Raw genomic sequence first — 115,343 nt, 5'->3', positions numbered from 1 at the left:
GGCAGTTCTTCATTAAAATTTCAATTATTTGACATGCCGAGTGAAGATGTTATTACGAAAGGCTTAATCGAGCGTATTGGGCTGGATAACGCAGTCTTCAATATTTCTGTAAATGGCGAAAAAATCAAGGAAGTAACAGATATTCCAGATCATGCAGTAGCAGTTAAAATCCTTCTGGACAAATTAACTAATCTGGGGATCATTAAATCGCTTGATGAAATCGAAGGCATTGGCCATCGTGTTGTTCACGGCGGTGAAGCTTTCAATGATTCTGTAGTTATTACGGATGATGTGCTTGCAAAAATAGATGAACTATCTGAGCTTGCACCTCTTCACAACCCGGCTAATATTACAGGAATCAAGGCGTTCCAGCAGGTACTTCCAAATGTCCCTGCAGTGGCAGTATTCGATACTGCGTTCCATCAGACGATGCCTGAAAGCTCTTTCCTATATAGCTTGCCATATGAGTATTATGAGAAATATGGCATTCGCAAGTATGGCTTCCATGGAACCTCACATAAATATGTTTCAGAGCGTGCAGCAGAAATGCTGGGCCGTCCGCTTGACCAGCTTCGCCTCATCTCCTGTCACTTAGGAAATGGAGCAAGCATTACAGCTATTGAAGGCGGAAAGTCAATCGATACATCAATGGGATTCACTCCATTAGCGGGTGTTACAATGGGTACGCGATCAGGCAACCTTGACCCTGCTCTTATTCCATTCATTATGGAAAAGACAGGCTTGAACGCTGATGAAGTACTTGATGTTCTTAATAAAAAGAGCGGTATGCTTGGTGTTTCCGGCTTCTCCAGTGATCTTCGCGACATTGAAATTCAAGCTGTTGAAGGAAATGAAAGAGCAGAATTGGCTCTTGAAGTATTCGCAAACAGAATCCATAAATACATCGGATCCTATGCTTCCCGCATGTATGGCGTAGATGCTATCATTTTCACAGCCGGAATCGGTGAAAACAGTGATGTCATCCGTGAACGCGTTCTTCAGGGACTGGAATTCATGGGCGTTTACTGGGATCCTGCATTAAACAAAGTGCGCGGTGAAGAAGCATTCATCAACTACCCTCATTCACCAGTTAAAGTCATGATTATCCCGACAAATGAGGAAGTTATGATAGCGCGTGATGTTGTGAGATTGGCAAAATAGAATTCATAACAAGGCAAGGGCTTATCGCTCTTGTCTTTTTTTATCGCAGTCTAACGGGCAGTAAGACCCCACTTCTAGACTCAGAGGAATCAAAGGAGGCTAAGCGGGGGTCAAACTGCCCGTAAAGGCCCGATTGGTGAGATACAGTGAAACTTGCCGACGCGCAGGCAGAGGCTTAGTTGAACCAATCGGGTTCGTAGTGTCGATTGATCGAAGCGCTAGCGGAGATCTTTGCGACACTAGAACGCGACTAACAATCAGTAGGGGATAAGGAAAATCCCCACTGATTGAAGTTTCACTTTATCGGATTTATTGCCCATCAGCCGGGAGGAGAATTCCCCATCTTACTTATGCTATACTGAGTCCAAGAAAAAATGTTTTGGGAGGAATTGCGATGCCATTGAACGAACGGGAAGAAAGCGTTTTGGCAGGTATTCAGGAGTGGGAAAACAAGCTGTTGAGTTATGAGCCCAATGATTTGGAAATGGTTTATGATAAATCATTGGAGGGGTCTTTTTCACTGTTGCCAGAAGAAGTTCAGCAGCAATTTTTTTCGGCAATGGATAGCTGGCTGTTTCATCTTCATGCGCTTATTCAGGGTTCACAGCTTCAAATGGATGCGAAAGAGCGAATTTTGACGGCAGGACGTGTATTTCACTCTGATATCGAGACGATCGAAGATCTAAAGCAATTAAATATCGACCAGCTTCAATACATAGCTCAGCAGCAAATTGCCCGGCATCGTCTTTATTCTTTTGCACAGGGCGGCATTGCGGGGTCAGGCAGCTCTCTCATGCTGGGGGCAGATATTCCCGCAATGGCGGTTATTAATCTTCGTGCCGTACAGCTGATTGCCATGACCTATGGTTTTGAGGTTAATACTCCATTCGAAATGATGAGCTCTCTTAAGGTTTTTCACGCAGCCACACTGCCGCCGCGCATGCAGGGCAGTGCTTGGGAAGAATTAATGAACGAGCTGAAGAATCAGGAAGAATTCTATTTTTATGAAGGAAAAGAAGAGTTGACTGATATCACCTGGATTGAGCAGCCAATGAAGCAGCTTTTTAAAGGAATGGCTATTTTCTTTTTCCGCAGAAAATCGATTCAGGGTATTCCTTTTATCAGCATGGCTATTGGAGCAGGGACCAATTACCAGCTGACAAGAAAAGTAACAGAATTTGCCCATAAATATTACCAGATGAGATATCTGCATAGAAAGAATGATCAGCAGTGAAATCAAGGATAGATAGGATCTTTAAGTAAAGGTGGTCCCAAGTGAGTACAGTAGAGCATAAAAAAGAAGCGCCAAAAGAAGTTAGATGCAAAGTGATCACCGTGAGTGATACGAGAGATGAAGAAACGGATAAAAGCGGAAAGCTGATGATTCAGCTGCTTGAAGAGGCAGGGCATATCATTGCTGACTATGAAATCGTCAAGGATGAAAAAACTCTCATTCGACAGGCCGTATTAAAAGGCTGTGAAAACCCCTGGGTTGACGCTGTGCTAACGAATGGAGGCACAGGTATAGCCCTCAGGGACGTAACGATCGAGACGGTTAGAGAATTATTTGATAAAGAAATTGACGGATTCGGCGAATTGTTCAGGATGCTGAGCTACACTGAAGATATTGGGTCTGCGGCCATTCTTTCACGGGCTGCTGCAGGCACAGTGCAAAATAAAGCAGTTTTCTCAACACCAGGGTCATCAGGGGCAGTCCGCCTTGCAATGAATAAGCTGATCCTGCCTGAACTCGGGCATATCGTCAGGGAACTAAGAAAAGATTTATAAGAGGCCAAAAACCTTTCCGCTGCGGAAAGGTTTTTTTATGAATGCATCTTCCCTGAAATATCCTGATTCGTTCGATACCATAGCCACAAATCATTTATAACGGATGCCAGTTCTGAAATTTCACTGTTGAGTCTGCATGATCTTTCAAAATTGCCCTCATCTGACAGCTCAGCCTGTTTCCTGTTAATATCCGCTTCAAGCTCGGCAATGCGGTCAGGAATCCTGCCTCTTATTTTTTCCCATTGAAACAAAATCATCTGCTGTGTTTTTGGTGAATATTCATCCCATTCCCGGTCAAAAGCGGGTATAGGAATGCCAAGACGGCCATTATGTGAAAAATGCTCCTCCATTATGAATCCCCCAAACAATAATCTTGTTTTTATTTTACTATAAAGATGTTTTCGGTGCATGGTTGTTTTAGTATTCAAACGTTTTCTGCAGATACTACTATGGAACTAATATGAAGATAGATGAACTTGGTTCACAAGTACTGATTTAATAGAAAGGCTATGGTATTGGTTTACAGCTTTAATAGATATCGATAGTATATTGACTATTAAGAATATTAAAACAAATAATTGGGGGAGAATATGAAAAGATTTATAGCGCACTTAACAGTATTAGGCCTGGTGGTGGGTTTGCTTTTGCCTTACCCCGCTGCAGCCCTGGGAGAAGAATTGGGCAGAACAGGAAACAGCCCAATAGAGCAAGTATTTAAGCATAAAAAAGCTTTAGAATATCCAACTTTATCAAAATCAAAGAGCCCGGAGGATGCAGGCTTTTCTTCCAAAAAGCTCAAAGAGGTTGATAAGCTGATCGAGGAGGAAATCGAAAATGGTTTTCCAGGAGCGGCTTTAGTCGTTATTAAAGATGGCAAGATTGTTAAAAATTCTGCATATGGTTCAGCCAAAGTCTTTGATGAATCTGATCCTTTAAATCACCCGCAGAAAATGAAAACAAAAACTATGTTTGATTTAGCATCAAATACGAAAATGTATGCCGTTAATTTTTCACTGCAGCATCTTCTCAGTGAAGGAAAGATCAATCTTGAAGAAAAAATTCAGCATTATTTTCCTGAATTTAAAGATTCAGCTGACGATGAGATAAAAGGGAAAGGTGAACTCCGGATCATCGATTTGCTTCATCATACAGCCGGATTTCCTTCGAGCGTCCATTATCATAATCCTGAAAGAGCGGGAGAATTGTATTCCCAGGAACGCAGTAAAACGCTTTCCATGATTCTAAAAACTCCCCTTCAGTATGAACCTGGCACCAAACAGGTTTACAGTGATATTGACTATATGCTGCTGGGATTTATTATTGAAAAAATAACTGGAGAGCAGCTTGACCGTTATACTGAGAATCATATTTATAAGCCTTTAGGGTTAAAGCATACTTTATTTAATCCTCTCCGCAAGGGATTCAAAGAAAAGGATTTCGCTGCAACTGAACTTCACGGCAACACAAGGGATGGCGTTATTTCCTTTCCTAATATCCGGACCTATACCCTCCAGGGAGAGGTTCATGATGAAAAGTCCTTTTATTCAATGGATGGAATATCCGGGCATGCAGGTCTCTTTTCCACGACTTCAGATCTTGCTGTTCTGATGCAGGTGATGCTTAATGATGGGGGCTATGGAAATATAAAATTATTTGATAAACAAACAATTGATAAATTTGTAGAACCTTATGATATGAATCCTACATATGGGTTAGGATGGCGTTTGAACGGAGATTCAAGTATGGAGTGGATGTTCAGCGAGTATGCCGGGAAAGAAGTATTCGGTCATACCGGCTGGACAGGAACAGTAACGGTGATAGACCGCGAAAATAATTTAGCAATCGCTCTCCTGACAAATAAAAAACATTCTCCTGTCATCGATCCATTAAAAGATCCGCATAAGTTTCAAGGTGACACATACAGTATCAGTCAATATGGAAGTGTAATTTCAGCGGTTTATGAAGCTTTAAAACATTAACCTATACTGCAGGCAAAAGCTAAATACAGGGCTTTTGCCTTTTTTTATTGGAAAAATTGTATTTATTTTTATACATTTTTAAGAATAAGTATTGATTTTTAAATAAAAGGTTGTTAAAGTAAGAGAATAATAAATGAATAAAAACATAATTTGAATGTATATTTATACGTATATTCTAAGGAGGAAATATAAATGTCACAAAATAAAGTTGTTCTTGCATACTCAGGCGGTCTGGATACATCAGTTGCGGTTAAATGGCTGCAGGATCAAGGTTATGCTGTTGTTGCCTGCTGCCTTGACGTTGGGGAAGGAAAAGATCTGAACTTTATCCAGAAAAAAGCTTTAACTGTTGGAGCAGTACAATCTTATGTGATTGATGCAAAAGAGGAATTTGCTAATGAATATGCATTAATTGCACTTCAGGCACATGCTTTATATGAAAACAAGTATCCATTGATTTCTGCACTTTCACGCCCGCTGATCGCCAAAAAGCTTGTTGAAGTAGCAGAAAAAGAAGGTGCAGTAGCAGTCGCGCATGGATGTACCGGCAAAGGAAATGACCAGGTTCGTTTTGAAGTGGCAATTCAGGCTCTTAACCCTGATCTTCAGGTCTTAGCTCCGGTTCGTGAATGGAGCTGGTCACGTGAGGAAGAAATTGAATATGCAAAACAAAACAATATACCTATCCCAATTAACCTGGATTCTCCATACAGCATTGATCAAAACTTATGGGGCAGAAGCAATGAGTGCGGAGTTCTGGAAGATCCATGGGCTGCTCCTCCGGAAGATGCATACGATCTTACCGTTTCTCTTGAAAAAGCTCCTGATACACCTGATACGGTTGAAATCGGTTTTGAAAAGGGTGTGCCAGTCAGCTTGAATGGCAATAGCATGAAGCTTTCCGAACTTATTGCCGACCTGAATGAGCTCGCAGGCAAGCATGGGGTTGGGCGTATCGACCATGTGGAAAATCGCCTTGTCGGCATCAAATCCCGTGAAGTATACGAGTGCCCGGGTGCGATGACACTTCTGAAAGCCCATAAAGAGCTTGAGGACTTAACAATGGTTAAAGAAATGGCCCACTTTAAACCGGTTATTGAGAAAAAAGTGGCTGAACTTATATATGAAGGATTGTGGTTCTCTCAGCTTAACAATGCGTTAACGGCTTTCCTGAAAGAAACACAAACATTTGTAACAGGAACAGTCAGAGTAAAGCTCTTTAAAGGCCATGCAATTGTTGAAGGAAGAAAATCTCCTTATTCCCTATACGACGAAAATTTAGCAACATATACTTCAGATGATGAATTTGATCATAATGCGGCAGTTGGCTTTATTAAACTATGGGGGCTGCCGACAAAAGTGCAGAGCATTGTTCAAAACAGCAAGAAGGTGACAGTGTGAAAAAGCTATGGGGAGGCAGATTCACAAAATCTGCTGAAGAATGGGTAGATGAATTCGGAGCATCAATTTCTTTTGACCAGGAATTGGTTATGGAAGATATCGAAGGAAGCATGGCCCATGTTTCCATGCTTTCTAAAACAGGAATTATTACTGAGAAAGAAGCAGAAAAAATCAAAACAGGCCTTCAGCAGCTAAAAGAGAAAGCAGCCAAGGATGGACTGGATTACTCAGTAAAGCTAGAAGATATTCATTTAAATCTCGAGAGCCATTTGACTGAACTGACGGGACCTGTCGGCGGCAAACTTCATACAGCAAGAAGCCGAAATGACCAGGTGGCAACAGACATGCATTTATATCTCCGCAAGCAGGTGGAGCAAATTGTTGAATTGATTCAGGAAATGCAAGAAGAGTTAATCATCCAGGCTGAAAAGAATGTGGAAACCATCATGCCGGGCTATACTCATCTGCAGCGGGCACAGCCGATCTCTTTTGGCCACCATCTGATGGCTTATTTCTGGATGCTTGAGAGGGACAAAGAGCGCTTCACTGAAAGTCTAAAGAGAATTAACGTATCACCTCTTGGAGCTGGTGCGCTGGCTGGCACGACTTTCCCGATTGATCGTGAATATACGGCTGAGCTTCTCGGATTTGAAGGCATTTATGAGAACAGCCTGGATGCTGTCAGCGACAGAGACTTTATTTTGGAGTTCTTATCTTCAAGCTCCATCCTGATGATGCATCTGTCACGTTTAAGTGAAGAATTCATCCTTTGGTCAAGCCAGGAATTTCAATTCATTGAACTCGATGACAGCTTTGCAACAGGCTCAAGCATCATGCCTCAGAAGAAGAACCCCGACATGGCGGAGCTCATCCGCGGTAAAACGGGACGTGTCTACGGAAACCTCATGGGTCTCTTGACAGTATTGAAAGGTCTGCCCCTTGCCTATAACAAAGATATGCAGGAAGATAAGGAAGGGATGTTTGATACTGTAAAGACAGTCACAGGTTCCCTTAAAATCTTTGCCGGGATGATCCGCACCATGAAGGTTAAAACCGGGCAGATGGAAAAAGCGACTAAAAATGATTTTTCCAATGCTACTGAACTGGCGGATTATCTGTCTGATAAAGGCATTCCATTCAGAGAAGCACATGAGATTGTCGGGAAGCTGGTCCTTGTCTGTGTACAAAAGGGATGCTTCCTTGGAGATTTGCCGCTTGATGATTTCAAGAGTGCCCATCCATTGTTCGAAGAAGATATTTATGAAGTGCTGGATCCATATACAGCTGTCAAAAGAAGAAATAGTGCAGGCGGAACAGGATTCAAACAAGTATGCATCGCGATTGAAAAAGCGAAGGAATACGTCGTCAGCACTAAAGAGTTTGCCAATAAGTAATGTAAAAATGGCGCTGCAGCAGGCAGCGCCATTTTTTCTATTCTTCTTCTTTATCCGTTCTGACTACGAGGACATCACAGCGGGCATAGCGGGTGATATGTTCAGATACACTGCCGATGATGAAACGTTCAACCGCGTTCATGCCTGTTGCCCCGCAAATGATCAGGTCAACATTGTGCTTTCTGGCAATATCCTTTGGAACCTTCACTTTAGGAGAACCATAGTCAACTTCATATGTTACATTCTCGATGCCTGCATCCATAGCCGTTCTTTTGTATTTTTCCATTAATTCTGTTGCGAAACGGTCAGCCCTTTCAGCTATGGTACGGTCATAGGCTTCAACAGTGGCAAACGTGCGGGTATCAATGATATGTGCCAATACCAGAGAAGCGTTATTGCGCTTGGCAATTTCGATTGCCTTTTTAAAAGCCCATTCTGCTTCAGTTGAACCATCTACAGCGACTAATATGTTTTTATACTTCATGCCCATTTGAATCTCCTCCTTTACCTATATTATACATCTATAAAAATTGAATATCTGTAACAGAAAATCGAACAATAATAAGGCTGATAAAAATTTTATGAAAAGGAGCAGATGAAGATGGAAAAGAGGGAACCACAAGCAGGATCCGCATATTTCTTTGATGAGCAGGGTACTAATGAAGTTAGCGCACAAATCATGAATGCTTATAACAGCGGGGTTATTGATCAGCCAAATGCCGAGTTTGACATGGAAGCTCACGAACGGAATGAAGGCGATCTGCAATAAGAAAAGCAAGCTCTCATAAATAAATGAGGGCTTTTTATATGCGGGTTGGGAGGGAAAAATAGGCGAAGGAAATGTTTACTTTTCCCTAAAATAGCCATATAAAGTTAATAGCGGTATCACTAAAAATACGGAGGTATGCAGAATGCGTATCGGAGTTCCAAAGGAAATAAAAAACAATGAAAACAGGGTTGCCATGACTCCTGCCGGTATTATGAATCTTATCCAATTTGGCCATGAAGTCTATATAGAAACGGGTGCCGGGATTGGATCGGGCTTTACAGACAGCGACTATATGAGTGCAGGCGCACATATTGTTCAGACTGCGGAAGAGGCATGGGCCATGGAAATGGTCATGAAGGTGAAGGAGCCGATACAGAGCGAATATGTGTATTTTCGGGAAGGGTTAATTCTCTTTACATATTTGCATTTGGCTGCTGAACCTGAATTGACTAATGCTTTAATAAATAAAAAGGTTGCAGGCATTGCCTATGAAACTGTCCAGCTTTCCAACCGGACTTTGCCTCTATTAACTCCAATGAGTGAAGTAGCGGGAAGAATGGCAGCTCAGGTAGGCGCACAGTTCCTTGAAAAAAAACATGGCGGGAAAGGAATTCTCCTATCGGGGGTCCCCGGTGTACAGCGTGGGAAAGTTACTATAATCGGCGGCGGTGTAGCTGGAACCAATGCGGCAAAGATGGCAATTGGTCTTGGTGCCAAGGTGACTATGATCGATTTGAATCCAGATCGCCTTCGGCAGCTTGATGATATCTTTGGAAGAGAAGTAACTACTTTAATCTCAAATCCTTATAATATCGCTGAAGCTGTTAAGGATTCAGACCTCGTCATTGGAGCTGTACTGATTCCGGGTGCTAAAGCTCCTAAGCTTGTGACGGAGGAAATGATCAAAACGATGAGCCCGGGTTCTGTTATCGTGGATATCGCCATTGATCAGGGAGGGATTTTTGAAACAACTGATCGAATTACTACCCATGACCATCCCACATATGAAAAACATGGCGTCGTTCATTATGCGGTAGCTAATATGCCTGGGGCAGTTCCGAGAACATCAACTATTGCACTGACAAACGTGACGGTTCCTTATGCAGTTCAAATAGCAAATAAAGGCTACAAACAGGCTTGTCTGGATAATGAGGCTTTATTAAAGGGAGTCAATACATTAAATGGCTACGTGACATACAAGGCGGTAGCTGAGGCCCATAGCCTTGACTATTCAGATGCGAGAACACAATTGGAGCAGCAATAAGCTGAAGGCGCACGCTTATCTGCGATACTGCTCTGATTCAGAATTTATATAAAAATCCGGGGCTGATTAGCCCCGGATCTTCTGAAATTTGTTCTGCTCTCTATTTAATAATTTGAAGTTCTTTCGGGAATTTGGTCAAAATTTCTACTCCGTCTGCTGTTACAGCAAGGTCATCCTCAATCCTCACTCCGGCAACACCTGGGATATAGATACCCGGTTCGATGGTGAAGACCATACCTTCTTCAAGCAAAAGCGGGTTTGTTTCCGTTAATGAAGGGTACTCATGCACGCTCACACCCAGCCCATGGCCTAATCGATGAGGGAAATAGTCGCCGTATCCGGCTTCTGCTATCAGGTTTCTTGCTGTCAGGTCAATATCTGCGCAAGTGACTCCCGGCTTGCTCGCTTCCACCGCTGCAAGCTGAGCTTTTAAGACCGTATCATAAATTTCTTTCTGTTTATCATTGATATCACCGTAGGCTACAGTTCTTGTAATATCTGAACAGTAGCCATTCCAGACAACTCCGAGGTCAAACAGCACTAAGTCCCCTTTTTGAATCTTCGTCATTCCTGGTGTGCCATGAGGGGAAGCGCCGTTAGCCCCCGTCAGGACCATGGTAGAAAAAGACATTTCATTAACGCCTTTTTTCTTTAATGCGTACTCTACGGCAGCCAGAACATCCAGTTCCGTTTTTCCTTCCTGGATCTCGGCACAGCCTGTTTCAATCGCAAAATCAGCCAGTGCACATGCTTCGCGGATGATTTCCAATTCTTTTTCATCCTTAACCATACGAAGCTGGCGAAGCTTTGCTTCTGCCGAAACGAATGAAGCACCGCTGAACAGGCCGGAGATGGCTTCATAACGTTCCACATTCATATGCTCTTTTTCAATTGCTGTTTTATTTACTTTTCTGATTCTTTTATGTATGGATGTATGGATAAATTCCCAAGGGTTTTGAATATCGCTGTAGCCAATAATTTCATGGCTCCAGCCAGCATTCTTGGCATCTTCTTTTTCCATAGCCGGACATACGAGGAATGGCTCTTCCTCCTGGAAAACAGCCAGTCCAAGCAAGCGTTCATGAGGGTCGCTTAAAAAGCCGCTTAAATAAAATACATTATCCGGTGATGTTACAAAAGTGACTTGTATATCATTTTCCTTCATCCACTGTGACAGTTTCTGCAATCTGTTATTCATAGTGAACCTCCTTATATATTCATACTTTGAGAGTAGCAACTAAAAACGAAAAGCGCAAGCGCCTTGGTCACGATAGAACGCAGACTAAAAGCGCCACGTCCTGTGGCAACGTCTGCATGACCCCCATCCTTCCAAAAGTTGTCGCTTTCGGTGGTGCGATGTTTATGCTGACGAAGCCTTCCTTGTCCTGGGGGCCTCAAGCACAAGACGAGCCTCCCGGAAAGGCGTTCTTTGCCTTTTTGGGAGGATTGCCCGAAATGTGGAGGCGACTGCCAAGGGAAGACAGGCATAAGACGGTTCCTGTAAGAAGGTGTTTTTTCCTTCTGAAAGTTAACGGCTTATGACCCCGAGTCCCTAGGAGCCGAAACTAGACAAGCTTGTGACCTCGAGGGGGCAGGCGCTCCTCCTAAAAGCTAACGCTTTTAGCCGTGCGATGATGATGCTGTCGAAGCGTTCCTTGTGGAGCTAGACAGTTATCCAACTTCAGAAATATATCTTTAACCATAGGATTGTAAACTTTTTAAAGATTGCCAATTCGGGTATATATAAAAAGGAAGCAGGAATAACTTGTTTTTCGTTGAAGTAACTTACATAACTTAAAATAGGAGAGGAGCATCAAATTGAAAGTATCATTTCATGGCCATTCAGTAGTAAAAATCGAATCACAGGGAAAAACCATTTTAATAGACCCCTTTATTACCGGAAATGGTTTGACAGACTTAAAAGCTGAGGATCAGAAGCCGGACGTCATCATTGTCACCCATGGACATGGTGACCATCTCGGGGACACGATTGAACTGGCAAAACGCAATGATTCTCTTGTCATTGCCAACTTTGAACTTGCCACCTATCTTGAGTGGCAGGGAGTAAAAGCGCATGGAATGTCGATCGGCGGCGGATTTAATTTTGACTTTGGAAGAGTCAAGCTGACACCGGCGTTTCATGGAACAGGTCTCGAGACGGAAAACCAGGAAATCATCTACCTGGGGATGCCTGCCGGAGTGCTCGTCACATTAGAAGGAAAAACCATTTATCATGCAGGGGATACTGGACTTTTCTCTGATATGAAGCTAATTGGCGACCGCCATCCGATCGATTTGGCATTTCTGCCGATTGGAGACAATTTTACAATGGGACCGGATGATGCAGCATACGCAGCAGAACTCCTGGGTGCCAAAAAGGTTGTTCCCATTCACTTCAACACATTTCCGCCAATCAGGCAGGATCCTCATAAATTCATCAGCATGCTCGAAGGTGGAGTCGGGCAGGTTCTCGAAGCAGGGGAATCAATCGAATTGTAATATGAAAACGCAGCTTCTAATGGAGGCTGCGTTTGTTTTTTTATAACTAAATCCCTGCCTGTCCGCATACATTTTAGGGAGGACAGGATAAAGGAGGAAGCGAAATTGAACAAAAACCGATATTTGCTATGCTTGCTGCTTTGCGGCTTGATGCTTTATTATGCAGCTCCAAGAATGGGCGTATTTAATGGAGGGACGGAAGGGATCTTTGCCATCAGCTGGCTGGCCCTTGCCCTTTTTGTCATTGCCGGAAACCTGACTGCATTGCTGTATGCGCCGAAAAGAGCTGCTGCTTCGGGGAAGCAGGTGCGCAAATTGGCAGACAGGAAGCGGGCGCACTCCTTAGGCAGGTAATGAAGATTGCCGGAGTCAATTGTATCAAGGCCTCTTTACCCTTATAATGAAAATAAGGAATAATTTGTAGAGGGTGAAAGTCTTGGCTACTAAGCATGAGCAAATATTACAATATATTGATGAACTGCCAATTGGAGAAAAGATATCGGTCAGACAGATCGCCAAGGCGCTCGCTGTGAGTGAAGGGACGGCATACAGAGCGATTAAGGATGCTGAAAATAAGGGATATGTCAGTACAATAGAACGTGTTGGGACAATAAGAATCGAGCGGAAAAAGAAAGAGAATATTGAGAAGCTTACTTTTGCAGAAGTTGTTAATATCGTAGACGGCCAGGTGCTTGGTGGAAGAGCAGGGCTTCATAAAACATTGAACAAATTTGTTATTGGGGCGATGAAGCTTGAAGCGATGATGAGATACACGGATGCCGGAAATCTGCTGATCGTCGGAAACCGGACACAGGCACACGAATTAGCTTTGAAGGCTGGCGCTGCTGTATTAATTACCGGGGGATTTGATACCGAAGACCATGTCAAAAAGCTGGCCGACGATTTGCAGATGCCTGTGATCTCAAGCAGTTATGATACCTTCACAGTGGCGACTATGATCAATCGGGCTATTTATGACCAGCTGATTAAAAAAGAGATTGTACTTGTTGAGGATATCCTGACTCCTCTGCAAGAGGCGATTTTTCTGAAAACAACCGATACAATTGCAGATTGGATGACATATAACCGCGAAACCGGCCACAGCCGATTCCCGGTTGTCGATAATAATCTCAAGGTGCAGGGAGTAGTTACTTCCAAGGATATCATGGGACATGACAAGGAAACGCTTATCGAAAAAATCATGACTAAAAACCCAATGACAGTTGGCGGAAAAACGAGCGTTGCTTCTTCCTCGCATATGATGGTGTGGGAAGGAATTGAATTGCTTCCAGTGGTGGATGAAGCGAATAAACTCGAAGGCATTGTAAGCCGCCAGGATGTGCTGAAGGCACTGCAGATGATACAAAGGCAGCCGCAGGTGGGTGAAACAATTGACGATATTGTCACCAGCCAGCTGGTTATGACACGGGGGAAAACAAAAGGGGATGACGTCTATCGCTGCGAGGTTACTCCGCAGATGACCAACCACCTTGGAACAATTTCCTATGGAGTCTTTACAACCATTGTATCGGAAGCAGCAAACAGAGTGTTAAGAAGCTATAAAAAGGGAGATCTCGTAGTTGAAAATATGACAGTCTATTTTATAAAACCTGTTCAGATTGACAGTATGCTTGAAATCTACCCCAAAGTCCTGGAAGTAGGGCGGAAGTTCGGTAAAGTGGATGTTGAAGTTTTTAACGAAGGTGTCCTTGTGGGTAAGGCGATGATGATGTGCCAGCTGATTGACAGACATTAAAAGAAATGCGTAAGCGCTTTGCCCAGGAAGGAACGCAGACTAAGATCGCCACGTCCTCCCAAAAGCTGCTGCTTTCGGTCGTGCGATGTTTATGCTGACGAAGCCTTCCTTGTCCGCGGGCCCTCAAGCACAAGACGAGCCTTTCGGAAAGCCGTCCTTTGCCTTTTTGGGAGGATTGCCCGAAATGTGGAGGCGACTGCTCAGGGACGACAAGCATAAGACGAGCCCTGCAAGAAGGTGTTCTTTCGTACTGGAAGGGATTGGCTAGTCTTTCGTCCCTAGGAGCCGAAACAAGCCAAGCTTGTGACCTCGAGGAGGTAGACGCTGGAGCTAGACAGTAATCCACGTTCAAAGATAAGCTTTAATACTAATAAACAAAAAGCCGCTCAAAATTGAACGGCTTTTTTGCATGGCTTCTTTCAGAAGTCCGGATATCTTTAATTCTTCCTTGCTGCTTCAGCTTCTTTCACAGCATAAGGCGTGTAAAATTTGTATGCTTTTATGCCGCCCCATATGCTTAGACCGCCAATAAGAATAAACACAATCGCCACAATGAGAGCAGTTGTTGTATCGTATAAAAACAGCTGATTAAGGCCAAATATGGCAACAAATGAACCCAGGGCAATTCTGGACTTGGCTGATATCCATTGTCTTTCAGCCGGCTGTCTGCTTCTGAAGAACTTTACTTTGTAGAAAATATAGAAAGAAAAAGAGAGTATAATCAGGATAACAAATATAGGCATTCCATAACCTCCAAGTTTCGACAATCTCTTATTATTCTACCTTCATTTTTAAAAAAATGCCATAAGCGTGCAGTGTTTTCTTTTTCTTTTCATGGTGGTATGGTAAAAATATAGTATTCAGAATAAAAGGAGCGCGCCATGAAACAGAAGATATTAGATGAAATAATAAAATATGAAACAATCATTATTCATAGGCATGTCCGTCCGGACCCGGATGCGTATGGTTCACAGGGGGGCCTTGCTGAAATCCTTAAGGCTTCATTTCCGGAGAAAGCGATCTTTACTGTCGGGCAGGAAGAAGAAACACTTCATTTTATGAGAAGGCTTGATGAAATATCTGATGATACATATAAAGGTGCGCTGGTCATTGTCTGTGATACAGCAAATGCAGAGCGGATATGTGATGGCAGATATGGAACGGGCAGCAAGCTGATTAAAATTGATCATCACCCTAATATGGATCCGTATGGGGATTTAATGTGGGTGGATACAGATGCAAGCTCTACAAGTGAAATGATTTATGAGTTTTATCTTTTCGGCAAAGAACAGGGACTAAAAATGTCTGATGAGGCGGCTAGGCTTTTATTTGCTGGAATAGTTGGCGACACCGGCCGTTTTCTTTATCCAAGCACAACAGAAAAGACGTTTGCCTTTGCGGGTGAACTGATACATTATAATTTTTCACGTCCGGAACTGTTTGATAAGATGTACGAGCTGGACGCAAATATTGTTAAACTGAAGGGATATGTGCTGCAGAATTTTGAGATGAGACCCAGCGGGGCTGCTGTAATGGTCCTGAAAAAGGAATTGCTCGAAGAATTTAAGGCGGTACCTTCCAAAGCATCCCTGCTCGTAAGCACTCTTGGCGATGTGAAGGGAATAAAAGCATGGGTTTTCTTTATCGAGGAAAGCGATCAAATCCGTGTACGGTTCCGTTCTAAGGGTCCAATAATCAATGAAATTGCAAGGAATTATAAAGGCGGAGGTCATCCTCTTGCTGCCGGAGCTTCCATTTATTCATGGGATGAGATGGAATCCGTTGTAAGAGACCTTGAGGCTGTCTGCAGAGACAACTGATATATGATGCCCGGCAAAAAAAGCCGGGCATTAATCCAGCATTATATTCAATTCAATTGAGACAGTGGTATAGATGACCAATTCTTTAACTTCCACCCGGTACCTTTTTTCGTTTACGCGATGTGTCTTATTCTCTATGATTTTTTTGATCAGTTCACTGCTTTTATATACAGTATCCATGTCTTTGGCAATCATCATGCTGATATCCTCTTTTATTTTATCTTCCAGCTGGAAAACACTGAAGGAATCCAGTTTATATTTTTCGCCGTTGACAATTTTAATGGAAATATCCTGGACAGTCAGTTTTTTCTGGTTTTCTTTATTTAATTTTTTGAATTCCTCCTGCCAGATTTCTTTATCTTTTTCCAATTCATAAATAGCATCCTGCTGAAGCTTGATTTCTTTGCTGTATCTCTCCTGCCATTGCCCAAAGATAAATAAAAAAATAAACCAGCTGATAATGCCTCCCAGCGCCATTCCTGCAAAAAAACGCTGCCAGGATGGCAATCGGTAGTAAGGCGGTATCCTCATGCTGAAATGTTCTCCTGAGTCAGCCAGTTAATGAGCATGGCGCCGGTCTGGGCCCCTCCGAGAGCAGAAAGAATCAGCATAAATTGCTTGAAGATATCCTTAGTCTGTCCGTCCATAACGCCTCTTTCAAAGCTGTAAACTGTATCAAAGGTCCCTCCTATCGCTGCAATGATGGCCCAAATGCGAATCATATTGGAAATCTGGAAGATTTGATTTAAAGGAGGCTTTCCTGTCAGAAAAGCAGCCATGCCGCCAATGATTGAACCTCCAATCAAAACACCGAACGCAATGAAATAGCTCTCAATTAAAGTGGAGAAAAAGGGCTGGGTATTCATATCATCCATCCTCGCTGCAGGAATGGTCCTGCCAGAATTATCTTGATACTTCATCATATGGACAAACTTATTAAAATATGTTTTTTTAGGTGCTGTTAAAAAGAGAACATATTTTCTTTTTGGAAACGGGCGTTCTATAATGAAAATAGCAGAAATTAAGGGTGTGAGAAACATGTCATTTATTCACCTTCATGTATATAGCGCATATAGCCTGCTGTCGAGCACGGCAAGAATAGAGCAGCTTGTGACGAGCGCAAGGGAAAATAGGTTTCCTGCCCTGGCTCTGACGGACCGAAATGTCATGTACGGGGCAGTCGCCTTTTATAAAGAATGTCTTAAGCAGTCCATAAAGCCGATCCTGGGACTCTCTGTGGATGTGCTAAGCGAGATATCTGAAGGCGAAGCTTATCCATTGGTCCTCCTGGCTAAAAACCGGCAGGGGTTTCAGAACTTATTAAAAATCACGAGCACGGTCCAGACAAAAACTCCTGAAGGCATTCCTGTTAAATGGCTTAAACACTATGCCGGAGGATTGTTTGCTTTAACTCCTGGCATAAATGGGGAGATCGAACAATCTCTTATGGCAGGTGAATACGGCCAGGCAAAAAGAACAGCTGACCTTTTCAGCAGCATTTTCGAGCCAAATTCTTTCTTCTTCGCTTTACAGGATCATGGGCTGCATGAAGAAAAAAAAATCCACGTCCCCCTGGTTAACCTTTCAGAAGAAACCAGAATTGGCATGGCGGCTTCAAATGGTGTCTGTTACATAAAAAAAGAGGAAGCTTTTGCCCATGAGTGCCTGCTGGCCATTAAAAATGGTGAAAAGCTTCAGAATGAAGATAGAGAACGGCTGAAGAGCAATGAGTATTACTTAAAGTCATCCGGGGAAATGGCGGAACTGCTATCAGAGTATCCGGATGCTTTAGAGAATACGATTATGATTGCTGAGCAATGCAATGTAATGCTTGAGCTGGATAAACAGAATCTTCCTAAATACCCTGCTGCAGGAGGCATAAGTGCCGATGAGCTATTGGAAGAAGTGTGCTGGCAGGGCTTTGCTGACAGATATCCGGATGGAGATGATGAGCATAAGAATCGGCTGCGGTATGAGCTGAACATTATCAGAAACATGAAATTCAGTGATTATTTTCTAATCGTTTGGGATTTTATGAAGTTCTCGAGGGAAAATGGCATTTTAACCGGTCCGGGACGGGGATCTGCAGCCGGTTCGATGGTTGCTTATGTCCTCTACATAACAGATGTGGATCCCATTGAGCATCAGCTCTTATTTGAGCGGTTCCTTAACCCGGAAAGAATCTCCATGCCTGATATTGATATTGATTTCCCGGATCACAGAAGGGATGAGGTAATTCGGTATGTATCCCAAAAATATGGAGAATTGCATGTGGCTCAAATTCTTACATTTGGGACCCTTGCTGCCAAAGCGGCACTCCGGGATGTCGGCAGGGCATTTGGGCTTAATCCTAAAGAGCTGGACATGCTTTCAAAAAGAATACCTTCCAAATTGGGCATCACTCTCAAGGAGGCCTACAAAGAATCTGAGCCTTTAAGAAGATTTACCCAGGAATCCGATTTAAATCGGAGACTATTTGACACAGCTGTCAAACTGGAAGGACTCCCAAGGCATACATCGACCCATGCAGCCGGAGTTGTCATCAGCGAGCATCCGCTTGTTGAGGCCATTCCAATTCAAAAAGGGCATGAAAATGTTTATTTGACCCAATATTCAATGGAGCATCTCGAGGATGTCGGCCTTTTAAAAATGGATTTTCTCGGTCTTAGAAACCTGACATTAATTGAGAATATCCTAAGCTCTATACAGAGAAAGACAGGCATACAGATTGATATAAAACAAATTCCCCTGGATGATGAGGATGTATACAGTCTTTTGGGAAGAGGAGATACAACAGGTATTTTCCAGCTTGAATCTGATGGGATGCGCAGTGTCCTGACAAGGCTTCAGCCAACGCGGTTTGAGGATATTGTGGCTGTCAATGCTCTTTATCGCCCAGGCCCAATGGAAAATATCCCTCTTTTTATTGACAGGAAGCACGGAAGGAAGCCAATCATATATCCTCATCCTGACTTGAAGCCTATTCTAGAAAATACGTATGGAGTCATTGTGTATCAAGAACAAATTATGCAAATCGCTGCAAGACTGGCCGGATTTTCATTGGGTGAAGCAGATTTGCTTCGGAGAGCAGTCAGCAAGAAGCAAAAAGAAGTGCTTGACCGTGAACGTGTCCATTTTGTTGGGGGAGCAGTCAATAAAGGCTATCATGAGCAAACCGCTCATGATATATATGACTTAATCGTCCGGTTCGCAAATTATGGATTCAACCGGAGCCATGCTGTTGCATATAGCTTCATAGCCTATCAGCTGGCTTATTTAAAAACTCATTATCCGCTTCACTTTATGGCTTCCCTGCTGACTTCAGCTATCGGAAATGAAGGCAGGATTGCCCAATATATCGGAGAACTGAGGCAGATGGGCTTAACGCTCAGCCCGCCTTCCATTAATAAAAGCGGCTACTCCTTTCTGGCAGAGAAAAATTCTATCAGATATAGCCTGGCTGCTATAAAAGGAATCGGTGCTGCAGCTTTAAGAGATATTTTTCAGGCGAGAAAAAACAAGCGCTTTGAAGATCTGTTTGATTTTTGCATAAGAGTTTCAACAAAAGCAGTAAATCGCAAAATCCTTGAATCGCTGGTTCATTCAGGCAGCTTTGATGAATTTGGAGAAGATAGAGCTGTTCTTCTGGCCAGCCTGGATGTAGCTGCGGAGCATGCCCAGCTGGTTTTGCCTGAAGATGATCAAGCTGATTTCTTTGAGGATGATGAATTTTTTCCTAAGCCTAAATATACAGAAGTAGATCCGATCCGTTCCGAGGACAAGCTGAAATTTGAAAAAGATGTGCTCGGTCTGTATTTATCAGATCATCCTGTTTCAATTTACGAATCCTATTTTTCCCTGCTGGAAGCCTGTCCGCTGACTGAACTCGAAAAAACGGTTAAGAAGGCAAAAACTGTTGCTTATTTATCCGAAGTAAAAAAAATCCGTACGAAAAAAGGCGAGCCAATGGCGTTTCTTTCCTTGAGCGATCAGACGGGAGATATGGAGGCAGTTGTGTTTCCAAAGGTGTTTAACCGGTTTTCAATGCTCTGCTCTCAGGGAAACATCGTCTTAGCGGAGGGAAAGCTGGAGGAACGGGACGGAAAAAAGCAGATGATTGTACAGCAACTCGATGATGTGAAGGAAGCCATTGAAAAAATGCAAAATAAAGATCCCGTATTGTATTTAAGGATTACTGAGGATCGGGAGACAACGGAAAATCTTCGTTTGCTCAAAGAATTATTTAAGAAAAATGAAGGCAGTGTTCAAGTGGTTTTGTATTATGAAACCTCCCGAAAAACCATTCGCCTGGGTGAAGAGGATCTGGTCTCTCCGACAGAGGATTTCCTTAATTTACTTATGCAGCTGCTTGGCCGGAGTAACGTGGTTTTAAAGTAATTACCCTTTACAACAATAACAATTATGGTATATTTGTAAGAAGAAAAATAAACTGGTCTGACCACTGTGAGCGAAAGAAAAGCCCTGCTCATTCTGATTCTGAAACAGAACTGCAGCAGAGTTTAAAGCATGTATTCGTCAAGTCTATGTTTATATATAATCCTATCCGGAATATGAGGAGTGAAAATTTTGACCTTACGTGAAGAAGCTTTGCATATGCATAGAGCTAATAAAGGGAAATTGGAATCTAAATCTAAAGTACAGGTGCGAAATGCCAAAGACTTAAGTCTTGCTTACTCACCGGGGGTTGCTGAGCCCTGCAAGGAGATTTATGATAAGCCCGAAACTGTCTATGAGTATACGATGAAAGGCAACATGGTCGCGGTTGTTTCCGATGGAACAGCAGTGCTGGGACTAGGAAATATCGGGCCGGAAGCTGCCCTGCCTGTAATGGAAGGTAAAGCTGTACTTTTCAAAAGTTTTGCAGGAGTGGATGCATTTCCAATTTGCCTTAATACGACAGACGTAGATAAAATTGTTGAGACTGTAAAACTTCTCGAGCCTACATTTGGAGGCGTAAACCTTGAAGACATTGCTGCTCCCAATTGCTTTTATGTAGAGGAGCGATTAAAGAAGGAAACAAACATTCCCGTTTTTCATGATGATCAGCATGGGACTGCTATTGTAACTGTTGCAGGCCTTGTAAATGCCCTGAAGATTTCCGGGAAGAAAATGAATGAAATTAAGGTTGTCGCAAATGGTGCCGGTGCTGCCGGGATTGCCATTATTAAACTTTTATACAGCTACGGTGTTCGCGATATCATTATGTGTGACACTAAAGGTGCTATTTATGAAGGCCGCCCGCAAGGTATGAATGAAATTAAAAATGAAGTTGCAAAGTACACGAATCGCGAGAATGCGAATGGAAGCCTTGCAGATGTTATTAAAGGGGCTGACGTATTCATCGGGGTTTCTGCTGCCGGAGCCCTGACGGCTGAGATGATTGGCACTATGAATCAGGATCCGATTATATTCGCCATGGCTAATCCAACTCCTGAAATTATGCCTGAAGAAGCAAAAGCGGCTGGGGCAATGGTGGTTGGAACTGGAAGATCCGACTTTCCAAACCAGGTAAACAATGTGCTGGCTTTCCCTGGAATCTTCCGCGGAGCACTGGATGTCCGAGCAACTCATATAAATGAGAAAATGAAAGTGGCTGCTGTAGAAGCCATTGCTAATTTGGTTCATCAGGATGAATTGAATGCAGATTATGTCATCCCGGGGCCATTCGATCCCCGTGTCGCACCGGAAGTTGCAGCTGCTGTAGCAAAGGCAGCTATGGAAACGGGCGTTGCCCGCATTAAAGTTGATCCTGAAGAAGTGAAGGAAAAAACGAAGCAACTTGCAGTCATTGGAAAAGGTGAGTGATTCCATAAGTGAATCCACCTCAAAATAACACGAAGGTTTATATCGGCATTGTCAAACAGCTTAGGACCATGATTGAACATGATGGTCTTAAGCCTGGAGATCGATTGCCTTCCGAAAGAGAGCTGTCAGAGCGCCTGGGTGTCGGGCGCTCTTCCGTTCGGGAAGCATTAAGAGCTCTTGAACTTCTTGGCTTAATTGAGACAAGGAGAGGCGAGGGAACTTTTATGAGGGATTTTAGGGGGCATCAGCTCGTACAGCTGCTCAGCACGTTTATTCTTCAGGATAAGAAATCTATAAGAGATGTTAAAGAAACCAAGTTTCTTATTGAACTTGATTGTTTATGGCTAATTATTCAAAAGGCTGATGAAGATCGGCTACTGAGGTTCAAAAAATGGACCCTGGAATCAGACTGCACAGATGATGACTTTTTTCTTGAAATCGTCACACTTGCAGATAATCATCTTTTCCTCCGTATTTGGATCATTCTCAAAGATTATTACAATTCTTTGGATTTAGAGAAAATGATGATCACCAAGGAGCAATATGCAGAGCTGGTTGATACCTTGATTTCCAGAAAAGATTCCGAAGTTATTCGTGTATATAGAAATTTAAGAAATTTGTCGAAGGATTAACGACAATTTTTTGCAGAATTAATTTTGGATATCATCTATATTTAAATAATCAGACAAGCATAAATGAAGCCTAGAAAAGTTAGGCATTCATTTTTACATCAGTGGTCTGACCACTGATGAAATTAATGGAAATGATTTAGCTATTATCAGGGAGGTTTCATCTTGCTTAAAGATATTTTTACTAAGACGAAGAAGAAGAAATATGCTACCATTCCATCGGAAACGGCAAAGCAGGATGTGCCGGAAGGAATCATGACAAAGTGTCCTAACTGCAAGAAAATCATGTATACCAAAGAATTGGTTAAGAACCTTAAAGTGTGTTTCCATTGTCATTACCACCATACTATGAATTCAAAAGAGCGTTTAGCAAGCTTTTTGGATGCTAATAGTTTTGAAGAAATTAACGCGAACATGATATCTGAAAATCCTCTGAATTTCCCGGATTATATTGAAAAGCTGGAGAAGGATCGGGAAAAGACAAAGATAAATGAAGCGGTAGTGACTGGGACAGGCACTGTAAACGGCCAAAAAATTGCAGTAGCTGTTATGGATTCCACATTCAGAATGGGAAGCATGGGTTCAGTAGTCGGAGAGAAAATTACCCGTGCCATTGAAAAAGCTGATGAATTGCAGGTTCCTTTTATTATATTTACCGCTTCAGGCGGTGCACGAATGCAGGAAGGAGTCTTGAGCCTGATGCAAATGGCCAAGACAAGTGTCGCACTAAAAAGATTCAGTGATAATGGAGGACTCATTATTTCAATCATGACTCACCCGACAACAGGCGGTGTATCTGCAAGTTTTGCTTCACTGGGCGACTATAATCTGGCAGAACCTGGTGCGTTGATTGGATTTGCGGGACGCAGGATCATAGAACAAACGATCCGTGAAGAATTGCCGGAAGACTTCCAGACAGCAGAATTCTTACTAAAATGCGGTCAATTGGATGCAGTAATACCTAGAACAGAGTTAAAAGAAAAAATATCAGCTATTTTATCCATACATCAACCAGGAGGTGACTTCCAATGGCAGGAGAATTAGAATTTGAGCGTCCGGTTATGGAACTGAAAAAAAAGATTGCTGAATTAAAAGAGTTTACCAAAACAGCCGATGTAGACCTATCTTCTGAGATAGAGAAGCTGGAAGCCAGGTTGGAAAAATTAGAAGCCGATATATATGAAAATATGAAACCGTGGGATCGTGTGCAGATTGCAAGGCATCCCGCAAGGCCGACTACACTGGATTATATCTCTCACCTTTTTGAGGATTTTTTCGAGTGTCATGGGGATCGTGCTTTTGGTGATGATGAGGCGATTGTTGGCGGTATCGCAAAGTTTAGGGGAGTTCCGGTTACTGTCATCGGCCACCAGCGGGGAAAAGACACAAAAGAGAATATCCGCAGAAATTTTGGCATGCCGCATCCCGAAGGATACCGCAAAGCATTAAGGCTTATGAAGCAGGCCGATAAATTCAGGAGGCCTATTATCTGTTTCATTGATACAAAGGGTGCCTACCCAGGGAAAGCTGCAGAGGAACGAGGACAGAGTGAGGCAATTGCCAAGAACCTGTTTGAAATGGCAAGCCTCAGAGTCCCGGTTATTTGTATCGTCATTGGGGAAGGCGGAAGCGGCGGAGCTCTTGCTCTTGGCGTAGGAAACCATATCCATATGCTCGAAAACTCCACTTATTCGGTTATTTCTCCAGAAGGAGCGGCTGCTATTCTTTGGAAAGATGCAACCCAGGCAAAAAAAGCTGCAGAATCCATGAGAATCACTGCACCGGATTTAAAGGAACTGGGTGTGGTGGATGAGATTATTGAAGAAGTAAAGGGCGGAGCCCACAAAGATGTAAAGGTTCAGGCTGCGGAAATTGGAGAAGTCCTTACTCACTCATTGAAGGATCTGATGGATCTTACTGAAGACCAGCTGATCAATCACCGGTACAACAAGTTCAAATCTATTGGCGAATATTCGTTTTTAAAGGAATTTATTGGGGTAAAATAAAAGCGTGCTTTCGGGCACGCTTTTATTTTTTTCATAGCTGGCTGTGCAGAAAGCGAGGGCCGGCTCAGGCGCTGGAGAGTCGCAATAATACTGTCTTTATAGTAGAAAAAAGCAGTTTTTTCTATATAAAACGCTTTCAGTATCCCGACAATTCTGTATTTCTTTGAAATTGTCTGATTAAGTTGAGATGCTCCCTTCTTCATGGTATTTTAGAAATATTCAATAGCGTTTTGTTCAATAATAAGATAAGCATAGAATGCTCTGCTTTACATTACATATAGAGAGCCTATATTACATACAGAATTTTCGGGCAGGCATGTACATTCTTTATAGGCTGTTAAAATACAGCACAGCAAGAAAACACGCTTTCTTATGGTGATATAAAAATTTGAGGTGATTATTGTGAAGAAAATAGGAGTCTTAACAAGCGGCGGCGATTCTCCTGGAATGAATGCGGCTGTACGTGCAGTTGTCCGTAAAGCGATCTATCATAATATTGAAGTGTATGGTGTTTATGGCGGATATTCCGGCTTGATGTCAGGAAATATTAAGAAGCTTGACCTCGGTTCGGTTGGAGATATCATCCATCGCGGCGGTACTGTTTTGCATTCAGCAAGAAGCGAAGAGTTCAAAACAAAAGAAGGCCAGCAAAAGGGCATTGATCAAATGAACAAGCATGGTATTGAGGGTCTTGTCGTAATTGGCGGGGACGGTTCATACCGTGGAGCCAAAGCTTTGACAGAGCATGGATTTCCCTGTGTAGGCGTACCTGGCACCATCGATAACGATATTCCGGGAACGCAATATACTATTGGCTTTGACACAGCATTAAATACGGTTATTGATGCAATTGATAAAATCCGTGATACAGCTACTTCTCATGAACGAACATTTATCATTGAAGTAATGGGAAGAGATGCAGGAGACATCGCTTTATGTGCAGGATTAGCAGGCGGTGCGGAAACAATCCTTATTCCTGAAGCCGGCTATAGTATGGATGAAATTGCAGAGAGATTGAAAAAGGGACATGAACGCGGCAAAAAACACAGTATCATTGTAGTTGCAGAAGGAGTCTGCAGCGGCGTGGAATTTGCCAAGCAAATCAAAGAAACAACAAATTTTGATACACGTGTTTCCGTGCTTGGTCATATGCAGCGGGGCGGTTCCCCAACTGCATTCGACCGGGTGCTGGCTAGCCGCCTGGGAGCTTATGCAGTTGAGCTTATTCTTGAAGGAAAAGGCGGACGTGCAGTAGGAATTCAAAATAATAAACTGGTTGACCATGATATAATTGAAATATTGGATAGAGAGCATACACTTGACCTGGATCTTTACAAACTCTCGAAAGAGCTGTCTATTTAATTTTGTCACATAATAAACCAGCACGCGGCTCCCAAAAGCCGCCTGTGCCGGTAATCTAGCTGTATTAATTCAGGAGGTAAATTATAATGCGTAAAACGAAGATCGTTTGTACTATTGGACCTGCCAGTGAAAGTGTTGAAAAGTTAACACAGCTTATTGAAGCAGGCATGAATGTTGCCCGGTTGAATTTTTCCCATGGTGATTTCGAGGAACATGGCCAGCGAATTCAAAATATCCGTGAAGCTTCAGCAAAGACCGGCAAAACTGTAGCCATCCTTTTGGACACTAAAGGGCCGGAAATCCGCACAAATAATATGGCGGGTGGCGCGATTGAACTGAGCGCTGGGGAAAACATTATTATTTCCATGAACGAGGTTGAAGGAACAGCAGATAAGTTTTCTGTTACATACGCAGGCCTTATTGAAGATGTGGGCACAGGAAGCAAAATTTTGCTTGATGACGGTTTAATTGGTCTGGAAGTGACAAAAATTGATAAGGCCAACAGTGAAATCCACACAAAAATTTTAAATAGCGGAACACTTAAAAATAAAAAAGGAGTCAATGTTCCAGGTGTTTCTGTCAATCTTCCCGGCATAACAGAGAAAGATGCGCAGGACATCATTTTCGGAATTGAACAGGGCGTCGATTTCATTGCCGCTTCTTTTGTCCGCAGAGCATCTGATGTTTTGGAAATCAGACAGCTGCTTGAAGAGCACAATGCATCATATATCAACATCATTCCTAAGATTGAAAATCAGGAAGGTGTAGATAATATTGAAGAAATTCTTGAAATTTCTGACGGACTTATGGTAGCACGCGGAGACCTCGGAGTTGAAATTCCAGCAGAAGAGGTGCCGCTCGTACAAAAGAAATTAATTAAAAAATGCAATGCACAGGGGAAACCAGTCATTACTGCAACACAAATGCTCGATTCGATGCAGCGCAACCCGCGACCTACACGCGCAGAAGCGAGTGATGTAGCAAATGCCATTTTTGATGGTACTGATGCGATCATGTTATCCGGTGAGACGGCTGCGGGCTCTTATCCTGTCGAGGCTGTGCAGACAATGCACAACATTGCATCAAGAGCGGAATCTGCATTAGATCATAAAGAAATTCTGTCAAATCGCAGCAAAGATAATGAGCATAACATTACTGATGCAATTGGAGAATCAGTGGCACATACAGCTCTAAACCTGGATGTCAACGCAATTATCACTCCGACTGAAAGCGGCCATACAGCTAGGATGATTTCCAAGTATCGTCCTAAAGCACCAATCGTTGCCGTTACTTCTAATGACCATGTGTCACGGCGTTTATCTTTAACATGGGGTGTATACCCTCAAATTGGCCAGAAAGCATCTACAACAGACGATATGCTTGATATCGCCGTTGAAGAAAGCTTGAACAGCGGAATTGTTGCTTCAGGAGATTTAGTTGTAATCACAGCAGGAGTTCCTGTGGGTGAAGCAGGTACCACCAACTTAATGAAAATTCATGTAGTGGGGGACATTCTTGCTAAGGCACAAGGAATCGGGCGTAAATCAGCCTTTGGAAAAGTCGTTGTGGCAAGAAATGCAGAGGAAGCATTAGCGAAGGTAACAGAAGGCTCTATTCTGGTTACAATTGGCTCAGACCGTGAAATGGTGCCTGCGATTGAGAAATGCAGTGCGCTTATTACAGAAGAAGGCGGGCTTACAAGCCATGCCGCTGTTGTCGGCCTTAATATTGGTATACCTGTCATTGTAGGGGTTGAAAATGCAACAAGCCTTTTAAAAGATGGACAGGAAATCACAGTTGACTCTCAGCGCGGTGTAATTTACAACGGCCATGCAAGCGTATTATAATTTGAATTTGTAGAAGGAAGGGGGCTCCCTTCCTTTTTTTACTTTGCGGGACAAATAGTTATATTCTCAGTGCCTTGTCTGATATAATAATGGTAAGTCTTAAACAAAATAGAGGTGGCTTAATGCGCTACATTCTTTTGCTGATGATAATCGTTCCAGCTGCTGAAATTGGAGTTTTACTTCTTTCAGGCAACACCATTGGGCTATGGCCTACACTTGCGATTATCCTGCTTACAGGTGTTCTCGGTGCTTATCTCGCTAAAAAGCAGGGTCTTGAAGCAATCAGAAAAATCCAGGATCAGCTGCGATACGGGCAAATGCCTGGTGATGCTATTCTTGAAGGGGCCTGCATCCTTATTGGCGGGACGCTGCTTCTGGCACCCGGTTTCATTACAGATGCATTAGGTTTTACTTTGCTTCTTCCTTCTACAAGAAAAGTCCTTAAAAACATGCTTTATATAGGGCTGAAAAAATGGATGAACAAGGGAACGATCACGATAATCAGGTAAAGATAGCTATATATAAAGCCGCTCCGATTCATAGGAGCGGCTGGTTTAATTTACTGGAATATGACAATCCCATGGTTATTATCCCGCTCAGTGGAACTATTGCCATTGTGCGGTGACATTTAACTCTTTTGGTTAGGCAAGTGCCCTGTATCCAATCCTCAGCATAGCATGACTTAAGGGGATGCCAAAATTTATGACCCTAATCGGCTTTTTCATTGCCTTTTATAAATAACCAGATATCTCTGAATACCCCAGCTTTATGAAGAGTAGTGAGGAGGACAAGAGTAACCGGACCTGCAATCAGGCCCAGAAAGCCTATCAGCTTAAAACCGGCAAATAAAGCAATCAGGGTTGCTAATGGATCAAGCCCGATGCTTGATGAAAGAATCTTTGGCTCCATTATCTGGCGCTGGACCAAAACGATGATATAAAGAATGCCCAGCCCGAGTGCCCTGCTCATTTCTCCGCCGATTGCCTCAAATATAATCCACGGCACAAAAATCAGCCCTGTTCCGAGATAGGGAATAATATCTACAAGGCCAGTCACAAGTGCAATTGTGATGGCATAATCGACACGCAGAATCAGAAGTCCGGCAAGTATGATAACCGTAGTAATAGATACTAAAGTAGCCTGTGCCTTGACGAAACCAAATAAAGCCTTCTGCAGATCGGCAAATACGGTTCTGCCGCTTTTTTTTGCGCGGCTGGGCAGCATGCGGCTGAAAATACCTGAAAGCCTGTGCCAATCCTTGCTTATAAAAAAAGTGGCCAGCAGCGAGAAGATCAGGACAGTTGCAGCATTGGGAAACCATGAAAGAATGTTTGGGATTTTCTCGAAAAATGCCTGGATAAAATCTCCCAGTGTAGACCCAAATTGCTTCCCGACATTTTCTATATTCGTCATAATGGTATCCTGCTGTCCTGTTCCCAAGTTATTAAATAAACTTGCCAGCTGGTTATAAAGAGGAATGATTTGCCCTGCAAAGAATTGCTCAACAAAACCTATTAAGGTATCAAGGTGCTGAGGTACTACTTTTGCTAAATAATCGGCACCTGATACGATCTCAGCCACCAGCAATGTGATTAATCCGGCAAAAATGGCAAAGATAATAATCAGTGCAATGAGCACTGCAAGAGCCCTTGGTAATTTCCATTTAACCTCCATTATATTGACCAAAGGGTTAATTAGAAAGGCAATGGCCAGTCCAATAATGAAAGGATAAGTCACTTTGGATAAATATAGGAAAGCATAGAGACTTAAGATCACCACTCCAATGACAAAGAAAAATCTTACGGTCCGATAGATATATGCCGGGTTCAAGTAATAGCCTCCTTATTAAATTTGAACAGACTAAGTCATTGCAGCTTTACTTTATGTAATGTTATTAGTCATATCATACATCATTTTTTCAAGAGCTTAAAATAATTAGATATATTCTATTAGTACTTATTCTATTTTTAAATATCAGGCAAAGAACCCGGAAATTATTAAATTGATTTAAATTATGTTACGATAATATAGAAAGCTGGCAGGTGAATTAGCAGATGTTTTCCCAATCACTCATTTTTTTGTTTCTATTGCTGGGGATAGGTGTAATAGCAAAAAATCAATCACTGATCATTGCTGTCTTTGTTTTGATTGTCCTTAAAGCAGCCGGCTTGGATTCAAAAACTTTTTCATTTCTGCAGTCCAAGGGAATTAACTGGGGTGTAACCATTATTACCATTGCTGTCCTTGCACCTATAGCCAGTGGTGAAATCGGCTTCCGGGATTTAGGCGGAGCATTTAAATCTCCTTATGCGTGGGTTGCTCTAGTCTCGGGGATTGCAGTTGCGCTTCTGGCAAAAGGCGGCATCGTATTGCTGGCTGAAGATCCCCATATTACAACAGCTCTTGTTCTGGGGACCATTCTTGCTGTCTCCCTTTTTAAAGGCATTGCCGTCGGTCCTCTCATAGGAGCAGGGATTGCGTATATGGCAATGAAAGTCTTTGAGCTTTTTAAATGAAATGTTCTTAGATCCTTCATTGCCTTTGGGCAATAATGCAAATAAACTTTTCTTGAAAAATAATATTTTTTAACAAATTAAGTGCTTTTCATTCACAAAAGTCAGATAATTGTTTATAATAGGACTTGTAAGCGTAACCTATTTCACGGTACCTATTAAATTCAGTTAAGCTCTATTAAAATGTTATTAATATATTTATTTTTTCATTTTTGGAAAAATGTAAGCATTTTCTTTTTTTTTAAGTAAGTACCGAGCAACCGCTCGATTAATGCATGCCAATTGAAAGTTTATTTCTTCCATATATCGGGAGTTCACCAAATGATGGTTTCACCTTTCATAAATTTGGTCTGTAGATCGGCTGATAAAGCCGGCTTTTCATTGGCTGTCCTGCAGCCCTATAAAAGTGTCCCAAAAAGATAAAGCAGAATGTGGACATGACGAGGAAGCTTTTCTGAAAGATGAAAAATCAGGTTCGGCTTACTTATGTTTAATGTACAGACAAAAATGGGTATGGGGAAATTTTATTATGTAAAGGAGAGATTCGGTATGACAGTAACACGCGGTCTTGAAGGGGTAGTAGCTACTACTTCGTCTATCAGCTCCATCATAGACGATACATTAACCTATGCTGGCTACAATATTGATGATTTGGCTGAAAATGCAAGCTTTGAAGAGGTTATTTATCTTTTATGGCACAGAAAGCTTCCTGCTAAAACCCAACTGGATGAGTTAAAGAGTCAGCTTGCAGCAAACTACTCTCTTCCAGAGGAAGTTCTGAACCATTTTAAAACATATCCAATTGACAAAGTGCATCCAATGGCTGCCCTTCGTTCTGCAGTGTCTCTATTAGGACTTTATGATGAAGAAGCAGACCAGATGGATGAAGAAGCAAACTATAAAAAAGCAGTTCGCCTTCAAGCTAAAATGCCTGCTATCGTAACGGCATTTGCAAGAGTAAGAAAAGGCCTTGAACCAATTGCTCCTAGAACAGATCTTGGATTTGCAGCCAACTTCCTATACATGCTTACAGGCGAAGAGCCTGAACCAATCGCAATTGAAGCATTTAATAAAGCGCTGGTTCTTCATGCGGACCATGAACTGAATGCCTCCACGTTCACTGCACGGGTATGTGTAGCTACTTTGTCAGATATTTATTCAGGAGTTACAGCTGCTATTGGCGCATTGAAAGGACCATTGCATGGCGGTGCCAATGAGGCGGTAATGAAGATGCTTACTGATATCGGCACTCTTGAAAATGTAGAACCGTATATCCGTGAAAAGCTTGAAAAGAAAGAGAAAATCATGGGCTTTGGCCATCGTGTTTACCGTCAGGGCGATCCTCGTGCCAAGCACTTAAGGGAAATGTCTAAAAAGCTTACAGAACTTACTGGAGAACCACACTGGTACGAAATGTCCACGCAAATTGAAGCGATTGTTACCGGGGAGAAAAAACTTCCGCCAAATGTCGACTTCTATTCTGCTTCTGTTTACCATAGCCTGGGAATCGACCATGACCTGTTCACGCCGATTTTTGCCGTAAGCCGTGTATCTGGCTGGCTGGCTCATATTCTCGAACAATATGAAAATAATCGTTTGATCCGCCCGCGTGCAGACTATACAGGTCCGGGAATGCAAAAATACGTGCCAGTAGAGCAAAGAGGTCTTTAATAGGCTGAAAAAACAGATTAAAAGAACTAAAATGACTACTCAGCATTTTACTTTTTATCAAAAAATTGATGTAATAGAGAGAGCAGGGAAAAGGTTAGGGGCAAATGCCTTCTAACCTTTGATTCTGATATACTGATGCAGCATTATGCCGAAGACTATATAAATAAAAAGGCTGATGCTTGCACTTTTCAAAATGGAGGGTATAACAATGCAAGGTGAAAAAATCACAGTTACTAATGGTGTACTAAACGTACCAAACAATCCAATCGTTCCTTTTATCGAAGGAGACGGAACAGGACCAGATATTTGGGCGGCAGCTTCCCGTGTATTGGATGCATCTGTAGAAAAAGCATACAAAGGTGAGCGCAAGCTTGTCTGGAAAGAAGTGTTAGCAGGAGAAAAAGCCTTCAACCAGACTGGAGAGTGGCTTCCTTCTGAAACACTTGATGTGATCAATGAATATCTTATTGCGATTAAAGGTCCATTAACAACACCAATCGGCGGCGGAATCCGTTCTCTAAACGTTGCGCTTCGTCAGGAGCTTGACCTGTTTGTGTGCCTGCGTCCGGTCCGCTGGTTTGAAGGAGTTCCTTCTCCAGTTAAACGCCCTCAGGATACTGATATGGTTATTTTCCGTGAAAATACTGAAGATATTTATGCCGGCATTGAGTATGCAAAAGGTTCTGATGAGGTTAAAAAGCTAATCTCATTCCTTAAGGATGAAATGGGTGTTAATAAGATTCGCTTCCCGGAAACATCAGGCATCGGCATTAAGCCTGTTTCAGAAGAGGGAACGAGCCGCCTTGTACGTGCTGCTATTGAGTATGCCATTAAAGAAGGCCGTAAATCTTTAACACTTGTACATAAAGGCAATATCATGAAATTTACTGAAGGCGCCTTTAAGAACTGGGGTTATGAGCTTGCTGAAAGAGAGTACGGAGAAAAAGTATTCACTTGGGCTCAATATGACCGCATTAAGGATGAGCAGGGTGTTGAAGCTGCAAACAAAGCTCAGGCAGATGCAGAAGCAGCCGGCAAAATTATTGTTAAAGATGCGATTGCTGATATTTTCCTTCAGCAGATCCTTACCCGTCCAAAAGAGTTTGATGTTGTTGCAACAATGAACTTGAACGGTGATTATATTTCTGATGCGCTTGCTGCACAGGTAGGCGGAATTGGTATTGCTCCTGGAGCAAACATTAACTATGAAACAGGACATGCGATCTTCGAAGCAACACATGGTACAGCTCCGAAGTATGCTGGCCTTGATAAGGTTAATCCTTCATCTGTTATTCTTTCAGGTGTATTAATGCTTGAGCACCTTGGATGGAACGAAGCTGCAAACATGATCGTTAAATCTATGGAGAAATCTATTGCTTCTAAAGTCGTAACATATGACTTTGCGCGTCTAATGGATGGAGCAACAGAAGTAAAATGCTCTGAATTTGCCGACGAACTAATTAAAAACATGGAATAAAAAAGTAAAAGCGCCTTTAATAAAAGGCGCTTTTGACTAATATACTATTCATGCAGTGCTATTTTGTGTGCTTCCCTGAGGAAACTTCTTTTGCCGGGCAGCTGGCGATTCTCTGAAATTGTGTATATAGGAAGGCTGTTCCTTGTAACAGCCTCTTACATAAAGGATACAAATCCTGAAACTTTCATTTCCAAAAGGAGGAACTGCTCATGTCATTGAAACGCAAAAAGATTTCTGTAATCGGTGGAGGATTTACTGGAGCAACAACTGCATTCTTACTGGCTCAGAAGGAACTTGGTGATGTCGTGCTGGTCGATATTCCGCAAATGGAAAACCCTACAAAGGGAAAAGCTCTTGATATGCTTGAAGCAAGTCCTGTTCAGGGATTCGATTCGAATATCACAGGTACTTCAAACTATGAAGATACACAAGACTCTGACATTGTAGTTATTACAGCAGGTATTGCACGGAAGCCGGGCATGAGCCGTGATGACCTTGTACAAACGAACCAGAAGATTATGAAAAGTGTAGCGCAGGAGATTGCAAAACATTCTCCAAATAGCTATATTGTTGTGCTTACTAATCCAGTGGATGCGATGACTTATACAGTTTTCAAGGAATCAGGCTTCCCGAAAAACCGTGTAATTGGCCAGTCAGGTGTTCTTGACACAGCTCGCTTCCGGACATTTGTCGCGCAGGAACTGAATTTGTCTGTTAAAGACATTACAGGGTTTGTACTTGGCGGACATGGTGATGACATGGTTCCGCTAGTCCGCTATTCATATGCTGGCGGCATTCCTTTAGAATCATTAATTTCAAAAGATCGTCTAGATGCCATTGTCGAGCGTACACGCAAAGGCGGAGGAGAGATCGTCAACTTATTAGGGAACGGAAGTGCCTACTATGCTCCAGCTGCTTCCCTAGTGGAAATGTGTGAAGCTATCCTTAAAGATCAGCGCCGCGTACTGCCTTCCATTGCTTACCTTGAAGGAGAATATGGCTACGAAGGAATCTATCTTGGTGTGCCTGCAATCCTTGGAGCAAACGGAATCGAAAAAGTAATAGAGCTTGAACTGACAAGTGAAGAAAAAGCTGCCCTTGATAAGTCGGCAGATTCAGTTCGCAAGGTAATGGAAGTATTAGCTTACTAGGATGTTCTAATCTATGTGAAGAAAATCCGGGGATTTTTCCCGGATTTTTTTTACTGGAAGCCCTTTTGGGAAATAGTATAAAATGATATCATATAGAAAATAGACTGAATAATTTAAAATATTGAGCAGTCTATTTTTTTACAGTGATTATGTAAACGGTTACAACACTCGGAGGTGCTTAGCTATGCTGCTTGGAAAGAAAAGAAAATTGGGAAGAACCATTGAAGAAATATCTGTAGGCGAAAAATTGACGCTGACAGAAAAAATAGAAGACAAGGACCTATTGCTGTATCTGGGCCTGACAAACGATGCAAACCCTTTATATATTCAGCATGATTATGCTTCACAAACACCTTATAAAAAACCAATTGTACCAAGTGTTATGCTGAATGGCATCATAAATTCTGCCATATCAAAATATTTGCCGGGCCCTGGAAGCCATGTTTTAAAACAGGACATCGAGTACTCAAAGCCTGTCTATCATTATGGTACGGTTCAATTTTTATTTGAAGTAATAGAAGTGAACACCTCAAATCATACCGTGCAAATTAAGGTACAGGGAACAAATGAAGAGGACCAGACAGTTATTAATGGACAGCTCCTTGTATGCCCGCCATACAAGCCTCAGCCAATGGATGGAAATGCTTTGGACAATTTCTGATAGTCAAAAGATGTGCAGCATATGCACATCTTTTTTTATGAAATCCATCCTTTCCAGCAATTGACCCGAAAAACATCATGAAATATATTATAATAAAGATATGTGGCAAATAGGGGTTGATAGGCAGGAGGGATACCTGCTTTTTTTAAAAATCGCTGACAATCAATCAGCTGAAGTTCAAACAGGGGTAATTCATTCACTCGGAGGATCGTATGGATAAGAAAATTCTAGTTGTAGATGACGAACAATCTATCGTAACTTTACTTCAATACAACCTGCAGCAGGCAGGCTATGAAGTAATTACAGCCATGGATGGCCAGGAGGGCAAAGATCTGGCCATTTCTGAAAAGCCGGATCTTATTGTACTTGATCTTATGCTGCCAAAGCTTGATGGCATAGAAGTATGCAAACAGCTTAGACAGCAGAAAATAGCGACGCCTATTTTAATGCTGACGGCCAAGGATGATGAATTTGATAAGGTTCTTGGTCTTGAACTGGGTGCAGATGATTACATGACAAAACCTTTCAGCCCACGGGAAGTGGTTGCCAGAGTTAAAGCTATCTTACGGAGAACACAATTTGTGCCTGAGGCTGCCGAGGAGAAATCAGAAGATGGAGATTCTTTTAAAATTGGCGGCCTTAAGATCTTTCCACAGCATTATGAAGCCTATTTTGAAGAAGAACTTCTTGAATTAACTCCGAAGGAATTTGAATTGTTATTATATCTTGCCAAGAATAAGAGCCGTGTCCTTACAAGGGATCAGCTGCTTAGTGCAGTCTGGAATTATGATTTTGCAGGAGACACGAGAATCGTTGATGTACATATTAGCCATTTAAGAGAGAAAATTGAAGCAAACACCAAAAAACCTGTATATATTAAGACCATTCGCGGACTGGGCTACAAATTGGAGGAGCCTAAAGGAGAATGACAACCTTTCGCACCCGCCTGCTTTTCGCATTGCTTTCTTTAATTCTGGTTGTTTTAGTTGCATTAGGCCTACTTTTAGGCCAGCTTTTTAAAAGCTATTATTTAAATACATTTGATGCACGTCTGCAAAAAGAGACTGAAATGGCGGCGAGCTATATTGAGGGCAATGGAGGCATTGGATCCATTACTATTGAGAGAATCAATGAGCTGGGTGACATACTTGATGTGCGTGTAACTGCTACTGATAACAAGGGCAGAATATTAATGGATAGCAGCGTGAAAAGTGAGACATCACAAAGCAGGCACCAGGAAATCATAGTAGAAGTATTAAAAAAGAAATCTGTATATGAATCAGGATGGGAAGTGGCCGGAGGGTTTAATCTGCACTATTATTGGCAGCCTGTCATGATAAATGGCGAGAAGGAAGGCTATATTTTCTTGAGCACGAAGCTTGCTGAATTCCAAAAGGCCTATCAGCAGATTTGGTGGATTTTAGCTGTCAGTCTTGGTTTGTCTTTATTTCTGATTATTCTGCTCGGGTCAAGAATTACGGCCCGATATACAAAGCCTATTGAGTCAGCAACACAGGTTGCGATTGAACTTACTAAGGGAAACTATCGGGCAAGAACATATGAAGATCAGGAAGATGAAACTGGTATGCTGAGTAAGTCTATCAATGTACTGGCGAGGAATCTTCAGGAAATGGTGAAATCCCAGGAAATGCAGCAGGACAGACTGGGTGCTCTTATTGAAAACATGGGAAGCGGTTTAATTCTTATTGACAGCAGAGGCTATATTAATTTAGTGAACCGGCCATATAAAGAGGTTTTCAATGTAAACCCTTCCGAATACCTTTACAAGCTCTATTATGAAGTGATAGAACACAAAGGTATTACCGAAGTGGTTGAAGAAATTTTTATGACCGAGCAGAAAGTAAAAAAGCAGCTCATTATTCCCGTCAATATCGAAAGACGTTATTTTGAAGTATATGGAGTTCCGATTATCGGGACGAATGATGAATGGAAAGGGATACTGCTTGTTTTTCATGATATTACAGAACTGAAGAAGCTTGAGCAGATGAGGAAGGATTTTGTAGCGAATGTTTCTCATGAATTGAAAACACCTATTACCTCTATAAAGGGCTTCTCTGAAACTCTCTTGGATGGTGCAATGGAAAACAAACAGACTCTTAATGATTTCCTCAATATCATTTTGAAGGAAAGTGATCGTCTGCAATCTCTTATTCAGGAATTACTGGATCTGTCGAAAATCGAAAAGCAAGGCTTTAGCTTGTCCATTCAGCAGCTGGATCTGGCTGATGTGCTCGAAGATGTAGTAGCCATCATGAAAGGGAAAGCAGCGGAAAAGGAAATCGTTTTGGAATATAAGAGAGAGGATAAACCTGTATATATTGAAGGTGATGTTCACCGGCTTAAGCAGGTGTTTATAAATATCATATCAAATGCAATTTCTTATACGCCAAATCAGGGGGTCGTCTATATTTCGTCTGCAGATTCAGACAGCACAGTTCTAACCGAAATAAGGGATACAGGGATTGGAATTGAAGCCGGAGAAATTCCGCGTATCTTTGAACGTTTTTATCGGGTTGATAAAGCCAGAAGCAGGAACTCCGGCGGAACAGGGCTGGGGCTTGCAATCGTAAAGCATCTCGTTGAAGCACATAAGGGAACTATCTCGGTAAAAAGCGAGGTCGGCAAAGGCACCGCCTTTATTATTGAACTTCCGAAAAAAATATAGAAAAAGATGGATGAAGCGGCAGAATTAACTTTACATTATTTTTACAGGAGATTTATGTTCTCTTTACATTCCGCTGATAAAATCATAATTGTTAAACCCCTTCATCCAAGGAGCCATAGAAAAAGGTGAAAGCTGACCCCGCTTTCGCCTTTTTCACTTTCATCGACTTTCCTTCTTTCCTTAACTTTTGTCATATTTATGAAACCTTTACGTAAATAAATCGTATGAAAAGGTATAGAAAGTGCCAGGAAGGGGAGAAAGAAATGATCAGCTTAAAGCGGATTTATACAATCGCAGGCCTAATTATCGCAATTGTTATTTTAAGTATAGTTGCCTTTACAACATGGTATACCGTGGATGAATCGGATCAGGCAGTCATTTTAACATTTGGAAAGGTTGAGGAAGGTATTACGGAGCCGGGACTTCACTTTAAATTGCCGTGGCCTGTCCAAAGCGTGGAGAAGCTTTCGAAGGAAACATTTTCGCTGCAGTTTGGATATGAAGAAAAAGGTGGGGAAATAAAGGACTTTCCCGATGAGACAAAGATGATAACCGGGGATGAAAATATCGTTCTTGCAGATCTGGTTGTACAGTGGAAAATTACTGATCCGGAAAAATACCTATATAATGCTGAAGAGCCGGAAGAAATTCTATATGATGCTACTTCCTCATCCTTAAGAAGTATTATTGGAGGATCGAAGATAGATGACGCGCTGACCTCAGGTAAAGCAGATATCGAAGCGGATGTCAGAGAGCTACTAACCTCTTTAATTGGCAAATATGATATTGGCATATCAATTCTTGCAGTAAAACTCCAGGATGTCGAGCTGCCGAATGATGATGTAAGAAAAGCTTTTACGGATGTAACCGATGCGAGGGAAACCGCAAATACTAAAAAAAATGAAGCAGATAAATATAAGAATCAGAGAATGAATGAAGCAGAAGGTGAGAAGAAAGCCCTTATCTCTAAAGCGAATGGGGAAAAGGCAGCCCGTCTCGAAAGAGCACGTGGAGATGTAGCAGTCTTTAATAAATTGTATGGGGAATATAAAAATAATCCTGATATAACAAGAGAGCGTCTTGTCATTGAAACGCTTGAGCAAGTTCTTCCAGGTGCAGAGATTTACATTATGAATGACGATGGAAACACTATGAAGTATTTCCCGATCAGGCCTCTGGAGAAAGAACAGTCCAAACCGAAAGAGGAGGGGGGCACGGATAATGAGTGATCAAAATATTGTGAATATCAATGAACGGGGCGGAAATTTCAAGTGGAGAAGCTATACCAAACTAGGAATCATCCTGGTGCTCATCATTGCAGGCCTAGGGATATTGTTCAGCAACCTGTTTATTGTAAAGGAAGGGGAATACAAGGTTATCCGTCAATTTGGAGAGGTGGTCAGGATTGAGAGTGAACCTGGATTAGCTTATAAAATACCATTCATCCAAAGTGTCTCTACGCTCCCAAGATATCAAATGACTTATGACGTGTCTGAAGCTGAAATCAATACTAAGGACAAAAAAGTTATGATTATCGATAACTATGCAGTCTGGAAGATTGATGATCCCAAGAAAATGATCTCAAACGCCAGAACATTGGAGGGAGCGGAGGCCAGAATGGAAGAATTCATTTACTCCGTGACCCGCTCCGAACTGGGTCGGCTGAATTATGAAGAAATCATCAATGATGAAAAATCTTCACGAGGATCATTGAATGATCAAATCACCACAAAAGTGAATGAGCTGCTTGCAAATGATAATTATGGAATCACAGTAACAGATGTTCGCATTAAACGGACTGATCTACCGGCTGAAAATGAACAGTCTGTGTATACCAGGATGATTTCCGAGCGCCAGTCGACAGCCCAGGAATATCTGTCCAGGGGTGATGCTCAGAAGAATGTTATTATTGCTGAAACAGACAGGACCGTCAGGGAAATGCTTGCGAAGGCCCAGGCAGATGCTGAAGTCATTCGGGCAGAAGGGGAAGCGGGAGCCGCGAAGGTCTACAATGAAGCCTTCTCAAAAGATCCTGAATTCTATTCCTTATTCCGCACACTTGAATCCTATAAAAAGACTATCAATGGCGAGACTGTAATTGTTCTGCCTTCTGATTCGCCATATGCCCGTCTGCTGATGGGGAATACTAATTAGATAGCATTTAAATGGAAAGCCGTTATTTTTCTTTCTCTATCTGCTCATGATAGAATAAAGGAAAAATAACGGCTTTTTTATTGTGGGCAAGGTCACTTGTGCTTTTCAAGTTAGACAACTGTCTAGCTGCAGCGCCTGCCCCCTCGAGGTGTCGGGGGTGGACAAGGCGCTTCCGCTTTTCAAGTTAGATAACTGTCTAGCTGCAGCGCCTACCCCCTCGAGGCGTCGGGGGTGGACAAGGCGCTTCCGCTTTTCTTAATAAGGAGGAGATATTAGTTGGATAAAAAAAAGCTTGTTCTGATAGACGGCAACAGCATTGCTTATCGGGCATTTTTTGCTTTGCCGCTCTTAAACAATGATAAAGGAATACATACCAATGCTGTCTACGGATTTACCATGATGCTGCAGAGGATTCTGGAGGATGAAAAACCGACGCATCTCCTTGTGGCGTTCGATGCCGGAAAAACAACATTTCGCCATAAAACCTTTAGCGAGTATAAAGGCGGCCGGCAGAAAACTCCACCTGAGCTATCAGAGCAGTTTCCTTATATAAGAGAGCTTCTTGATGCTTATGGAATCTCCAGATATGAACTGGAAAATTATGAAGCGGATGATATCATTGGAACACTATCCCTCCATGCCGAAAAAGATGGATATGAAGTTAAAGTTATATCAGGGGATAAGGATTTAACACAGTTAAGTTCCGATTCTGTCACAGTCAGCATCACCCGCAAAGGAATTACAGATATTGAAGAATACACGCCAGCTCATATAGAAGAGAAATACGGAATAACGCCTGACAGGATTATTGATATGAAAGGCCTGATGGGGGATAGTTCAGATAATATTCCGGGTGTGCCGGGAGTGGGCGAAAAAACAGCCCTTAAATTGCTGAAAGAGTTTGGAACCCTTGAAGAGCTCTTGAAATCTGTTGATGAGGTGAGCGGAAAAAAACTGAAAGAAAAGCTGGAAGAATTCAGGGAGCAAGCTTTAATGAGCAAAGAACTTGCTACTATCTCGAGGGAAGCTCCCGTTGAAATCAAAATTGAAGACATTGAATATGAAGGTTTTGAAAAAGAAAAAGTTATAAGCATCTTTAAAGAACTTGGCTTTAACTCGCTGCTGGAAAAAATCGGCGGGGACACTGAAGCAATCGAAGAGAATCTGGATGAAATTGAATTTATCATAGCAGACGAAATTAAAGAAGATATGTTTTCTGATGAAAATGCATTTTATGTTGAGCTTCTAGAGGATAATTACCATTATGCAGACATCATTGGTTTTTCCGTTGCAAATGATAAAGGGAATTTCTACTTCTCCAAAGATAAGGCTTTAGAATCAGATGTTTTTAAAAGATGGGCTGAAGATGAAACGAAAAAGAAGACAGTGTATGATGCAAAAAGATCTGAAGTGTCACTCCGGCATCATGGGATTCATCTAAAGGGAGCAGACTTTGATCTCTATATTGCTTCATATATTATTAACCCATCTCAGAGTATTGAGGATATAGCATCTATAGCAAAAAATCATGGCTATCATGCGATTCAATCTGATGAAGCTTTCTATGGCAAAGGAGCAAAAAGGCGGATTCCGGAAGAAAAAGAACTTGGCGGACATTTAGCAAGAAAAGCAGCAGCTTTGATGACATTGAGGGAAAAGCTTGATAGTGATTTAAAGGAAAACCAGCAATCTGAGCTGTTTTATGACCTGGAAATGCCACTTTCTTTAATATTAGCAGATATGGAGTCAACTGGGGTTAAAGTGGATTTAGGACGCTTGAGGACAATGGGACAAGACCTGCTCTCCAAATTGGATGAAATTGAAAAGCGGATACATGAGCTTGCCGGGGAAGCTTTTAATATCAATTCTCCTAAACAGCTCGGTGTAATTCTTTTTGAAAAATTAGGGCTGCCAGTCATTAAAAAAACGAAGACAGGCTATTCCACTTCGGCGGATGTACTTGAAAAACTTGAGAACGACCATGAAATAATCCGGGACATCCTGCACTACCGCCAGCTTGGCAAGCTTCAGTCCACTTATATTGAAGGCCTGCTGAAGGTAGTTAACAATGAAACAGGTAAAGTCCACACCAGGTTTAATCAGGCACTTACCCAGACAGGAAGATTAAGCTCAACTGATCCAAATCTGCAAAATATTCCAATCCGGCTGGAAGAAGGGCGAAAAATCAGGCAGGCATTTGTTCCTTCAGAACCGGGATGGGCTATCTTTGCTGCAGACTATTCGCAGATTGAACTGAGAGTACTGGCTCATATTGCAGATGATGAAAAGCTGATTGAAGCCTTTAATGAAGATATGGATATCCATACCAAAACGGCAATGGAAGTATTCCATGTAAAAGCCGATGAAGTTACGTCCAATATGCGGCGCCATGCAAAGGCCGTTAACTTCGGAATAGTCTACGGAATCAGTGATTATGGCCTTTCCCAGAGCCTCGGAATCACACGGAAAGAAGCCGGAAAATTTATTGACCGGTATCTTGAGAGCTATCCTGGTGTTAAGCAGTACATGGATGATATTATCCATGAAGCAAAACAGAAAGGTTTTGTCTCGACGCTTCTTCACAGAAGAAGATATCTGCCAGAAATCACTAGCCGAAACTTCAACCTGCGAAGTTTTGCAGAGCGGACAGCTATGAACACTCCAATTCAGGGAAGTGCAGCAGATATTATTAAAAAAGCCATGATTGACATGGCTGACCGCTTAAGAAAAGAAGAACTCAAAGCACGGCTTCTGCTGTCAGTTCACGATGAACTAATCTTTGAAGCACCTGAGGATGAAATAGAGAAACTCAAAAAAATCGTGCCGGACGTAATGGAAAATACAGTAGAATTGAAAGTTCCGCTCAAAGTGGATTATTCCTATGGCCCAACATGGTTTGATGCGAAATAATAGTACATTGTATTTTTGAATGCAGAAAATTCATGACTAAGGAGGAATAACCATGCCGGAACTTCCTGAAGTTGAAACGGTCAGAAGAACATTGCAGCAATTGGTGATCGGCAAAACCATTTCACATGTTTCGGTTTTCTGGCCTAAGATGGTTAAGCATCCCGAAGAGCTTGCTCAATTCAAGGATGCTTTAGCAGGCCAAACCTTTCAGGACATTGGCAGGAGAGGGAAATTCCTAATCCTCTACACCTTTGACTATGCACTTGTGTCCCACCTGAGAATGGAGGGCAGATACGGCCTTTACTCCAAAGAAGAACCTGCTGAAAAACACACTCATGTCATTTTCCATTTTACAGATGGCACTGAACTCAGATACAAAGATGTTCGTAAATTTGGAACGATGCACCTATATGCAAAGGGTGAAGAACTTAAGGCACTTCCTCTGGCACATTTGGGACCGGAACCATTTGCAGAAGAATTTACGGTGGACGACCTTGCTGCCCGGCTTGCCCGGACCTCCCGCCATGTCAAAACAGCGCTTCTAGATCAGAAAACGATCGTAGGGCTTGGCAATATATATGTGGATGAAGCTTTATTCCGTTCTCGAATTCATCCTGAAAGAGCGGCAAATAGCTTAACAAGAACCGAATTGGAGACACTTCACAAAGAAATTGGAGATACCCTGAGAGAAGCGGTAGATAAAGGAGGAAGCACCATTCGCTCCTATGTTAATTCCCAGGGACAAATTGGCATGTTCCAGCTTGAGCTTTTTGTTTATGGGAGAAAAGGGGAAGGTTGCAAAGTGTGCGGAAGCACACTTGAGCGGATCGTAACCGGGGGCAGGGGTACAGTATTCTGTCCGGCTTGCCAGAGAAAATAATAATCCGGAATAGAGCTAAATTGCGTTTCGAATAACATTGGATGGGCTTCTTCCATATACTATCGTAGCGATTGACAGGGAGGAGCTCTATTCTATGGCGCATATATTCTCACTTTTGATACTTGCTTTTGCTGTCAGTCTTGACAGTTTCAGTGTCGGTTTAACCTATGGTTTAAGGAAAATGAGCATACCATTTAAATCGATCAGTATAATCGCTTGCTGTTCAGCTCTCACATTAATGGCCGCCATGACAATCGGCCATTTAATAGAAGCCTTTTTGTCCCCGGCTTTAGCTGAAAGTTTAGGAGGAGTCATTCTGATTTTTCTCGGTGCCTGGGTTCTATATCAATTTTTCAGGCCGGAAAAGGTGAAGGATGTCCTCCCGCATGAAAAGACAATTGTAAATCTGGAAATCAAATCTCTTGGGCTTGTCATTAATATTCTGAAAAAGCCCATGTCCGCCGATTTTGACAAATCCGGTGCCATCACAGGAATTGAAGCACTAATGCTTGGGCTCGCCCTATCACTTGATGCTTTCGGAGCGGGGATCGGTGCAGCTATGCTGGGGTACTCACCTTACTACCTGGCAATGACGGTCGCCGTTATGAGCTCTCTGTTTGTGTTTATGGGAATGCAGGTGGGGGCTGTTTTCTCAAAAAGCGGATGGGTCCATAAGTTCTCATTCATTCCAGGCATTATTTTGATCGTAATTGGGATTCTGAAAATCTAGCATTTTATTAGAAAGGAATTCACTATGTCACTGACTGTAGGTTTGACAGGCGGGATTGCAAGCGGGAAAAGCACCGTTTCATCTCTCCTAATTAAAAAAGGGTACACTGTAATAGACGCGGATATAGAAGCGAGGTTAGCTGTTGAAAAAGGTGAGGAAGCTTATCAGGAAATTCTCCGTCATTTTGGGGAAAGAGTTCTTCTCAAGGACGGTTCAATTGATCGTGCAGAACTGGGCTCCATTATATTTCATAATGAAACAGAGCGGAAAGCCTTAAATAGCATTGTACATCCTGCCGTCCGCAAAAGAATGACAGCCAAGAAGGAACAAGCTATCAGCCGTAAGGAACAGCTGATTATTCTTGATATCCCGCTTTTATTTGAAAGTAAATTACAATACATGTGCGACAAAACCTTATTAGTATATGCAGATGAAGATATACAGCTGCAAAGGCTGATGCAAAGAAATCAGCTATCCGAAAAAGAAGCGATGGCAAGAATTCAATCCCAGATGCCTTTAAAAGATAAGAAGGCATTGGCCGATGCTGTAATTGATAATAATGGCACAATTGAAGAAACAGAAAAACAATTGTGGGGTATTTTTAAAAAATGGAATGCTGTCTGAGGAGCCTTTGATAGGCTCTTTTTTGATGTGCTTAAAGCCTAATTAGTATGACAAAAATAATCAGCCATGCGACTGTAAGATAGACCATTACCATATAAAAAGCAGAAAGTGCATGGGCTGATATTTCTGAATTGTTGAACATTAAAAAATCCGCATTTTATTCATCACAAATGATCTTCAATATGTTATACTAATTACATCTTAGGGTAATAAAAAGTATAACACTAATGCGGAAGGGGCCGTAACATGAAGGCGAAAATAGCGATTAATGGTTTTGGAAGAATTGGACGTATGGTTTTTAGAAAAGCCATCCTTGATGAAAATCTTGAAGTGGCTGCCATAAATGCAAGCTATCCGGCTGAAACTTTGGCACACTTAATTAAATATGATACCAACCATGGACCATTCGAGGGAAGCGTTGTTCCGGAAGACAATGCTATTGTTGTGAACGGTAAAAGGGTTCAGCTTGTCAGCAGCCGGAATCCTGAAGAACTTCCCTGGAAAGAAATGAATATCGATATCGTTATTGAAGCTACAGGAAAGTTTAATTCCCGTGATAAAGCGGCTCTTCATCTTGATGCCGGAGCTAAAAAGGTCATACTTACTGCTCCTGGAAAAAATGAAGATGTGACTATTGTTATGGGCGTAAATGAAAGCGCATTAAAAATCGAAGAACATGATATTATTTCAAATGCATCCTGTACAACAAACTGCCTTGCACCTGTTGCAAAAGTCCTTGATGAACAATTTGGCATTGAAAACGGACTTATGACAACAGTTCATGCATATACAAACGATCAAAAGAATATTGATAACCCGCATAAGGATTTACGCCGTGCACGTGCCTGCGGACAGTCGATCATCCCGACTTCCACTGGTGCTGCCAAAGCTTTGTCACTGGTATTGCCTCATTTAAAGGGCAAATTGCATGGTATGGCACTGCGTGTGCCGACTCCTAACGTTTCCTTAGTGGATCTCGTGGTAGACTTAAAGCGGGACGTTACAATTGAAGAAGTGAATGCGGCATTTGCTACAGCTTCACAAGGATCGCTGCATGGTATCCTGGATATTACTGACGAACCGTTAGTGTCAATCGATTTCAACACAAATGAACACTCTGCCATCATTGATGGATTATCTACAATGGTAATCGGCACCAGCAAAGTGAAAGTGCTTGCCTGGTACGATAATGAGTGGGGCTATTCTTGCCGTGTCGTAGACTTGACAAAATATGTTGCACAGGAACTTTTTCAGGCATCTGCCGTAAAAGTTGGATAATTGCCAATCTCTTTTAATATAAAACTACCCATACCCTTAAAGCCTGCCATTCCCCGGCAGGCTCCTTTTATTGGACAAAACTAAATCCTGAGAAGGAAAATTCTTCAGAAATTTTGCCAAAAAAAATGTAAAACAATGTGTTGCAAAAAGAAATTAAACAAAGTATACTAATCCTCGTGAACTTCTTCGAGGTTTTGGTATGGTAGCTACTTAAAGGGTTAGGACCTCTCTGGACTAACTTTCCCCCGTGGTAGTTATAGACCAGTATAAATCTGGAATTTCATTAATTAATAGCTTAAAAGTTTAAAGGGGGAAATTTGAATATGGAAACTATGGGTCGTCACGTAATCTCAGAACTTTGGGGATGCGATTTTGAAAAGTTAAATGATATGGATTTTATTGAGCAGACATTCGTAAATGCTGCATTAAAATCTGGTGCTGAAATTCGCGAGGTTGCATTTCATAAATTTGCGCCACAGGGTGTAAGCGGAGTGGTGATCATCTCTGAATCTCATTTAACTATTCACAGCTTCCCGGAGCATGGCTATGCCAGCATTGATGTGTATACGTGTGGAGATCTTGACCCTAACATTGCTGCAGACTTTATTGCAGAAGCGTTAGGAGCTCAAACGCGTGAGAATATCGAAATTCCTCGCGGTATGGGTCCAGTTCAAGTTAAACAAGCTCAAGTACTTTAATACAGAATGACTCTTAGGCAATCCAGAGGTGTATCTAATACACCTCTTTTTATTTTGCCTAAAATCCATTGCCTTTAGTATCTCTATAAAAAATAGTACAATAAGGATACAAAAAATATATGGAGGAAAGAGAATGTCAATTTTTAGGCAGCTTGCCAGCCGCTATAAAAAGCAGTGTGAAACAAACGAAAATCACTCTGACCCTGAGCTTACTACAAGATACTATAGAACCAATACAGCACAAATGCTTCAGACGATTGAAGAGTTATTCAGAGCAGATCATAATGTAAACATTCTCAGCATTTCCAAAGAACACGGCGAGATTGCAGCAGAACTTAAAAAAGACAAATCCTGTTTTGCCATTGTGACAGTCGTGACTGTCAAGCCTTTTGAAACAGCTGTAGATATCAATATTTCAACTGAGCAGTCCTCACCGGCAGGTGTGCATCCATTTCTTAAAAGAGAAGTACTTTCGATATATGAAAAGTTAAATAAACGGCATGATTTTCTCGGTTCTGCAAGAAACGCAGATAAATAGTTGTACTTGTACTGTCAACTCCTTTTTTATAAGATAAGAGTATCAAATAATATTCGGTAATTAGTCTAAAGCCAACTTATAAAAAAATTCGGAGCTGATTGAATGAGATGCCCTTCATGCCAAAACAATAATACCCGTGTACTCGATTCCCGTCCTGTGGATGACAGCCGATCCATCCGCCGCAGAAGGGAATGCGAGAAATGCGGATACCGGTTTACGACTTTTGAGAAAGTGGAAGAAATTCCGTTAATCGTTGTGAAAAAAGAAGGTACGAGAGAGGAATTCAGCCGGGAAAAAATTCTGAGAGGCCTTATTAAAGCATGTGAAAAGAGGCCGGTAGCCCTTAAAGATCTGGAGGACATTACTTTTGAAGTGGAGAAAGAACTCCGCAGCAATGGTGTCTCTGAAATAAAAAGCGATGAAATTGGCGAAATGGTCATGGACAGGCTCGCAAATGTGGACGAGGTCGCATATGTCCGTTTCGCATCAGTATACAGGCAATTTAAAGATATCAATGTGTTTATTGATGAACTCAAGGAACTAATTAAAAAAGAACAATCATAATCAGGTCAGTTTTGCCGCTGCCGCTGATTTTTGATGAATTAGGCTGAGGGGCTGAAGGTTTTTCTTTGGCTCTTTTTTTTGCTGGATATGCTTTTGATGAACAGCCTAATAAAAAATTTAAATAGAAAAAGGTGAACACCATGGCCCAGCATTGGCAGGAGATGCTCCCCATTGATCGATATACAGTAGCAGCCAGCGGGCTTTTGCATGATTATGACCGGAAAGTGCTGACACTGTTATACCAGCCGCTCATTGGCTCTGTGTGCTTCAGTTTGTATATGACTTTATGGGCAGAGCTTGAAGAAAACCGGCTATGGTCATCTTCAAATTCACACCATAGTTTAATGAATTTCATGGGGATGGGGCTTAAGGATATTTATGAAGCCCGACTCAAGCTTGAAGGAATAGGACTTTTAAAGGTATATGTTAACAAGGATGAAGAGACAAGGTCATTCATTTACGAACTTCTTCCACCGCTGACACCTGAACAATTTTTCCTTGACGGTATGCTCAATATCTATCTTTATAAGAAGTTGGGGAAGAATCAATTTATGAGGCTGAAGCGCTTCTTCACAGATCAGAAGGTGCAGCCGGCAAGAGGGTATAAGGAAGTAACGAAGGCTTTCCAGGATGTATTTCAATCCGGGCACCCTGGTTCGTTTGACGATGAAGTGATACAGCTGATGAATGAAACAGATGAGGCGGGGTATATTGGAAGGCGGGAGCAGGAAGGCATTCAAATCGGCAGTGAAGATTTTAATTTTGAATTGCTTCAGGCAGGGCTGAATGAATCGCTTGTACCAAAAAAAGCCCTTACAGTTAAAGTAAAAGAATCCATCAGCAATCTTGCTTTTTTATATGGAATCGACCCTATCCAGATGAAAAATATTGTCATTAGCGCCGTGAATGAAGATAATGAGATAAACATTGATGAATTAAGAAAATCGGCACGTGATTGGTATCAATTCCAAAACCAGGATATGCTGCCATCCCTGATTGACAGGGTTCAGCCTGCCAGCCATCAATCTCAAAAAAAACAGCCTGAAACACAGGAAGAAGAATTGATCCGTTATTTGGAAATTACCTCACCAAGGCAGCTTTTAAAAGATATATCCGGAGGAGCGGAACCTTCGAAAGGCGATCTGCAGATTATAGAAGATGTCATGTTCCAGCAAAAGCTTTTGCCTGGGGTAATTAATGTGCTGATTCAATATGTTATGCTCAAAACAGATATGAAGCTGACCAAAGGGTATGTAGAAAAAATAGCAGGCCACTGGGCAAGAAAGAAGATTAAAACACCCCAGGAAGCTATTGAATTAGCTAAAAAAGAACATCGCCAATACCTTGATTGGGCAGAAGGGAAAAAAACAGCAGGCCCTACGGGGAACAAAAGGAAGCCGATCAGGACAGAGATGCTTCCGGACTGGTTTGATGATAATAGCAGCAAAGCCGCCAAGAAGGAACAGACCGGGCAGCAAAACAGCGAAAAGGAACAGTATGAGCGGGAATTGAAAAAAAGGGAACTTAAAGAAAAATTAAAAAAACTGCGATCACAGGAGGTGACTGATTGATGAAAAAAATTAATGAAACACTAAGACGCCTTGCAGGCAATGAAGGTTTTCAAAAAAGATATGAAATGATGAGGAGCCAAACGCTTAATCACCCTGAAGTGAAGGCTTTTATCCAAACTCATCGGGATGAATTGACATCTGAAATGGTTGAAAAGAGTCTTAGCAAGCTCTTTGAATATACACAGCAGAGCAAGGAGTGCAATAAATGTCCAAGCTTGGAGGGCTGTGTGAATTTTATGCAGGGCTATCATCCGGAACTGGTGATTCAAAGAGGATCAATCGATCTGAAGTATGATAGGTGCCCGCGCAAGATCATGCACGATGAAAAGCGGAGAAATGAAAAATTAATTCAGAGTTTATATGTGCCATCTGATATCCTTCATGCCACTTTTGATTCGATATATGATGATGACGACCGCATTGAGGCTGTGGATAAAGCAGCATCTTTTGTAATGGACTACCAGCCGGGGTCCAAGCAAAAAGGGATCTATTTTTATGGGAAATTTGGTGTAGGCAAATCTTATTTGCTTGGTGCTATTGCCAATAAGCTTGCAAGCCGGAAAGTATCCTCCATGATTGTCTATGTTCCAGAATTATTCAGGGAATTGAAAAATTCAATTGGTGATCAGACCCTGAACAGCAAGATGGAAACCATTAAAAAAGCACCTGTTTTAATGTTTGATGACATTGGTGCAGAAACCATGTCCAGCTGGACAAGGGATGAGATTTTAGGGCCGATTCTGCAGTTTCGCATGCAGGAAAGCCTCCCAACCTTCTTCACTTCCAATTTCGACCTCCAGGGCCTTGAACATCATCTATCCTACAGCCAGCGCGGCGAGGAAGAGAAAATGAAGGCAAGAAGAATCATGGAACGCATTAAATACCTTGCTGAACCGGTGCTTGTAGAAGGACCGAACAGGAGAGTATAATCTGAAAGCTGCCGATAAAAACATCGGCAGCTTTTTTCACAAGCATCAACGGACAAAATTAATAGGCGAAAAATAACAATTTGTTCTAAATACACATACCATGAATACCATCGTTTAATACATTAAAGACCAAACCCCACTTCTAAATTGGCCAAGTCCGCCATATACATAGAACAGAGATTTGTATAAAGGGGGGATTTGGTTGATCGAAATCATTTTCCAGAGCAGCACAGATGCGAGGAATTTCTATGAGCATCTTTTTGAACAGCTGCAGTCTTTTTGTCAATGTGATAATAATATTCTTCATTTTGAAGATCAACATATAGTCAGAGTTTCTGCTGAAAATAGCGGCAATGTCCTGAATACTGTTAAAACAGCATTCTTTCAATTTATCGTGAACCAGAAGCAGGATGATTGGTTTAAACGGATATTGATGGAGCATTATTATTATGATGATGAAGGCGAGCAGCAGCAGATCCTTGAAATTATTCACTCTATCCTGGAAGGAAGCCGTGAGGATCTTGCTGCGTTTGTCAGTGGACTGGATGTAAAAGAAAGCTTAAAAAACGCAATTGATCAGTTGTTTCAAAATAACATTTCCTTTTCTTTTGATTCATTCGTAAAATTCCGGATGCGCCCGCTTATGAATGAAATGACCAAGTATGTGGAAGTCTCCATCGATGAGTACAAAATGGAACAGGAATATCAGATGTTTATTCATACATTGAGAGATTTCCTGTCAGGCAAGCAGCCAAAAATGAATACGATCCATGTCCTTATGGATGAAGGTGTTTATTTTTATGATGATCAATTGTGTGAAATTAAACGCGGAGAGCTCATAAGGATGATTGACCGCAAGCTATTATCCAATCATCCTGTATATGTGGATTCTGTTACAATTGCGCCGCTGCTCTCTATAGCGCCTTCAGCTATTTATCTCTATTCAGATGATTTTGACCAGCCGCTGGTCAGAACAATCCGCAATATTTTTGAAGAAAGGCTTCAATTAAGCCCTCTTGCAGCTTTTTATCATTATCAAAACGTCCATTCTTATGCCGATGATGAAAAATGTAAAAGATACCCTTGATTTTCCTGAAATAACAAACTATAATAACGTACATATTACAATAATCAAGCAAAAGTTGCGATGAGGATACGGGTATTCTAATACGGTTGAAAGAGAGGGAAGGCAAGGCTGAAACCTTCCTAACACGATCTGAATGCTTACCGCCTCTGAACTCCAGCCAGGAAATGGGCTGGCGGGAAAAGACCGTTATCTTACTACAGAGTCGTTTGTCTTCTATGAAAGCGAGAAGTAGGGTGGAACCGCGTGTTAATATTAACTCGTCCCTTTTTTAGGGACGGGTTTTTTTATTTTTCAAGTGTAAAACGCGTTTTAGGAGCAAAATCTGAATCCAGCTCCAGCGCCTAGCCCCTCGAGGTCACAAGTCAATCCTCCAAAAAAGGAAAGAACGCCTTTTTAGGAGGCTCGCCTTGTGCTTGTCGGGGCTGATCGAGGCGCTTGCGCTTTATAAAAAAGGGAGGAAATATCATGTCAGAAGTTGTTAAAGTTTCGTTTCCAGATGGAGCTGTAAAGGAGTTTCCAAAGGGAACGACAACAGAAGATATTGCAGCTTCGATCAGCCCGGGCCTTAAGAAAAAGGCAATTGCCGGCAAGCTGGATGGAGAAATGTATGATCTTCGCCGTCCAATCGAAAAGGATGGAGCTATTGAAATTGTAACACCCGACTCAAGCGATGCGCTGGAGGTTCTTCGCCACAGCACTGCCCATTTGATGGCTCAGGCGATCAAGCGTTTATATAAAAATGTAAAGCTTGGAGTAGGCCCAGTCATTGAAGGCGGATTTTATTATGACATCGACCTGGAAGAATCACTTTCACCAGAAGATCTTCCAGTGATTGAAAAAGAAATGAAAAAGATTATTAATGAAAACCTTGATATTATCCGCAAAGAGGTCAGCCGCAATGAAGCGGTAGAGATGTTCAAGGAAATAGATGACGAATATAAGCTTGAACTGATCGAGGCTATCCCTGAAGAGGAAACAGTGACAATCTATGAGCAGGGCGAATTTTTTGACCTCTGCCGCGGTGTTCATGTTCCTTCTACAGGCAAATTGAAAGAGTTCAAACTATTAAGCATTGCCGGAGCGTATTGGAGAGGCGACAGTGACAATAAGATGCTTCAGCGGATCTATGGAACAGCTTTCTTCAAGAAAGAAGACCTGGCAGAGCATTTGCGTCTCCTTGAGGAAGCAAAAGAGCGTGACCACCGTAAAATCGGCAAAGAGCTTAACCTGTTCATGAATTCGCAAAAAGTAGGCCAGGGCCTGCCAATGTGGCTTCCAAAAGGGGCAACAATCCGCCGCAATATCGAGCGCTATATCGTGGATAAGGAAGAAAGACTGGGCTATGACCATGTCTATACTCCAATCATGGGAAGCGTGGATCTTTATAAAACATCCGGCCACTGGGATCATTACCAGGAAGACATGTTCCCTGTAATGGAGATGGATAACGAACAGCTTGTTCTGCGTCCAATGAACTGCCCGCATCATATGATGATCTACAAGAATGGCATCCACAGCTACCGCGAACTGCCAATCCGTATTGCAGAGCTTGGAACAATGCACCGCTATGAAATGTCAGGAGCCCTATCCGGCCTTCAGCGTGTACGAGGCATGACTTTGAATGATGCACATATCTTTGTAAGACCTGACCAGATCAAGGAAGAGTTTAAGCGCGTAGTACATTTGATCCTCGAAGTATATAAAGACTTCGATATCAGTGACTACTCATTCCGTCTTTCCTACAGAGATCCGCAGGATACTGAGAAGTACTTTGATGACGATGAAATGTGGGAAAAAGCACAAGCAATGCTTAAAGAAGCGATGGATGAAATCGGCCTCAATTATTTTGAGGCAGAAGGCGAAGCTGCTTTCTACGGTCCTAAATTGGATGTACAAGTTAAAACTGCGCTTGGCAAGGATGAGACACTATCCACTGTCCAGCTGGACTTCCTGCTTCCAGAACGATTTGACCTGACATATGTAGGGGAAGATGGAAAGCCTCATCGCCCGGTCGTTATCCACCGCGGAGTAGTTTCCACTATGGAGCGTTTTGTGGCATTCCTGATTGAGGAGTACAAGGGTGCGTTCCCAACTTGGCTTGCCCCAGTTCAAGTCCAGGTCATTCCGGTATCTCCTGATATTCACTTTGATTATGCGAAAAACGTCCAGGAGCAGCTTCAGGCTGAGGGCTTCCGCGTTGAGCTGGATGACCGCAATGAAAAAATCGGATATAAGATCCGTGAAGCGCAAATGCAAAAAACTCCATACATGCTTGTTGTTGGAGACAATGAAGCAGCTGAAAAAGCTGTCAATGTCCGCAAATATGGAGAGCAAAAGTCAGAAACTGTTTCATTTGGGGACTTCATTTCAGCACTAAAAGCTGAAGTTAAACGATAATAATAAAGTGAAACTTCAATCAGTGGGGGTTTTCCTTATCCCCACTGATTGTTAGTCGCGTTCAAGTGTCGCTAAGATCTCCGCTAACGCTTCGATCAATCGACACTACGAACCCGATTGGTTCAACTAAGCCTCTGCCTGTGCATCGGCAAGTTTCACTGTATCTCACCAATCGGGCCTTTACGGGCAGTTTGACCCCCGCTTATCCTCCTTTGATTCCTCTGAGTATTGACGTGGGGGTCTTACTGCCCGTTAGACTGCGATCAAAAAGGGCTGCATGTGCTGCAGCCCTTTTTAATAAGTTTTTCCATAGAACATTTAAGAGCCGGATGAGATAAACGAAAGAGCTGGCATTAAATTCATTTTGAAAAAATATTAAAATCGTATTGCCAAAAGCGATTAATTTTGTTATGCTTTTCTTCGTTGTGATAAAAGTTATTCGTTTGACAGGGAATCATTCTTTGTGATATAGTAGCTAAGGTAAATTGAATACAGTTTGAGGAAAAGAAGAAGCACCCGCTTCTCACCTGATTGACGCAAAGCGCAGTTGGCAGGTTTTACGTGAACATTTTCTGTTTATATACGTAAGTGTGGGTGTTTTCATCCGCACTTTTTTATTTGGTTAAAAACAGCTCTGATTCCGTCACGGAAGAGAAATGTTTCATAACTTGCGATTCAGCTTTGGTCCGGTGCAGCTTACAGCTTTAAAGTTGTCTGCTAAGCAGGCGCTTGCGCTTTTCTTGACCCAAACGTTGTGTTCGCATTAAACCTTGGAGGTGTCTAGCTATTAGCAAAGATATGTTGTTAAACGAGGGCATTCGCGCCCGCGAAGTCCGTCTTATTGACCAAAACGGCGAGCAGTTAGGTATTAAATCAAAATTCGACGCACTTGAAATCGCTTCTCGTGCCAATCTTGATCTTGTTCTGGTTGCACCGAGTGCGAAGCCTCCGGTAGCCCGTATCATGGACTACGGAAAGTTCAAATTCGAGCAGCAGAAGAAAGATAAAGAAGCTCGCAAAAACCAGAAGATTATCAGTATTAAAGAAGTTCGTCTTAGCCCGACTATTGAAGAGCATGACTTTAATACTAAACTTCGCAATGCTATTAAATTCCTTGAAAAAGGCGATAAAGTAAAAGCATCGATCCGATTCAAAGGTCGTGCCATTACGCATAAGGAAATTGGCCAGCGTGTACTAATTCGATTCGCACAAGCATGCAATGAAGTTGCAATAGTGGAATCACATCCAAAAATGGATGGCCGAAGCATGTTTATGGTCTTAGCACCGAAAAACGACAAGTAAGAGGAGGAATTCCCAATGCCAAAAATGAAAACTCACCGCGGCGCTGCTAAGCGTTTCAAAAGAACAGGTTCTGGTAAACTGAAGCGTTCTCACGCTTACAGAAGTCATATGTTCGCGAACAAATCTCAAAAGCAAAAGCGTAAGCTTCGCAAAGGAACTCTTGTTTCTTCAGGCGATTACAAGCGCATCCGTAACTTATTAGTAAATCTTAAGTAATATCTCGAAATTAGGAGGGAAATAATATGCCACGTGTAAAAGGCGGTACAGTTACTCGCAAACGTCGTAAAAAAGTCATCAAATTAGCTAAAGGTTATTTCGGTTCAAAACATACATTATACAAAGTTGCTAACCAGCAGGTTATGAAATCCCTAATGTATGCTTACCGCGACCGTCGCCAGAAAAAGCGCGACTTCCGCAAACTTTGGGTTACTCGCATTAACGCAGCAGCTCGCATGAACGGTCTTTCTTACAGCCGTTTAATGCACGGTTTAAAGCTTGCTGGCATCGAAGTTAACCGCAAAATGCTTGCTGAATTAGCAATTGCTGACGAAAAAGCATTTGCTGAATTAGCATCAGTTGCAAAGCAGCAGCTTAGCAAGTAATAATTTATACAATAGCCATTCCCTAGGGGGATGGCTTTTTAATTTACTTTTTATGGACAGAAAGCTTCTTTTTCATTTAAGCTCAATACAGACTTAATACATATAAAGGAGAAAGCTCATGATTAAAACAATTGCTCTTATCTATCTGATCATGAATGTGATTGGCTTTTACCTGATGAAGCTTGATAAAGAAAAAGCAAAACGGAATGAGTTCCGTATAAGTGAGAAGAACCTCTGGATCACAGCCTTTTTGAGCGGGGCAGCGGGAATGACTTTGGGTATGAAGACCTTCAGGCATAAAACGAAGCATGTTCAGTTTAAATGGGGACTGCCTTTTTTGGCATTGCTTGAAGCAGGGCTGCTATTGTACCTGGTTATTCAATTGTCATAAACAGTCAGTGCCATCCATAAGCTTTAGGGAACAGCAGGAAAGTCATCGGGGAGAGGTGAAGGCATGAATGATCAATTGACTTTATTGTTTGCTATGGCAGAGACTGCTGGAATTCTTGCTCCCATTGCTTTTATCTTTTTTCATATCATCCGGCAGTTTCTATTTATTCCGGTCCCGCTTGTCTGCATAACAGGGGGAGTTCTTTTTGGCAGTTTTTTTGGCTCTGTTTTCTCTCTTGCAGGGTTAATGATCAGCAGCATTCTATTTTATTTTCTAATCACAAAAATGCCGGGGACGCATGAAAAGCTTTCTTTATTAAAGAAGCGGTGGTTTGGAGAGTATCGGAATTTAACTGTCGGCCAGGTTGCAGTTTTAAGGCTTATCCCTTTTATTCATTATCATTTGCTGAGCTTTTGCCTGATGGAAAGAAACAAGGGATTTAATCAGTTTCTTAAAAATTCATGGATCACTAATTTGCCGCTGGCTGTTTTTTATACCGTTTTCGGAGAATTCATCAGCAGATTTACTCCTTCAATGATTGTCCTGATTTTGCTGTCACTTTCTGTTTTAGTATTTGTACTGAGGGAAAAGGTTACAGTTATTAAATGGAAGGAATTCTTCAAAACAGCATAAAAAAAACGTTCGGGGCTGCCGAACGTTTTTTAAAGATGATCTTTAATTTCCTCGCCTGGAGAAGCTGTTTTGTGCATGAACTCCTTCACAGGGCTTTTCCAGTCAATTTTTGCAGTAGGATAGGCCTCGGTTATCTTTCTTTCAATAAAAAGAAAATCCTCCCTTACCATCCCTTTAAGGGCCGATGTATTGTGCGGCCAGAGGAAAATGGAGACCACATCAAAAGCATTATCAGTGGTACCCAAATACTTTTCACCTTCAAACAAAACCCCTTTATACGTAATCAGGAAGTTCTTCCTGACATTTTCCTGGTCATCCCAAAAATAATATCGTTTCTGTTCGTGGGCAAGCTCTAGCTTTCTCTTGGAATTGAGCAGATATTTTACCGCTGTGTATATAAGAAAAAGAATCAGAGCAAACAATAGCATACGCAGGAGCCACATAGTAACCAGCCCTCCATCTTTATTTTCCTTACTATACGGATGAGATTAAAAAAAGTTTCAACTTTTTTGCGATTTGTTATAATTTTTTTGATGGGCATTATAATGTAAGTTAATCATTAATTTCAAATAGGACGGTGGAAAATGAATTATCAGCAATTATTCCAAATGCAAAAAGGGCTGGACAGCCATATAGAATCAAACCATGGTTTAGAGGAAGCAGATTTATTTGACCGGAAGATACTGGCGCTGCTTGTTGAATTGGGAGAGCTTGCTAATGAGACAAGATGCTTTAAGTTTTGGAGCCTTAAGCCTTCCTCCCCTCAGGATACAGTATTGGAGGAGTTTGTTGACGGTATACATTTCATTTTATCGCTTGGAATTGAATGCGGATTTGACGGGGATAAGGACCTTACTGTTCCTGTGGAAAAGACGGTTTCAGTGAATGGCCAGTTCTTGTCTGTTTATGAAGCTATCGGAAAGTTTCGGACCAGCCGTTCTTTAACAGATTATAAAGAGCTTATTGCAGTTTACTTACATCTGGGGGAAATGCTTGGATTTAACTCTTCGCAAATAGAAAAAGCATATATAGACAAGAATGAAGTAAATTATAAGAGGCAGGCTGAAGGATATTAAGTAATTTTTCCGCCTGCAGCCTGAGGGATTATCCGTCTGATAATTCTTTATATTGAATCCGATGTTCGGTATAATATGATTAAATAAATATTAAGGGAGTCGAAATGATGGCTAAATTAGATGAAACATTAACGATGCTTAAAGAATTAACAGATGCGAAAGGAATACCGGGAAATGAGCGCGAACCGCGCGAGGTTATGAAAAAATACATAATAGCCTATGCTGATGAAGTGACAACAGATGGACTGGGGAGTCTCATTGCTAAAAAAACTGGCAAAGAAGGCGGCCCGAAGATTATGGTAGCCGGCCACTTGGATGAAGTTGGATTTATGGTAACAAACATTGATGATAAAGGTTTCATCCGCTTCCAGACAGTTGGCGGCTGGTGGTCACAAGTTATGCTGGCACAGCGGGTGACGATTGTAACATCGAAAGGAGATGTTACCGGGGTAATTGGTTCAAAACCGCCGCATATTTTATCTCCGGATGCTCGCAAGAAACCTGTTGAAATTAAAGACATGTTCATTGATATTGGTGCTTCAAGCCGTGAAGAAGCGAAAGAATGGGGCGTAAAACCTGGTGACATGGTGGTTCCATATTTTGAGTTTACGGTTATGAATAATGAAAAAATGCTTCTGGCGAAAGCCTGGGATAACCGCATTGGCTGCGCAATTGCCATAGACGTGCTCAAGCAATTGAAAGATGCTGAACATCCAAATGAAGTTTATGGTGTAGGAACGGTACAGGAAGAAGTTGGTCTTCGCGGAGCCCGTACTTCTGCGCAAAAAATCGAGCCGGATATCGCATTTGGTGTAGACGTTGGAATCGCAGGCGACACACCGGGAATTTCTGAAAAAGAAGCCATGAGCAAAATGGGCAAAGGTCCGCAAATTATCCTTTATGATGCATCAATGGTCTCTCACAAAGGCCTGCGTGACCTTGTAACAGACACTGCAGATGAACTGAATATCCCTTATCAATTTGATGCCATTGCTGGTGGAGGAACAGATTCAGGAGCCATTCATGTTACACATAATGGAGTTCCATCCCTTTCAATCACCATTGCAACACGGTACATCCATTCCCATGCAGCAATGCTTCACCGCGATGACTATGAAAATGCAGTAAAGCTGATTGCTGAAGTGATTAAGAAGCTTGACAGGGAAACTGTTGATAAGATTACATTTGAATAAAATGAAAAAACTCCGGCTCTTTCCGGAGTTTTTTTTCGTTTTATCGCAGTCTAACGGGCAGTAAGACCCCCACTTCAAAACTCAGAGGAATCAAAGGAGGATAAGTGGGGGTCAAACTGCCCGTAAAGGCCCGATTGGTGAGATACAGTGAAACTTGCCTACGCGCAGGCAGAGGCTTAGTTGAACAAATCGGGTTCGTAGTGTCGATTGATCGAAGCGCTAGCGGAGATCTTAGCGACACTAGAACGCGACTAACAATCAGTGGGGGATAAGGAAAACCCCCACTGATTGAAGTTTCACTTTATTTAAGACTGCTCTCCAAGGTTTGAAGCATTTCCAGCTTGTCTTCTTCAGAGGAGTTTTTCCAGATTACCTCAAATAATACACCTAAGCCAGGCAGCATTTTTTCTTCCCCATTTTGAATGGCATCCACGATTGTATCTTTCAGTTCATCTTGAGAGTTGCCTGATACATTGTGTAAAATGGCATTGCGCAGGTTTAAATTCACCTTAATGCACTCCTTCCAGATTTAATTCGTTATTATCTTCTCTAATTTTGCTTTTATTATGTATTTCAAATAAGCTATAATGAAAAAACTGTACAGAAAAATTCCGGTTGTACGGGATTTTCTTTAAAAGGAGAGACCGTGTTGAAGCATATACAATCTGCAAAAAATCCAAAAGTTAAAGAATGGAAAAAACTTCTGGCCAGAAAAGAGCGTGACAAAACAGGTACCTTTTTAGTTGAAGGTTTTCATTTGGTGGAAGAAGCACTTAAAGCCAATCAAATAGCAGAAATAATCATTAGTGAAAATAAAAATATGCCTCCCGGCTGGGATTATGGCGACATCCCTGTAACAATGGTTACTGATGACATCATCGGACTGCTGGCGGATACGGAAACACCACAGGGAATTTTTGCTGTCTGCAGCCAGGAGCCATCCACTGAGGAAGTGAAAGGAAAACAGTTTTTATTAATTGATGCCGTACAGGATCCCGGCAATCTGGGCACGATGATCAGGACGGCAGATGCTGCTGGAATTGATGCTGTTATTGTAGGTGAAGGCAGCGTTGACGCATATAACCCAAAGGTGCTCCGCTCTGCACAGGGCAGCCACTTTCATTTGCCGATTTTAAGAGGAAATCTTTCTGACTGGGTCGTCAGATTGAAAGAAAGTAATGTACCTGTCTATGGAACCGCTTTGGAAAATGCCCGGGAATACACACGATATGAGTCCTCTGATTCCTTCGCACTTCTCGTTGGAAATGAAGGGAACGGGGTAAATAAAGAACTCCTCGCTAATACAGCAGCAAACCTTTATATACCGATATTCGGGAAAAGCGAATCACTCAATGTGGCGGTGGCTGCCGGAATTCTTCTTTATCATCTAAGAAAATAGAAAATGGGCGGCAATTTTATGAAAACCGTTTGAAACAGCCTTAAGAATGTAATATAATTAACAGCAAAATTATAAAAATAAAACGATGACGGAGACCAGTACCTTGCAGTCAGCCTTTTCAGGGAGAAAATGCCTAAGACTGAAAGCATTTTTACAGGAAATGCAAGAGAAGTTTCACCTCCTGAGTTGGCATCGGGACCATTGAAAAGTAATGTTGGCGCTCTGCTGAGCGAGCCGCTTCCCTTTTCGATGTAAAGATGTACCGGCATAAGCCGTTATCCCAATGAAGTGAACACGTGCATGAAGTACATATATGTGTTAAAAAGGGTGGTACCGCGAAACCTCGTCCCTTTATGGGGATAGAGGTTTTTTATTTTGGCCAAAAAAGTAAAAGTATTAATTTCAAGGAGGATTTTTAGATGCAAGAGCGTTTAAAGGAACTGCAAACTGAAGCGTTAGAAAAGATCAGCACAGCCGCTGATTTAAAAGAGCTAAATGATATCCGTGTATCCTATTTAGGCAAAAAAGGCCCGATTACTGAAGTGCTTAAAGGAATGGGGAAATTGTCTGCGGAAGAGCGTCCAAAAATGGGGGCCCTTGCGAATGAAGTCCGGGACAGCATTGCTGCCGGAATTGAGAAAAAGCAAAAGCACCTGGAGGAAGCGGCTGTTCAGGAAAAACTGGCTGCAGAAAAAATTGATGTCACTCTTCCGGGAAGACCTGTTAAATCAGGAAACCACCATCCGCTGACACGAATAATTGAAGAAATTGAAGATTTGTTCATTGGAATGGGTTATACAGTAGCTGAAGGCCCTGAAGTTGAAAAAGATTATTATAATTTTGAAGCATTGAATCTTCCTAAAGGCCATCCTGCCCGGGATATGCAGGATTCCTTCTATATTACAGAAGACATTCTTCTTCGAACCCATACTTCGCCGGTACAGGCAAGAACAATGGAGAAGCATGAAGGCAAGGGACCAGTTAAAATCATTTGCCCTGGTAAAGTATATCGCCGTGATAATGACGACGCTACTCACTCCCACCAGTTCATGCAAATAGAGGGCCTTGTTGTAGATGAAAACATCCGAATGACTGATTTAAAAGGAACATTGGAAGTCTTTGCAAAGAAAATGTTCGGTGATGACAGGGAAATCCGTCTTCGTCCAAGTTTCTTCCCGTTTACAGAGCCATCAGTGGAAATGGATATTTCCTGTAAGATCTGCGGCGGAAAAGGCTGCAGCGTATGTAAAGGCACTGGCTGGATTGAAATTCTTGGTGCCGGAATGGTTCATCCAAATGTCCTGGAGATGGCAGGCTTCGACTCTAAGAAATACACAGGCTTTGCATTCGGAATGGGTCCTGAGCGAATTGCCATGCTGAAGTATGGTGTAGACGATATTCGTCATTTCTACACAAATGATGTGCGTTTCTTGAAGCAATTTTCAATTCATGAATAATTAGAAAGCCCGGAGCTGGACAATAACTAAGGAGGATCACAAATGTTCGTTTCATATAAATGGCTGCAGGAATATGTTGATTTATCAGGCGTTACACCTGCAGAGCTTGCAGAAAAGATTACTAAAAGCGGTATTGAAGTTGAAGGCGTAGAGGTTTTGAATGAAGGCATCAAAGGTGTGGTTGTAGGGCATGTCCTTGAAAGGGAACAACACCCAAATGCCGATAAACTGAATAAATGTTTAGTTGATACAGGTGCTGGTGAGCCTGTACAAATCATCTGCGGTGCCCCAAATGTGGATAAGGGACAGAAAGTGGCCGTGGCTACAGTAGGAGCTGTTCTTCCAGGCAATTTTAAAATAAAGCGTGCCAAGCTGCGCGGCGAAGAATCGAATGGAATGATCTGTTCGCTTCAAGAGCTCGGCATTGAAAGCAAGCTGATTGCAAAGGAATACTCTGAAGGCATTTATGTTTTCCCTAATGATACAGAGGTTGGCCAGGATGCTCTTGAGCAGCTTAATCGTGACGACCAGATTCTGGAGCTTGGATTGACACCTAACCGTTCTGACTGCTTAAGCATGCTGGGTGTTGCATATGAAGTGGCAGCTATTTTAGGAAGGGACGTAAAGCTTCCTGCACCTCAAGCTGAGACTTCTTCCGAGAGGGCATCTGATTACATTGATGTTCAGGTGGACGCAAAGGAAGATAATCCTCTTTACGTTGCGAAAGTAGTAAAAAATGTAAAGGTTGGCCCGTCTCCTGTATGGATGCAGGCGCGTTTAATGGCAGCAGGCATTCGTCCTCACAATAATGTGGTGGATGTCACAAACTACATTTTGCTTGAATACGGGCAGCCGCTGCATGCTTTCGATTATGACCGGCTGGGATCGAAGCAAATCCTTGTCCGAAGAGCAAATGATGGCGAAGTGATTGTTACTCTTGATGATGCAGAGCGTGAGTTAACATCAGATCATCTTTTAATAACAAATGGGACAGAGCCAATTGCACTTGCGGGTGTCATGGGCGGGGCAAATTCTGAAGTGCAGCCTGACACTAAAAATGTGATTATCGAATCAGCTTATTTTAAAGGTGCAACAGTAAGAAAAGCATCAAAAGACCATGGCTTAAGAAGTGAAGCAAGTGCCCGCTTTGAAAAAGGTGTGGATCCAAACAGGGTTAGAGCTGCTGCAGAAAGAGCTGTTCAACTGCTTGCACAATATGCGGGCGGAGAAGTACTTGAAGGTTCTGTAGAAGCTGATGCACTGCAAGTGAAACCTGCCGTGGTGTCTGTAACACTTGAAAAAATCAATCGTGGCCTTGGCACGGAATTATCCATGAAAGAAGTAGAGGATATTTTTGCCCGTCTTCAATTTGCGACGAATACTGATAACGATACAATTACGGTTACAGTTCCCACTCGCAGAGGCGACATCACGATTGAAGAAGACCTGATTGAAGAAGTTGGCCGTTTATTTGGCTACGATAATCTGGCATCGACTTTGCCGATTGGATCGTCTACACCAGGGCATCTTACCCAATACCAGAATAAACGCAGATTGGTCCGCCGCTTTCTTGAAGGTGCGGGGCTATATCAGGCAGTAACTTATTCATTAACAAATGAAGCAAAAGCGGCTCAATATGCACTGGAAGAACGCAAGCCTGTGCAGCTGGCAATGCCTATGAGTGAGGACCGCAGCCTGCTTCGGTTAAGTATTGTTCCTCAGCTTCTGGAGGTATTAAAATATAATTCGGCACGCCAGAACGACAGCCTGGCTGTTTATGAAACAGGAGCAGTGTTCCTCTCCAATGGAGAAGAGGAATTGCCTGAAGAGCGTGAGCATCTTGCCGGTGCGGTTACTGGCCTATGGCACAGCCATCCATGGCAGGGAGAAAAGAAGCCGGTTGATTTTTACGTTGTAAAAGGTATCCTTGAAGGGTTATTTGAAAAGCTGGGACTTTCTGATAAAATTGAATTCCGTCAAGCGCAAAAGGATGGAATGCATCCTGGCAGAACAGCAGAAATATTGCTTTCCGGGGAATCAGTGGGATTTGTCGGCCAAATCCATCCAACTGTCGAAAAAGAACTTGATTTGAAAGAAACCTATGCATTTGAGCTTTCATTAAAAGCGATTTTGGAAGAAGAAGTTTCACCTTTGCAGTATGAAGCTATTCCGCGTTTCCCTTCAATCACAAGGGATATTGCACTTGTGGCAGATCAGGGAACAGCAGCAGGCGAGCTTAAAGGGATCATTAAAGAAGCTGGCGGCAAATTATTAAAAGACGTCCATGTTTTTGACTTGTACGAAGGCGAACGGATGGAGCCAGGCAAAAAATCGCTTGCTTTCTCCCTTAAGTACTTCGACCCTGAACGTACTCTGACGGATGATGATGTAACAAAAGCGCATGACAAAGTATTAGAAGCTGTGAAGGAAAAAGCCGGAGCAGTATTGAGAGGATAAATTGAGGAAGGCAGCCTAGGGGCTGCCTTTTCTTTGTTTGGCCGATAAACTCTGATTATTAGCCGAAAAGTACTCAATGGGATGAAGGTCTCTTAAACTGTAAAAAAGCATCCAATCTCCTTAGATTGGATGCTTCATTATCAGTTATATTTCCTGTTATACAGCTTCATTGCCTTTTCAGTATTCGCAAAGTGCAGTTTTACAAAAGAAGGCAATACCTCTCGTCCTTTTTCCTTGATAAGCCGGGCAGCCGCCTCATCAACCTTCGGACCTGCACCTTTAGTGAGCCGAAAACCGGCCTTTGTGCTCAGGTTTTCAAAGTGGCGCACAAACGCATACCGTGCCAGGATGGATGCTGCTGCAACAGCCAGATGAATTCCTTCAGCTTTTGTACTGAAAAAGACACGCTCCCTCTGTATGGTCTGCTGGTTTTTCAAATAGTTGAAGTAAATCTCTTCCTTGGCAAATTGGTCAATCAGAATGGCTTCAGGCTTTTCAGGAGAGATTTTCCCTAATACATGCCCGATTGCCTGATTGTGCAGCAATGCTTTGATTTTCCCCTGCGACATCCCTGATTGCTGAAGTTTATTATATTTTTCATTATGCAGTGTTAACAGGCTGTGGGGAACGATATCTTTGATCTGCTTTGCGATTTCAATGATTTTTTCATCTCCCAGATTTTTTGAATCCTTAACTCCAAGCTCCTTCAGCAAAGGAATTTGATCTTTCTTTACGTAAGCTGCAACCACCGTAATGGGGCCAAAATAATCCCCGGTACCCACTTCATCTGAACCAATAACAGAAAGGGAACTGATATTTTCAGGCAGGCTGGCTGCGGCAGGGCTGGCTTTTTTGCTGGGCTGTGCACTGCGGGCGGTATCTCCCCACTTTTTAGCCTCTGCTTCACATCCGCTCCCTTGGAAGAGAACCTTTCCTGATTTATAGGCAGTGATCGAACATCCTGGCACTTTTGCAGCAAATACGCTTCCTGGAGGCTGCTTGTCATTTAGGCTGCCTGAATAATGGGCCTTCATTTTTGAGATTTCACTTGTTTTTTTTAAAAGTACTACCTGGCTCATATTAATTCTCCTCATCTTAGTGTACTGTTGAATTTATTCCTTTATTTGGAAAAACCTTGCATTAACTGAGCTCATCTGACATGCTTTGACTTCCCACCAATATGCGTTCGTGTTATGATATTGATTAGGATTCTTTAAAGAAGGGGGCATGGACGTTGTCAGAGATACAAAGAAACCGAACAAGTGTAGATATTTATGGACAGCAATATGTAATAGTTGGCTCAGAAAGCTCCAGCCATGTTCGCCTTGTCGCTTCGCTGGTTGACGATAAAATGCGTGAGATCAGTTCGAAGAATCCTTCACTCGACATTAGTAAGCTGGCCGTGCTGACCGCAGTCAATGCAGTTAATGATTATATAAAGCTAACAGACCGTCTGGAACGGCTGGAAAACGAATTAAATAGAGTAAAGGACGGAAAGTAGTCATGCTGGATCTTGCAATTATTATTATTTTGGTTTTTGGTTTTTTAATAGGCTTGAAAAGAGGGTTTATCCTCCAATTAATTCATTTGACCGGATTCATTATTGCTTTCATTGTTGCCCGTATGTATTACGGTGAGCTTGCGCCTAAGCTGACCTTATGGGTGCCATATCCAAGCTTTAGCAGTGACTCGGCGATTAAGACGTTATTTGAGAATGGGGATCTTGAAGATGCTTACTATCGCGCCATTGCATTTGTCGTGATTTTTTTTGCGGTAAAAATATTACTGCAGATTATTGGAAGCATGCTCGATTTTGTTGCTCATCTCCCGGTCCTGAAACAGCTGAATGTTTGGGCTGGCGGAATTCTCGGATTTATCGAAGTCTATCTTATCATGTTTATTCTATTATACATAGCAGCACTCGTTCCAATCGAAGTCCTGCAGGGGCCGATCAATAATTCATTTATGGCAGAATTAATGGTTAAGAATACGCCTGTTCTCTCTAACCAGCTCAAAGAAATGTGGGTTGAATATATGGCTGCGTAACTTCTCTATTTCTAGAGAAGTTTTCTTTTTGAAAGACTGTTTATAAGTTTTGTGGATTAAAATCTACAAACCAGCTAATTCAACTGAGTTGGTTGGAGCGGAGGATGCTTGATCCTCGAAAATGCGTGCGGTGTTGCTCAGGGAAGGTTATTCAATGTCCTGCGGGAGGCTCCCGTTCCTCCCCGCGGAAAGCAAGTATCCGCAACGGAAAACAACCGGCAATGTTAAAAGGGAAAATAACTTATTTAAGTAAGAGGCTTTAGAGATAGCCATGATTTGAAGTTGCACTGCAAAATAAGAGATAATACGGATACGAATACAGTTACGGGCAGGTGGTTTTCATGAGTATAAATAAAAAAGATGTTGTCAGACTTTTAGAAACAATCGCTGTTTATATGGAGTTAAAAGGAGAAAATCCGTTCAAAACTGCCGCCTTCCGAAAAGCGGCACTCGCACTTGAATCAAATGATGAAAGCTTGACTGAAATCAATGATTTTACAAAGCTATCCGGCATCGGAAAAGGAACCGCTGCTGTTATAGAGGAGTACATCAAAGAAGGTAAGTCTTCTGTTCTGGATGAACTGAAAGAAGAAGTCCCTGCCGGATTAATTCCTCTGCTTCAGCTCCCGGGACTTGGCGGCAAGAAAATAGCCAAGCTATATAAAGAGCTGGGTGTCGAAAATGCTGCAGACCTTGAGGAAGCGTGCCGCAATAAGAAGGTCCGGGGACTGGCAGGCTTCGGGGAAAAATCTGAAGATAAGATACTCGCTGCCCTTGAAAATGCAGGAACCAGACCGGAACGGCTCCCGCTTGCATTCATGCTGCCGATAGCAGAAGGCATAGAAGCAGCCCTGGCTGAAATGAAGGATATAGAAAAGTATTCAAGGGCAGGAAGCCTAAGGAGAATGAGGGAAACAATCAAAGACCTCGACTTTATCATAGCTACTGACAATCCTGCTTCTGTCAAAGAACAGCTATTAAGTCTAGCCGGCGTCAAAGAAGTAATTGCTGCAGGAGATACAAAGGTTTCCGTTGTCTTTCAGCACTCCTATGATATATCGGCCGATTTCCGATTAGTTGAGCCGCATGAATTTGCCACAACACTTCATCATTTTACTGGATCAAAGGACCATAATGTCAGAATGCGCCAGCTCGCAAAAGAGCGTGGGGAAAAAATCAGTGAATATGGAGTCGAAAATACAGAAACAGGTGAAATTCTTACGTTTAATAATGAAGAGGAATTTTACGCGCATTTTGGGCTTCCGTTCTTCCCTCCTGAAATTAGGGAAGATGGGAAAGAAGTAGATGAATATACGCAAGACATGGAGCTCATTTCTCTTGAAGATATTAAGGGTGATCTTCATATGCACTCAACCTGGAGTGATGGCGCTTATTCCATAGAGGAAATGATCGAAGCGTGCCGTGCCCGCGGCTATAAATACATGGCTATAACAGACCATTCCCAGTACCTGAGAGTGGCGAACGGTTTGACAGCCGAAAGGCTTCTCAGTCAGAAAGAAGAAATAAAGCAGCTTAATGAGCAATTCGATGATTTCACCATATTATCAGGGGTAGAAATGGATATTCTGCCTGACGGATCGCTCGATTATGACGATGAACTTCTGGAGGAGCTGGACATTGTCATTGCTTCCATCCATTCTTCTTTTTCACAGCCGAAGAAAAAAATCATGGCCCGCTTGATAACGGCGCTGCAGAATGCCCATGTTGACATTATTGCCCACCCTACGGGAAGATTGATCGGCCGCAGGGAAGGCTATGAAGTAGACATGGAAATGCTCATCGAGCTCGCCAGGGAAACAAATACAGCCCTTGAGCTGAATGCAAATCCGAACCGGCTTGATCTTGCTGCCGAACATATCAGACAAGCTCAGGAAGCCGGTGTGAAAATAGTGATTAATACAGATGCACATAAAATAGACACTTTAAATCATATGGAAATCGGTGTTTCTGCGGCAAAGAAAGGATGGATCAAGAAAGAATCCGTTCTAAATGCCTTAGAAACAGAAGATTTGCTCAAATTTCTGAGAGAACGCCAGTAAGAAAATTGAGCATGAAAGGGGAAAGTCCTCATGCAAGAAAGAGTATTGAAGATACTTGAGTTCAATAAAGTGAAGGAACAGCTGCTGGAACATGTTTCTTCATCCTTGGGAAGAAAAAAGGCCTTAAATATTCTTCCTTCAACTGACTATGAAGAAGTAATCCGCAGGCAGGAAGAAACAGATGAAGCTGTAACAGTGCTTAGAATTAAAGGGAATGTACCTCTTGGCGGCATTTTTGATATCCGTCCTCATGTGAAGCGGGCGGTTATTGGCGGAATGCTTAGTCCCCAGGAACTTAACCAGATATCCAGCACGATTCATGCAAGCAGGCAGATGAAACGATTTATCGAGGAATTTGCCGAGGAAGAAAGCAGTCTGCCGATCCTGTTGGGCTATACAGATAAAATTATTGTTCTGGCCGATTTGGAAACATCTATCCGCAATGCGGTCGATGACAATGGGGAAGTTCTTGACAGTGCGAGCGAGACTCTCCGTTCCCTTCGAAATCAGCTTCGTACAAAAGAATCCCGTGTAAGGGAGCGGCTGGAGAGCATGATTCGGTCTTCCAGCGCACAAAAAATGCTTTCCGATGCGATTATAACCATCCGAAATGACCGGTTTGTCATACCGGTTAAGCAGGAATACCGGGGCCATTATGGAGGCATAATCCATGACCAAAGTTCATCCGGCCAGACATTATTCATTGAGCCCGCGTCCATTGTTCAGCTGAACAATGAATTACAGGGCATCAGGGTAAAAGAACAGCAGGAGATTGAACGGATACTTATAGCGCTATCAGGACAGACAGCTGAGAATAGCAGTGAACTGGAAACCATTGTAGATGTGCTCGGAGAAGTCGATTTTACGTTTGCGAAAGCCAGATACAGTAAACGCATAAAAGCCTCCAAGCCAAAAATTAATAATCAAGGGAAAATTTCATTATTCAAAGCCCGGCATCCGCTTATTCCAATTGATGAAGTGGTGGCAAATGATATAAAGCTGGGAGATGATTATTCAACCATAGTCATAACGGGACCTAATACCGGCGGTAAGACAGTTACCTTAAAAACAGTAGGGCTTTGCACATTGATGGCACAGGCCGGTCTGCAAATTCCGGCGCTTGATGGTTCTGAAACGGCTGTCTTCGGCAATGTTTATGCTGATATCGGAGATGAACAGTCAATTGAACAAAGCTTAAGTACCTTTTCTTCTCATATGGTTAATATCGTGGATATTCTTAACCAGGTTGATTTCAATAGTCTGGTTTTATTCGATGAGCTCGGTGCAGGCACAGACCCGCAGGAAGGTGCAGCTCTCGCGATTTCCATTCTCGATGAAGTATATAAGCGGGGTGCAAGAGTTATTGCCACAACTCATTACCCTGAACTGAAAGCCTATGGCTACAACAGAGAAGGAGTTATCAATGCCAGTGTAGAATTTGATATTGAAACGCTAAGCCCAACCTATAAGCTGCTGATTGGGGTTCCGGGCCGAAGCAATGCTTTTGAAATATCCAAACGGCTTGGGCTCAATGATCAAGTGATTGAGACAGCACGATCCTATATCGGAACAGATACAAATCAGGTTGAGAATATGATTGCTTCACTGGAGGAAAGCCGCAGACAGGCAGAGGCTGATATGGAAGAAGCCAATGACTTTTTAAAAAGCGCTGAAAAACTCCATAAAGATCTGCAAAAGCAAATGGCTGAATTTTATGAGCAAAAAGATGCTATGCATGAGAAGGCTGCAGAGAAAGCTGGAGATATCGTTGAGAAAGCCAAGGCTGAAGCAGAAGAGATTATCCGTGACTTAAGAAAGATGCGGATGGAGAAACATGCTGAAGTGAAGGAACACGAGCTAATTGAAGCAAAGAAACGCCTCTCAGATGCTGCACCCCAGATGAGCACAGCCAAAAATAAATTAAAGCCCAAGAATACTAAGCACGTTTTTGAAGCAGGAGATGAAGTTAAAGTTCTGAGTTTTGGGCAAAAAGGACATTTGCTTGAAAAGGTGTCTGAGAACGAATGGCAGGTTCAGATTGGTATCCTGAAAATGAAAGTGGCCGAAAAGGATCTGGAGTACATTAAAAGCCCAAAACCTGTGGAAACAAAACCAGTGGCAACGGTGAAAGGAAGAGATTTTCACGTCAGCCTTGAGCTTGATTTACGGGGCGAGCGCTATGAAAACGCGCTCTTAAGAGTCGAGAAATATTTAGATGATGCCCTGCTGGCTGGATATCCCCGTGTCTCAATCATTCATGGTAAAGGGACCGGTGCATTGAGGCAGGGTGTTCAGGAATATTTGAGAAATCACAGATCTGTAAAGAAAATCCGGTTTGGTGAAGCTGGAGAAGGCGGTACAGGGGTTACAATCGTTGAATTCAAATAAGCTTCCCTTCCCCTTATGATTATTCAAAGGGGAAGGGGATTTAATACCGGCGGGGAGAATATAAATGAAAGAATTTTGGGAAAATGAGTTTATCCAGACAGCTGCTTATTACAGTGTTGTCATTTTGTGTATGATTGTTTTTTTAGCCGTTTTTGAATTAGTCACCAAGTATCGCAATTGGGACGAAATAAAAAACGGGAATCTTGCTGTAGCGATGGCGACCGGCGGGAAAATTTTTGGGATCGCCAATATCTTCAGGCACTCCATTATGCATAATGATACCTTGCTGACAATGATTACCTGGGGAGTTTTTGGCTTCTTTCTTTTGTTAATAGGCTATTTCATATTTGAATTTTTAACACCAAAGTTTAGAATAGACGAAGAAATTGAGAATAATAACAAAGCTGTCGGCTTTATTTCTATGGTGCTGTCAATCGGTTTGTCTTATGTCATTGGTGCAGGTTTAGTATAAGGAGAGAATTAACATTGGAAAAGTTAGCAAAGGTTCTGCTGGTTCTTAGCGGATTATTTCTTCTTATTGGGGCCATTTATATATTTTTCATTGCATAATGTTTTTGTGAAATAGGGAAATGAAGAAATCGCCAATTCATATGGCGATTTTTTTTATTTTATTCATTAGAAGAATATTACAGATAGAGTGGACAGCCTATGCAAAAATTTCTTCCTAAGTGGAAGGTCTTATTCTAATTGTCATAGATCCAGCATTATATTATAATAAGAACGAACAGTTAGAATGTTCAAAAAGTTCAGTAGGAGGATATCGCTTTTCTGAAGTTTTAGCAAGAATGAAGGAGGGACAAAATGGCAGAAGCAAAACCATGGCTTAAGCAATATCCGGAAGAAATCCCCTCAACTTTGTCATATCCAAAACAGCCGGTACAGGATTATTTGAAAAATGCTGCAGAAGAATTTCCGGAAAAAATAGCAATCCACTTTATGGGGAAGGAATTCACATATAAATATATATACGAATCTTCCCTGAAGCTAGCTGCATATTTGCAGAGTCTTGGAATTCAAAAGGGAGACCGTGTAGCGATCATGCTTCCGAATACTCCTCAGTCCGTTATCAGCTATTACGGAATTCTGATGGCTGGCGGGATTGTTGTCCAGACAAATCCGCTGTACATGGAACGGGAACTGGAATACCAAATGAAAGACTCAGAAGCAAAAGCGATCATTACAATGGATATCTTATTTCCCAGAGTGACCAAAGTGATGCCGCATACAGAATTGAAGCATATAATTGTAACGGCAATCAAAGATGCACTTCCATTCCCTAAAAATTTAATATATCCTTTTATCCAGAAAAAACAATATGGAATCGTTGTTAATGTAAAGCATGAAGGTCATAATCATTTGCTGTCAGAAATATTAAAAAGACCGGCTGAGCCTCTTAGAATCCATGACTTTGATTTTGAAGAAGACTTGGCATTATTGCAGTACACAGGCGGCACGACCGGTTTCCCTAAGGGTGTCATGCTATCTCACAGCAACCTGGTATCCAATACAGCGATGTGCAAGGCCTGGCTTTATAAGTGCAGGCGCGGCGAGGAGACGGTGCTTGGCATACTTCCATTCTTTCACGTGTATGGAATGACAACAGTCATGATTTTATCTGTAATGGATGCGCATAAAATGGTCCTTCTCCCGAAGTTTGATCCCGAAACTACCCTGAAAACCATTCATAAACAAAGGCCGACCTTATTTCCTGGAGCGCCTACTATTTACATTGGGTTATTGAACCATCCGGATATAAAAAAATATGATCTATCTTCTATAGACTCCTGCATTAGCGGATCTGCTGCCCTGCCAGTTGAAGTCCAGCAGAAATTTGAAGAAATTACAGGAGGCAAGCTTGTAGAGGGCTACGGTCTGACTGAATCATCACCTGTTACACATGCAAACTTCTTATGGGACCGCCCCCGCGTCAAAGGCAGTATAGGTGTCCCATGGCCTGATACAGATGCAGCAATTTTCTCACTGGAGACAGGAGAAGCACTTCCGGCAGGAGAAGTTGGCGAAATTGCGGTTAAAGGGCCTCAGGTAATGAAAGGCTATTGGAAACGCCCCGAAGAAACGGACCAGACCTTAAGAGATGGCTGGCTGCTCACAGGTGACCTGGGCTATATGGATGAGAAGGGATATTTCTATGTAGTGGACAGGAAAAAGGATATGATTATTGCAGGAGGATTCAATATTTACCCGCGTGAAATAGAAGAAGTGCTATATGAGCATCCAGCAGTACAGGAAGTGGTTGCTGCCGGAATACCGGATCCTTATCGAGGAGAAACAGTAAAAGCTTATATTGTGCTGAAGGAGGGAAAAGTGGCAACGGAAGCCGAACTGGATCAGTTTGCAAGAAAGCATCTGGCAGCTTATAAGGTTCCACGGCTATATGAATTCCGCAGAGAGCTTCCTAAGACAGCAGTTGGAAAAATACTGAGAAGGGCGTTAGTGGATGAAGAAAAGAAGAAATTTAAAGAAGAAGAGGAAAAGCGGGCTTAGCTTCAGAGACCGATTTTCAATCGGCTCTTTATTTTTGAATCAATAAGCTTGTCCAGATATAAAGGAAATGTAATAATAAAATATATTTAAAGGGAAATTCTTGACACGAATGAATTGTCCTACTATTATAAAAATATGAATGATGATTCATTCATTTTAATTTAAAAATAATAAACCAAGTGGATTGGCTGATCCCGGCAGCAGGAAAGGAATTTACCCGCACTGCTGCCCGTTAGAAATCAATGCCCCGTTTATCGCAGTCTAACGGGCAGTAAGACCCCCACTTCAAGACTCAGAGGAATCAAAGGAGTATAAGTGGGGTCAAACTGCCCGTAAAGGCCCGATTGGTTCAACTAACAATCAGTGGGGGTTAAGGAAAACCCCCACTGATTGAAGTTTCACTTTATTCTGAAAGGAGGGAGCCACATGAAAAAAACAAAGCCTAAATACCGGCAAATTATTGATGCTGCTGTAGTTGTGATCGCTGAAAACGGCTATCACCAGGCTCAGGTATCAAAAATTGCCAAACAGGCTGGTGTCGCTGATGGCACGATCTATTTATATTTTAAAAACAAAGAAGATATATTAATATCCCTCTTTCAGGATAAAATGGGCTACTTTGTTGAGAAAATTGAGGAAAAAATTGCAGGAAAAGAGAAAGCTGCAGAGAAACTATTAATGATGGTAGAATCGCACTTTAAAATGCTCTCGGAAGACAAGCACCTGGCAATTGTAACCCAGCTCGAGTTGAGGCAGTCAAATAAGGACCTGCGCCATAAAATTAATGAGGTGCTCAAAGGTTATCTCACTTTAGTGGAAAGGATTCTTGATGACGGCAGGGAGAGCGGCGAATTCTCAGCTGACCTGGATATCAGGCTGGCGCGTCAGATGATTTTTGGCACTATGGACGAAACAGTGACCACATGGGTAATGAATGAGCAGAAATATGATCTTACAGCATTGGCAGGACCTGTTCATAAGCTTTTAATCAGCGGGTGCGGAAAACCTTGAAAATGTTAAAGTGCTCAATAATATAGTAGGAGGGATACGATGGAATACCTTAAATGGTCCCATAACGACTTCGTAGCGACGATTACAATTGAACGTCCGCCTGCGAATGCTCTTTCATCAGGTGTATTAAAAGAGCTTTCAGCTGTACTGGATGAAGTTGAAGATAATAGTGAAGTTAGAGTTATTCTAATTCACGGAGAAGGCAGGTTCTTTTCAGCAGGAGCTGATATAAAAGAATTTACAACTATTGAAAGCGGAGAGGATTTTTCAAGCTTAGCGACCTATGGACAGAATCTCTTTGAGCGAATGGAAAAGTTCCCTAAGCCAATTATTGCAGCCATTCATGGTGCAGCACTTGGCGGAGGCCTGGAGCTTGCGATGGGCTGTCACTTCCGTCTTGTAGCTGAAAACGCAAAGCTCGGTCTTCCGGAGCTTCAGCTTGGATTGATTCCCGGTTTTGCCGGAACTCAGCGGCTTCCCCGCTATGTAGGTACTGCTCGTGCAGCTGAAATGCTGTTCACAAGCGACCCGATCACCGGGCTTGAAGCAGTTCAATATGGTTTGGCTAACCATGCCTTTCCTGAGGAGCAGCTTTTGGAAAATGCCTATAAAATGGCAAAGAAAATAGCGAAGAAGAGCCCAGGCTCCATTAAGGCGGCTATTGAGCTATTAAACTTCGGAAAAACAGGACAATTCTACGAAGGTGTAAAGAAAGAAGCGGAATTGTTTGGAGAAGTATTTGTATCTGAAGATGGGAAGGAAGGCATATCTGCATTTATTAATAAGCGGGAGCCAAACTTCACCGGAAAATAGCAGTTAAAAGAATTGAGCTGAAAGATTACATTCATTCTAATAATCTATTATAATAGACATGTAAGCGTTTGATTTAATCTTCAGAAGATTCATTGGTTAAATTATGGTCTGTGAACGAGCGCCCGCTCAATTTTAAAATAAGCGGGCAGTTCCAAGCAGATGAACCTTTCTGTACGCATTAAATATTTTCAATCTTTCGAAGTGAAGAAATGTTTTAATTAATGGCTTTGTTATATGACAATGCTTAATTACTAGGAGGGAAATCATGAACATCTACGTATTAATGAAGAGAACATTTGATACTGAAGAAAAAATTACAATCTCCGGCGGCAAAATCAATGAAGATGGCGCTGAATTTATCATTAATCCCTATGATGAATATGCAATTGAAGAAGCAATCCAGGTTCGTGATGCGAATGGCGGAGAAGTAACAGTTGTTTCTGTGGGAACAGAAGAAGCTGAAAAGCAGCTCCGTACCGCTCTTGCGATGGGTGCCGATAAAGCTGTTTTAATAAATACAGAAGATGACGTTGAGAATGGGGATCAGTTCACGACGGCAAAAATCTTATCTGAATTCCTGAAGGACAAAGAGGCTGACTTAATCATTGCTGGAAATGTAGCAATTGATGGGGGTTCCGGACAGGTTGGACCGCGTGTAGCAGAGATTTTGGGAATTTCATATGTAACAACGATCACTAAGCTTGATATTAATGGCAGCTCTGCCACAGTAGTGCGTGATGTTGAGGGGGATTCAGAAGTAATTGAGACATCTCTTCCATTATTGGTCACTGCCCAGCAGGGTCTGAATGAGCCTCGCTATCCATCCTTGCCAGGAATTATGAAGGCGAAAAAGAAGCCTCTTGATGAGCTTGAGCTTGACGATCTTGATCTTGATGAGGACGATGTTGAAGCTAAGACAAAGACAATTGAAATCTATATGCCGCCTAAAAAAGAAGCAGGAAAAGTTCTTGAAGGCGAATTGGAAGATCAAGTTAAGGAACTGGTGAAGCTTCTTCATACTGAAGCTAAAGTTGTCTGATCATCATAACTGATTAATAATAACACAGGGGGTAAAACATATGGCTAGAAAAGTATTAGTGTTAGGTGAAGTCCGTGACGGTTCATTGCGTAATGTATCCTTCGAAGCTGTTGCAGCCGGTAAGACTGCATCAGAAGGCGGAGAAGTTGTAGGAGTTTTAATTGGTGATTCTGTAAGCGCTTTAGCTAATGAAATGATTCACTATGGTGCTGACCGTGTTGTAACTGTTGAAGATGAGAAGCTGAAGCAGTATACGCCTGATGGTTTTTCACAGGCTCTAATGGCTGTGATTGATTCTGAAAGTCCGGATGGCCTTATTTTTGGGCATACAGCAATGGGGAAAGATCTTGCTCCTAAAATTGCTGCCAAGCTTGAGTCTGGTTTAATCTCTGACGTAACAAGCCTTGAAGAAGCAGGCGGCAATCTGGTCTTCACACGCCCGATTTATTCAGGAAAAGCTTTTGAAAAGAAGATTGTGACAGATGGCCTTCTTTTTGCCACAATCCGTCCAAATAACATAGCTCCTTTGGAAAAGGATGAATCAAGATCAGGAGATGTTGCTTCTGTTGCAGCAGAAATCAAGGATCTTCGCACAATCATTAAGGAAGTTGTCCGCAAAGCGAGTGAAGGCGTTGACTTATCCGAAGCTAAGGTTATTATTGCCGGCGGCCGCGGTGTTAAGAGCGAGGAAGGCTTTGAGCCATTAAAAGAGCTTGCTTCTGTTTTAAACGGAGCTGTAGGTGCATCACGAGGAGCTTGTGATGCTGATTATTGCGACTATTCACTGCAAATTGGACAAACGGGTAAAGTGGTAACACCAGACCTGTATATTGCATGCGGTATCTCCGGAGCTATTCAGCACTTAGCGGGTATGTCCAATTCCAAAGTAATCGTAGCGATTAACAAAGATCCGGAAGCCAATATCTTTAAGGTAGCTGATTACGGTATTGTCGGAGACCTGTTTGAGGTTGTTCCACTGTTAACAGAAGAGTTCAAAAAGCTTAAAGTAAACGCATAAAGTACAAATGGGCGGCAGATGGCCGCCCATTATACATAAAGTCCATAATAAAGAAAGCGAATAATCTGCTTTACATAGGGTAAATTACGATCGAGCAGATTATTCGCAACATAGTATAAACGATGATATACTGTCGTTAGTATTTGAGTTAAATTTTAGGAGGCATATCAAATGGCTATTACACACGCAACTGACCAAAATTTCACTGCTGAAACTGGTTCGGGATTAGTATTGGCAGATTTCTGGGCTCCATGGTGCGGCCCTTGTAAAATGATCGCTCCTGTATTGGAAGAACTTGATTCTGAAATGGGCGATAAAGTCAAAATTGTAAAAATCGATGTTGACGAAAACCAGGAAACCGCCGGCAAGTTTGGCGTAATGAGCATCCCAACTTTGATCGTACTAAAAGACGGTGAAGTGGTGGATAAAGCGGTTGGCTTCCAGCCGAAAGAAGCTCTTGCTGAATTACTTTCAAAGCATGCTTAATCTATAAGAAATTTCCCGGTGTCCCATGCGGACATCGGGATTTTTTTATCGCAGTCTAACGGGCAGTAAGACCCCCGCTTCAAGACTCAGAGGAAACAAAGGAGGATAAGCGGGGATCAAACTGCCCGTAAAGGCCCGATTGGTGAGATACAGTGAAACTTGCCGACGCGCAGGCAGGGGCTTAGTTGAACCAATCGGGTTCGTAGTGTCGATTGATCGAAGCGCTAGCGGAGATCTTAGCGACACTAGAACGCGACTAACAATCAGTGGGGGATAAGGAAAACCCCCACTGATTGAAGTTTCACTTTATCATGTGTGTTTAGCAGTTATGCTGCAGGATTACCAGCTGATATAATAAGATGGGGATGCAGTGCTTTTATGCGGACTAAGCTTCCTGAGCAGCTTGTATGCCAAGTGATTATGAAAATTTTAAATATATGTTATATAAAATCTTTCCTAAGGAAGCCTTTCAATTAGAAAAATATAACCGGGGAGGTGGAGTGCCATGAATGAAACGATAAAAAATAAACTGATGCTGCTGCCTGCGCAGCCAGGCTGCTATTTAATGAAAGACAGGCAGGGGACCATCATCTATGTGGGGAAAGCCAAAATTCTCAGAAACCGGGTCAGGTCCTACTTTACAGGCTCACATGACGGGAAAACATTAAGACTTGTTAATGAGATCGTGGACTTTGAGTACATTGTCACATCTTCAGATATGGAAGCATTGATTCTTGAGATGAATCTGATCAAGAAATATGATCCCAAATATAATGTAATGCTGAAGGACGATAAAAGCTACCCTTTTATCAAATTGACGGCCGAACGCCATCCCCGTCTGATAACAACCAGAAAAGTAAAAAAAGACAGGGGAAAATACTTTGGACCTTATCCCAATGTGCAGGCTGCCAATGAAACAAAAAAGCTGCTCGACCGTATTTATCCTCTCCGCAAATGTTCAACTCTTCCGGACAGAGTTTGCCTTTATTATCACTTGGGCCAATGTCTTGCACCTTGCGTAAAGGAAGTAAGTGCAGATCAATATAAGCAAATGACAGATGAAATTGCGAAATTCTTAAATGGCGGATACAAAGAGATTAAAAAAGACCTTACTGCAAAAATGACAGCCGCTGCAGAAGAATTGGACTTTGAACGAGCAACAGAGCTCAGAGATAAAATTGCCCATATAGATGCAACGATGGAAAAGCAAAAAATGACGATGACAGATTTTACAGATCGGGATGTATTTGGCTATGCGGTTGATAAAGGGTGGATGTGTGTCCAGGTCTTCTTCATCAGGCAGGGCAAGCTGATCGAACGGGATGTATCAATGTTCCCGATTTATAATGAGCCGGAAGAAGAAATTTTAACGTTCCTCGGCCAGTTTTATACTAAAGCAAATCATTTTAAACCACGTGAAATATTGGCACCCGATTCCGTTGATGCAGTCATGGCAGAACAGCTTCTTGATGTGAAAGTGCTAAAACCGCAGCGCGGGCAAAAAAAGGACCTGGTGAAGCTTGCTTATAAAAATGCAAAAATTGCTCTCCAGGAGAAGTTCTCTTTAATAGAGCGTGATGAAGAACGGACTATTAAAGCTGTTGAAAATCTGGGTGATCAGCTTGGAATTTATACTCCTCACCGGATTGAAGCCTTTGATAATTCAAATATCCAGGGGTCGGATCCCGTTTCTGCCATGATCGTCTTCATTGATGGCAAACCGGAGAAAAGAGAGTACCGAAAATATAAAATAAAGTCCGTTAAAGGTCCTGATGATTATGAATCCATGAGAGAAGTCACGCGACGCAGATATACAAGAGTACTGAAAGAAGAACTGCCGCTTCCGGACTTAATCTTGATTGATGGAGGAAAAGGGCATGTTGAAGCTGTAAGGGATGTGCTAGAAAATGAACTCGGTCTGGATATTCCGATTTCAGGCCTGGTGAAGGATGAGAAGCACAGAACTTCACAGCTTTTATATGGTAATCCGCTTCAAATTATTCCACTTGCAAGGAACAGCCAGGAATTCTACCTGCTGCAGAGAATTCAGGATGAAGTTCATCGCTTTGCGATTACTTTTCACCGCCAGCTTCGCGGAAAAAGTGCCTTTCAGTCTATTCTGGATGAAATTCCGGGCATAGGCGAAAAGCGAAAGAAACAGCTGTTGAAGGCCTTTGGGTCTGTAAAGAAAATGAAAGAGGCATCAATTGAGGAGTTTAGAAAAATAGGCATTCCTGCGATTGTTGCAGAGGAGTTAAAGCAGAGGCTTGAGGAACAAAATGGAAACTCTGAGTCTTAAATGGATATAGACATAAAAAGTCAGACATGTTATACTAATTGAAACTTTATATCAATATCACTTTATAGCGATAAAGCGCATGTCCATATGTTTAAACTGAACTATTGGACATAATCGTTAAGTGAAGGTAGAGGTGCGAACTTCATCAGTAAAAGCTTGGAGAAGAATGAGCTTCCATGAAAAGCTTTGAAAGGGTATGTTCGCCGAAGTGGAGAAAATCTCATCATTTTTTCTGCTGGTTTTGCATTGAATAAATGCAGGATTGTCAGGACATTGCCGTCCTGGAGAGCTATCTCACTGTGTTTGCTCACATATACATTTTGGCTGCACAGCAATGGGATAGTTAAACTATTCCATTGCTTTTTTTATTGCCCAAAAGGGGTATTTTAGATTTAAGGCCATTGTCAAATACAGCCGAGTGGACTGTCTTGCTTCACTTACATAGGACGGCAATTCATAAAATTACGAGATCTTTAGAAAGAAGGGAAAGCTGTGGGAATCATAGTGCAGAAATTCGGAGGCACCTCCGTGGGGACTGTAGACAGAATACAAAATGCCGCTAATCGGGTAATTGAGGAAAAAAACCGTGGAAACGATGTTGTTGTAGTTGTTTCGGCAATGGGCAAAACGACTGATCAGCTGGTTGGCATGGCAAGGGAGATTTCCCCATCACCAGATAAAAGGGAAATGGACATGCTGCTTACAACCGGCGAACAGGTGACCATCTCTTTATTAGCAATGGCATTAAATGCGAAAGGGCATCACGCTGTTTCTTTTACAGGGTGGCAGGCAGGTATTAAAACAGAAGCAGTCCATGGTAATGCGAGGATAGTAAATATTGATCCAGCCACCATTCAGGGGGAATTAAATCAGGGGAAAATTGTAATTGTAGCAGGCTTTCAGGGGATGACAGAAGATGGCTCAATTACCACGCTTGGCCGCGGAGGATCTGATACAACTGCTGTTGCACTGGCTGCAGCACTTAAAGCTGATAAATGTGATATTTATACGGATGTTACAGGTGTGTTTACAACCGACCCCCGCTTTATAAAGAATGCCAGAAAGTTACATTCTGTGTCCTATGATGAAATGCTTGAGCTGGCCAATTTGGGGGCTGGAGTGCTCCATCCAAGAGCGGTTGAATTCGCTAAAAACTATGGACTTCCGATTGAAGTGCGTTCAAGCCTTGAAAAGGAAGCCGGAACAATCATTGAGGAGGAAGTAAAAATGGAACAAAATTTAGTGGTGCGCGGTGTGGCTTTTGAAGATGACATAACAAGAGTAACAATCATTGGTCTTCCTAATTCACTGACTGGGCTGTCTACTATTTTCTCGGCGCTCGCCAAAAACCACATTAATGTCGATATCATTATTCAGAGCATGACAGAAGCCCAGACAACTAACCTGTCCTTCTCAATTAAGAATGAAGATCTGACGGATACAGTGAAAGTTTTAGAAAAGCATAGAGATCAATTAAATTATGACCGCATTGAGTGGGAATCAGGGCTTGCAAAGGTTTCAATTGTCGGCTCAGGCATGATTTCAAATCCGGGTGTGGCTGCAGAAATGTTCGAAGTGCTTTCAGCGAATGAAATTCAGGTGAAAATGGTAAGCACGTCAGAAATTAAAGTATCAGCGGTTGTGGAAAACAGTAAAATGATCGATGCTGTTGATGCTTTACACGAGGCATTCAAGCTGTCTGTTTCTGCTGTTAAGGCTTAATTCCGAAGCTATAAACAATAAGCTATCAGAAATTGATAGCTTATTGTTTGTACGTATTAGATGTTACTCAGCAGGATCCTTTTTATCCCACTTCACAGTAATAAGGATTTTGCCGGTTTTCTTGCGGGGATGTTCAAATGCCTCACAAATAACTTCTTTTTGAAATTCTATCTGCTGGGCTATAAAACCAGCTTCGAGCTGAAATGTGCAGTTATTGTTTTTTTGCAAGCGGCCAGCAATCAGCGGGCTTGATAATATCATTTCAAGTTCATGTTTAGATTCGTTTGCGATGGAAAGGTTGCCCCAGCCGGCATTTGTGAAAAATTCGGCAATCTGTCCGGCTGTTTCCAGAGGATACATGCGTGCAAGCCTTTTGCCGGCCCAATATAAAATTTCGGGTGCTTCATTTCCTAAAAGGTCATGCAAAAGAACTTCCCGGATTAGTTCATACCCAAATACCGGTACAGACTGTATGTGATCTTCATTAGATTTCGCAGATGCTAATTCGCTCAATAGTCTCCCCTCTTTCTATGATTCTATTATATACAATATGCTTGGGGAGTTAATATCAATTCAGTAAAAAATAGAACGATTTGCATAGAAATAATTACTATTTCAGTATATTGGAGACCGGCAATTAGGTCATATTGAACCGCAGGATAATATATGTTTTTAACCCGTTAATATTTTTTAAAAATTTTATTAATATGGAACATTTTATGTATCCGTTTTCTTGACGCTCTATTATCTTGGGAGTAAAATGGACATGTCACATAATTGTAAGAAAATGAATAACATTTTCGAGATGATGTCCTGAGCGGGGGCTCAGCATCGTTTTTTTAAAATCAGGGGGGGAAAGTTTATGGCAGGTAATCGTGAGTTTTTTAATCGCAGATTGCATTCATTGCTTGGCGTAATACCAGTTGGATTGTTTTTGGTGCAGCACCTTGTAGTGAACCATTTTGCAACAGGGGGAGAGGAATCTTTTAATAATGCAGCGCATTTTATGGAAAGTCTTCCATTTAGAATATTCCTTGAAACGTTTGTAATCTATTTACCTTTGCTGTTCCACGCAATCTATGGCCTTTATATTGCTTTTACTGCGAAAAATAACACAAGCAGATACGGATATTTCCGCAACTGGATGTTTATGCTTCAGCGTGTTTCAGGTGTCATTACGCTGGTTTTTGTTGCATGGCATGTTTGGGAAACACGTGTACAGGCTGCCTTTGGAGCAGAAGTTAACTTTCAGATGATGGAGAACATCCTGTCGAATCCATTTATGTTCTGGTTCTATATTATTGGAGTCATTTCTGCAATTTTCCACTTTGCTAATGGGCTTTGGTCATTCCTTGTCAGCTGGGGACTTACAGTATCTCCTCGTTCACAAGTTATTTCCACTTACGTAACGATCGGAATTTTCATTGCACTATCTATTGTTGGCGTACGTGCTCTTACAGCATTTATTTAATAGACATGTGAGATTATTAGACTTGATCGGATAAAAAGGGAATTGGGCAGCTGCCCGGCTCCGCATTATTGAAAGCGCAAAGGCAAAATCAGCACTTTTGGCAGAATAAACGCCATCGGAAGGCCTCAAGGGGACCGGTAAGCGGGTGCTGGCGCTTTTCTTACAAGTATTAAGGGAGTGAGTCACGATGGGTAAAGGAAAAGTTATAGTTGTCGGCGGCGGACTAGCCGGTTTGATGGCGACAATTAAAGTAGCAGAATCTGGGACTCCGGTTGAATTATTTTCTCTGGTACCGGTTAAACGTTCTCACTCTGTTTGTGCCCAGGGCGGCATCAACGGAGCGGTAAATACAAAAGGGGAAGGCGATTCTCCTTGGATTCATTTCGACGATACAATATATGGCGGGGACTTCCTGGCAAACCAGCCGCCTGTAAAAGCAATGGCAGAGGCTGCACCTGGCATCATTCATTTATTTGACCGTATGGGTGTTATGTTTAACCGTACACCTGAAGGTCTGCTGGACTTCCGCCGCTTCGGTGGAACACAGCATCACCGTACTGCGTTTGCCGGTGCTACAACTGGGCAGCAGCTGCTTTATGCAATGGACGAGCAGGTCCGCCGCCATGAAGTGGCAGGATTAGTGACAAAGTATGAGGGATGGGAATTTCTAGGGGTTATAATCGATGATGACGGAGCTTGTAAGGGTGTCGTTGCCCAGAACCTGACTTCTATGGAAATTAAGTCTTTTGCTGCAGATGCAGTTATTATGGCATCCGGCGGACCGGGAATTATTTTCGGAAAATCCACTAACTCTGTCATAAACACAGGCTCAGCGGCTTCAATCGTTTATCAGCAGGGCGCTTATTACGCAAATGGGGAATTTATTCAGATCCATCCAACCGCCATCCCTGGAGATGATAAGCTTCGCCTAATGAGTGAATCTGCACGCGGTGAAGGCGGACGAGTATGGACATATAAAGATGGCAAACCATGGTACTTCCTTGAGGAGAAATATCCGGCTTACGGAAACCTGGTGCCTCGTGATATTGCAACGCGTGAAATTTTTGACGTTTGTGTTAACCAGAAGCTTGGCATTAACGGGGAGAACATGGTATATCTGGATCTTTCCCATAAAGATCCTAAAGAGCTTGATATTAAGCTTGGCGGAATCATTGAAATCTATGAGAAATTCCAGGGTGAAGACCCTCGTAAAGTGCCAATGAAGATCTTCCCTGCTGTCCACTATTCAATGGGCGGATTATGGGTTGACTATGATCAGATGACAAATATTCCTGGCTTGTTTGCAGCTGGTGAATGTGATTATTCACAGCATGGTGCCAACCGTCTTGGCGCCAACTCACTGCTATCAGCCATTTATGGCGGTATGGTAGCAGGCCCGAATGCAGTCAAGTATATCAGCGGATTAGATAAGAGTGCTGAAGATCTGCCATCATCACTATTTGACCGCCATGTAAAACAGGAAGAAGAAAAATGGAATAATATCATGTCTCTTGATGGCACAGAGAATGCATATGTCCTTCATAAAGAGCTTGGTGAGTGGATGACAGACAATGTAACGGTTGTCCGCCATAATGACAGGCTGTTGAAAACAGATGAAAAAATTGTTGAACTTATGGAGCGCTATAAAAACATTAATATTAATGACACTGCGAAGTGGAGCAATCAGGGTGCAAGCTTTACGCGCCAGCTGCAGAATATGCTTCAATTGGCACGTGTTATTACAATTGGTGCTTATAACCGTAATGAAAGCCGCGGAGCACATTATAAGCCTGATTTCCCTGAACGTAATGATGAGGAATTCATGAAAACAACAATGGCGAAGTTTGTTGATGCAAATTCCGCTCCGGCATTCCATTACGAGGAAATTGATGTAAGCTTAATTCCACCGCGTAAGCGTGACTATTCCAAAAAGAAAGGGGAGAACTAAACCATGCAAGAAACAAAAACGAAAACAGTCCGTTTTGTAATCAGCCGCCAGGATACTCCTGATTCAGCCCCTTATCAGGAAGAGTTTGAAATTGATTACCGTCCGAACATGAACGTTATTTCAGCCCTTATGGAGATTCGCCGTAATCCGGTTAACGTGAAGGGTGAAGATACTACTCCAATCGCATGGGATATGAACTGCCTTGAAGAAGTCTGCGGTGCTTGTTCAATGATTATTAATGGAAAGCCCCGCCAATCATGTACGGCACTTGTAGATCAGCTGGAACAGCCAATCCGTCTTGAGCCGATGCGCACGTTCCCGGTAGTCCGTGACCTGCAGGTCGACAGAAGCCGTATGTTTGATTCCCTGAAAAAGGTTAAAGCATGGATTCCAATCGATGGCACGTATGATTTGGGACCTGGACCGCGTATGCCTGAGAGAAAGCGCCAATGGGCTTATGAGCTTTCAAAGTGCATGACATGCGGTGTTTGTCTGGAAGCATGTCCGAATGTTAACAGCAAATCTGACTTTATCGGACCGGCTCCTTTATCACAGGTTCGCTTGTTCAATGCTCACCCAACTGGTGAAATGAATAAAGCTGAACGTCTGGAGCAAATCATGGGTGACGGCGGACTTGCCAATTGCGGAAACTCTCAAAACTGCGTACAGTCCTGCCCGAAAGGCATTCCTTTAACAACATCCATTGCGGCACTAAACCGCGATACAACATTCCAGTCTTTCAAAAACTTCTTTGGAAGCGACCAGATCTAAACTTGAAAAACCCCTTTCCTTTTGGAGAGGGGTTTTTAGTCTATATTCGCATAATCTATTATTTAACACAGATGAAAGGTTTTCAAATAATTCAAAAAACACTATAATGAAATACAACAGAGTGAATGCTCATTCATAAAAAATTGGGAGGGACCAGCATGAAAAAATTGAGCTATATAGACGATTTTAAAAAATGGGAAGAAGAATTCATTTTCTTTCATCCAGTAAAAGTCAGATTTTCTGAAACTGATATGTTTGGACATTTGAACAATACCATTCCATTTACATACTATGAAGAAGCAAGGATAGAATTTTTCAAAAGCAAGGGCTTTATGCAGGACTGGGTAAAGCATGATAGTGAAACCATACCAGTCGTAGCAGACCTCCAATGCGATTTTATCAGCCAGGTTTTCTTTGATGAAGAGATACAAATATACGTAAAAGCTGCTTCAATAGGGAATTCTTCTGTTGATCTTCATTATATGGGCAGGAAATCAGACGGTTCAGTTTGCTTCACCGGCAGGGGGACGATGGTGCAGATATCAAAGGTGACAGGCAAGGGTGTGCCTTGGACCGAAAATATGAAAGAAATGCTGAAAAGCGGGGTTAAAGTCCGAGCCTAGCGGCACAATGGCACATTTCCTGAAAATAACTTTCTCCTTTCACTAAATATAGTCACTTCGGCTGTTTTGCTGACATATGATATGGTGACTAAATATATACCCATCCCGCGGTTCATAGCTGGCGAAAGGCAAGGAGGGTTACAATACTTGAAGGAGAATGAATATACTCACAAGCCGTTACTCACCAAACGAGAAAGAGAAGTATTCGAATTGTTAGTACAAGATAAAACAACAAGGGAAATCGCTGGTGAATTGTTTATAAGTGAAAAAACGGTTCGGAACCACATTTCTAATGCCATGCAAAAGCTTGGTGTAAAGGGGCGATCACAAGCTGTTGTAGAGCTCCTTCGAATGGGAGAGCTAGAACTTTAATTTAGACCGGCTATCCTTCTGGGAGGCCGGTTATCACATTTATATAGGGAATATTTCATTATTGGATTTATTTCTGTCTTGAAATTTATGCGGAAAAAGGTGAAAATAAATGCACAAGGGCAGAAAACATCGTAAAAGCTTAAATGGGAGTGTTTATGAATGAAGCTGGAAGATCCTAAAACAAATGAAATAAATGATGTTGTAGCTGATATTGAAAAAGACTTAAGATACATATCCGGCATTATCAAGCAAAAGGGAAGGGAAATTCTAAGTGATTTTACCATTACCCCTCCTCAGTTTGTGGCATTGCAATGGCTGTTTGAAGAAGGTGATATGACTATCGGCGAGCTGTCAAATAAAATGTATCTTGCATGCAGCACGACAACAGATCTTGTTGACCGAATGGAGAAAAACAGCCTTGTGAAAAGAGTGAAAGACCCAAATGACCGAAGAGTAGTCCGGATTCATCTGCTTGAAGAAGGAGAGCGGATTATTGAAGAAGTTATTAAAAAACGCCAGGATTACCTAAAAGAGGTTCTTAAAAATTCTTCACATAATGAGGTCTTGTTCTTAAAAGATAACTTAATGAAATTACACCATGATATGCGCGGAGAATGAGGCGGTACTTTTGAAACAACCTATAGGAATAATTGACTCCGGAGTGGGGGGCTTAACGGTCGCGAAAGAAATCATGCGGCAGCTGCCAAATGAAGATATTGTATACCTCGGAGATACAGCACGATGCCCGTACGGCCCGCGGCCTGGTAAAGAGGTGAAATCCTTTACCTGGCAAATGACGGAGTACCTGCTGAAAAAAAACATTAAAATGCTTGTTATAGCCTGTAATACAGCTACTGCTGTCGCTCTGGAGGAAATACGCAGGGAACTGCCGATACCGGTTATCGGTGTCATTTTCCCAGGCGCAAGAACAGCTATTAAAGTGACGAAAAACCATATAATTGGTGTCATTGGCACAGAGGGCACAGTCAAAAGCAAGGCATATGAAAATGCGCTGATTCAGATAAACAGCAGGTCTGCCGTGCATAGTCTGGCATGCCCCAAATTCGTTCCTCTTGTAGAGAGCGGGGAGTACGAAGGTTCAGTTGCCAAAAAAATAGTGGCTGAGACGCTTCAGCCCTTAAAAGGAAAAGGAATGGATACACTCATTCTTGGATGTACTCATTATCCTTTACTAGAACCGATTATTAAAAATGTAATGGGTAAAGATGTAAAGGTCATCAGCTCAGGTGAGGAAACAGCAAGGGAAGCTAGTACCATTCTGCATCACCATGGCCTGCTTAAAGCTGTGGATGAAAATCCGGAATATAAATTCTGTACAACTGGCTCCACGGCCATTTTTTCTAAAATTGCTTCCAAGTGGCTTGGGGTTACTGTCGATGCTGTAGAAAAAATTTCCCTTTAATAAATGCAGACACCTTCTGAATTTTTTCAGAAGGTGTTTTTTAAGAAATCTCCACGTTACTTTTAGATTACTTTTTAAAAAAGCTCTGGTATCATGAAATTGAAGAAAAACTATACTTAATTGAGTTGGTGATCAATTTGCTGGCACAAGCCGAAAACTATTTAAAAAAATATTTTGGATATACTTCTTTCCGCCCCGGCCAACAGGAGATTATTCAGAATATCCTCTCACAAACCAATACTCTTGGAATTCTTCCAACTGGAGGCGGAAAGTCAATCTGCTTTCAAATACCCGCTCTTGTACTCCCCGGAACGGCCATTGTGATTTCTCCCTTAATTTCCCTGATGAAAGATCAAGTAGATGCCCTTAGCACTGCAGGCATCCCGGCTGCTTATATAAACAGCACGTTGTCTTCTGCCGAGTATCAGCACATTGTGGCTGGAATACGCAATGAAGAATATAAGCTCGTGTATGTGGCGCCGGAACGATTTGGGTCCATGGCCTTTTTGCAATTATTAAACGATATTTCAATCAATGCGATTGTCTTTGATGAAGCACATTGTATTTCACAGTGGGGGCATGACTTCCGTCCAAGTTACCGTTCCGTAGTCTCAGAGCTTAGCAATCTGCACCAGAAACCTGTAACTGCTGCTTTGACTGCAACAGCAACACGGGATGTCGCAGAGGATATCCGCAGGCTTCTAAACATCGGCGAGGAAAATACGTTTATAACTGGTTTTGCAAGGGATAACCTCTCCTTTCACGTATTGAAAGGTGTTAACAAAAGAGACTTTATATTACAGACCCTAAATAAACATAAAAACGAAGCAGGAATCATTTATACGTCAAGCCGCAGGGAGACAGACCAGCTGTACCAGTTCCTAAAAGGCAAGAACTGCTCAGTTGCTAAATATCATGCAGGCTTAAAGGAAGAAGAACGGAAAAAAGCACAGGATGCCTTCGTATACGATGAATCAAATATTATGGTCGCAACAAATGCTTTTGGAATGGGGATTGATAAATCCAATGTCAGATATGTCATCCACTATAATCTTCCGCGGAACATTGAAGCTTATTATCAGGAAGCGGGAAGGGCAGGAAGAGATGGAGAGGATAGCATATGTTATTTGCTGTTTGCTCCTCAGGATATCCAGCTGCAGAAATTTTTGATTGAGGAGAGCAGTCTGGATCCCCGGAAAATGGAGCAGGAATACAGCAAGCTAAAGGATATGGTTAATTACTGCCACACAGAAAAATGCCTTCAATCCTATATCATCGATTATTTTGATGAGAATGCCGAACCGATCCTCTGCGGCAAATGCAGCAGCTGCCTGGATGAACGGACAAGCATCGATATTACTCAGGAAGCTTTAATGATTTTTTCGTGCATTAAGCGGATGGAAGAAAGATTTGGCGTTACTTTGACTGCACAGGTTTTGAAAGGCTCAAGTAATAAAAGAATCCGAGAGCTTAATTTTAATAAACTTTCCACATTTGGGCTGATGAAAAACCGCAAAGAAAAAGAGATTTCAGAGATGATCAACTATCTGCTGGCTGAGGATTATCTGGTTTTAACAGATGGTAAATATCCGACCGTTAGGCTGTCAGCAAATGCAATTCCTGTCTTGAAAGGACAGAAAAAACTATCCATGAAAATTAGTGTGCCTGTATCTGTTCAGGAAGCAGATGAAAATATTGAACTTTTTGAGATCCTGAGGAAGCTCAGGAAAAAGATTGCAGATGAAGAAAATGTTCCTCCTTTTGTGGTGTTTGCTGATACCGCATTGAAAGAAATGTGCCGTTATTTTCCTGTGAGCAAAGACATGATGTTAAATATTAAAGGTGTAGGGCAAATGAAGTTTGACAAGTATGGGGAATATTTTATTGAGGCAATCAAAGAATTTGCCGAAGAACATAATATTTCCCCTATGCCTGCAGCAGATACGCCTTCAGTGTCAGAGGAAGTACAAGATGACCGTCCAAGCTACCAGATTACCTTTGATTATTATAAGAATGGAAATACCATAACGGAAATAGCCAAAAAGCGAAACTTTTCCCCAATAACGATTCAGGAGCATATCTTCCGCTCGATCAAAGAAGGCAATGCAATTGACTGGTCAGATATTTTCAATGAGACGGAAGAAAAGCTTGTTTTACAGGCAGCGGAAAAAGCAGGAAGAGAAAAACTGAAGCCAATTAAAGAAGAACTTCCGGATGAGATAGATTATTTTAAAATCAAAGCCGTCCTGGTAAAAGACGAACTGCAGAAGCAAAATTGAAGCTCCTTATTGGGGCTTCTTTTAATATGTCTCTATGGCAGCCATACTTCAGATTGTCCGAATTTGTCAAAAATCTATTCACACTTTTATCCCAAAAGACGGTCTAAATTACAGATAGGCTCGTATACATGTAGTACAAACTGTCTCAGGGGGGATTATGTATGTCTATAAATAAAAAAACGTCGATAGTGTCAGCTGTGCTGGTTTCATCTGTATTATTATCAGGCTGCGGATTGTTCGGAAGCCAGGGGAAAGAAAAGGTCGATCCGCCAAAAGCAGTATCTTACACCGATGAAGGCGAAAGTGTTGCTGAGGAAACAACAGGAAAAGAAACAGCTGAAAATGAAGAGGGTGTTACGGCAAATCTTAAAACAGAGCTTTACTTGATTGATAAAAATGGGTATGTTGTTCCCCAGACGATCGATCTTCCAAAAACGAATTCAGTTGCTACACAGGCGTTAGAGTACCTGGTGGAAAACGGTCCTGTTACAGAGCTTCTTCCTAATGACTTCCGAGCAGTCCTTCCGGCTGATACAAAAGTTTCTGTAAATATTAAAGATAAAGTGGCAACCGTCGATTTTTCAAAAGAATTTCAGGAATATGCTAAGGAAGATGAAAAGAAAATTCTCCAATCCGTTACCTGGACACTTACACAATTTGATTCCATTGATAAAGTTAAGCTGACATTAAACGGACATGAATTAAAAGAGATGCCTGTGAATGGCACTCCGGTCAGTTCGGCGTTAACGAGAGCCAATGGAATAAACATGGATACAACGGAAGTAGTGGATATCACGAATACGAAGCCGGTGACCGTTTATTATCTGGGCGGGGATGAAGAAAACTATTATTATGTGCCTGTTACCAAGCGTGTAAGCAATGATATGGACAATAAAGTTGAAGCGGTTGTATCCGAACTGATAAAGGGGCCGAACTATGCATCCAATCTGGTGACAGACTTCCTTCCGGATGTAGAGCTGCTTGAAGCTCCAAAAATTGAAGAAGGAAAAGTCACATTAAACTTTAATGAGAATGTTTTCAGCAGCTTCGAAGAGAAAATGATTTCCAAGCACTTGCTGAATGCACTCGTTCTTTCACTGACAGAACAAAAGGGTATAGAAAGCGTGGCTGTCACTGTCGATGGCGAAGCAGAGATTGTCAATGAGGATGGCCAAAAACTATCCGAGCCTGTAACCCGCCCTGAAAATGTGAATACAGGAAGTTTTTAATATAGCAGATTTTGTTATACTATATAGTAACAGGAAAAAGAGGTTGGCATATAATGCCGCCTCTTCTTTGTTGGTAAAATAGGCATGCCAATATTACTGGGCAAATGCCCAGGTTCAATATAAGCAAATGAAGGGGGAAATCGCTTATGCGCGCAGATGGACGTGAACCAAAGCAGCTTAGGCCAATACATATTGAAACTGATTATTTAAAGCATCCTGAGGGCTCTGTACTCATTACAGTGGGAGACACGAAGGTGATTTGTACAGCAAGCATTGATGAAAGGGTCCCGCCTTTTATGAGAGGACAGGGGAAGGGCTGGATAACAGCTGAATATTCCATGCTGCCGAGGGCTACAGAACAGAGAAATATCAGGGAATCAGCAAAAGGAAAAATTTCAGGGAGAACAATGGAAATTCAGCGCCTGATCGGCCGTGCACTCCGGGCAGTAGTAGACCTTGATGCGCTTGGCGAAAGAACGCTATGGCTTGATTGCGACGTAATACAGGCTGATGGGGGGACACGGACAGCTTCCATTACAGGAGCTTTTATTGCAATGGCACAGGCGATGGATAAGCTTTACAGCAGCAAGAAGCTTCCAAGCTATCCAATCAATGATTTCCTTGCGGCCACAAGCGTGGGGATTCTTACTGACAAGCAGGCTGTTGTGGATTTGAATTATATTGAAGACTCCTCTGCTGAAGTGGATATGAATGTCGTCATGACCGGGAGCGGGGAGTTTGTAGAGCTTCAGGGAACCGGAGAAGAAGCGACTTTCTCTTATGGACAGCTGCAGGAAATGCTTGGTGCTGCACAGGAAGGGATATCAGAGCTGCTTGAACTTCAGAAATCGGCACTTGGAGAGAATATCTCAGGAAGCATTCAAAGCAAAAGAGAAAAGCTTGCGGGGAGGGCATAATATGCAGGAAGTCATAATAGCTACTAAAAACGCAGGCAAAGCGAGAGAGTTTGAGAGAATGTTCAAGCCTCTTGGCTATCAAGTAAAAACCCTTCTGGATTATCCAGATTTTCAGGATGTTGAGGAGACAGGCAGCACGTTTGAAGAGAATGCCATTCTTAAAGCGGAAGCCGTGTCTAAAGCTTTTGGAAGAATGGTCATTGCCGATGATTCAGGGTTGATCATTGATGCGCTTGGAGGGAAGCCGGGCATCTATTCCGCCCGCTATGCAGGCGAGGAAAAAAACGATCAGAAAAATATGAACAAAGTTCTCGATGAGCTCGAAAGCATTCCGGATGATAAGCGCCAGGCGCGGTTTTATTGCGCGCTAGCAATCGCTGCTCCCGGAAAAAGGACTGAAACAGTTGCAGGAACTTGTGAAGGCCGTATCTTAAGAGAAAAAAGAGGGACTTATGGATTTGGCTATGATCCTATTTTCTATTCAGAAGAAAAAGGCAAGGCAATGGCAGAATTAATGCCGGAGGAAAAAAGCGAAATCAGCCATAGGGCGAAAGCTCTCCAAAAGCTGGAGGAGCTGCTTCCTTCTTTCCTGGCCGGAGCAGAAAACTCATGAAAGTTCTGATTGTCAGTGATAGTCATGGGTTAACCTCAGAACTCAGCCAAATTCGTGAAATACATCCTGATATGGATATAATGATTCACTGCGGAGATTCGGAACTTCAGGCAGATGATGAATCACTAAAGGGCTACGCTGCAGTAAGAGGAAATTGTGATTTTGACGCAGATTTTCCGGAGGACAGAATAGAAGAGGCTGGAGGATTCCGCTTTTTCGTCACACACGGTCATAAATATTCCGTTAAGTCCACTTTAATGAATCTGTCATACAGGGCACGTGAATTGAAGGCAGATATCGTATGTTTTGGCCATTCACATAGTCTGGGAGCAGAAATGTCTGAGGGGATATTGTTTATCAATCCTGGAAGCATTAGGCTCCCCAGAGGCAGGAATGAACGGACATATGTCATACTGGAAAACAGGGGAGAAGATGTTACACTGGATGTGTATGACTTTTCTAATGGAAAGATTCCTGATCTGACACAAAAATTTTCACTGGTAAAAAGATATTAATTTGAATATAATAATTGAGGGAAGCCCGGTCTTCCCTCAATAATAAAAAAATATTTTACAAAGTGTTGACTTCTTAACATTTGTTTAATATAATAAATCTTGTCGTTAAGTTAATACATCTCAATCACGAAAATAATATCAAAATGTCCCAGTAGCTCAGCCGGATAGAGCAACGGCCTTCTAAGCCGTCGGTCGGGAGTTCGAATCTCTCCTGGGACGCCATTTACACATCTGGAAACACTACATATCTTACCGAATTTTTACTCACCTTTTTGGTGGGTTTTTTTGTTTTAATTTTTAATGGCAGCAACCTGCCAGTTGTTTTTAAATTGCCTCTATAAACCTCATCAGATGTTTTTATCTCCCTTATCAAAAAAATATAAAAAAAATTTTGTCATATGAAATGTGAATATATCAACAATGTAAGCGGATACACGATAACAGATTAATCTAAATTATCAAATAATTCATTAAAAGGGTGTTGACGGCTGATAAAAATGGGCGTAAGATAGTCCTCAATATAAGAAATTTACACCAACAACTATAAACTTCATCCAAGTGAAATTTATCTCGCAATATGAAAATTTGGTTTTTTTTAATCTATCAATTCAATGGTTTAAAGCGTTATTGTGTTGAGGTTAAATCTCAGAATAGGAAAAGCGTAGAAGAGGATAAGTAGTTTTATGACAGGCATTCACAGAGAGCCGGATCTGCTGAAACCCGGTAATGCCCTCCTAAAATGAACTCACCTCTGAGCGCAGTCCTGAAAGTGTATCGACTAGGGGCTGCCGGGTGTTCTTCACCCGTTATCAAAACGAACAGCACATCGCTGTTCATGAGTGCACGCATCATAAGCGTGAATCAGGGTGGTACCGTGGAACAGGTGATCAAAGCCTTTTCATCCCTTATACCTACAATCGTTAGGTTTCTTTAGGGGTGGAAGGGCTTTTTATATTGGAGTTTAAAAACATGAGGAGGTTATCAACAAATGCTGCAGGAAGCTGCCTTAACAGAAACAAAAACGGAGACATATCCTGTCACCGGCGCTGATCTGTTATTAAAAGCCTTGGAGAAAGAAAATGTTGAAGTGATTTTTGGTTATCCTGGAGGAGCTGTTCTTCCACTTTACGACAAGCTGTATCATTCAAAGATTCTTCATGTGCTGCCGCGCCATGAACAGGGAGGAATTCATGCTGCTGAAGGGTATGCCCGGATATCTGGAAAGCCTGGTGTTGTAATTGCCACTTCAGGACCAGGAGCCACTAATATTGTTACCGGTCTTGCAGACGCAATGATGGATTCACTTCCGCTGATTGTATTTACAGGCCAGGTAGCAACGGGAGTCATTGGGTCAGATGCCTTTCAGGAGGCAGATATCCTTGGGATAACCACTCCAATTACAAAATACAATTATCAGGTCCGCAGCATTGAAGATATTCCGAGAATCGTTAAAGAAGCTTTTTATATAGCTTCAACCGGCAGGCCAGGACCAGTGCTGATTGATATCCCTAAAGACATCGCTGCAGGAGTTTCGAATCAGCCTGAGAAAGAAACGGAAGTGAATCTGCCGGGCTATCAGCCGACATTAAAACCAAATTACCTTCAAATAAGAAAATTAACAGAAGCAGTCAGCAGATCGAAAAAGCCTGTCATCCTGGCTGGTGCCGGCGTGCTTCATGGAAGAGCATCCAAAGAGTTAAAAGATTACGCAGAGCAGCAGCAAATACCTGTTATCCACACACTTCTTGGCCTCGGCGGATTTCCTGCCAGTCATCCATTGTTCATCGGTATGGCAGGTATGCACGGCTGTTATGCAGCCAATATGGGACTTACAGAATGTGATTTGCTGATAAATATTGGAGCCCGTTTTGATGACAGATTAACAGGGAATTTACAGCATTTTGCACCACATGCAACAGTCGCCCATATTGATATTGACCCCGCTGAAATCGGCAAAAATGTTCCAACGTCCATCCCGATTGTGGCAGATGCAAAAGAAGCTCTTGAGCAGCTGATTCTGCAGGATGGAAAGCCGCCGGCCCATAAAGAATGGCTGGAAACCATTTTGAGGTGGCAGGAGGAATATCCATATTACTATGATAAAGAATCCGGACGTCTGAAACCCCAGCAAGTAATGGAAATGCTTCATTCAAAAACGGAAGGCAATGCCATTGTTGTAACAGATGTGGGACAGCATCAAATGTGGGCAGCCCAATACTATCGCTTTAATAAAGCAGACAGATGGGTGACATCAGGAGGACTTGGAACAATGGGATTTGGTTTCCCTGCTAGCATTGGAGCTCAGCTGGCTGATCCGGAAGCATGCGTACTCGCCATTTGCGGAGATGGAGGATTCCAAATGTCAACACAGGAGCTTGCTATCATTCAGGAAATGAATCTCCCGGTGAAAATTATTATTTTTAATAATATGGCCCTTGGCATGGTCCGGCAGTGGCAGGAGATTTTTTATGAATCCCGTTTCTCTCACAGTAAAATCCCGGTACAGCCATCTTTCGTTAAATTGGCAGAAGCCTACGGGATAAAAGGATATGTCATCCATTCTAAAGCAGAGGCTGAAGAAGTATTGGATGAGGTGCTTCATAACCGTGAACCAGTGCTTATTGATTTCAGGGTTGATCCGGATGAAAACGTGTATCCGATGATTGCACCAGGAAAAGGACTTCATGAAATGGCAGGTGTAAAACCATGAAACGAATCATATGCCTGACTGTTATGAATCGGCCGGGTGTTCTAAACAGAATTACTAATCTATTTTCAAAAAGAAACTTTAATATTGAAAGCATTTCAGTCGGCCTGTCTGAACATGAAGGGATGTCGCGAATCACATGTGTGGTCCATGTTGAGGACTCCGGTGCCAGCGAACAAATTACGAAGCAGCTGAACAAGCAAATCGATGTGATAAAAGTAACGGATATCACGGATCAGTCGATTGTCGCAAGAGAGCTTGCCCTTATTAAAGTTCAGGCAGTCCCATATACAAGAAATGAGATTTACTCTTTAATTGAACCTTTCAGAGCTTCTGTGATAGATGTCAGCAAGGATAGCATGACCGTTCAGATTACAGGTGAATCTGATAAGGTTGAAGCCTTCATTGAACTCATTAAACCATATGGAATCAAAGAGCTTGCCAGGACGGGAACAACGGCCTTTCCAAGAGGAACACAGCGTACTTCACAGCAGTCCAAGTCATACTCTATTGTTTAAAAAAACCATTATAAATATAAAAAACTTATTCGGAGAGGGAGATAAAACATGGCGAAAATGTATTATAACGGAGATGCAAATGCAGCGTATTTAAACGGAAAGAAGGTAGCGGTCATCGGATATGGATCCCAAGGACATGCACATGCGTTAAATATGAGGGACAGCGGGGTTGAGGTTGTCATCGGCCTGCGGAAAGGGAAGTCATGGGAAAAAGCAGAAGAAGACGGTTTCCAGGTATATCCGGTCGGTGAGGCAGCTGCTCAATCTGATGTAGTGATGATCTTATTGCCGGATGAACTCCAGCCAAAGGTATACAAGGAAGAAATCGAACCCAATCTATCAAGCCAGGCATTAATGTTTGCCCATGGATTTAATATTCATTTTAATCAGATCGTGCCTCCAAAAGAATGTGATGTACTGCTTGTAGCACCGAAAGGACCAGGCCATTTAGTCAGAAGAACATATGAGCAGGATGCAGGTGTTCCAGCCTTGTTTGCAGTCCATCAGGACGTTACAGGGGAAGCAAAGGAACTGGCCCTTGCTTACGCTAAAGCCATTGGATCTCTACGTGCAGGTGCCCTGGAAACGACTTTTAAAGAAGAAACCGAGACAGATTTATTTGGCGAACAGGCAGTGTTGTGCGGAGGGCTGACTTCATTGGTGAAGGCAGGATTTGAGACTCTGACAGAAGCAGGCTATCAGCCGGAACTGGCATACTTTGAATGTTTACATGAACTAAAACTCATTGTTGACCTTATGTATGAAGGCGGCCTTGAAGGAATGCGCTATTCCATCTCAGATACAGCTCAATGGGGAGATTTTGTCAGCGGCCCACGGGTAGTTGACGCAAGAGTGAAAGAAGAAATGAAGGCAGTGCTGAAAGATATCCAGGAAGGGAATTTTGCAAAAGGGTGGATTTTGGAGAACCAGGCAAATAGACCGGTATTCAATGCCGTAAATCAGAGAGAAAATGAGCACCCGATCGAGCAGGTGGGAAGAGAACTCCGTAAAATGATGCCGTTTGTTAATAGCAGCAAGAAGAAAGAAGTGGTCGTAAGTGGCAATAATTAAAATATTTGATACTACATTAAGAGATGGCGAGCAATCTGCCGGTGTAAATCTTAATTTCTCGGAAAAATTAGAAATTGCCAGGCAGCTGGAGCGTTTGAACGTTGATATTATTGAGGCAGGTTTCCCGGCAGCGTCGAAAGGGGATTTTGCATCCGTACAGAATATTGCCCAGACGATTAAGAATTGCTCGGTCACAGGATTGGCAAGAGCAGTTATCTCTGATATAGATGCTGCATGGGGAGCTTTAAAGGATGGAGCTGAGCCAAGGATACATACATTCCTGGCAACCTCTCCAATCCACAGGCAGTATAAGTTAAGGAAGACGAAAGAAGAAGTGGTTGAAACAGCAGTTGAAACTGTTAAGTATGCTGCTTCCAAATTCCCGATCGTCCAATGGTCTGCAGAGGATGCTACCAGGACAGAACTGCCTTTTCTTGCAGAGATCATTGAAAAAGTCATCCAGGCCGGTGCAAGAATCATTAACATACCGGATACAGTTGGATACACAACACCACAGGAGTACGGTGAAATTTTCCAATATTTAAGAAATCATGTTCCTTCTATTGATAAAGTATCCTTGTCAGCACATTGCCATGATGACTTGGGAATGGCCATTGCGAATTCGCTGTCAGCTATAAAAAATGGAGCAACACAGATTGAGGGCACAATAAATGGAATTGGTGAAAGAGCCGGGAATGCGGCACTTGAGGAGCTGGCAGTAGCCCTTTATATCCGAAATGATCATTATCAGGCTTCAACCCGTCTGAATCTTCAGGAAATCAGCAGAACGAGCAGTTTGATCAGCAAGCTGACAGGTATGGTGGTGCCAGCCAACAAAGCAATTGTTGGCAGGAATGCTTTTGCACATGAATCAGGAATACACCAGGATGGGGTATTGAAGGAAAAAACAACGTATGAAATTATTTCCCCTGACCTAGTCGGATTTCAATCCAATTCCATGGTGCTTGGAAAACATTCCGGACGCCATGCATTTAAAAACCGCCTGAGTGAACTGGGGCTTGAAGTAGAAGATGAAGAAGCAAACCGGCTTTTCACAGTTTTTAAAGATTTGGCCGACCGCAAAAAAGAGATGACAGACGACGACCTTGCAGCAATCGTACTTGAAGAGAAGCTCTCCAAGGAGCAGAGGTTCTATGATTTGATCGGAATCCAAATTCAGTATGGAACGAACTCTGTTCCAACAGCAACTGTTACCCTGTCAGGATCAAATAACGAAGTAATCCAGGAAGCCGGTACTGGAGCAGGAAGCATTGAGGCGCTGTATAACACATTGGAAAAATGCCTGAATGGAACAGCTAACCTTCTGGATTACCGTATCCAATCCGTAGGGGCCGGAAGAGACGCTTTAGCCCAGGTTTATGTCAAGCTGAACTATGAAGGAATGGAAACAAGCGGCCGCGGTTTGGCCCAGGATGTGCTTGAGGCTTCCTCAAAAGCTTACTTGAATGCTGTTAATAGAGTCATATATATGAGAGAAAAAGTGCAGGCAGTAGAGGCAAATTGATCGGGGAAGCGGGAGATTCCGCAGACGGAGGCGGAAAGTCTCCTGTCCTTCCCCTGAAAAGCAAATGCGCCGCAGAAATAAAATATGAAAAAAATTTATAAAACAATAAATCAGACGGAGGGATTAAAATGAAAAAACGTATCGCAGTACTTCCAGGAGATGGGATCGGCAAAGAAGTGGTGAAGGGTGCAATTGAAGTCCTGCAGGCTGTTGGTGAACGGTTCGGACATCAATTCCAATTTTCATATGGCAGCATCGGCGGTTCTGCTATTGATGCAGCCGGAACACCGCTGCCTAATGAAACGCTTGAGCTTTGCAAAGAAAGCGATGCGGTCATGCTGGGAGCGGTTGGCGGGCCTAAATGGGACCGGCAGCCTCCCCACCTTCGTCCGGAAAAGGGTCTCTTAAGGATTCGCAAGGAATTAGATTTATATGCCAATTTGCGGCCAACTCAATATTATTCAAGCCTTTCCGATACTTCACCATTAAAAAATGAAGTAATTGAAGGCGTGGATATGCTGATGGTCAGAGAATTAACCGGCGGACTTTATTTTGGAAAGCCAAGCGAACGGACACAGCAAAACGGAAAAGATGCTGTTGTGGACACCTTGTTTTATCAAAAAGAAGAAATGCGCCGTGTCATTAAGCTGGCATTTGAACTTGCAGGAAAGCGGCGTGGCAAGGTGACCTCTGTTGACAAGGCCAATGTCCTGGAATCCAGCCGAATGTGGAGAGAAGTTGCAGAGGACATTGCAAAGCAATATCCTAATGTGGTTCTTGAACATATGCTTGTTGATAATGCCGCTATGCAAATGATTAAAAACCCGAAAAGATTTGATGTTGTCGTAACAGAGAATATGTTCGGTGATATTCTAAGCGATGAAGCCTCTGTATTGACCGGTTCTCTAGGTATGCTTCCTTCTGCCAGCATTTCGGAAAACGGGCCTTACTTATACGAACCAATTCATGGTTCAGCACCGGATATTCAAGGGAAGAATGCAGCTAATCCAATTGCCATGATTTTATCAGCAGCCATGATGCTCCGTTTATCCTTCGGGATGGAAGAGGAGGCTGAAGCGGTTGAAAATGCTGTTAATCAAGTGCTTGAAGCTGGCTATCGTACGAGAGATATTGTTTCATTTGGTAAAAAGGTTGTCACTACTTCTGAAATGATTGAAGAGGTGAAGGCTACCCTTTTGGATAATGAGGCTATTCTTAATATCATGGGGGCTTATGCATAAGAGCTGAGAGATGGATGCTGGACACTGGTTCAGCTGATTTTAAACTTGAGACACGGCCATCTTCGGCCGTGTTTCTTTTAAAAAGGAGTGGAGCAGAATGGGAAAATCAATAATAGATAAGATTTGGGAAAAGCATGTAGTCCACAGGGAAGAAGGAAAGCCGGATTTGATGTACATAGACCTTCACTTAGTGCATGAAGTTACATCCCCTCAAGCATTTTCCGGTTTAAGAATGAAAAACAGGAAAGTGAGAAGGCCTGATAAAACGTTTGCCACAGTTGATCACAATATTCCTACTGATAATCGCAAAGTCATCAATGATCCTGTTGCATTAAATCAAATGACGACTTTGGAAAAAAACTGTCTGGAATTCGGCATCCCTCTTGCCGGGCTGGATAGTCCTGAACAAGGGATTGTCCATGTCATCGGGCCGGAGCTGGGGCTAACACAGCCAGGCATGACGATTGTTTGCGGGGACAGCCATACATCCACACATGGAGCATTTGGATCAATAGCCTTTGGCATCGGCACAAGTGAAGTTGAGCATGTCCTGGCTACCCAGACTTTATGGCAGAGCAAGCCTAAAACATTAAAACTGGAGATAAACGGCGAGCTGAAAAAAGGTGTTACTGCAAAAGATGTCATCCTTTATATTATTGCCAAAAATGGAATTGGTTTTGGTACAGGCCATATTATTGAATATTGCGGGGAGACGGTTGCAAAAATGTCAATGGAAGAAAGAATGACGATTTGCAATATGTCCATTGAAGGAGGCGCAAAAGCGGGGCTTGTTAGTCCTGATGAAACAACGTTTGCGTATCTTCAAGGACGAAAGTATGCACCAAAAGGAGCAGGATTTGCGGATGCAGTCGAGAATTGGAAAGGGCTGGGATCTGATTCTGATGCACAATACGATAAAACTATTCAAATTGATGCCGCCGATATTGCGCCAATGGTCAGCTGGGGCACGAATCCATCAATGACTTCCAAGGTGAATGAACAAATTCCAAAACTTGAGGAATGCAAAAACGAGCTTGAACAAAAGTCACTATCAAGAGCTTTAGAATATATGGGACTGCAGGAAGGCCAAAAAATAGAAGACATTCAAATTCAGCACGTTTTTATTGGATCCTGCACGAATTCCCGGCTGGAAGACCTAAGACAGGCAGCTGAAATCATTAGAGGGAAGAAGGTTCATCCCCATGTCCGTGCACTTGTTGTACCAGGTTCACAGCAGGTCAAGAAGCAGGCAGAGGCAGAAGGACTGGACCTTATCTTTAAGCAGGCTGGGTTTGAATGGAGGGAATCAGGCTGCAGCATGTGTTTAAGCATGAATAATGATATTGTGCCAAATGGCGAGCATTGTGCGTCGACATCAAACCGCAATTTTGAAGGACGCCAGGGATCAGGGGCCAGAACACACCTTGTCAGCCCTTTAATGGCGGCAGCAGCCGCTATATACGGACATTTTGTTGACGTAGGTGCCTTGCTAAGTGCAGAGACTGTCCATTAAGAAGGAGGAGAACTAAATGAGCGGATTTAAAACACTTCAGGGAAAAGCAGCTGCAATGGATAGAGCCAATGTGGATACAGATCAGATTATCCCCAAGCAATTTCTAAAAAGAATTGAGAAAACGGGATTTGGACAATATCTTTTTTATGACTGGAGATTTACGAAAGAAGGGCTGCCTAACCCGGAGTTTGAGCTGAATAAGGCGGAAAATCAGAATGCTTCCATCCTCATTGCAAATGAAAATTTCGGCTGCGGCTCTTCCCGGGAGCATGCGCCATGGGCTTTAGGGGATTATGGCTTCAAAGTAATTATTGCACCTTCGTTTGCGGATATCTTCCATCAAAATTGTTTAAAAAATGGACTTCTGCCAATCACTCTGCCGGCTGAAACAGTCGAATATTTGCTCGAACGAGCCAAAAATCAGCCGTATGAATTGAAGGTTGATTTGCAGAATGGAATAGTTGAAGATGAATATAATTTTTCCGCATCATTCACAATTAATGAATACTGGAAAAAAATGCTGATAAACGGCTGGGATGAAATAGAGATTACTCTTCAATTGGAAAGCAGCATTTCAAGTTTTGAAGAAAAACGGTTTGCGGTAAAGTAGATACCTATGAAAGATTCATGGCATGAAACCATGAATCTTTTTGTTTTTGTTCTATTTCATGCTACACTAACTTCAAAAATAATAGTTGAGGCGGTTTTAGCATGGGAAAGCGGGAACAGAAAAAACAAAAAAATAAAATCATTCTATTTCCCGGCCTTGAGAAACGACTGCTGGAAAAGGGGCTTGAGTCCTTTCAGCAGAAAAGGTATAAAGAATCAATCAGGTTCTTTGAAGAAGCGCTGGATATGGAGCCTGAGAATACGGATGTTCATATTGGGCTCGTTTTGGCATATTATGAAGCCGGAGCTTTGGAAAAGGCAAAAGAACTGGCTAATAAAATGCTCCAGACAGGCATAGGGGATTACATACAAGTAATGGATCTTTATTTAATGATTCTTGTGCAGCTGCATCAATACAGTGAGATTGCAGCAACAATCGAGGTTTTGCTTGAAGAAAGGGAGATCCCGAAGGAGAAATTTGAGCATTTTAACAGAATGCTTGAGTTCAGCAGAAAGATGGCTGCTTCACCTTCTGAAACTGAGATTGAAGCACCCGATCTGGAGGAATTTAACGGCAGGAAGCTCGATCTGTTTTCCTGCCAGGATCAGCATGAACAAATGCAGATTGCTGCACAGCTGGCAGTACATAACATCAGGCCTTATCTCGAAGATATTAAAGCCTATTTGGAAGCGAAGGATGGAAATCCTTTTTTTAAAACGATGCTGTTAAATGTACTTTCTGAGCATGGGTATGAAAAATATGTAACGATTCGGAAGTTTGATAAAAGCCTTCGGGTAAATCCGGCTGAACTAGCACCTGTTCATCAGCAGCCGATGCTGTTAAAAATAGTCAATAAACTGGAAAATCAGCTCGAGCAGGAAGACCCGGTACTATTTGAAAATACAAAGAGCATTGCAGAAAGGCACTTTTTCCTGCTTTATCCGCATGAAGCCCCGCCGGAGAATGCTGCGTCCTGGGCAGCGGCATACCATATGCTCTCAAATGAGTATCATGGCTTAAACAGCTCGATAAGCAAGCTAGGTAATATTTATGATGCTCCTGAAGAGGAAATAGAAGAGGCTCTTGCCTTTATAAGAAAGATAGAAGAAATTTCTTATCCCAATATTTAGCCTTCAATGTTGAAAGACAGGGAGTGTGTGTTATAATATAATGGTTGTATTATGTGTATATATACATTTTAATTAAATGGATATGACTTGAAAAAACAAGAGATATTCATAACATTCTGTCATGAATGAAATGATAATAGATTTTTGGAGGGAAATGATTGTATGTCTGCTAAATTTGAAAAGTTAGAAGGGAACCGCGGGGTTCTTACAATTGAAGTAGATGCAGAGAAAGTAACCGAAGGTTTAGACGCTGCATTCAAAAAAGTAGTTAAGCAGGTAAATGTACCTGGATTCCGTAAAGGTAAAATGCCTCGCGGAATGTTTGAAAAGCGTTTCGGAGTTGAATCTTTATACCAGGATGCAGTGGATTATCTTCTTCCAGAAGCATATGCTAATGCAATTGATGAAACTGGCATTGAGCCTGTTGATCGTCCTGAAATCGATGTTGAGCAAATCGAAAAAGGAAAAAGCCTTATCTTCAAAGCTACAGTAACTGTTAAGCCTGAAGTAAAGCTTGGCGAATACAAAGGTGTTGAAGTTAAGCCGCTTGAAACAAACGTTACTGAAGAAGATGTTAACAATGAGTTAACTTCCCTTCAGGAAAGACAAGCTGAACTGGCTGTTAAAGAAGAAGGCAAAGCAGAGAACGGCGATACAGTTGTTATGGACTTTGAAGGATTCGTTGATGGTGAAGCTTTCGAAGGCGGAAAAGCTGAGAACTACTCTTTAGAACTTGGTTCAGGACAATTCATCCCTGGATTTGAAGAGCAGCTGATTGGTACTGCTGCTGGAGAATCTAAAGATGTTGAAGTTTCTTTCCCAGAGGAATACCATGCGGCTGAGCTAGCTGGTAAGCCTGCAACTTTTAAAGTAACTGTACATGAAATTAAAACAAAACAGCTTCCTGAGCTTGATGATGAGTTTGCTAAAGATGCAGACGAAGAAGTTGAAACTTTGGATGCATTAAAAGAAAAAATTAAAACTCGCTTAGAAGAAAGCAAAAAGCATGAAGCTGAGCACCATGTCCGCGACACTGTTGTTGAAGCAGCTGCTGCTAATGCAGAAATGGAAATCCCGGCTGCAATGGTTGATACTGAAGTTAACCGCATGATGCAGGAGTTCGAACAGCGTCTTCAAATGCAAGGCATGAACCTTGAACTATACTTCCAGTTCTCCGGACAGGATGAAGCTGCACTGCGCGAGCAAATGAAAGAGGAAGCTGAAAAGCGCGTCCGCGTTAACCTGACTCTTGAAGCAATCGCAAAAGCTGAAAACATCGAAGTAAGCGATGAAGAAGTTTCAGAAGAACTTAACAAAATGGCAGAAATGTACAACATGTCTGCTGACCAGATCACACAAGCTCTTGGAAGCCTTGAAGGCTTAAAAGCAGATCTTCAAATTAAAAAAGCAGTAGATTTCCTTGTGGAAAATAGCAAGACTGTTGCATAATAGAAATAGTAGTAAACAAGGCGCGAGTTTATCGTGCCTTGTTTTATACCATCAAGACCTTACATAATAAAAATCTCCCTTGTACCTTTTGCCTGGTGAAAAGTTTTACGGCATATTGCACATGGACAGGAATACAAATACATATAAATAGATAATTTAATTATCGGTCCAGAGGGCCGACTTAATTTAGCCATTTTTGGTTAAGCTTATGAAAGTACATATAAAATTCAGCCTGGTTTATCTTTGCGAAGTCCCATCACATGCATGCATACATAATTGAAATGTTTTAAGAGTTATCATTTCCTGTCCACTGTAAAAATGTGTTACAATGCAATACATAACTGCTGAAGGTTTTGATTTTTACGAAAGTGTGAATGATTAAAGAGGCCTGTTTTGCAAGTGCAATGACTCAGTGTCCGCTTTCATTCCCAACCTTTCTATGGCTGAACAAAGAACTAAATGCATGTGATTTCGCAAGCTTTATATATCGTTTTGAAGTTTTTTCAAGGGGTGAAGGATTTGTTTAAATTTAATGACGAAAAAGGGCAATTGAAGTGTTCTTTCTGTGGCAAGACACAGGATCAGGTCCGCAAACTTGTTGCTGGGCCTGGAGTATATATATGTGATGAATGCATTGAACTTTGCACTGAAATTGTGGAAGAAGAACTGGGAACAGAAGAAGAAGTGGAGTTCAAAGATGTGCCAAAGCCGGCTGAAATCCGCGATATTCTGGATGAATATGTAATTGGCCAGGAGCAGGCGAAGAAATCTCTGTCTGTTGCAGTATATAATCACTATAAGCGCATCAATTCCAACAGCAAAATTGATGAAGTTGAACTATCTAAAAGTAATATTGCCATGATCGGGCCGACTGGAAGCGGTAAAACCTTGCTGGCTCAGACATTGGCTCGTATTCTTAATGTTCCATTTGCCATTGCAGATGCGACATCATTAACTGAAGCCGGATATGTCGGGGAAGATGTTGAAAATATCCTCCTAAAGCTTATTCAGGCAGCAGATTATGATGTGGAAAAGGCAGAAAAAGGAATCATTTATATTGATGAGATTGATAAAGTTGCACGTAAGTCGGAAAATCCGTCTATAACTCGTGATGTATCTGGTGAAGGTGTGCAGCAGGCGCTGTTGAAAATTCTTGAAGGAACAGTTGCAAGCGTACCTCCACAAGGCGGCCGCAAGCATCCTCATCAGGAATTTATCCAGATTGACACGACCAATATCCTGTTTATTTGCGGCGGAGCCTTCGATGGCATTGAGCAAATTATTAAACGCCGTTTAGGCCAGAAGGTAATTGGCTTTGGTTCCGACCAGAATCAAAAAGAAATCGAGCCAAAGGATCTTCTTGCAAAAGTGCTTCCTGAAGACTTGCTGAAATTCGGATTAATCCCTGAATTTATTGGACGTCTTCCAGTTATTGCAAGCCTTTCCCAGCTTGATGAAGCGGCTTTAATTGAGATTTTAACTAAACCTAAAAATGCACTTGTCAAACAATACCAAAAAATGCTTGAACTAGATGATGTTGAGCTTGAGTTCGAAGAAGGCGCACTGGAGGAAATTGCTAAAAAAGCAATTGAAAGAAAAACAGGTGCCCGCGGACTGCGCTCCATTATTGAAGGCATTATGCTGGATGTAATGTTTGATCTTCCTTCGCGCGAAGATATTAAAAAATGCATTATTACGAAAGAAACGGTTATCGATAACGGTTCTCCTAAGCTTGTTTTGGAGGACGGTACAGTCGTAGAAGAAGAGCGCAAGACTTCAGCGTAATTGAAAAAATGGCCAGTCCCTGCGGGGCATGGCCATTTTTTTGCGCCTTTCTGACCCTTTTTCTTACCTTACTTTTAAATGAATTCCTTGTTTATTCCAACTCAGTCAGGGAGATACTAGCATTATTACCGAGAACAATAATGCAGGAGGGAACACAATGAGTTGGACGGGGATCGCTTTATTTATCCAATTGTTTTTTGGAATTGTCATTGGGCTTTATTTTTGGAATTTGCTTAGGAGCCAGCGGACACAGAAAGTTTCTATCGACCGTGAATCAAGGAAAGAAATGGATGTATTAAAAAAGATGCGTTCCATTTCATTAACTGAACCTTTATCAGAAAAAGTTCGTCCATCCAGTTTTGCTGACATTGTGGGGCAGGAAGATGGAATTAAATCTCTGAAAGCAGCATTGTGCGGACCCAATCCTCAGCATGTTATTATTTATGGTCCACCGGGCGTGGGAAAAACGGCTGCGGCCAGATTGGTTCTGGAAGAAGCCAAGAAAAATGCAAAATCACCCTTTAAGGCAGCTTCTGTTTTTATCGAACTGGATGCCACTACTGCGAGATTTGATGAGAGGGGTATTGCGGATCCCCTGATAGGTTCTGTTCATGATCCTATCTATCAGGGGGCAGGGGCGATGGGACAGGCGGGAATTCCGCAGCCTAAACAGGGTGCTGTTACAAATGCACATGGCGGTGTGCTTTTTATTGATGAAATCGGTGAGCTTCACCCCATTCAGATGAACAAGCTCCTGAAAGTGCTTGAAGACCGGAAAGTATTTCTGGAAAGCGCTTATTATAATGAAGAAAACACTCAAATACCAACCCATATTCATGATATTTTTAAAAATGGCCTGCCTGCGGACTTCCGCCTGATCGGTGCAACTACCAGAACACCTAATGAAATTCCGCCTGCCATTCGTTCCAGATGTATGGAGGTATTTTTCAGGGAGTTAGCTGAAGAAGAGATAGTAGCTGTAGCTGGAAAAGCTGCGGAAAAGGTCAATCTCGCTGTTAGTGAAAAGGGGCTTGGCATTCTTGCTAATTATGCAAGAAATGGACGCGAAGCGGTAAATATGATTCAAATCTCTGCGGGTTTGGCAATTACTGAGGACCGTGATTACATAAAAGATGAAGATATTGAGTGGGTTGTCCAATCGAGTCAGCTTTCACCGAGAATGGAGAGAAAAATCAATTCCCATTCTGCTGTTGGCCTTGTCAACGGACTGGCGGTATATGGGCCGAACACAGGTGCTCTGCTGGATATTGAAGTTACTGTGATTCCTGCAAAGGAGAAGGGCAGCATTAATATTACAGGCATAGTGGAAGAAGAAAGCATTGGCGGCCAAGGAAAGTCAATCCGGAGAAAAAGTATGGCCAGGGGTTCAATTGAAAATGTTATTACCGTTCTGAGATCGATGGGCGTCCCGGCTGACGAATATGATATTCATGTCAACTTCCCTGGCGGAGTTCCAATTGACGGTCCTTCAGCCGGCATTGCCATGGCGACAGGGATTTATTCTGCCATTTATAAACGGCCAGTTGACAATACTGTTGCTATGACCGGGGAAATCAGCATTCATGGGTATGTAAAGCCAATCGGAGGCGTATATCCTAAGGTGAAGGCTGCCAAAAAAGCGGGAGCACAGACAGTAATCATTCCAAAAGAAAATATGCAATCCATCTTAAAGGAGATAACAGGAATTAAGATCATCCCGGTATCTCATTTGAATGAGGTATTTGAGGCAGCGCTTCAAAAAGAGTATCTCAAAGAGCAGGCTGTAACTGCTTCAATCGAATTAAAGAAAAAAGAAAGCATATGATGTGTGGCCCGGTTTGCAGTTGCTGAAAGCCCGCTGTATAAACGCCTCCGCTAATCGCGGTCAGAAACTTCGGTTTGCAGTTTAGGCTACAAACCGAAGTTTTATTTGCGTAAAGAAGGATAAAGTGTAATTATAAATGAATATCATTGAAATACGGCTTTCCGCTATTTCTCTTTAATAGACACTGCTATTTAAATACGATAGAATTGTACAAAGAAATTATTAGCAATAATGGGGTTAAAAAGATGCATTTTGGAGGTGCAATGGAATGGCGAAAAAGAAAGAAATCATCGTCCCCCTCCTGCCGCTTCGGGGCTTGCTCGTTTATCCGACCATGGTTCTGCATTTGGATGTAGGCCGTGAGAAATCGGTTCAGGCTCTGGAAAAAGCAATGGTAGATGACCATTTAATTTTCTTAACAACACAAAAGGATATATCTATAGATGAACCATCAGAAGATGATCTTTATGGAATGGGCACGCTCACACGTGTCAAGCAGATGCTCAAGCTTCCAAACGGTACAATCCGTGTTCTTGTTGAAGGGCTTAAGAGAGCGCAAATCATTGATTTTCAGGACGAAACTGTACATTATTCCGTTAGTGTGAAGGTTTTTGAGGATCCTGAGACAAAGGACGTAGAAGATCAGGCATTGATGAGGACTATGCTTGAATATTTTGAGCAATACATAAAGGTATCGAAGAAAATATCAGCCGAAACTTACTCTTCTGTAGCAGATATAGAAGAGCCGGGGCGTATGGCAGATATCATCTCTTCCCACTTGCCTTTAAAGCTAAAGGAAAAACAGGAAATACTTGAAACCATTGATGTTAAAGAGCGCATGAATCAGGTTATTGAAATCATCCATAATGAAAAAGAAGTTCTGAACCTTGAAAAAAAGATTGGCCAGCGTGTAAAAAAATCAATGGAACGTACGCAGAAGGAATATTATCTGCGTGAACAGATGAAGGCAATCCAAAAAGAACTTGGGGATAAGGAAGGCAAGACAGGAGAAATCGCTGAGCTGACGGAAAAGATTGAAAACGCCGGTATGCCTGAACATGTCCAGCTTACCGCTTTAAAAGAACTGGATCGCTACGAAAAGGTTCCATCCAGTTCAGCCGAAAGCGCGGTTATCCGTAATTATATTGAGTGGCTTGTCACATTGCCATGGTCGAAGTCAACTGAAGATGACCTGGATATTCAGAGGGCTGAGAGAATCCTGAATGAAGACCATTACGGTCTTGAAAAAGTAAAGGAACGGGTTTTGGAATATCTTGCAGTGCAAAAGCTGACGAACTCCCTTAAGGGACCAATCCTATGCCTTGCAGGGCCTCCAGGTGTCGGTAAAACAAGTCTTGCACGTTCTATTGCAACATCGCTAAATCGTAATTTCGTCCGAGTATCACTCGGCGGAGTCCGGGATGAGTCTGAGATTCGCGGACATAGACGAACTTATGTTGGTGCCATGCCTGGCCGCATCATTCAGGGCATGAAAAAGGCAGGGACGATTAACCCTGTATTCCTGCTTGATGAAATCGACAAAATGTCCTCTGATTTCCGCGGGGATCCTTCATCTGCGATGCTGGAGGTTTTAGACCCTGAGCAGAACCATAATTTTAGTGATCATTACATTGAAGAAACCTATGATCTTTCAAAGGTCATGTTCATAGCCACAGCCAATAATCTTGGCACAATCCCTGGCCCGCTGCTGGACAGAATGGAAGTTATCACGATTGCAGGCTATACAGAGCAGGAGAAGATCCACATAGCTAAAGACCACCTGCTGTCTAAGCAAATTAAAGAGCATGGTCTTTCGAAATCCCAGCTTCAGATTCGTGAGGATGGACTTCAGAAGGTAGTCCGCTATTATACCCGTGAGGCAGGAGTCCGCGGTTTAGAGCGCCAGCTGGCTACTATCTGCAGAAAAACGGCTAAAATTATTGTATCCGGGGAAAAGAAGAAAGTGATTGTGAATGCAAAAAATGCTGAAGAGTTTCTTGGGAAGCCAAAATACCGATATGGTCAGGCTGAGCTTGAAGACCAGGTTGGCGTTGCGACAGGGCTTGCCTATACAACAGTTGGCGGCGATACCCTTCAAATAGAAGTATCCCTTTCTCCCGGAAAAGGAAAGCTCGTTCTTACAGGCAAACTGGGGGATGTGATGAAAGAGTCTGCTCAAGCGGCATTCAGTTATGTTCGTTCAAAAGCTAAAGAACTGGGCATTGATGAGAACTTCCATGAAAAGCATGACATTCATATCCATGTTCCCGAAGGTGCTGTCCCGAAAGACGGCCCATCTGCCGGAATAACAATTACAACCGCCCTGGTTTCTGCTCTTTCAGGAAAACCAATCCGTAAAGAAGTGGGAATGACAGGGGAAATTACTTTAAGAGGCCGGGTGCTTCCTATTGGCGGCTTGAAAGAAAAATCTTTGAGCGCCCATCGTGCAGGATTGACGAAGATCATCCTCCCTAAAGATAATGAAAAAGACATTGAAGATATCCCTGAAAGCATCAGGGAAGAACTTGATTTCGTTTTGGTATCACATGTGGACGAAGTCTTGAAACATGCCCTGAATGGCGGTGCACAAGCATGAAAGTAACCAGCTCAGAAATAGTCATCAGTGCTGTTAAGCCTGATCAATATCCTGAAAGTGATTTGCCGGAATTTGCCCTAGCCGGCCGTTCAAACGTCGGCAAATCTTCTTTCATTAATAAAATGCTTAATCGAAGAGGACTTGCCAGAATATCCTCTAAGCCGGGGAAGACACAAACCCTGAATTTTTACCTTATTAACGAAATTCTTCACTTTGTTGATGTTCCGGGCTATGGGTATGCAAAGGTATCCAAAAAGGAACGTGAAGCTTGGGGAAAGATGATAGAAACATACTTAACAAACAGAGAGCAGTTAAAAGCAGTTGTGCTGATTGTTGATTTGCGCCATCCCCCTACAAGTGACGATGTCATGATGTACAACTTTTTAAAGCATTATGAAATTCCCTGTGTTGTAATAGCCACAAAAGCGGATAAAATACCGAAATCCAAGTGGCAAAAACATATGAAAATCACGAAAGAAACATTGGATATCGATCCGAATGATCAGATCATTATGTTTTCTTCTGAAACAGGTTATGGGAAAGACCAGGCCTGGTCGGCATTAAAAAGCTATATGTAAATAAAAATCCCGCAGCATTTGCAGCGGGATTTTTTGTTTTCTCCATTCAGGTCTTTCGTCCTGGAAATGGGTATTTGAGATAACCTGTATTTCACTGCGCATTTGGTATTAACTGTATATTAATTTTGTCGAAAGGTAAGGAATCTCAAGGATACGGGAGAATATGGAGTTATGTTGGAGTCTGCAGATGATCATTTAATGAGAACAGCTTATATACTTTTATTTCATAAATTATCATAAAATATGAATTTTGAGAATATTCATAAATGATGATAGAGTTAAAGGGCACATAAAAAAGAGAGATACTGAAGGGGGAATTTAGACTAGTGAGACATTGGTTAAAAGGAATCATAGCAGCTGCTTTTGTATTGGTCCTGGCTGCATGCGGATCAGAAGAAGCTTCTAAAAGCGGAATGGATCTAGTAGACGAAGACAAATTTACATATGCGGCTTCGGGAGAGTTCAAACCTTTTAGTTATACAAATGATGATGGAAGCATGAGCGGCTTTGATATTGATGTAGCAGAGGCTGTAGCAAAAGAACTCGGGCTTGAGCCGGTTCAGAATAAATTTAAGTTCGGCGGTATAGTGGAGGGAGTTAAGTCAGGCCGTTTTGATGCAGCGGTAGCCAGCCACACCATTACCGAAGAACGTTTGAAAGCAGTCAATTTTTCAACACCATATTACTATTCAGGCCCGCAAATATATGTGCGTCCGGATAGCACGATTGAGACACTGTCTGATCTTGAAGGCAAGGAGATTGCAGTATCAAAAGGATCAACATACACATCAAATGCAGAGGAAGTGACAGATAACATTCAGTTTTATGACAGTGATGTTGTCGCCCTGGAAGCATTGAGCAAGGGAAAACATGATGCTGTTATCACTGATTTTGTTACAGGCAAAGAAGCAATTGGCGCCGGAATGAAAATTGAAGGCAAAGAGCTGCTTGGCCGCAGTGAGCAGGCAATTGCAGTTGCAAAGGATAATAAAGAGCTGCTCGAAAAAGTGAATGAAGCTCTTGAAACACTTCGCGAGAATGGAACACTCACAGAAATCAGCAAAAAATATATCGGTGAAGATATAACAGTTGATCCTGAGAAGGAATAACATTGCGGGCGGATGTGTATTAGACATTCGCCTGTTTTGTTTTTTTACACAGAATGAAATTGCCATCTGAAGGGGGATTTTTGTGGATTTATTTACAAAGTTTATTGATACATATCCCGTATTTTTAAAGGGGATGCTCTTAACCTTTCAATTAACCATTGTATCGGTGTTTATTGCTATTTTTATAGGGTTGTTTTTTGCTTTTTTAAAGATATCAAGAGTGAAAGTTCTGGAATGGATTGCAGACATCTATATTTTTCTTGTGAGGGGAACGCCTCTTGTTGTCCAGATATTCATTTTCTATTTCGGATTGACAGCGCTGGATATTTCACAGTTTTGGTCGGTTGTGCTTGGACTTGCTTTTCACAACGGTGCCTATATAGCCGAAATTTTCAGGGGCTCCATTCAATCCATCGACAAAGGACAAATGGAAGCAGGACGTTCACTGGGTATGACTGCCGGCCTTGCGATGAGAAGAATCATTCTTCCTCAGGCATTCCGCCGGGCTATGCCGCCTCTTGGGAATCAGTTTATCATTGCATTGAAGGATTCCTCACTGGCTTCCTTCATCGGCATGTACGAGCTCTTTAACGTGGCAACAACATATGGTTCCAATGAATATGACTACATGAGCTATTTGCTGATTGTAGCTGTTTACTATTTAGTACTTGTACTTATTTTCTCCATCCTTGTAAATATGATTGAGAAAAGAATGGCAAGCAGTGATTGAGGAGGAATGAGGAATGAGTGAATCGTACATGATCAAGGTAGAAAAATTGAACAAATCATTCGGGGATCTCCATGTCCTGAAAGACATTGACATAACAGTGAAGGAAAGCGATGTTGTTTGCCTGATTGGTGCCAGCGGGTCCGGAAAAAGCACACTGCTCCGCTGCTTGAACTTTCTTGAATTAAAGGACAGCGGCAATATCATTTTTGAGGGTGAAAAGGTTGAGAAAGAAACACATGACCTAAATAAAGTAAGAGAAAAAGTAGGAATGGTCTTTCAGCATTTTCATTTATTTCCTCATATGACTGTTCTCGAAAATGTGATGGAAGCACCTTTGCATGTGAAAAAGCTTCCTAAGGATCAAGTGAAAAACGATGCCCAGGAGCTATTAAAAAAAGTTGGGCTTTCTGACAAGGAGAATGTATACCCATCAAAACTTTCAGGCGGACAAAAGCAGCGTGTAGCCATTGCAAGGGCACTGGCGATGAAGCCCGATATCATGCTTTTTGATGAGCCGACATCGGCACTGGATCCGGAGCTGGTGGGGGAAGTGCTTTCCACAATGAAGGAGCTGGCCCTGGAAGGCATGACAATGGTCGTCGTCACGCATGAAATGGGCTTTGCAAGAGAAGTGGCAGACTGGGCTGTCTATATGCATGACGGAAGAATTGTAGAAGTGGGACACCCGGAGGACTTGTTTAACAATCCAAGAGAGCAGAGAACCAAAAATTTCTTGGATTCGGTTCTTTAGACAGTTTTAATGGTAAAAGACAGGGAAAAGCTAAATATCCCTGTCTTTTATTTTTTCTTTGATAGTAAAAAATATAATCCAATTAACATTAATAAGATTGGCCAAA

At 42.2% G+C, this 115,343-nt stretch carries 104 protein-coding genes, 1 tRNA gene, 1 riboswitch and 3 other annotated features (2 of these 109 cut by a window edge); of the genes, 93 read left to right on the top strand and 12 right to left on the bottom strand.

Going from position 1 to position 115,343, the window contains the following annotated elements; genetic code table 11:
• The 3 genes from NAF01_RS20075 to NAF01_RS20065 form a co-directional block, all read left to right on the top strand.
• Positions 1 to 1,161, top strand: the 3' portion of a protein-coding gene (locus NAF01_RS20075; protein ID WP_048009295.1) for an acetate kinase. Its footprint begins 27 nt before the window's first position; only the last 1,161 of its 1,188 coding nucleotides appear in the window; its start codon lies beyond the left edge, outside the window; its stop codon occupies positions 1,159 to 1,161.
• A gap of 394 nt (positions 1,162 to 1,555) precedes the next feature.
• Complete coding sequence (locus NAF01_RS20070; RefSeq protein WP_048008345.1) at positions 1,556 to 2,395, top strand: EcsC family protein; 840 nt, start codon at positions 1,556 to 1,558, stop codon at positions 2,393 to 2,395.
• Between the two features lie 41 nt (positions 2,396 to 2,436).
• The gene (locus NAF01_RS20065) at positions 2,437 to 2,949 is read left to right on the top strand and encodes a MogA/MoaB family molybdenum cofactor biosynthesis protein (protein ID WP_197213126.1); all 513 of its coding nucleotides are present in this window, start codon (positions 2,437 to 2,439) and stop codon (positions 2,947 to 2,949) included.
• A 35-nt stretch (positions 2,950 to 2,984) separates the two neighbouring features.
• Here NAF01_RS20065 and NAF01_RS20060 read toward each other — a convergent pair whose 3' ends face one another.
• Positions 2,985 to 3,299 (bottom strand): hypothetical protein, encoded by a 315-nt coding sequence (locus NAF01_RS20060; RefSeq protein ID WP_048008347.1) that lies wholly within the window; start codon positions 3,297 to 3,299, stop codon positions 2,985 to 2,987.
• A 240-nt stretch (positions 3,300 to 3,539) separates the two neighbouring features.
• Between NAF01_RS20060 and pbp4b the strand changes: the two genes are divergently transcribed.
• From pbp4b to argH, 3 genes are all read left to right on the top strand, one after another.
• Positions 3,540 to 4,928 carry a penicillin binding protein PBP4B gene (gene pbp4b, locus NAF01_RS20055; RefSeq protein ID WP_250801021.1) on the top strand — a complete coding sequence of 463 codons (1,389 nt, stop codon included), beginning with the start codon at positions 3,540 to 3,542 and terminating at the stop codon, positions 4,926 to 4,928.
• 192 nt (positions 4,929 to 5,120) lie between these two features.
• The gene (locus tag NAF01_RS20050) at positions 5,121 to 6,329 is read left to right on the top strand and encodes an argininosuccinate synthase (RefSeq protein ID WP_197213128.1); all 1,209 of its coding nucleotides are present in this window, start codon (positions 5,121 to 5,123) and stop codon (positions 6,327 to 6,329) included.
• Positions 6,326 to 7,723, top strand: a complete 1,398-nt coding sequence (argH, locus tag NAF01_RS20045; RefSeq protein ID WP_250801020.1) for an argininosuccinate lyase — start codon at positions 6,326 to 6,328, stop codon at positions 7,721 to 7,723. The genes NAF01_RS20050 and argH overlap by 4 nt, the downstream gene beginning before the upstream one ends.
• Positions 7,724 to 7,760: 37 nt before the next feature.
• Here the strand turns inward: argH and NAF01_RS20040 are convergent, their stop codons facing one another.
• Complete coding sequence (locus NAF01_RS20040; protein ID WP_048008351.1) at positions 7,761 to 8,213, bottom strand: universal stress protein; 453 nt, start codon at positions 8,211 to 8,213, stop codon at positions 7,761 to 7,763.
• Positions 8,214 to 8,324: 111 nt separating this feature from the next.
• Between NAF01_RS20040 and NAF01_RS20035 the strand changes: the two genes are divergently transcribed.
• Together NAF01_RS20035 and ald are read left to right on the top strand one after the other, a co-directional pair.
• On the top strand, positions 8,325 to 8,492 hold the full coding sequence (locus tag NAF01_RS20035; RefSeq protein WP_197087582.1) for a hypothetical protein: 168 nt from the start codon (positions 8,325 to 8,327) through the stop codon (positions 8,490 to 8,492).
• Positions 8,493 to 8,634: 142 nt separating this feature from the next.
• A complete protein-coding gene (gene ald, locus NAF01_RS20030) occupies positions 8,635 to 9,756 on the top strand; it encodes an alanine dehydrogenase (protein WP_250801019.1) in 1,122 nt (373 codons plus the stop codon).
• 100 nt (positions 9,757 to 9,856) lie between these two features.
• Here the strand turns inward: ald and NAF01_RS20025 are convergent, their stop codons facing one another.
• Positions 9,857 to 10,954: a M24 family metallopeptidase gene (locus tag NAF01_RS20025; RefSeq protein ID WP_250801018.1), complete on the bottom strand. Its 1,098-nt coding sequence runs from the start codon at positions 10,952 to 10,954 to the stop codon at positions 9,857 to 9,859.
• 620 nt (positions 10,955 to 11,574) lie between these two features.
• On the opposite strand from NAF01_RS20025, the gene NAF01_RS20020 reads away from it, so the two are divergent.
• From NAF01_RS20020 to NAF01_RS20010, 3 genes are all read left to right on the top strand, one after another.
• Positions 11,575 to 12,255: a metal-dependent hydrolase gene (locus NAF01_RS20020; RefSeq protein ID WP_197213138.1), complete on the top strand. Its 681-nt coding sequence runs from the start codon at positions 11,575 to 11,577 to the stop codon at positions 12,253 to 12,255.
• A 105-nt stretch (positions 12,256 to 12,360) separates the two neighbouring features.
• Positions 12,361 to 12,609, top strand: a complete 249-nt coding sequence (locus NAF01_RS20015) for a hypothetical protein (RefSeq protein ID WP_250801017.1) — start codon at positions 12,361 to 12,363, stop codon at positions 12,607 to 12,609.
• An 82-nt stretch (positions 12,610 to 12,691) separates the two neighbouring features.
• On the top strand, positions 12,692 to 14,011 hold the full coding sequence (locus tag NAF01_RS20010) for a CBS domain-containing protein (protein WP_048008356.1): 1,320 nt from the start codon (positions 12,692 to 12,694) through the stop codon (positions 14,009 to 14,011).
• 437 nt (positions 14,012 to 14,448) lie between these two features.
• Here the strand turns inward: NAF01_RS20010 and NAF01_RS20005 are convergent, their stop codons facing one another.
• Positions 14,449 to 14,754, bottom strand: a complete 306-nt coding sequence (locus NAF01_RS20005) for a YtpI family protein (protein WP_250801016.1) — start codon at positions 14,752 to 14,754, stop codon at positions 14,449 to 14,451.
• 138 nt (positions 14,755 to 14,892) lie between these two features.
• Between NAF01_RS20005 and NAF01_RS20000 the strand changes: the two genes are divergently transcribed.
• Positions 14,893 to 15,831 (top strand): DHH family phosphoesterase, encoded by a 939-nt coding sequence (locus NAF01_RS20000; protein ID WP_250801015.1) that lies wholly within the window; start codon positions 14,893 to 14,895, stop codon positions 15,829 to 15,831.
• A gap of 30 nt (positions 15,832 to 15,861) precedes the next feature.
• Here the strand turns inward: NAF01_RS20000 and ytrI are convergent, their stop codons facing one another.
• Positions 15,862 to 16,362, bottom strand: a complete 501-nt coding sequence (gene ytrI, locus NAF01_RS19995) for a sporulation membrane protein YtrI (protein ID WP_048008360.1) — start codon at positions 16,360 to 16,362, stop codon at positions 15,862 to 15,864.
• Entirely contained in the window at positions 16,359 to 16,754 is a 396-nt protein-coding gene (locus tag NAF01_RS19990) for a sporulation membrane protein YtrH (RefSeq protein ID WP_309229251.1), read from the bottom strand. The genes ytrI and NAF01_RS19990 overlap by 4 nt, the downstream gene beginning before the upstream one ends.
• Before the next feature lie 115 nt (positions 16,755 to 16,869).
• On the opposite strand from NAF01_RS19990, the gene dnaE reads away from it, so the two are divergent.
• The 8 genes from dnaE (at position 16,870) to NAF01_RS19950 (ending at position 28,010) form a co-directional block, all read left to right on the top strand.
• Positions 16,870 to 20,229: a DNA polymerase III subunit alpha gene (gene dnaE, locus NAF01_RS19985; RefSeq protein WP_250802504.1), complete on the top strand. Its 3,360-nt coding sequence runs from the start codon at positions 16,870 to 16,872 to the stop codon at positions 20,227 to 20,229.
• A gap of 189 nt (positions 20,230 to 20,418) precedes the next feature.
• Complete coding sequence (locus NAF01_RS19980; RefSeq protein WP_250801014.1) at positions 20,419 to 21,657, top strand: NADP-dependent malic enzyme; 1,239 nt, start codon at positions 20,419 to 20,421, stop codon at positions 21,655 to 21,657.
• Positions 21,658 to 21,665: 8 nt separating this feature from the next.
• Positions 21,666 to 22,289 carry a FadR/GntR family transcriptional regulator gene (locus NAF01_RS19975; RefSeq protein WP_082138924.1) on the top strand — a complete coding sequence of 208 codons (624 nt, stop codon included), beginning with the start codon at positions 21,666 to 21,668 and terminating at the stop codon, positions 22,287 to 22,289.
• 162 nt (positions 22,290 to 22,451) lie between these two features.
• Complete coding sequence (accD, locus tag NAF01_RS19970; protein WP_048008363.1) at positions 22,452 to 23,330, top strand: acetyl-CoA carboxylase, carboxyltransferase subunit beta; 879 nt, start codon at positions 22,452 to 22,454, stop codon at positions 23,328 to 23,330.
• On the top strand, positions 23,315 to 24,292 hold the full coding sequence (gene accA / locus NAF01_RS19965; RefSeq protein WP_048008364.1) for an acetyl-CoA carboxylase carboxyl transferase subunit alpha: 978 nt from the start codon (positions 23,315 to 23,317) through the stop codon (positions 24,290 to 24,292). Before accD ends, accA begins: the two co-directional genes overlap by 16 nt.
• Positions 24,293 to 24,694: 402 nt before the next feature.
• Positions 24,695 to 25,654: a 6-phosphofructokinase gene (gene pfkA, locus NAF01_RS19960; protein WP_048008365.1), complete on the top strand. Its 960-nt coding sequence runs from the start codon at positions 24,695 to 24,697 to the stop codon at positions 25,652 to 25,654.
• A gap of 86 nt (positions 25,655 to 25,740) precedes the next feature.
• Positions 25,741 to 27,501 carry a pyruvate kinase gene (gene pyk, locus NAF01_RS19955; RefSeq protein WP_250801013.1) on the top strand — a complete coding sequence of 587 codons (1,761 nt, stop codon included), beginning with the start codon at positions 25,741 to 25,743 and terminating at the stop codon, positions 27,499 to 27,501.
• 122 nt (positions 27,502 to 27,623) lie between these two features.
• Positions 27,624 to 28,010: an FxsA family protein gene (locus NAF01_RS19950; RefSeq protein WP_222497603.1), complete on the top strand. Its 387-nt coding sequence runs from the start codon at positions 27,624 to 27,626 to the stop codon at positions 28,008 to 28,010.
• Between the two features lie 199 nt (positions 28,011 to 28,209).
• On the opposite strand, the gene ytvI is transcribed toward NAF01_RS19950, so the two are convergent.
• Positions 28,210 to 29,331, bottom strand: a complete 1,122-nt coding sequence (gene ytvI / locus NAF01_RS19945; protein WP_250801012.1) for a sporulation integral membrane protein YtvI — start codon at positions 29,329 to 29,331, stop codon at positions 28,210 to 28,212.
• Between the two features lie 224 nt (positions 29,332 to 29,555).
• On the opposite strand from ytvI, the gene NAF01_RS19940 reads away from it, so the two are divergent.
• The 26 genes from NAF01_RS19940 to NAF01_RS19815 all read left to right on the top strand — a co-directional run bounded on the left by NAF01_RS19940 (position 29,556) and on the right by NAF01_RS19815 (position 56,948).
• On the top strand, positions 29,556 to 30,017 hold the full coding sequence (locus tag NAF01_RS19940) for a DUF441 domain-containing protein (protein ID WP_048008369.1): 462 nt from the start codon (positions 29,556 to 29,558) through the stop codon (positions 30,015 to 30,017).
• A gap of 546 nt (positions 30,018 to 30,563) precedes the next feature.
• Positions 30,564 to 31,685 (top strand): citrate synthase, encoded by a 1,122-nt coding sequence (gene citZ, locus NAF01_RS19935; protein ID WP_048008370.1) that lies wholly within the window; start codon positions 30,564 to 30,566, stop codon positions 31,683 to 31,685.
• 208 nt (positions 31,686 to 31,893) lie between these two features.
• Complete coding sequence (gene icd, locus NAF01_RS19930) at positions 31,894 to 33,162, top strand: NADP-dependent isocitrate dehydrogenase (RefSeq protein WP_197208041.1); 1,269 nt, start codon at positions 31,894 to 31,896, stop codon at positions 33,160 to 33,162.
• Between the two features lie 209 nt (positions 33,163 to 33,371).
• Positions 33,372 to 34,313 (top strand): malate dehydrogenase, encoded by a 942-nt coding sequence (mdh, locus tag NAF01_RS19925; protein WP_048008372.1) that lies wholly within the window; start codon positions 33,372 to 33,374, stop codon positions 34,311 to 34,313.
• A gap of 184 nt (positions 34,314 to 34,497) precedes the next feature.
• On the top strand, positions 34,498 to 34,974 hold the full coding sequence (locus tag NAF01_RS19920; RefSeq protein WP_048008373.1) for a MaoC/PaaZ C-terminal domain-containing protein: 477 nt from the start codon (positions 34,498 to 34,500) through the stop codon (positions 34,972 to 34,974).
• Between the two features lie 212 nt (positions 34,975 to 35,186).
• Positions 35,187 to 35,903, top strand: a complete 717-nt coding sequence (locus NAF01_RS19915) for a response regulator transcription factor (RefSeq protein WP_250801011.1) — start codon at positions 35,187 to 35,189, stop codon at positions 35,901 to 35,903.
• Positions 35,900 to 37,660: a two-component system histidine kinase PnpS gene (gene pnpS, locus NAF01_RS19910; RefSeq protein WP_226618247.1), complete on the top strand. Its 1,761-nt coding sequence runs from the start codon at positions 35,900 to 35,902 to the stop codon at positions 37,658 to 37,660. The genes NAF01_RS19915 and pnpS overlap by 4 nt, the downstream gene beginning before the upstream one ends.
• Positions 37,661 to 37,923: 263 nt before the next feature.
• Positions 37,924 to 38,889: an FtsH protease activity modulator HflK gene (gene hflK, locus NAF01_RS19905; RefSeq protein ID WP_197208045.1), complete on the top strand. Its 966-nt coding sequence runs from the start codon at positions 37,924 to 37,926 to the stop codon at positions 38,887 to 38,889.
• Complete coding sequence (gene hflC / locus NAF01_RS19900) at positions 38,882 to 39,814, top strand: protease modulator HflC (RefSeq protein WP_226618249.1); 933 nt, start codon at positions 38,882 to 38,884, stop codon at positions 39,812 to 39,814. The genes hflK and hflC overlap by 8 nt, the downstream gene beginning before the upstream one ends.
• A gap of 276 nt (positions 39,815 to 40,090) precedes the next feature.
• The gene (polA, locus tag NAF01_RS19895) at positions 40,091 to 42,724 is read left to right on the top strand and encodes a DNA polymerase I (protein ID WP_226618250.1); all 2,634 of its coding nucleotides are present in this window, start codon (positions 40,091 to 40,093) and stop codon (positions 42,722 to 42,724) included.
• A gap of 52 nt (positions 42,725 to 42,776) precedes the next feature.
• A complete protein-coding gene (gene mutM, locus NAF01_RS19890) occupies positions 42,777 to 43,604 on the top strand; it encodes a DNA-formamidopyrimidine glycosylase (protein ID WP_226618251.1) in 828 nt (275 codons plus the stop codon).
• Positions 43,605 to 43,698: 94 nt separating this feature from the next.
• Positions 43,699 to 44,334: a sporulation membrane protein YtaF gene (ytaF, locus tag NAF01_RS19885; RefSeq protein ID WP_197208048.1), complete on the top strand. Its 636-nt coding sequence runs from the start codon at positions 43,699 to 43,701 to the stop codon at positions 44,332 to 44,334.
• A gap of 24 nt (positions 44,335 to 44,358) precedes the next feature.
• Positions 44,359 to 44,958, top strand: a complete 600-nt coding sequence (gene coaE, locus NAF01_RS19880) for a dephospho-CoA kinase (protein ID WP_048008381.1) — start codon at positions 44,359 to 44,361, stop codon at positions 44,956 to 44,958.
• Positions 44,959 to 45,204: 246 nt separating this feature from the next.
• Complete coding sequence (locus tag NAF01_RS19875; protein ID WP_048008382.1) at positions 45,205 to 46,236, top strand: glyceraldehyde-3-phosphate dehydrogenase; 1,032 nt, start codon at positions 45,205 to 45,207, stop codon at positions 46,234 to 46,236.
• Positions 46,237 to 46,559: 323 nt separating this feature from the next.
• Complete coding sequence (gene speD, locus NAF01_RS19870; RefSeq protein ID WP_048008383.1) at positions 46,560 to 46,934, top strand: adenosylmethionine decarboxylase; 375 nt, start codon at positions 46,560 to 46,562, stop codon at positions 46,932 to 46,934.
• Positions 46,935 to 47,067: 133 nt separating this feature from the next.
• Entirely contained in the window at positions 47,068 to 47,472 is a 405-nt protein-coding gene (locus NAF01_RS19865) for a hypothetical protein (RefSeq protein WP_163142239.1), read from the top strand.
• A 102-nt stretch (positions 47,473 to 47,574) separates the two neighbouring features.
• Positions 47,575 to 48,036: a transcriptional regulator NrdR gene (gene nrdR, locus NAF01_RS19860; protein ID WP_048008385.1), complete on the top strand. Its 462-nt coding sequence runs from the start codon at positions 47,575 to 47,577 to the stop codon at positions 48,034 to 48,036.
• A gap of 140 nt (positions 48,037 to 48,176) precedes the next feature.
• Positions 48,177 to 49,607 (top strand): replication initiation and membrane attachment family protein, encoded by a 1,431-nt coding sequence (locus NAF01_RS19855; RefSeq protein WP_226618252.1) that lies wholly within the window; start codon positions 48,177 to 48,179, stop codon positions 49,605 to 49,607.
• On the top strand, positions 49,607 to 50,536 hold the full coding sequence (dnaI, locus tag NAF01_RS19850; RefSeq protein ID WP_226618419.1) for a primosomal protein DnaI: 930 nt from the start codon (positions 49,607 to 49,609) through the stop codon (positions 50,534 to 50,536). The genes NAF01_RS19855 and dnaI overlap by 1 nt, the downstream gene beginning before the upstream one ends.
• 202 nt (positions 50,537 to 50,738) lie before the next feature.
• Entirely contained in the window at positions 50,739 to 51,623 is an 885-nt protein-coding gene (ytxC, locus tag NAF01_RS19845; protein WP_197213168.1) for a putative sporulation protein YtxC, read from the top strand.
• Positions 51,624 to 52,088: 465 nt separating this feature from the next.
• Entirely contained in the window at positions 52,089 to 54,020 is a 1,932-nt protein-coding gene (gene thrS / locus NAF01_RS19840; RefSeq protein WP_226618253.1) for a threonine--tRNA ligase, read from the top strand.
• Positions 54,021 to 54,518: 498 nt separating this feature from the next.
• Positions 54,519 to 54,642 (top strand) — a sequence feature (ribosomal protein L20 leader region).
• A 176-nt stretch (positions 54,643 to 54,818) separates the two neighbouring features.
• Positions 54,819 to 55,322: a translation initiation factor IF-3 gene (gene infC / locus NAF01_RS19835; protein WP_048008086.1), complete on the top strand. Its 504-nt coding sequence runs from the start codon at positions 54,819 to 54,821 to the stop codon at positions 55,320 to 55,322.
• Between the two features lie 15 nt (positions 55,323 to 55,337).
• Positions 55,338 to 55,538, top strand: a complete 201-nt coding sequence (gene rpmI, locus NAF01_RS19830; RefSeq protein WP_009333215.1) for a 50S ribosomal protein L35 — start codon at positions 55,338 to 55,340, stop codon at positions 55,536 to 55,538.
• A 26-nt stretch (positions 55,539 to 55,564) separates the two neighbouring features.
• Entirely contained in the window at positions 55,565 to 55,924 is a 360-nt protein-coding gene (gene rplT, locus NAF01_RS19825) for a 50S ribosomal protein L20 (protein ID WP_009333214.1), read from the top strand.
• A 118-nt stretch (positions 55,925 to 56,042) separates the two neighbouring features.
• The gene (locus NAF01_RS19820) at positions 56,043 to 56,315 is read left to right on the top strand and encodes a DUF1294 domain-containing protein (RefSeq protein WP_048008087.1); all 273 of its coding nucleotides are present in this window, start codon (positions 56,043 to 56,045) and stop codon (positions 56,313 to 56,315) included.
• Between the two features lie 63 nt (positions 56,316 to 56,378).
• Positions 56,379 to 56,948: a TVP38/TMEM64 family protein gene (locus NAF01_RS19815; protein WP_135148158.1), complete on the top strand. Its 570-nt coding sequence runs from the start codon at positions 56,379 to 56,381 to the stop codon at positions 56,946 to 56,948.
• Between the two features lie 29 nt (positions 56,949 to 56,977).
• Here NAF01_RS19815 and NAF01_RS19810 read toward each other — a convergent pair whose 3' ends face one another.
• Entirely contained in the window at positions 56,978 to 57,391 is a 414-nt protein-coding gene (locus NAF01_RS19810) for a hypothetical protein (protein ID WP_048008089.1), read from the bottom strand.
• A 141-nt stretch (positions 57,392 to 57,532) separates the two neighbouring features.
• Here NAF01_RS19810 and NAF01_RS19805 point away from each other — a divergent pair, with 141 nt between their 5' ends.
• Both NAF01_RS19805 and NAF01_RS19800 read left to right on the top strand, forming a co-directional pair.
• A complete protein-coding gene (locus tag NAF01_RS19805) occupies positions 57,533 to 58,024 on the top strand; it encodes a dUTP diphosphatase (RefSeq protein ID WP_048008090.1) in 492 nt (163 codons plus the stop codon).
• Between the two features lie 107 nt (positions 58,025 to 58,131).
• The gene (locus NAF01_RS19800; protein WP_250802502.1) at positions 58,132 to 59,217 is read left to right on the top strand and encodes a M42 family metallopeptidase; all 1,086 of its coding nucleotides are present in this window, start codon (positions 58,132 to 58,134) and stop codon (positions 59,215 to 59,217) included.
• A gap of 301 nt (positions 59,218 to 59,518) precedes the next feature.
• Here the strand turns inward: NAF01_RS19800 and sspI are convergent, their stop codons facing one another.
• Positions 59,519 to 59,725 (bottom strand): small acid-soluble spore protein SspI, encoded by a 207-nt coding sequence (sspI, locus tag NAF01_RS19795; RefSeq protein ID WP_035330267.1) that lies wholly within the window; start codon positions 59,723 to 59,725, stop codon positions 59,519 to 59,521.
• Positions 59,726 to 59,866: 141 nt separating this feature from the next.
• Between sspI and NAF01_RS19790 the strand changes: the two genes are divergently transcribed.
• The 3 genes from NAF01_RS19790 (at position 59,867) to pheT (ending at position 64,530) form a co-directional block, all read left to right on the top strand.
• Complete coding sequence (locus NAF01_RS19790) at positions 59,867 to 60,616, top strand: TrmH family RNA methyltransferase (RefSeq protein WP_048011920.1); 750 nt, start codon at positions 59,867 to 59,869, stop codon at positions 60,614 to 60,616.
• 76 nt (positions 60,617 to 60,692) lie between these two features.
• Positions 60,693 to 60,970, top strand: a binding site (T-box leader).
• A 65-nt stretch (positions 60,971 to 61,035) separates the two neighbouring features.
• Positions 61,036 to 62,073, top strand: a complete 1,038-nt coding sequence (gene pheS, locus NAF01_RS19785; RefSeq protein ID WP_048011922.1) for a phenylalanine--tRNA ligase subunit alpha — start codon at positions 61,036 to 61,038, stop codon at positions 62,071 to 62,073.
• A 42-nt stretch (positions 62,074 to 62,115) separates the two neighbouring features.
• Positions 62,116 to 64,530, top strand: a complete 2,415-nt coding sequence (pheT, locus tag NAF01_RS19780; protein ID WP_226618255.1) for a phenylalanine--tRNA ligase subunit beta — start codon at positions 62,116 to 62,118, stop codon at positions 64,528 to 64,530.
• A 140-nt stretch (positions 64,531 to 64,670) separates the two neighbouring features.
• Here pheT and rnhC read toward each other — a convergent pair whose 3' ends face one another.
• The gene (gene rnhC, locus NAF01_RS19775) at positions 64,671 to 65,609 is read right to left on the bottom strand and encodes a ribonuclease HIII (RefSeq protein ID WP_250801010.1); all 939 of its coding nucleotides are present in this window, start codon (positions 65,607 to 65,609) and stop codon (positions 64,671 to 64,673) included.
• Between the two features lie 155 nt (positions 65,610 to 65,764).
• On the opposite strand from rnhC, the gene zapA reads away from it, so the two are divergent.
• From zapA to NAF01_RS19710, 13 genes are all read left to right on the top strand, one after another.
• Complete coding sequence (gene zapA / locus NAF01_RS19770) at positions 65,765 to 66,031, top strand: cell division protein ZapA (RefSeq protein ID WP_009333202.1); 267 nt, start codon at positions 65,765 to 65,767, stop codon at positions 66,029 to 66,031.
• A 2-nt stretch (positions 66,032 to 66,033) separates the two neighbouring features.
• On the top strand, positions 66,034 to 66,576 hold the full coding sequence (locus NAF01_RS19765; RefSeq protein ID WP_048011925.1) for a CvpA family protein: 543 nt from the start codon (positions 66,034 to 66,036) through the stop codon (positions 66,574 to 66,576).
• 341 nt (positions 66,577 to 66,917) lie between these two features.
• Positions 66,918 to 68,636 (top strand): DNA polymerase/3'-5' exonuclease PolX, encoded by a 1,719-nt coding sequence (gene polX / locus NAF01_RS19760; protein WP_250801009.1) that lies wholly within the window; start codon positions 66,918 to 66,920, stop codon positions 68,634 to 68,636.
• A 30-nt stretch (positions 68,637 to 68,666) separates the two neighbouring features.
• The gene (locus tag NAF01_RS19755) at positions 68,667 to 71,024 is read left to right on the top strand and encodes an endonuclease MutS2 (RefSeq protein ID WP_226618257.1); all 2,358 of its coding nucleotides are present in this window, start codon (positions 68,667 to 68,669) and stop codon (positions 71,022 to 71,024) included.
• A 64-nt stretch (positions 71,025 to 71,088) separates the two neighbouring features.
• Positions 71,089 to 71,496 carry a DUF350 domain-containing protein gene (locus NAF01_RS19750; RefSeq protein ID WP_048011928.1) on the top strand — a complete coding sequence of 136 codons (408 nt, stop codon included), beginning with the start codon at positions 71,089 to 71,091 and terminating at the stop codon, positions 71,494 to 71,496.
• 350 nt (positions 71,497 to 71,846) lie between these two features.
• The gene (locus tag NAF01_RS19745) at positions 71,847 to 73,550 is read left to right on the top strand and encodes a long-chain-fatty-acid--CoA ligase (protein WP_250801008.1); all 1,704 of its coding nucleotides are present in this window, start codon (positions 71,847 to 71,849) and stop codon (positions 73,548 to 73,550) included.
• A gap of 426 nt (positions 73,551 to 73,976) precedes the next feature.
• Complete coding sequence (locus tag NAF01_RS19740; protein ID WP_048011930.1) at positions 73,977 to 74,561, top strand: fatty acid metabolism transcriptional regulator FadR; 585 nt, start codon at positions 73,977 to 73,979, stop codon at positions 74,559 to 74,561.
• A 39-nt stretch (positions 74,562 to 74,600) separates the two neighbouring features.
• Entirely contained in the window at positions 74,601 to 75,374 is a 774-nt protein-coding gene (locus NAF01_RS19735) for an enoyl-CoA hydratase (protein WP_048011931.1), read from the top strand.
• Positions 75,375 to 75,639: 265 nt separating this feature from the next.
• Entirely contained in the window at positions 75,640 to 76,413 is a 774-nt protein-coding gene (locus NAF01_RS19730) for an electron transfer flavoprotein subunit beta/FixA family protein (RefSeq protein ID WP_163143727.1), read from the top strand.
• Positions 76,414 to 76,453: 40 nt separating this feature from the next.
• Positions 76,454 to 77,431 (top strand): electron transfer flavoprotein subunit alpha/FixB family protein, encoded by a 978-nt coding sequence (locus NAF01_RS19725; RefSeq protein WP_163143725.1) that lies wholly within the window; start codon positions 76,454 to 76,456, stop codon positions 77,429 to 77,431.
• Positions 77,432 to 77,602: 171 nt separating this feature from the next.
• On the top strand, positions 77,603 to 77,917 hold the full coding sequence (trxA, locus tag NAF01_RS19720) for a thioredoxin (RefSeq protein WP_035330252.1): 315 nt from the start codon (positions 77,603 to 77,605) through the stop codon (positions 77,915 to 77,917).
• A 505-nt stretch (positions 77,918 to 78,422) separates the two neighbouring features.
• Complete coding sequence (uvrC, locus tag NAF01_RS19715; RefSeq protein ID WP_197208068.1) at positions 78,423 to 80,216, top strand: excinuclease ABC subunit UvrC; 1,794 nt, start codon at positions 78,423 to 78,425, stop codon at positions 80,214 to 80,216.
• Positions 80,217 to 80,336: 120 nt separating this feature from the next.
• A riboswitch (Lysine riboswitch) is annotated at positions 80,337 to 80,516 on the top strand.
• Positions 80,517 to 80,708: 192 nt separating this feature from the next.
• On the top strand, positions 80,709 to 81,938 hold the full coding sequence (locus NAF01_RS19710; RefSeq protein WP_163143721.1) for an aspartate kinase: 1,230 nt from the start codon (positions 80,709 to 80,711) through the stop codon (positions 81,936 to 81,938).
• 63 nt (positions 81,939 to 82,001) lie between these two features.
• Here the strand turns inward: NAF01_RS19710 and NAF01_RS19705 are convergent, their stop codons facing one another.
• Positions 82,002 to 82,451, bottom strand: coding sequence for a YslB family protein (locus NAF01_RS19705; protein WP_048011041.1), 450 nt, complete (start codon positions 82,449 to 82,451; stop codon positions 82,002 to 82,004).
• Between the two features lie 349 nt (positions 82,452 to 82,800).
• On the opposite strand from NAF01_RS19705, the gene NAF01_RS19700 reads away from it, so the two are divergent.
• The 29 genes from NAF01_RS19700 to NAF01_RS19560 all read left to right on the top strand — a co-directional run bounded on the left by NAF01_RS19700 (position 82,801) and on the right by NAF01_RS19560 (position 115,237).
• Positions 82,801 to 83,409 (top strand): succinate dehydrogenase cytochrome b558 subunit, encoded by a 609-nt coding sequence (locus NAF01_RS19700; RefSeq protein WP_035330248.1) that lies wholly within the window; start codon positions 82,801 to 82,803, stop codon positions 83,407 to 83,409.
• Between the two features lie 187 nt (positions 83,410 to 83,596).
• Entirely contained in the window at positions 83,597 to 85,357 is a 1,761-nt protein-coding gene (gene sdhA, locus NAF01_RS19695; protein WP_163143717.1) for a succinate dehydrogenase flavoprotein subunit, read from the top strand.
• A gap of 3 nt (positions 85,358 to 85,360) precedes the next feature.
• The gene (gene sdhB / locus NAF01_RS19690; RefSeq protein WP_035330246.1) at positions 85,361 to 86,128 is read left to right on the top strand and encodes a succinate dehydrogenase iron-sulfur subunit; all 768 of its coding nucleotides are present in this window, start codon (positions 85,361 to 85,363) and stop codon (positions 86,126 to 86,128) included.
• A 158-nt stretch (positions 86,129 to 86,286) separates the two neighbouring features.
• The gene (locus NAF01_RS19685) at positions 86,287 to 86,751 is read left to right on the top strand and encodes an acyl-CoA thioesterase (protein WP_048011039.1); all 465 of its coding nucleotides are present in this window, start codon (positions 86,287 to 86,289) and stop codon (positions 86,749 to 86,751) included.
• 147 nt (positions 86,752 to 86,898) lie between these two features.
• Complete coding sequence (locus NAF01_RS19680; protein ID WP_009333184.1) at positions 86,899 to 87,123, top strand: helix-turn-helix domain-containing protein; 225 nt, start codon at positions 86,899 to 86,901, stop codon at positions 87,121 to 87,123.
• A 159-nt stretch (positions 87,124 to 87,282) separates the two neighbouring features.
• On the top strand, positions 87,283 to 87,741 hold the full coding sequence (locus NAF01_RS19675; RefSeq protein WP_061791493.1) for a MarR family winged helix-turn-helix transcriptional regulator: 459 nt from the start codon (positions 87,283 to 87,285) through the stop codon (positions 87,739 to 87,741).
• A gap of 10 nt (positions 87,742 to 87,751) precedes the next feature.
• Complete coding sequence (gene racE, locus NAF01_RS19670; protein ID WP_163143715.1) at positions 87,752 to 88,546, top strand: glutamate racemase; 795 nt, start codon at positions 87,752 to 87,754, stop codon at positions 88,544 to 88,546.
• A 137-nt stretch (positions 88,547 to 88,683) separates the two neighbouring features.
• Positions 88,684 to 90,825 carry a DNA helicase RecQ gene (recQ, locus tag NAF01_RS19665; protein ID WP_163143713.1) on the top strand — a complete coding sequence of 714 codons (2,142 nt, stop codon included), beginning with the start codon at positions 88,684 to 88,686 and terminating at the stop codon, positions 90,823 to 90,825.
• Between the two features lie 161 nt (positions 90,826 to 90,986).
• Positions 90,987 to 92,054 carry a GerMN domain-containing protein gene (locus NAF01_RS19660; protein ID WP_248348289.1) on the top strand — a complete coding sequence of 356 codons (1,068 nt, stop codon included), beginning with the start codon at positions 90,987 to 90,989 and terminating at the stop codon, positions 92,052 to 92,054.
• A gap of 146 nt (positions 92,055 to 92,200) precedes the next feature.
• Positions 92,201 to 92,971: a ribonuclease PH gene (gene rph, locus NAF01_RS19655; protein WP_048011034.1), complete on the top strand. Its 771-nt coding sequence runs from the start codon at positions 92,201 to 92,203 to the stop codon at positions 92,969 to 92,971.
• Position 92,972: 1 nt separating this feature from the next.
• On the top strand, positions 92,973 to 93,584 hold the full coding sequence (locus tag NAF01_RS19650; protein WP_163143709.1) for an XTP/dITP diphosphatase: 612 nt from the start codon (positions 92,973 to 92,975) through the stop codon (positions 93,582 to 93,584).
• Entirely contained in the window at positions 93,581 to 94,099 is a 519-nt protein-coding gene (locus NAF01_RS19645) for a metallophosphoesterase family protein (protein ID WP_163143707.1), read from the top strand. Before NAF01_RS19650 ends, NAF01_RS19645 begins: the two co-directional genes overlap by 4 nt.
• Before the next feature lie 145 nt (positions 94,100 to 94,244).
• Positions 94,245 to 94,321 (top strand) — tRNA-Arg (locus tag NAF01_RS19640).
• 431 nt (positions 94,322 to 94,752) lie between these two features.
• Positions 94,753 to 95,008 (top strand) — a binding site (T-box leader).
• Positions 95,009 to 95,087: 79 nt separating this feature from the next.
• The gene (gene ilvB, locus NAF01_RS19635; RefSeq protein WP_250801007.1) at positions 95,088 to 96,809 is read left to right on the top strand and encodes an acetolactate synthase large subunit; all 1,722 of its coding nucleotides are present in this window, start codon (positions 95,088 to 95,090) and stop codon (positions 96,807 to 96,809) included.
• Positions 96,806 to 97,324, top strand: a complete 519-nt coding sequence (ilvN, locus tag NAF01_RS19630; protein ID WP_035330237.1) for an acetolactate synthase small subunit — start codon at positions 96,806 to 96,808, stop codon at positions 97,322 to 97,324. Before ilvB ends, ilvN begins: the two co-directional genes overlap by 4 nt.
• A gap of 48 nt (positions 97,325 to 97,372) precedes the next feature.
• Complete coding sequence (ilvC, locus tag NAF01_RS19625) at positions 97,373 to 98,395, top strand: ketol-acid reductoisomerase (protein ID WP_163143703.1); 1,023 nt, start codon at positions 97,373 to 97,375, stop codon at positions 98,393 to 98,395.
• Positions 98,382 to 99,920: a 2-isopropylmalate synthase gene (locus tag NAF01_RS19620; RefSeq protein WP_197248310.1), complete on the top strand. Its 1,539-nt coding sequence runs from the start codon at positions 98,382 to 98,384 to the stop codon at positions 99,918 to 99,920. The genes ilvC and NAF01_RS19620 overlap by 14 nt, the downstream gene beginning before the upstream one ends.
• Positions 99,921 to 100,048: 128 nt before the next feature.
• Positions 100,049 to 101,161, top strand: coding sequence for a 3-isopropylmalate dehydrogenase (leuB, locus tag NAF01_RS19615; protein ID WP_163143700.1), 1,113 nt, complete (start codon positions 100,049 to 100,051; stop codon positions 101,159 to 101,161).
• Positions 101,162 to 101,258: 97 nt separating this feature from the next.
• Entirely contained in the window at positions 101,259 to 102,674 is a 1,416-nt protein-coding gene (leuC, locus tag NAF01_RS19610) for a 3-isopropylmalate dehydratase large subunit (protein ID WP_226618263.1), read from the top strand.
• 16 nt (positions 102,675 to 102,690) lie between these two features.
• Positions 102,691 to 103,284, top strand: a complete 594-nt coding sequence (gene leuD, locus NAF01_RS19605; RefSeq protein ID WP_226618264.1) for a 3-isopropylmalate dehydratase small subunit — start codon at positions 102,691 to 102,693, stop codon at positions 103,282 to 103,284.
• 101 nt (positions 103,285 to 103,385) lie between these two features.
• Positions 103,386 to 104,414, top strand: coding sequence for a tetratricopeptide repeat protein (locus tag NAF01_RS19600; protein WP_163143694.1), 1,029 nt, complete (start codon positions 103,386 to 103,388; stop codon positions 104,412 to 104,414).
• Positions 104,415 to 104,576: 162 nt separating this feature from the next.
• A complete protein-coding gene (gene tig / locus NAF01_RS19595) occupies positions 104,577 to 105,863 on the top strand; it encodes a trigger factor (RefSeq protein ID WP_163143692.1) in 1,287 nt (428 codons plus the stop codon).
• Positions 105,864 to 106,382: 519 nt separating this feature from the next.
• Positions 106,383 to 107,648 carry an ATP-dependent protease ATP-binding subunit ClpX gene (clpX, locus tag NAF01_RS19590; protein ID WP_076257323.1) on the top strand — a complete coding sequence of 422 codons (1,266 nt, stop codon included), beginning with the start codon at positions 106,383 to 106,385 and terminating at the stop codon, positions 107,646 to 107,648.
• A 157-nt stretch (positions 107,649 to 107,805) separates the two neighbouring features.
• A complete protein-coding gene (gene lonB / locus NAF01_RS19585) occupies positions 107,806 to 109,473 on the top strand; it encodes an ATP-dependent protease LonB (RefSeq protein WP_048011022.1) in 1,668 nt (555 codons plus the stop codon).
• Positions 109,474 to 109,741: 268 nt separating this feature from the next.
• Positions 109,742 to 112,069 (top strand): endopeptidase La, encoded by a 2,328-nt coding sequence (gene lon, locus NAF01_RS19580; RefSeq protein ID WP_048011021.1) that lies wholly within the window; start codon positions 109,742 to 109,744, stop codon positions 112,067 to 112,069.
• On the top strand, positions 112,066 to 112,647 hold the full coding sequence (yihA, locus tag NAF01_RS19575) for a ribosome biogenesis GTP-binding protein YihA/YsxC (protein ID WP_048011020.1): 582 nt from the start codon (positions 112,066 to 112,068) through the stop codon (positions 112,645 to 112,647). Before lon ends, yihA begins: the two co-directional genes overlap by 4 nt.
• 326 nt (positions 112,648 to 112,973) lie before the next feature.
• Positions 112,974 to 113,756, top strand: a complete 783-nt coding sequence (locus NAF01_RS19570) for a transporter substrate-binding domain-containing protein (RefSeq protein WP_048011019.1) — start codon at positions 112,974 to 112,976, stop codon at positions 113,754 to 113,756.
• Positions 113,757 to 113,838: 82 nt separating this feature from the next.
• Entirely contained in the window at positions 113,839 to 114,486 is a 648-nt protein-coding gene (locus tag NAF01_RS19565) for an amino acid ABC transporter permease (protein ID WP_035332627.1), read from the top strand.
• 13 nt (positions 114,487 to 114,499) lie between these two features.
• Positions 114,500 to 115,237, top strand: a complete 738-nt coding sequence (locus NAF01_RS19560) for an amino acid ABC transporter ATP-binding protein (RefSeq protein ID WP_048011017.1) — start codon at positions 114,500 to 114,502, stop codon at positions 115,235 to 115,237.
• A gap of 47 nt (positions 115,238 to 115,284) precedes the next feature.
• On the opposite strand, the gene NAF01_RS19555 is transcribed toward NAF01_RS19560, so the two are convergent.
• Positions 115,285 to 115,343: the final stretch of a LiaI-LiaF-like domain-containing protein gene (locus NAF01_RS19555; RefSeq protein WP_048011016.1), read on the bottom strand. The gene runs 427 nt beyond the window's last position; 59 of the gene's 486 nt are visible here — the last part of the coding sequence; its start codon lies off the right edge, out of view; it ends in the stop codon at positions 115,285 to 115,287.

Origin of the sequence: Cytobacillus firmus, from assembly GCF_023657595.1 — a bacterium.
GTDB classification, from domain to species: domain Bacteria; phylum Bacillota; class Bacilli; order Bacillales; family Cytobacillaceae; genus Cytobacillus; species Cytobacillus firmus_B.
The sequence above is the reverse complement of the archived record's forward strand: the minus strand, read 5'-3'. Positions and strand labels throughout refer to the sequence as shown.

What these genes read in the sequence shown, in the direction of transcription:
- NAF01_RS19875 (WP_048008382.1), top strand. Translation starts at nt 45,205, where the DNA reads ATGAAGGCGAAAATAGCGATTAATGGTTTTGGAAGAATTGGACGTATG.
- NAF01_RS19685 (WP_048011039.1), top strand. Translation starts at nt 86,287, where the DNA reads ATGAAAAAATTGAGCTATATAGACGATTTTAAAAAATGGGAAGAAGAA.
- yihA (WP_048011020.1), top strand. Translation starts at nt 112,066, where the DNA reads ATGAAAGTAACCAGCTCAGAAATAGTCATCAGTGCTGTTAAGCCTGAT.
- pbp4b (WP_250801021.1), top strand. Translation starts at nt 3,540, where the DNA reads ATGAAAAGATTTATAGCGCACTTAACAGTATTAGGCCTGGTGGTGGGT.
- NAF01_RS19700 (WP_035330248.1), top strand. Translation starts at nt 82,801, where the DNA reads ATGGCAGGTAATCGTGAGTTTTTTAATCGCAGATTGCATTCATTGCTT.
- pheT (WP_226618255.1), top strand. Translation starts at nt 62,116, where the DNA reads ATGTTCGTTTCATATAAATGGCTGCAGGAATATGTTGATTTATCAGGC.
- NAF01_RS20050 (WP_197213128.1), top strand. Translation starts at nt 5,121, where the DNA reads ATGTCACAAAATAAAGTTGTTCTTGCATACTCAGGCGGTCTGGATACA.
- NAF01_RS20035 (WP_197087582.1), top strand. Translation starts at nt 8,325, where the DNA reads ATGGAAAAGAGGGAACCACAAGCAGGATCCGCATATTTCTTTGATGAG.
- pheS (WP_048011922.1), top strand. Translation starts at nt 61,036, where the DNA reads ATGCAAGAGCGTTTAAAGGAACTGCAAACTGAAGCGTTAGAAAAGATC.
- NAF01_RS19765 (WP_048011925.1), top strand. Translation starts at nt 66,034, where the DNA reads ATGCTGGATCTTGCAATTATTATTATTTTGGTTTTTGGTTTTTTAATA.
- mutM (WP_226618251.1), top strand. Translation starts at nt 42,777, where the DNA reads ATGCCGGAACTTCCTGAAGTTGAAACGGTCAGAAGAACATTGCAGCAA.
- NAF01_RS19740 (WP_048011930.1), top strand. Translation starts at nt 73,977, where the DNA reads ATGAAAAAAACAAAGCCTAAATACCGGCAAATTATTGATGCTGCTGTA.
- accA (WP_048008364.1), top strand. Translation starts at nt 23,315, where the DNA reads ATGGCAGGAGAATTAGAATTTGAGCGTCCGGTTATGGAACTGAAAAAA.
- lon (WP_048011021.1), top strand. Translation starts at nt 109,742, where the DNA reads ATGGCGAAAAAGAAAGAAATCATCGTCCCCCTCCTGCCGCTTCGGGGC.
- lonB (WP_048011022.1), top strand. Translation starts at nt 107,806, where the DNA reads ATGAGTTGGACGGGGATCGCTTTATTTATCCAATTGTTTTTTGGAATT.
- NAF01_RS19990 (WP_309229251.1), bottom strand. Translation starts at nt 16,754, where the DNA reads ATGATGAAGTATCAAGATAATTCTGGCAGGACCATTCCTGCAGCGAGG.
- uvrC (WP_197208068.1), top strand. Translation starts at nt 78,423, where the DNA reads ATGAATGAAACGATAAAAAATAAACTGATGCTGCTGCCTGCGCAGCCA.
- NAF01_RS19915 (WP_250801011.1), top strand. Translation starts at nt 35,187, where the DNA reads ATGGATAAGAAAATTCTAGTTGTAGATGACGAACAATCTATCGTAACT.
- NAF01_RS19820 (WP_048008087.1), top strand. Translation starts at nt 56,043, where the DNA reads ATGATTAAAACAATTGCTCTTATCTATCTGATCATGAATGTGATTGGC.
- ilvN (WP_035330237.1), top strand. Translation starts at nt 96,806, where the DNA reads ATGAAACGAATCATATGCCTGACTGTTATGAATCGGCCGGGTGTTCTA.
- NAF01_RS19660 (WP_248348289.1), top strand. Translation starts at nt 90,987, where the DNA reads ATGTCTATAAATAAAAAAACGTCGATAGTGTCAGCTGTGCTGGTTTCA.
- NAF01_RS20060 (WP_048008347.1), bottom strand. Translation starts at nt 3,299, where the DNA reads ATGGAGGAGCATTTTTCACATAATGGCCGTCTTGGCATTCCTATACCC.
- citZ (WP_048008370.1), top strand. Translation starts at nt 30,564, where the DNA reads ATGACAGTAACACGCGGTCTTGAAGGGGTAGTAGCTACTACTTCGTCT.
- rnhC (WP_250801010.1), bottom strand. Translation starts at nt 65,609, where the DNA reads ATGAGCCAGGTAGTACTTTTAAAAAAAACAAGTGAAATCTCAAAAATG.
- NAF01_RS20070 (WP_048008345.1), top strand. Translation starts at nt 1,556, where the DNA reads ATGCCATTGAACGAACGGGAAGAAAGCGTTTTGGCAGGTATTCAGGAG.
- hflK (WP_197208045.1), top strand. Translation starts at nt 37,924, where the DNA reads ATGATCAGCTTAAAGCGGATTTATACAATCGCAGGCCTAATTATCGCA.
- NAF01_RS20005 (WP_250801016.1), bottom strand. Translation starts at nt 14,754, where the DNA reads ATGCCTATATTTGTTATCCTGATTATACTCTCTTTTTCTTTCTATATT.
- infC (WP_048008086.1), top strand. Translation starts at nt 54,819, where the DNA reads ATGTTGTTAAACGAGGGCATTCGCGCCCGCGAAGTCCGTCTTATTGAC.
- NAF01_RS19755 (WP_226618257.1), top strand. Translation starts at nt 68,667, where the DNA reads ATGCAAGAAAGAGTATTGAAGATACTTGAGTTCAATAAAGTGAAGGAA.
- NAF01_RS19815 (WP_135148158.1), top strand. Translation starts at nt 56,379, where the DNA reads ATGAATGATCAATTGACTTTATTGTTTGCTATGGCAGAGACTGCTGGA.
- rph (WP_048011034.1), top strand. Translation starts at nt 92,201, where the DNA reads ATGCGCGCAGATGGACGTGAACCAAAGCAGCTTAGGCCAATACATATT.
- NAF01_RS19730 (WP_163143727.1), top strand. Translation starts at nt 75,640, where the DNA reads ATGAACATCTACGTATTAATGAAGAGAACATTTGATACTGAAGAAAAA.
- NAF01_RS19865 (WP_163142239.1), top strand. Translation starts at nt 47,068, where the DNA reads ATGTCAATTTTTAGGCAGCTTGCCAGCCGCTATAAAAAGCAGTGTGAA.
- ytrI (WP_048008360.1), bottom strand. Translation starts at nt 16,362, where the DNA reads ATGAGGATACCGCCTTACTACCGATTGCCATCCTGGCAGCGTTTTTTT.
- NAF01_RS19805 (WP_048008090.1), top strand. Translation starts at nt 57,533, where the DNA reads ATGAATTATCAGCAATTATTCCAAATGCAAAAAGGGCTGGACAGCCAT.
- nrdR (WP_048008385.1), top strand. Translation starts at nt 47,575, where the DNA reads ATGAGATGCCCTTCATGCCAAAACAATAATACCCGTGTACTCGATTCC.
- dnaI (WP_226618419.1), top strand. Translation starts at nt 49,607, where the DNA reads ATGAAAAAAATTAATGAAACACTAAGACGCCTTGCAGGCAATGAAGGT.
- sdhB (WP_035330246.1), top strand. Translation starts at nt 85,361, where the DNA reads ATGCAAGAAACAAAAACGAAAACAGTCCGTTTTGTAATCAGCCGCCAG.
- NAF01_RS19855 (WP_226618252.1), top strand. Translation starts at nt 48,177, where the DNA reads ATGGCCCAGCATTGGCAGGAGATGCTCCCCATTGATCGATATACAGTA.
- leuC (WP_226618263.1), top strand. Translation starts at nt 101,259, where the DNA reads ATGGGAAAATCAATAATAGATAAGATTTGGGAAAAGCATGTAGTCCAC.
- coaE (WP_048008381.1), top strand. Translation starts at nt 44,359, where the DNA reads ATGTCACTGACTGTAGGTTTGACAGGCGGGATTGCAAGCGGGAAAAGC.
- NAF01_RS19650 (WP_163143709.1), top strand. Translation starts at nt 92,973, where the DNA reads ATGCAGGAAGTCATAATAGCTACTAAAAACGCAGGCAAAGCGAGAGAG.
- NAF01_RS19750 (WP_048011928.1), top strand. Translation starts at nt 71,089, where the DNA reads ATGAAAGAATTTTGGGAAAATGAGTTTATCCAGACAGCTGCTTATTAC.
- polX (WP_250801009.1), top strand. Translation starts at nt 66,918, where the DNA reads ATGAGTATAAATAAAAAAGATGTTGTCAGACTTTTAGAAACAATCGCT.
- tig (WP_163143692.1), top strand. Translation starts at nt 104,577, where the DNA reads ATGTCTGCTAAATTTGAAAAGTTAGAAGGGAACCGCGGGGTTCTTACA.
- NAF01_RS19645 (WP_163143707.1), top strand. Translation starts at nt 93,581, where the DNA reads ATGAAAGTTCTGATTGTCAGTGATAGTCATGGGTTAACCTCAGAACTC.
- dnaE (WP_250802504.1), top strand. Translation starts at nt 16,870, where the DNA reads ATGTCATTTATTCACCTTCATGTATATAGCGCATATAGCCTGCTGTCG.
- pyk (WP_250801013.1), top strand. Translation starts at nt 25,741, where the DNA reads ATGCGTAAAACGAAGATCGTTTGTACTATTGGACCTGCCAGTGAAAGT.
- NAF01_RS19920 (WP_048008373.1), top strand. Translation starts at nt 34,498, where the DNA reads ATGCTGCTTGGAAAGAAAAGAAAATTGGGAAGAACCATTGAAGAAATA.
- ald (WP_250801019.1), top strand. Translation starts at nt 8,635, where the DNA reads ATGCGTATCGGAGTTCCAAAGGAAATAAAAAACAATGAAAACAGGGTT.
- trxA (WP_035330252.1), top strand. Translation starts at nt 77,603, where the DNA reads ATGGCTATTACACACGCAACTGACCAAAATTTCACTGCTGAAACTGGT.
- NAF01_RS19810 (WP_048008089.1), bottom strand. Translation starts at nt 57,391, where the DNA reads ATGTGGCTCCTGCGTATGCTATTGTTTGCTCTGATTCTTTTTCTTATA.
- NAF01_RS20040 (WP_048008351.1), bottom strand. Translation starts at nt 8,213, where the DNA reads ATGGGCATGAAGTATAAAAACATATTAGTCGCTGTAGATGGTTCAACT.
- NAF01_RS19745 (WP_250801008.1), top strand. Translation starts at nt 71,847, where the DNA reads ATGGCAGAAGCAAAACCATGGCTTAAGCAATATCCGGAAGAAATCCCC.
- NAF01_RS19735 (WP_048011931.1), top strand. Translation starts at nt 74,601, where the DNA reads ATGGAATACCTTAAATGGTCCCATAACGACTTCGTAGCGACGATTACA.
- NAF01_RS19940 (WP_048008369.1), top strand. Translation starts at nt 29,556, where the DNA reads ATGTTTTCCCAATCACTCATTTTTTTGTTTCTATTGCTGGGGATAGGT.
- ytaF (WP_197208048.1), top strand. Translation starts at nt 43,699, where the DNA reads ATGGCGCATATATTCTCACTTTTGATACTTGCTTTTGCTGTCAGTCTT.
- NAF01_RS19950 (WP_222497603.1), top strand. Translation starts at nt 27,624, where the DNA reads ATGCGCTACATTCTTTTGCTGATGATAATCGTTCCAGCTGCTGAAATT.
- ilvB (WP_250801007.1), top strand. Translation starts at nt 95,088, where the DNA reads ATGCTGCAGGAAGCTGCCTTAACAGAAACAAAAACGGAGACATATCCT.
- pnpS (WP_226618247.1), top strand. Translation starts at nt 35,900, where the DNA reads ATGACAACCTTTCGCACCCGCCTGCTTTTCGCATTGCTTTCTTTAATT.
- icd (WP_197208041.1), top strand. Translation starts at nt 31,894, where the DNA reads ATGCAAGGTGAAAAAATCACAGTTACTAATGGTGTACTAAACGTACCA.
- NAF01_RS19560 (WP_048011017.1), top strand. Translation starts at nt 114,500, where the DNA reads ATGAGTGAATCGTACATGATCAAGGTAGAAAAATTGAACAAATCATTC.
- leuB (WP_163143700.1), top strand. Translation starts at nt 100,049, where the DNA reads ATGAAAAAACGTATCGCAGTACTTCCAGGAGATGGGATCGGCAAAGAA.
- speD (WP_048008383.1), top strand. Translation starts at nt 46,560, where the DNA reads ATGGAAACTATGGGTCGTCACGTAATCTCAGAACTTTGGGGATGCGAT.
- sdhA (WP_163143717.1), top strand. Translation starts at nt 83,597, where the DNA reads ATGGGTAAAGGAAAAGTTATAGTTGTCGGCGGCGGACTAGCCGGTTTG.
- NAF01_RS19800 (WP_250802502.1), top strand. Translation starts at nt 58,132, where the DNA reads ATGGCTAAATTAGATGAAACATTAACGATGCTTAAAGAATTAACAGAT.
- NAF01_RS19725 (WP_163143725.1), top strand. Translation starts at nt 76,454, where the DNA reads ATGGCTAGAAAAGTATTAGTGTTAGGTGAAGTCCGTGACGGTTCATTG.
- NAF01_RS19675 (WP_061791493.1), top strand. Translation starts at nt 87,283, where the DNA reads ATGAAGCTGGAAGATCCTAAAACAAATGAAATAAATGATGTTGTAGCT.
- NAF01_RS19600 (WP_163143694.1), top strand. Translation starts at nt 103,386, where the DNA reads ATGGGAAAGCGGGAACAGAAAAAACAAAAAAATAAAATCATTCTATTT.
- rplT (WP_009333214.1), top strand. Translation starts at nt 55,565, where the DNA reads ATGCCACGTGTAAAAGGCGGTACAGTTACTCGCAAACGTCGTAAAAAA.
- thrS (WP_226618253.1), top strand. Translation starts at nt 52,089, where the DNA reads ATGTCAGAAGTTGTTAAAGTTTCGTTTCCAGATGGAGCTGTAAAGGAG.
- rpmI (WP_009333215.1), top strand. Translation starts at nt 55,338, where the DNA reads ATGCCAAAAATGAAAACTCACCGCGGCGCTGCTAAGCGTTTCAAAAGA.
- NAF01_RS20025 (WP_250801018.1), bottom strand. Translation starts at nt 10,954, where the DNA reads ATGAATAACAGATTGCAGAAACTGTCACAGTGGATGAAGGAAAATGAT.
- NAF01_RS20000 (WP_250801015.1), top strand. Translation starts at nt 14,893, where the DNA reads ATGAAACAGAAGATATTAGATGAAATAATAAAATATGAAACAATCATT.
- ilvC (WP_163143703.1), top strand. Translation starts at nt 97,373, where the DNA reads ATGGCGAAAATGTATTATAACGGAGATGCAAATGCAGCGTATTTAAAC.
- hflC (WP_226618249.1), top strand. Translation starts at nt 38,882, where the DNA reads ATGAGTGATCAAAATATTGTGAATATCAATGAACGGGGCGGAAATTTC.
- mdh (WP_048008372.1), top strand. Translation starts at nt 33,372, where the DNA reads ATGTCATTGAAACGCAAAAAGATTTCTGTAATCGGTGGAGGATTTACT.
- leuD (WP_226618264.1), top strand. Translation starts at nt 102,691, where the DNA reads ATGAGCGGATTTAAAACACTTCAGGGAAAAGCAGCTGCAATGGATAGA.